Below are 112426 nucleotides of genomic sequence, written 5' to 3' on the forward strand. Positions count from 1 at the left end.
GCAAAACACCCGGTCCCTTCCCGAACCCGGAAGTTAAGTGCCGTCGCGCTGATGGTACTGCGGCTTAAGTCGTGGGAGAGTAAGTCGCCGCCAGACCTAGAAAAAATCCAAAACGATGTAACAATAAAACCCGCCGAGCCAGAAATGGTCGGCGGGTCTTTTGCTGTTCGGGGCTCACATATCGGAGTTCGGACGGCGTTACGTGTCGCCCTCGGTCAAGACGTGCGGCCAGCGATCAACCAGACGCCCCGGGCGTAGCGCGGCGACCCGGCTCACCCTTCGCTTGCTCCTGTCCCTACCTTGCCCGTCCAGAGACGCCTGCGCGCCGATCGGGCGATGCAAGCGGATGTGACGCCCGAAGGGGCGTTAAGGAGTTTGTAAGACTTTCGTAGCTCGGACTTAACAGGGCGTTTACACCGGCTTCATCAAGACATTCTGAGCCGGAGCCCCGCCATGGATCCCCACGCCCTGCTGACAGCGGGATTGATAAGTGTTGCCGATTACGACAAGAAACTGCACCTCTTCGCGGGGACAGCCATTGCCCTGGCCGCCCGTGAGGTCGAGATGACGCCGCTGGAAACCTGTCTGCTGACCCTGGGCGCCGGGCTGGCAAAAGAGGCCTGGGACGCGCGCGGCCATGGCACGGTGGATTTCGGCGACGTGGCCGCCACCGCCTTTGGCTGCCAGATCACCCTGCGGTTCTAGGCCCCTACAGACGTGCCCGCCCGAAGCTAAGCCGCTGTTTCACCTGGTGCCAGCCAAGCGCCGCCCAGACCCCCGTGGGCCAGAAGGGTTGGAAGGGGACCGGGCGGATCGGTGTCACCGGCAGGGGCACCGCCTCGGGGCGGTCGGTCACCAGCGCCTCGGCCAGGCGCGGCCCCAGGGCCGTGGTCAGGGCCACGCCGCGCCCGTTGAACCCCACACAGGCCAGGCCGCGTCCGGGCAGGGCGTGCAGATGCGGGTAATGGTCGTCGGTCAGCGCCAGCCGTCCGTTCCAGCCATGCGACCAGCCGTGGCCGCGCAGGGCGGGCCAGATCTCTTCGGCCAGCCGGGTCAGGTTGCGCGCCGCACCCGGGCCACTGGCCGGGCTTTGCGGCCCCCGGCCGCCAAAGACCAGCCGCCCTGCCGCATCGATGCGGTAGTAGACGGTGACGAAACTGGTTTCATAAAGCACCTCACGCCCCGCCAGCAGCCGGGCGCGCAGGCCCTCGGGCAGGGGATCGGTGGCCACCACGGTGCTGAAGATCGGCAGGACCGCGCGGCGCAGCCGGGGCAGCACCCCGCCGCTATAGCCATTGGTCGCCATCAGGATCCGCCGCGCCCGCACCCGGCCCCCGGGCGTGCTCAGCTGCCAGCCGTCGCCCTCGACCCGCGTCTCGGTCACCGGGGTTGCGTCGCAGATCGTGGCGCCCGCTGCCTCGGCGGCGCGGGCCAGGGCGCGGGCGTATTTCAGCGGGTTCAGCTGCCCCGCCTGGGGGTCGAACAGGGCGCCGGTGTAGCGGTTGGTGCCCGTGGCCTGGGCGATGCGGGGGGCGTCAAGAAACTCGGCCGGGATGCCATGGCGGGCGCATTCGGCCACCAGAGCCTCGGCCTCGCGGCTGCCTGTGGAGTCGCGCGCCGCACGGTAGCCGCCGCCGTTGACGTAGTCGCAGTCCAGGCTCAGCCGGGCGACCAGATCGCGCACCACCCCGGGCGCGCCATAGGAGAACCGCACCGCCTCGGTGCCCAGATCTTTCGCCACCTGGTCGGGGCTGTATTTCAGGCCCGAATTCACCTGCCCGCCATTGCGCCCCGAGGCGCCCCAGCCTGCGGTGCAGGCCTCCAGAACCAGGGGGGCATGGCCGCGCTCGGCCAGGGCCAGGGCGGTGGAAAGGCCCAGGATCCCCGCGCCGATGATGACGATATCGGCGTCGCGATCCCCCGACAGCGGCGGGCGCGGCGCCTCACTGCTTTCGCTGGCGTAAAGCGAGGGGGGCAGGGGCTCGGCGGCGCGGGTGTGGTGGGTGTCGATCAGGGTCATGGGCGGGTCTTCGATCTGGCGGGCGTCTGGCGCAGGCTGCCAAGGGCGCCGGGCAGAGGGAAGGGGCCCCGAAGACCCCGGACCAGTTTTCGCGCAGTCCGGGGCAGAAAGCGGGCAGCCTAGCCCGCGTGATCGGCCAGGATCAGGGCGGCGGCCTTTTCGCCCACCATGATCACCGGGGCATTGGTATTGCCCGAGGTCAGGGTGGGGAAGATCGAGGCATCGGCGATGCGCAACCCCTCCATCCCATGCAGGCGCAGGCGGGCGTCGACGACATTGCCCTGATCCAGCGGGCCCATGCGGCAGGTGCTGACCGGGTGAAAGACCGTGCCGGCGCGGGCGCGGCAATCGGCCAGCATCTCGGCGTCTGTCTGGGTGGCGGGGCCGGGGGTGATCTCGGCCTCGATCAGGCGCGACAGCGCGGGCGTGGCGGCGAAGCGGCGCAGAAGGCGGGCGCCCTCGACGATTTCCTGCCGGTCATGGTCAGTCGCCAGGTAGTTGGGGTGGATCTCGGGCGAGGCGTCCGGGTCGGCGGATCGGATCGCCAGATGCCCGCGACTGCTGGGGCGCGTGGGTTGCGCCGACAGCAGGAAGCCCGGGAAGGGGTCGGGGTTCATCAGCGGCCGCTTGCCCGGCGGCGCCTTGGTATAGCTGAGCGGCGAGAAGAAAAGCTGCATGTTGGGTCGCGCCAGCCCGGGGCGCGAGGCGACGAAGCCGCCCGCCTGGTTCACCCCCAGGGCCAGTGGCCCGCGCCGGGTCAGCACATAGCGCAGCCCCTGCCACAGCTTGCCGTACCAGGGCCGCAGCTGATCGTTCAGCGTGGGCCGCGTGGCGCGGTAGAGGTGGTCGATACACAGGTGATCTTGCAGGTTTTGCCCCACGCCCGGCAGGTCGTGGCGCACCTCGATCCCGTGGCGGCGCAGCAGGGCGCCCGGGCCGATCCCCGACAGTTGCAGAAGCTGGGGCGAGTTGATGGCCCCCGCCGAGAGGATCACTTCGCGCCGGGCGGTGGCGGTCTTCTCTACCCCCTTCTGGCGATAGATCACGCCGGTGACACGCCGTCCCTCGCAGATCAACTGGGTTGCCAGGGCGTGGCCCTCCACCCGCAGGTTGGGGCGTTTGCGCGCCGGGCGCAGATAGGCGCGGGCGGTGGACATGCGGAAGCCGTCGGCGGCGGTGATCTGATAGGCGCCGACGCCGGTCTGATCGGCGCCGTTGAAATCGGCGTTGCGGGGGTATTGCAGCTCGGCCCCGGCGGCTATGAAGTCCTCGCAGATCGGGTGCAGGTCGCGCGCGGTGGTCGAGACCCGCAAGGGGCCGCTGTCGCCGCGCCAGGCGTCGCCGCCGGTGTCGTTGGCCTCCATCGCGCGGAAATGGGGCAGGACGTCGTCCCAGCCCCAGCCGGGGTTGCCCGCGTCCTTCCAGTCTTCGAAATCCTGCGCATGACCGCGGATATAGACCATGGCGTTGATCGCGCTGGACCCACCCATCACCTTGCCGCGCGGCCAGTAAGAGCGGCGGCCCTCCAGCTCGGGCGAGGGTTCGGTCAGGTACATCCAGTTGACGGACGGCCGGTAGAAGGTCTTGCCATAGCCAATGGGCATCCAGATCCAGGGGTGCAGGTCGCTGCCCCCGGCCTCCAGCAGCAGGACGGAATAGCGGCCGTTCTCGCTCAGCCGGTTGGCCAGCACCGAGCCCGCCGAGCCGGCGCCGACGACGATGAAGTCATGCTCTGACATGGGCAGGATTCCGGGCCCTGGGTTACTTGGCTGCGTCGGGGGTGATGATGAACAGCTTGCGCATATGTTCATGGATCACCCATTCGCCGGTCCAGCCCTGGGGCAGCACCAGCAGGTCGTCGGGGCCGATCTCGCGGGTGCCGCTGCCATCGGCATTGGTGACCGAGGCGCGGCCCGACAGGATGTGGCAGTATTCGCCCGCCGCCGTGCGGTCGGCGGTGAAATGGCCCGGGGTGCATTCCCAGACCCCGATCTTGGTCTGGCCATCGGCCGAGCTCCACAGCATGGCGCTGGCCTCTTCCTGGCCGGGGGTCAGGGTGGTGGGCTTGGGGGCGAAATCGCCAAGCGGCTGGTTGGCCAGGGCGGCGAAGGTCTTCAGGTCGGTCATCGGTTGCTCCGAATAGAGTTGCGAGGCCGCGCGGGCGGCGGCCCCGGAAAGGGGATCAGTCGCCGCCGGGCTGGCGCGCCTGGCCGAAGATCTGCGCCAGCACCATCATCACCGTGGTCACCAGGATCATGATGGTCGAGATGGCGGCGATGGTCGGGTCGATCTGGTCGCGCAGGGCGTTGAACATATTGCGGGTCAGCGTCGGGTTGTCGCCGCCCGAGATGAACATCGCCACCACCACCTCGTCGAAGGAGGTCAGGAAGGACAGCAGCGAGGCCGTCACCACCGCGAATTTGATCTGCGGCAGGGTGACGGTCAGGAAGGCCTTCCACCGGGGCGCGCCCAGGGACCGCGCCGCGACCTCCTGGTTCATGTCATAGCCCTTCAGCGCCGACCCGATGACGATCGTCACCAGCGGCAGGGCCAGCACGGTATGCGCCAGGACAAGGCCGGTCAGCGTGTAGAGGATCTGCAACTTCACGTAGACATAGAAGGCGCCGATGGCCACCAGCACCAGCGGCACCATCATCGGCGTGATCATCAGCACGAAGGCCGCCTGGACGAACCGCACCCGCGAGGCGTGCAGCCCGTAGGCCGCCAGCGTGCCCACGGGCGTGGCCACCAGCATGGTCAGGAAGGCGGTCAGGAAGGACGTGCGCGTGGCCTGCATCCATTCGGACGAGCCGAAGTAGTTGCGATACCAGCGCAGCGACCAGGTTTCGGGCGGGAACTCCAGGTACTGGCTGTCCGAGAAGGACATCGGGATCACGATCAGCGTCGGCGTGACCAGCAGGACCATGATGATCACCGCGAAGACATAGAGCCACAGCCGCTGCCCATGGGTGATCTGGGTTTCCGTGGCGGGGGATTTCAACCAGCGCAGCATCAGTGCCCTCCTCCGGCGATCTGGTCGAGCTTCAGGAACCGCGAGGCGACCCACAGGATGATCATCGTCAGCACCAGCAGCACGACGCCAAGCGCGCTGGCCGCGCCCCAGTTCACGAAAAGCTCGATGTTCGAGACGATCTTCATCGAGACCATGATCACCTTGCCGCCGCCCAGCACCGCGGGCGTCACGAAGAAGCCCAGGCACAGGATGAAGACCATCAGCGCCCCGGCAAAAAGGCCCGGCGTCGACAGCGGGAAGAACACGGTCCAGAAGGCGGTGCGGGGCCGCGCGCCCAGGTTCGAGGCGGCCTTCATGTAGTCCTGGCTGATGGCGCGCATGGCGCCATAGGTCGGCAGGATCAGGAAGGGCAGCATGATATGCACCATGCCGATCAGCGTCCCGGTCATGTTGTGGACCATCTTGATGGGTTCGTCCCACAGGCCCAGGGACATGGCCCAGCTGTTTATCAGCCCCTGTTTCTGCAACAGCACCAGCCAGGCGTAGGTGCGCACCAGCAGCGAGGTCCAGAAGGGCAGCAGCACGGTGATCATGCACAGGCTGGCCAGGCGGGGGGGCAGCTGCGACAGGAAATAGGCCAGGGGATAGCCGATCAGGATGCACAGCCCCGTGGTCAGAAAGCTGACCTGGAAGGTGGTGATGAAGATCCGGGTATAGGATTTCCGGCTGACCATCCGTTCATAGTTTTCCAGGCTGAAACTGCCGTCGGCGCCCACGAAGGACACGTAGAACAGCCAGCCCACGGGGATCACCAGGATCACCAGGATCAACAGGGTGGCGGGCGAGGACAGGCCGAACAGCTTCAGCCGTTCCAACCGCTCGTCCCGGCGCAGCCCCTCTTCGTTTGCGCGTATCGCCCCCATGTCAGACCTCGCGCCCGTCGATCAGCACCGTATCCTCGGGGGCGACCGTCAGGGTGATCGCGTCGCCGGGGGCGGGCATCGAGCTGGCTGTGGCCCCGCGCATGGCGCGGCGCAGGGTGATCTCGGCCCCGTCGGCCAGACGGGCCTGCACCAGATAGCTGTCGCCCTGATAGACCACGTTCTCGGCGGTGGCGGCAAAGTTGTTGGCGCCCTCCACGGGGCCGCTGTCGGACAGGGCGATGCGTTCGGGGCGCAGCATCATCACCAGATCGGCCGTGTCGGGCGCGGGCGCGCTATGGGCCAGGGCCATGTCGCCCCAGGTGATCCGGTCGCCCTGGCGCGTGACCTTCAGGAAGGTGCTGTCACCGATGAAATCCGCCACAAAGCGGTTGGCGGGGCGTTCGTACAGGTCATGGGGCGTGGCCAGCTGCATGATGCGGCCATGGTTCACCACCGCGATCCGGTCCGACATGGTCAGCGCCTCGCGCTGGTCATGGGTCACGTAGACGGTGGTCATGCCCAGCTTCTCGTGCAGGCGGCGCAGCTCGATCTGCATCTGATCGCGCAGCTTCTTGTCCAGCGCCGACAGCGGTTCGTCCATCAACAGGATGCGCGGTTCAAAGACGATCGCGCGGGCCACGGCCACACGCTGGCGCTGGCCACCCGACAGCTGGTCGATGCGCCGGTCGCCGAAGCCGCCCAGTTGCACCGTCTCCAGCGCCTTTTCGACCCGTTCGGCGATCTCGGCCTTGGGGCGTTTGCGCAGGCGCAGCGGGTAGCCCACATTGCCCGCCACGGTCATATGCGGGAAGAGCGCATAGCTTTGAAAGGTCATGCCCACGTCGCGCAGGTGCGGCGCGGTGCGGATGACCTCGGTGTCGCCGAACTTCAGGCTGCCGTGATCGGGCCGGGTGAAACCCGCCAGCACCATCAGCAGGGTGGATTTGCCAGAGCCGGAGGGGCCGAGAAGCGTCAGGAACTCCCCGCTTTTCACCTCCAGCGAAACGTTGTCGAGTGCGTGCACCTTGCCGTAGGTCTTGGTGACATTGGCCACGGTGATCGGCAGTGCGTCCTTGCTTGCGGTTGCCAAAGCTACCCCCATTCAAATGAAAGCCCGGCGGGCGCGCAGGGACGCCCGCCGGGTCTGGTGGTGGGACCGGATTATTCGGTCAGCATTTCCTGGTACATCTCGGCCGCGACGGTTTCCCATTCGGCGTACCATTCCAGCGAGACGGGCAGTTGCAGCGCCGCGTTTTCCGGCGACGACGGCAGGGTCGCAGCCACCTCGGCGGTGATTTCGCCGGTGTCATAGGCCGCCTTGTTGGTGGGGCCGTAGGTGATGTATTTCGGCAGGTCGTCCTGATACTCGGGCTTCGAGATCTCGTTCAGGAACTCCATCGCCACGTCCTTGTTGGGCGCGCCCTTCGGCACGGCGAAACAGTCGTAGTCCAGCAGGGCCTGGTTGAAGGTATAGGCGACCTTGGCGCCATCGGCGGCGGCATTGTCGAAACGGCCGTTCCAGCCGGTGGTCATGTCGACCTCGCCGTCCTTCATCAGCTGCGCATGCTGCGCGCCCGAGGACCAGAAGACGTCGATGTTGGGGCGCAGCTCGCGGATCTTGTCCAGGGCGCGTTCGATCCCCTCTTCCGAGCTGAGCACCTCGTAGACATCTTCCGGTGCCACGCCATCGGCCATCAGCGCCGGTTCCAGCGCACCGGCGACCGAGCCGCGATAGGCGCGCGAGCCAGGGAATTTCTCGACGTCCCAGAAGTCGGCCCAGCTTTGCGGGCCCTCTTCGCCGTAGGTGTCGGTGTTCCAGGCAAAGACGGTCGAGAAGACGTCGCCGCCGATGCAATACTTGGAATAAAGCGTGGGGTAGAAGGTCGAGACGTCGATGACGTCATAGTCCAGCTCTTCCAGCAGGCCTTCGGCCCCGGCGCGGGCGGCAGAGCCAGAGCCCGAGGCGACGATGTCCAGGGTCACCTGGCCGGTCTGCACTTGCAGGCGCACGTCGGACATGCCGCCATAGGTTTCCTGTTTCACGTCATAGCCCGCCGCGGCGGCGGGTTCGAACAGCGCCTTGCTCTGCGCCTCCTGATAAGAGCCGCCCCAAGAGGCGACGGTCACCGACTTGTCCTGCGCCAGTGCGGTGGTCGCCAGCAGCGAGGCGGCTAGGGTGGTGAAGATCTTCAGTTTCATGGATGGTCTCCCTGTGTGGATGGGCCGCGCGCCGGGCGCGGTCGGGGCCGATTGTTTTCGTTGTTCTCGCCTCGGCTCGGCAGGGACCGGGCGAGAAAGGTCATGAGGCCTCCAGCGCGCGGCGGTATTCGCGCCGGTCCTGCCAGCGGTAGTAGGCAACGGCGGCGGGCAGGAACCAGGGCGTGCCGTTATAGAAGGGCTGGCTGCCGTGGGGCAGCCCGTCGAAGGCGGTTTGCCCCTCGGCCAGGCCCAGCACCTTCTGGCCGACGCGCATCCCCAGATAGCTGGCCATCGACACGCCAGAGCCGCAGTAGCCCAGGGCGTAATGCACGCCGTCGTGAGTGCCGGTATGGGCCAGGTCATCGAAGCTGTAGGCGACCTTGCCGGACCAGGAATGGGTGATGGCGCGCCCTTCCAGCTGCGGGAAGATGCGGATCATGTTGTGATAGAGCAGCGGTCCGCTTTGCGCGGTGTCGGTCTCCCGGGCCGAGACGCGGCCGCCAAACAGGATGCGCCGCCGGTCGGGCGAGGCGCGGTAGTAATACAGCACCTTGCAGGTGTCGCTGGCGATGCGGTCAGTGGGGAACAGCTCGTCCACCAGGGACACGGGCAGCTCCTCGGTGGCGATGACATAGCTGCCGATGGGGATCACCCGGCGGCGCAGCCAGGGCGAGACTGCGCCGGTATAGCCATTGGTGGCGACTACCACGTCGCGGGCCTCGACAACGCCCTTTTCGGTGCGTACGCGGAAGCCCTGGCCGGTCTTTTCGATGCCCAGGGCGGCGCAATGGGGCAGGACGTCGACGCCGAGGGCCAACACGCTGTTCAGGAAGGCGCGGTGCAGCCGCGCCGGGTTGACCGAGCAATGGTCGGAAAAGACCACCCCGCCGAAATAGGCATCGGTGCCCAGCTCGCGGCGCTGTTCGGCGCGCGGCACGGCGAAAGAGGGAATGCCCTCTTCGCGGCTCATCAGCGCGGCGTCGCGCACCAGGGTTTCGTATTGGGCGGGGGAATGGGCCGCATGGAACCGGCCCGAGCGGCGGAAATCGCAGTCGAAGCCTTCGCCCTCGACCACCGAGCCCAGCCAGTCCAGGGCGCGCTTGCCCTCTTCGCGGATCGCGCGGGCGGTCTGGGCGCCAAACTTCGCCGTCAGCTCGGCCAGGGTCGGTTTGACGCTGGTGCTGATCTGGCCGCCGTTGCGGGTCGAGCAGCCGAAACCGGCATCGCCCGCGTCCAGCACCAGGGTGCTGCGCCCGGCGGCGGCGGTGATGCGCGCGGCGTTCAGGCCCGTATAGCCCGATCCGATGATCACCACATCCGCAGCGCGCGGCAGGGCGGTGGCCAGCTGCGGCATCGGGCCCAGGGTGTCCTGCCAATAGGGGGTCTGCTTGATGTCAGGCCGGATCTTGTCAGCCATCGGGTCCTCCATGAACGGCGGGCACCACGGCGGATGGGTGGCGGCCCTGCGAAACGCTATGTCAGGATTGGCATAGGCTTCATATCCAATCTGACAAAACGATCAGACCAATTTATTCCGCAGGGCGGGCAGGTCGCGGATCTGCTCGATTCCCGCCACGATGTCTTCGGGCGTGGCGCTGCCGAAACCGAAGACCAGGCCGGATTGCGGGATCGGCTCCAGGCAATAGCGGCCCAGGGGCGCCAGGGTGACCCCGCGCTCGGCCGCCTGGGCCACCACAAGGTTCTCGTCGATGCCCGGCGCCAGGAAGGCCGGCGTGTGAAAGCCGCTGGTGGTTTCGGCCACGCGCAGCGTGTCGGGCAGGCTGCGCGCCGCCTCCATCAGTGCGGCGTAGCGCGCCTTGTAAAGGCGCCGCATCAGGCGGATATGGGCGGCGAAATGCCCCTCGTCCATGAAATCGGCGACGATGGCCTGGGTGGCGGTCGACGGCCCGCTGGCCCAGGCGGTAAAGGCCGCGTCGAAGGTGGCCACCATGCGTTCCGGCACCAGCACATAGCCCAGACGCAGCGAGGGAAAGAGCGTCTTGGAAAAGGTGCCGACGTAAAGGACCCGCCCGCTGCCGTCGATGCCGCGCAGGGCGGGCTGGGGCGTGTTGCCATAGTGGAACTCGCCGTCGTAATCGTCTTCGATGATCAGCGCCTGGGCCTCTTCCGCGGCCTTCAGCAGCTCCAGCCGCCGTTGCAGGGACATGACATGCCCCAGGGGTTGCTGATGCGAGGGCGTGACGAAAGCCAGCCGGAAATGCGGCGCGCGGGCCAGTCCGTCCTTCACGTCAAGCCCTTGATCATCCACGGAAACAGGCACCAGCTCTGCCCCTTCGGACAGAAGCGCGTTGCGCGCGCCAGAGGCGCCGGGGTTCTCCATCCACACCCGGTCGCCCGAATTCAGGAACAGCCGCCCGATCAGCGAGAAGGCGTGTTGCGCGCCCGAGGTGATGAAGATCTGATCGGCGTGGCACTGAATCCCCTTCAGCGTCGAGAGGTGCGAGGCGATGGCCCGGCGCAGCGCCTCCAGCCCCTTGGGCTGGCCATAGCCCATGATGTCGCCCCGCTCGCCGCGCAGGTGCCGGGCCGAGATCCGCGCCCAGTGCGACATCGGGAAGGCGTCGAAGGCGGGCAGGGCGGAAACGAAGGCCCCGGCGCGGTGGGGCAGCCAGCTGCGCTGCGCATAATCCCGTTCGGCATGGTTGATCGTGTAGGACAGGCGCGGCGGGGTCTGCGGCTGCGCGGCCTCGGGGCCTTGCGCGGGGGGCGGCGTCTGACTGGCCAGGGTGTCGCTGACATAGGTGCCCGCGCCGACGCGCGAGACCAGCATCCCTTCGGCCACCAGCCGGTCGATGGCATCAATCACCGTGGTCCGCGACACCCCCACCTCGCGCGCCAGGGTCCGCGTCGCGGGCAGCCTCTCGCCCGGGCGCAGCCCGCCGCCCAGCACCAGCGCGCGCAGCGCCATGTAAAGCTGCACGCCGACGCTTTTCTTCGAGCTGCGATCCAGCTGGATCGACGAGAGCAGGGCGCCAGCGGCCTGTTTCATGCGAAGGGTCCCGATAATTGGTCTACTAAGGTTGCGAAAATGGATATGTCGAGTCCACCAATTTTTCGCCAGTTTCGCCCTCAGTCCAGCAAGAAAGCACGGCCGAGAGATGCGACTAGAGAAAATCGAGACCTTTTCGAACGAATTTATCTGCTTCGTGCGGGTCACGGCCGAAGGGGGCGCGCAGGGCTGGGGCCAGGTGGCGCCCTATAATGCCGATATCACCGCCCAGGTGCTGCACCGCCAGGTCGCGCCCTTCGCCCTGGGGCTGGATTGCACGGATGTGGACGCGATGATGGATATCGTCCGCGACCGCGAGCACAAGTTCCCCGGCGCCTATCTGCGCCGCGCCATGGGCGGCGTCGATACCGCCATCTGGGACATGCGCGGCAAGCTGGAGGGCAAGCCGGTCTGCGCGCTGATCGGCGGCACCCCCGGCCCCTTCCGCGCCTATGCCTCCTCGATGAAACGCGACATCACGCCCCGGGACGAGGCCGACCGTTTCCTGCGTCTGCGCGATGCCCACGGCTTCGACGCCTTCAAGTTCCGCATCGGCGCCGAGGTGGGCCGCGATCAGGACGAATGGCCGGGTCGGACAGAGGAAATCGTGCCGACGATCCGCCGTGCCCTGGGCGATGACGCCACGCTGCTGGTGGATGCCAACTCCTGCTATTCGCCCGCGAAGGCCATCGAAGTGGGCCGGATGCTGATCGACCACGGCATCAGCCATTACGAGGAACCCTGTCCCTATTGGGAATTCGAGCAGACCAAGCAGGTCACCGACGCGTTGGCAATCGACGTGACCGGCGGCGAGCAGGACTGCATGATCGCCAACTGGAAGGGGATGATCGACGGCCGCATCGTCGACGTGCTGCAACCGGATGTCCTCTATCTGGGCGGCATTGCCCGCACCCTGCGGGTGGCCAAGCTGGCCGAGGCGGCGGGGATGCCCGTCACCCCCCATGCGGCCAACCTGTCGATGGTGACGATCTTCACCATGCACCTGCTGCGCGCCATTCCCAATGCCGGGAAGTACCTGGAATTCTCGATCGAGGGGCTGGACTACTACCCCTGGCAGGATGACCTGTTCCTGAACGATCCCTACCAGATCACCGATGGCCAGGCCCTGGTCACCGACGCGCCCGGCTGGGGGGTGGAAATCAACCCCGAATGGCTGGCGAAATCCACCTATCAGGCAAGCGAGCTGGGCTGACATCATGAACATCGACGCCATCCTGTCCGGCGCGGAAACGCCCGCGCTGCCCGAGGGACATTTCATTTCCGGCGCCTTTACCGGCCTGGGCCCCGACGTGCTGGAAAGCTTCGACGCCGGGCGCGGCCAGGCCTTCGGGCGCTTCGCCAATGGCAGCGCCGAGGATGTAGACCGCGCCGTCCTGGACGCCCGCCGCGCCTTCCGCGACACCTGGCGCCACACGGCCCCCGCCGACCGGGGCCGCATCCTGATGCGCGCCGCCATGCTGATCCGCTCGCGGGCCGAGGATCTGGCGCTGGTGGAATGCCTGGACAGCGGCAAGCCCATTTCCGAGGCGCGCGGCGACGTGGGGGGCGCGGCCCGGGCGTTCGAATATTACGCCGGGGCCTGCGACAAGTTGCAGGGGGATACCTTCCCGCTGCCGCGCGGCTACCTGGGCTATAGCCAATACGAACCCGTGGGCGTCACCGCCCATGTGATTCCCTGGAACTTCCCCATCTCGACCGCCGCGCGCGGGATCGCCCCCGCACTGGCCGCTGGCTGCGCGGTGGTGGCCAAGCCAGCCGAGCAGACTCCCTTCTCGGCCCTGATGCTGGCGGGGATTCTTTACGAGGCGGGCCTGCCCGCCGGGGTCTGTAACGTGGTCACCGGCCTGGGCCGCGACACCGGGGCGGCGCTGGTGGCGCACCCTCAGGTCGACCAGATCACCTTCACCGGCTCGGTCGGCACCGGCCAGACGGTGATGCGGGCCGCCGCTGACAATGTGACCCGGCTGGTGCTGGAACTGGGCGGCAAGTCGCCCGTGGTGGTGCTGGACGATTGCGATCAGGATCAGGCCATCGAGGGCGTGCTGGGCGCGATCTATGAACATGCGGGCCAGGTCTGCTCGGCCGGGTCGCGGCTGGTGATCGAACGGGGCATCCATGATCAATTCGTCGAACGGCTGAGCCAGCGGGCGGCGCAACTGTCCATCGGTCACGGGCTGCGCGATCCGAAGCTGGGGCCGGTGAACTCGCCCGAACAGCTGGAGAAGATCGGCGGCTTCGTCGACCGCGCCCGGGCGCGCGGCGCCGAGGTGCTGACCGGCGGCGCGGCGACCGCAGACCCCGAAACCGGCGCGGGCTGGTTCTATCAGCCCACGATCATTGCCGACCGCCCGCGCGATGACGAACTGGTGCAGGAAGAGATCTTCGGCCCCGTCCTGACGGTGCAGATCGCCGAGGATGCGGAACACGCCCTGGCCCTGGCCGATGACAGCCAGTTCGGCCTGGTCGCGGGTCTTTATACCGGCGACATCACCGCAGGGCTGCGCCTGGCGCGGGATCTGGACGTGGGCCAGGTCTTCATCAACGAGTATTTTGCCGGCGGGATCGAGGTGCCTTTCGGCGGCAACCGGATGTCCGGGTTCGGTCGCGAAAAGGGGCTGGAAGGGATGAAGAGCTATACCAAGCTGAAAAGCGTCGTGGCGAAGATCGACTGAGGGCCGTCCGGGCGGCGCGGCGAATCAATTTCGCCCGCTGATTCGCCCGGGCCTCCGCATGTTAGCGCCCTGACAGCCTTGCGCTTTTCCGTTTGGTATACGTCGGTGCACGAAATCTGCCCCGTCTGATGCGGCAATCTGTCGGCCTCCCGAGCCGCGCAGCCCCAGTGGGCCGCGCGGCTTTTGCTGTCGTCGCGGAAGGCTAAACGCCTGACCTGCTTGAACTTCAGTTGCAGGTGTCAACAAATTCACAGATTGACTGGATCTCTGGGAAATAAATTTACAGAGAAAAGTAGCATTTACAAAACACTAGAAAGAACTTTTCCGTTTCGTTATCCCTTTGTTGACGTCCCTATGCCTGCGCCAAGAGGAGGCCGCGGCATACGGATCACAAGCAGAGGGAGGAGACCCGATGAACGTCGCAATGCCCGCAAGCGGGGTTGTCCCGCCGTCCAAAGAGTTCGTGGCCCAGGCCAATGTCGATCTGGCCACCTACGACGCGATGTACGAGCGTTCCGTCACCGACCCCGAAGGGTTCTGGGCCGAACAGGCCGAGCGTCTGGACTGGGTCACCCGCCCGACGACCATCAAGAACACCTGCTTCGATTTCGGCCGCGTCAGCATCAAGTGGTTCGAAGACGGCTATCTGAACGTCGCCGTCAACTGCATCGACCGGCATCTGGCCACCCGCGGCGATCAGACCGCGATCCTGTTCGAACCCGATGACCCCGAGGCGCCTGCCCAGCACATTACCTACAACGAGCTGTCGGACAAGGTGAACCGCATGGCCAACGTCCTGCTGAGCCAGGGCGTGATGCGCGGCGACCGGGTGGTGATCTATCTGCCGATGATCCCCGAGGCCGCCTATGCCATGCTGGCCTGCGCGCGGATCGGCGCCATCCATTCCGTGGTCTTCGCGGGCTTCAGCCCCGATGCCCTGGCCAACCGGGTCAACGACTGCGGCGCCAAGATCGTCATCACCGCCGACACCGCCCCCCGGGGCGGCCGCCGGACGCCGCTGAAATCCAATGCCGACGCGGCGCTGCTGCACTGCTCGGACAAGGTGCGCTGCCTGGTGGTGAAACACACCGGCGACCAGACCAGCTGGATCGACGGGCGCGATGTGGACCTGAACTACCTCATGTCCCATGCCGCGCCGGATTGCCCGCCGCGCCCGATGAATGCCGAGGATCCGCTGTTCATCCTCTACACCTCCGGCTCGACCGGCAAACCCAAGGGCGTTGTGCATACCTCGGGCGGCTATCTGACCTATGCGGCGCTGACCCATGAGGTGGTCTTCGACTACCACGAGGGCGACGTTTACTGGTGCACCGCCGATGTGGGCTGGGTCACCGGCCATACCTATATCGTCTACGGCCCCCTGGCCAACGGCGCGACCACGGTGATGTTCGAAGGCGTGCCCACCTACCCCGACGCCAGCCGCTTCTGGCAGGTGGTGGAAAAGCACAAGGTGACGCAGTTCTACACCGCCCCGACCGCCCTGCGCGCGCTGATGGGCCAGGGCGACAGCTTCGTCGAGGGCTGCGACCTGTCCTCGCTCCGCCTGCTGGGCACTGTGGGCGAGCCGATCAACCCCGAGGCCTGGAACTGGTACAACGAGAAGGTCGGCCAGGGCCGCTGCCCCATCGTTGACACCTGGTGGCAGACCGAGACCGGCGGCCACCTGCTGACCCCGATCCCCGGGGCGCACGCGACCAAACCCGGCTCGGCCATGAAGCCCTTCTTCGGGGTGCAGACCGTGGTGCTGGACGCCACCACCGGCGAAGAGATCACCGAACGCCCCGCCGAGGGCGTGCTGGCCCTGAAGGACAGCTGGCCCGGCCAGATGCGCACCGTCTGGGGCGATCATGAACGGTTCGAGGCCACCTATTTCCAGCAGTACAAGGGCCATTACTTCTCGGGCGACGGCTGCCGCGCGGATGCCGATGGCGATCTGTGGATCACCGGCCGCGTCGATGACGTGATCAACGTCTCGGGCCACCGCATGGGCACCGCCGAGGTCGAGTCGGCCCTGGTCGCGCACCACAAGGTCGCCGAGGCCGCCGTGGTCGGCTACCCCCACGCGGTGAAGGGCCAGGGCATCTATTGCTACGTGACCCTGATGAACGGGGTCGAACCCTCGGACGAGCTGGTCAAGGAACTGCGCGGCTGGGTCCGCAACGAGATTGGCCCGATCGCCAGCCCCGACCTGGTGCAATGGGCGCCGGGCCTGCCCAAGACCCGTTCGGGCAAGATCATGCGCCGCATCCTGCGCAAGATCGCCGAGAACGACTATGGCGCGCTGGGCGATACCTCGACCCTGGCCGACCCGTCGGTCGTCGACGATCTGATCGAAAACCGCATGAACCGCGACTGAGCGGGCAAGGGAGGACTGGATATGGACGGACAAGGCCCCAATACCCCCGACGCGCCGCCCGTGGTGATCCTGCTGGGCCCGCCGGGCGCCGGCAAGGGTACCCAGGCGAGGCTGCTGGAACAGCGTTTCGGCCTGGTGCAGCTGTCGACCGGCGACCTGCTGCGCGACGCGGTGGCCCGCGGCACCGAGGCGGGCCAGGCGGCCAAGGCGGTGATGGATGCGGGCGGGCTGGTCTCGGACGAGATCGTGCTGGCGATCCTGACCGACCGGCTGGGCCAGCCGGACGTGGCGCAGGGCGTCATCCTGGATGGCTTCCCGCGCACCACTGGCCAGGCCCGGGCGCTGGATGATCTGCTGACGGCGCGCGCCGCCCGGGTCGATACCGCCATCTCGCTGGAGGTGGACGACGCGGCCATGGTCGACCGGATCTCGGGCCGGTTCACCTGCAAGGGCTGCGGCGAGGGCTATCACGACCGGTTCAAGCCGACCAAGGCCGAGGGCGTCTGCGACGCCTGCGGCGGCACCGAGATGGTGCGCCGCGCCGATGACCGCCCCGAGACGGTGGCCGCCCGGCTGGAGGCCTACCACGTCCAGACCGCGCCCCTGGTCGCCTATTACGAGGCACGCGGCGCGCTGGACCGGGTCGATGCCATGCAGGACATCGCCGAGGTGTCGCGCCAGATGGCCCGGATCGCGGAACGCGTGACGGCCTGAGCTATTCCCGGCCCCGGTCCGCGCCTGGCGCGGGCGGGGGTCATTTCAGAACGACTAACCCAATGGAGGAGGTGGGAAATGTCACCCGATACCGGACGCGGCAACGCGTCGGACGGCAAGGCCTACTGGGCCGCAAACGTCCGCATCATCAAGATCAGCCTGATCATCTGGGCCCTCGTGTCCTTCGGCTTCGGCATCCTGCTGCGGCCGCTGATCTCTGGCATCCAGGTCGGGGGTTCCGACCTCGGCTTCTGGTTCGCCCAGCAGGGCTCCATCCTGGTCTTCCTGGCGATCATCTTCTTCTACGCGTGGAAGATGAACCGGCTCGACCGCGAATTCGGCGTCGAGGAGGAGTAAGAGGCCATGGACCAGTTTACCATCAACCTGCTGTTCGTGGGCGCGTCCTTCGCGATCTACATCGGCATCGCGATCTGGGCCCGTGCCGGGTCCACGTCCGAATTCTATGCCGCCGGTCGCGGGGTGCACCCCGTCACCAACGGCATGGCCACTGCGGCCGACTGGATGTCGGCGGCCTCTTTCCTGTCCATGGCGGGCCTCATCGCCTTCGTGGGCTATGACAACTCGGCCTTCCTGATGGGCTGGACCGGCGGCTATGTGCTGCTGGCGCTGCTGCTGGCGCCCTACCTGCGCAAGTTCGGCAAGTTCACCGTGTCGGAGTTCATCGGCGACCGTTTCTATAGCCCGACCGCGCGTCTGGTGGCGGTGATCTGCCTGATCATCTGTTCCGTCACCTATGTGATCGGCCAGATGACCGGCGTGGGCGTGGCCTTTGGCCGCTTCCTGGAGGTGGACAACACCACCGGCCTGCTGATCGGCGCCGTGATCGTTTTCGCCTATGCGGTCTTCGGCGGCATGAAGGGCGTGACCTACACCCAGGTCGCCCAGTACATCGTGCTGATCCTGGCCTACACCATCCCGGCGATCTTCATCTCGCTGCAACTGACCGGCAACCCGATCCCGGGCCTGGGCCTCTTCGGCACCGACCTGGCCTCTGGCGAGCCGCTGTTGCAGAAGCTGGACGCCATCGTGACCGAGCTGGGCTTCAACCAGTACACGGCGCATAACGGCGATACCCTGAACCTGGTGCTCTTCACCCTGTCGCTGATGATCGGCACCGCCGGTCTGCCGCATGTGATCATGCGCTTCTTCACCGTGCCCCGCGTGGCCGATGCCCGCTGGTCCGCCGGTTGGGCGCTGGTCTTCATCGCGCTGCTGTACCTGACGGCCCCGGCCGTGGGCGCCATGGCGCGGCTGAACATCACGCAGCAGTTCTGGCCCAATGGCACCGACGGCGCCGCCGTCTCGCTGGAGCAGATCGAGACCGACCCCACTTACGACTGGATGGCCACCTGGCAGCAGACCGGGATGCTGGGTTGGGAAGACCTGAACGGCGACGGGCTGATCCAGTACTACAACGACGCCGATCCCGCGATGCAGGAACGTGCGGCGGCTGAAGGCTGGGAAGGCAACGAGCTGAACAACTTCAACCGCGACATCCTGGTGCTGGCCAACCCCGAGATCGCCAACCTGCCCAGCTGGGTGATCGGCCTGATCGCGGCGGGCGGCCTTGCGGCGGCGCTGTCGACGGCGGCGGGTCTTCTGCTGGCCATCTCCTCGGCGGTGTCCCACGACCTGATGAAGGGGCAGTTGACCCCCAACATCTCGGAGAAGGGCGAGCTGATGTCGGCCCGGATCGCCATGGCCGTGGCCATCGCGGTGGCGACCTGGCTGGGTCTGAACCCCCCGGGCTTCGCGGCGCAGACCGTGGCCCTGGCCTTCGGCCTGGCGGCAAGCTCGATCTTCCCGGTGCTGATGATGGGCATCTTTACCAAGGTGAACAACAAGGGCGCCGTGGCCGGGATGCTGGCAGGTCTGCTGCTGACCCTGCTCTACATCTTCCTGCACAAGGGCTGGTTCTTCATCCCGGGCACCAACAGCTTCACCGATGCGGAACCGCTGCTGTTCGGGATCAAGTCGACCTCCTTCGGGGCAATCGGCGCGCTGGTGAACTTTGCCGTGGCCTTCACGGTGTCGAAAGCCACCACGCCGATCCCGGCAGAGATCGAAGAGCTGGTGGAAAGCGTCCGCATCCCGCGCGGCGCAGGTGCGGCAGCCGCCGATCACTGATACCCTACCTTCCGCAGGGGGCCGCCACGCGCGGCCCTCTGCCCCCACCCAAAGACCCAAGGCCAGATCGAGAGGCGCCAGATGGACAGCATCGCCAGTTTCCTCTCCGGCTTGCATCCCTATTCCACCCTGACCCCCGCCGCCCTGTCGGATGTTGCCGTCCGTTTCCAGGCGCGCGACCTGGCCCCCGGCGAGGTGGTCTTTGCCCAGGGCGACCCGGCGCCGGGCCTCTTCATCATCCAGGGCGGCGAGGTGGCGATCCGCGATGCCGCAGGCGCTGAACTGTCGCGGCTGAAGACCGGCAACTCTTTCGGTGAACGCGGGCTGATGCGCGACGGCATCGCCGCCACCACCGCCGTGGCGCGCACCGGCTGCAAGCTGCTGCTGCTGCCCGCCGAGGATTTCCACGCCCTGCGCCAGTCCGAACCCGCCGTGGCGCGGTTCTTCGAACGCGGCGAGGCGCGGCGCGCGCCGGAACGCCCGGCGGCGCTGGCCACCGCCCGGTTGGCCGATCTGATGACGCGCGGGCCGCTGACCTGCGCCCCGGACACTCCCGCGACCGAGGCCGCCCGAATGATGCAGGAGGCGGGCATTTCCTGCCTGCTGGTCACCGAAGGCGAGCGTCTGACCGGCATCGTCACCATCCGCGACCTGTCGGGCCGGGTGCTGGGCCGGGGCCTGCCCCCCGCCACCCCCGTGGCCCAGGTGATGACGCCCGATCCGCTGACCCTGCCGCCTTCGGCCCTGGGCACGGATGTGTTGCACCTTATCATGGAACGCCGCATCGGCCATGTGCCGGTGGTCGAGGGGGGCCGCCTTCTGGGCATCGTCACCCGGACCGATCTGATGCGGCAACAGGCGGTGACCTCGGGATGGCTGATCTCGTCGATCGCCGAGGCCGAGGGCGTGGCGCAGATCGCCGCCGCCACCGCGCGCATTCCCGCGATGCTGCTGCAACTGACCGGAGCGGGCAACCGCCACGACGTGGTGACCCGGCTGATCACCGATGTGGCCGATGCCGCCACCCGCCGCCTGCTGGTCCTGGCCGAAGAGGCCCTTGGCCCGCCGCCCGTGCCCTACCTGTGGCTGGCCTGCGGCAGCCAGGGCCGGGCGGAACAGACGGGCGTCTCGGATCAGGACAATTGCCTGATCCTGGATGACGCCGCGCGCGAGGCCGACCTGCCCTATTTCGACGCCCTGGCGGCAAAGGTCACCGAGGGGCTGAACGCCGCCGGTTACGTCTTCTGCCCGGGCGAGATGATGGCCTCGACCCCGCGCTGGCGGCAGCCGCTGTCGGTCTGGCGCAGCTATTTCCAGGGCTGGATCGACCGCCCCGTGCCCGAGGCGCAGATGCTGGCCTCGGTCATGTTCGACCTGCGCCCGATCCGGGGCGAGACGGGGCTTTACGAGGCGTTGCACCGCGACACGCTGGAGGCGGCCTCGAAGAATTCCATCTTCGTGGCGCACATGATCGCCAACTCGCTGAAGCATCAGCCGCCCCTGGGCCTCTTCCGCTCGATCGCGCGGATCCGCTCGGGCGATCACAAGGACAGCGTGGATCTGAAGATGTCGGGCGTGGTGCCGGTGGTGGATCTGGCCCGGCTCTACGCCCTGATGGGGCGGCTGGAGCCGGTGAACACCCGCGCCCGGATCGAAAGCGCAGCCGGTGGGCCGGTCTCGGCCTCGGGTGCGCGGGATCTGCTGGACGCCTACGACCTGATCGCCGAAACCCGTCTGCGCCACCAGGCGCGGCAGATCCGCGACGGGCTGGCGCCCGACAACTATCTGGTGCCGTCAGAGCTGTCGGATTTCGAACGCGCGCATCTGCGCGACGCCTTCGTCGTGGTGCGCACAATGCAATCGGCCATCGGCCAGGGCCGTGCTACGGTCGGCTAGGGCCGAGGGGGGACACTGATGTTTTTCGAGATGATCGCCGTGATCGTGGCGGGCTTTGCCGGGGCGGGGCTGGCGCTGATCCTGGCCAAGGCCTCGGGCGGGCGGCTGCCGCGCTGGCTGATCCCCGTCGCGGCGGGGGCGGCGATGATCGCCATGGCGATCTTCAATGAATACGACTGGTATCCGCGCACCGTGGCGGGGCTGCCCGAGGGGGTCGAGGTGGTGGTGACGGCAGAGGAAAGCGCCCTCTGGCGGCCCTGGACCCTGGTGGCGCCCTTCACCTCGCGCTTTATCGCCGTCGACACCCAGTCGCTGCGCGCGCTGCCCGGCGCGGGCGAAGGCGCCGCGCCGCTGCGGGTGATCGACATTTTCGCCTTTGCCCGCTGGCAGCCCACCCGGGCCCTGCGGGTGGCGGTGGATTGCGCGGGCGGGCGCCGTGCCGACATCGGCCCCGAGGTGGCGATCACCGACCAGGGGCTGACCGGTGCCACCTTCCGCCCCATGGGGGCCGACGACCCGGTGGTCGCGGCCACCTGCGCGCTGTAGCGGCGGGGCAGGGGGGATGGACCGGCTGAGCCTGCGCCTGCGCATCGCACTGTTCTTCCTGGGGCTGGGTCTGGGGGCGCTGGCGCTTTTGGCCCTGGGCCTCTGGGCGGGCTATCGCCACGGCGCGGGCGGCGCGCAGGGCTATGTCACCGCCGGGTTGGCGGCGGGGTTTTCGATCTCGGGGCTGGTGGCGGGGGTCTGGTATCTCTTCGATGAAAACGTCGCGCGGCCCATCCAGGGGCTGGCCACCGACATGCGGCTGCGGGCCCATGCGGGCACCGGCGGCATCGACACCGCATCCGCCCGCTACCTCGGCGATCTGGGCCCCGCGGCCCATGCCCTGTCGGGTCAGCTGGGGCAGGGCGCCCTGTCGGCGGTCGAGGATCTGGCGGGCGAGGCCCAGCACCTGCGCGGCGAGCGCGAGCGGCTGACCGCGCTTTTGTCCGAGATCCCCCTGGCGGTGATCCTGCTGGACGATGCCGGGCGGCTGCTGCTTTACGATGGGCAGGCCGCGCGCCTGCTGGAGGCCACCCGCCCGCCGGGCCTGGGCCAACCCCTGTCGCATTGGTTCGACATGGCCGAGGTGATGCGCCTGCTGGCCGATCTGGGCCCGGGGCAAAGCGCGCCCATTCGCCTGGCCAGCGTGGACGGCCACCAGGTGCAAGAGGGCGAGATCCGCCGCATGGGCCCCGGCGCGGGCTGTCTGCTGACCCTGGAGGCGGGCAGCGCCCATGTGGCCGAACGCCCGCTGGCCTATGACTTCTCGCTGCCCGCCCGCGCCGCCGGGCCGCTGCGCGAGGCCGAGCTGGCCGACCTGACCTTTGTCATCTTCGACACCGAAACCACCGGGTTGCTGCCTGCCCGCGACGCGGTGGTGCAGATCGGCGCGGTGCGCGCCATCGGGGCGCGGCTGGTCCCGGGCGAGGTCTTCGACAGTTTCGTCGATCCCGAACGCCCGATCCCCGAGGCCTCGACCCGGATCCACGGGATCACCGACGCCATGGTGGCGGGCGCACCGCCCATGGCCGAGGCCGGGCGGCGGTTCCTGGACTTTGCCGAGGGCGCCGTGCTGGTGGCCCATAACGCGCCCTTCGACATGGCCTTCCTGGGCCAGCACGCCCGCGCCACCGGGGCGGCGCTGGATCATCCGGTGCTGGACACCGTCCTGCTGGGCGCGGAACTGCTGGGCAGCGACAAGCCCCTGACGCTAGAGGCGCTGGCGGCGCGGCTGGACGTGCCCTTCCCCGAACATATCCGCCACAGCGCCCTGGGCGATGCCGAGGCCACGGCCCAGGTCTTCGCCAAGATGTGCCGCCTGTTCGCGGCGCGCGGCCAGACCCGGCTGGGGGATCTGATCGCGGCGCAGAAACGCCATGCGCGGCTGCTGCCGGATCTGAACCCCGACTGAGCGGGGCGGGGGCGCTGGCGCGCGCCCGGCCTCAGCCGTGCTGCGCGTGGCGGTTGAACCGCAGGGACGAGATGAAGGACAGGGCGATGATCCCCGCCCCCAGCAGGCCGGTGATCACCTCGGGGATATGCACCACGCTTTGCGCGAACATCACCACCGCCAGGGCCAGGATCGAATAGAAGGCCCCGTGTTCGAGAAAGCGGAACTCGTTCAGGGTCTGCTTTTCCACCAGCATGATGGTCATCGAGCGCACGTACATCGCCCCGATCCCCAGACCGATGGCGATCAGGAACAGGTTGTTGGTCAGGGCAAAGGCCCCGATCACCCCGTCAAAGCTGAAGGAGGCATCCAGCACTTCGAGGTAGAGGAAGGCACCCAGCCCCCCGGCGCGGGCCGCGCTTTGCACCTCGTCCTCGGCATCCAGCACATGGGCCAGGGTTTCCACGCACATGAAGACCACCAGCCCCAGCACGGCGGATTTCAGGAAGGTGGCCTGATCGGCGGTGCCAAGCTGGGTGGAAAAGCCCAGGATCACCACCAGAACGATGCCGTAGGTCACCCCCTTGATCGTCCCCATCGAGCGCAGGCGGCGTTCGATCCGGTGGATCCAGTCGACCTCTTTCGCCTCGTCCATGAAGAAGGACAGGGCCACCATGGCCAGGAAGGCGCCGCCGAAGGCCGCGATGGACAGGTGGCTTTCCTCCATGATGCGGGCGTATTCCTGCGGCTCGCTGGCGGCCAGGCGCAGGGCCTCGATGGGGCCGACGCGGGCGGCGATGGCGACGATGGCCAGCGGGAAGATGATGCGCATCCCGAAGACGGCGATCAGGATCCCCCAAGTCAGGAAGCGCTGCCGCCAGACCGGGGTCATGGTCTTCAGCTTGTTGGCGTTGACGATGGCATTGTCGAAGGACAGCGAGATTTCCAGCACCGCCAGCACCGCCCCGATCAGCAGGAAGGACAGCGCCGCGCCCAGGGTGCCGTCATAGCGCCAGCCCAGCCAGAAACTGCCCGCCAGCCCCAGCAGGGTGACCAGGAAGGCCCATTTGAAATAGTGGAATGCGGTGGCCATGGGAGAGGTCCTTTCGTCGGGGCGCGCGGCGTCAGCCCGCCGCCAGGGCCAGACGCGCCGCGCGGCGCTCTGCCTGCACATCGGGGTCGCTGTCCAGCCCGGCGGCCAGCAGGCGCTGCGTATAGGGCGCGCGCGGGGCGTTGAAGATCTGGGTGACCGATCCCTGTTCGACAACCTCGCCCCGTTGCATGACCAGCACGCGATCGGCGAAATCCCGCACCACGGGCAGGTCGTGGGCAATAAACAGAAAGGCGATGCCCAGCTCATCGCGCAGCTTGCCCAGCAGGTCGATCACCTGGGCCTGGATCGACACGTCCAGTGCGCTGACGGCCTCGTCGCAAATGATCAGATCGGGTTCCAGCGCCAGGGCGCGGGCGATGGCGATCCGCTGGCGCTGCCCGCCCGAGAACTGGTGCGGATAGCGTTGCGCGTGGTCAGGCGACAGGCCCACCTGTTCCAGCAGTTCGGCCACCCGTTCGGGCCAGCGCGCCTTGGGCAGGATGTCGGGATGGATCACCCAGGCCTCGGAAATGATCTGAAAGACCGACATATGCGGGTTCAGCGATTGTGTCGGATCCTGAAAGACCATCTGCAACTGGCGGCGCAGCTTGCCCATCTGGCGGGGCGACTTGGTCAGCAGCTCTTCGCCCTTCCAGCGGGCCGACCCGCTGGTGGCCTCTTCCAGGCGCAGCACCAGCCGCGCGATGGTCGACTTGCCGGACCCGCTTTCGCCCACGACGGCCAGGGTTTCGCCCGCCCGCATGTCGAAGCTGACGCCCTTCAGGGCCTCGAAGCCGCCGTACTCTTTCTTCAGGTCGCGCACCTCGAGGATCGGGGCGGGGCTGTCGTCGGGCACCCGCATCTCGCCCTTGCCGGGCGCGGCGGCCAGAAGTTTGCGCGTATAGGGGTGCTGGGCGTTGTGATAGAGATCGCGCGGCGTGCCGGTTTCCACCACCAGCCCGCCTTCCATGACCACGGCCCGGTCGGCGGCCTCGGCCACCACGCCCAGGTCATGGGTGATCAGCAAAAGGCCCATGCCGGTCTCGGCCTGCAATTCCTCCAGCAGCGACAGCACCTCGGCCTGAACGGTCACGTCCAAGGCGGTGGTCGGCTCATCCGCGATCAGGATGTCGGGTTTCAGGGCCAGGGCCATGGCGATCATCAGCCGCTGCCGTTGCCCGCCCGAGAACTGGTGCGGATACTTGCCCATCGAGGCGCGGGCGTCGGGGATGCCGACCCGTTCCATCAGCGCCAGCGCCCGGTCATAGGCCTCGGCCTTGCCGCGCCCGTGGGCCATGGCGGTCTCGGCGATCTGCCAGCCCACCGGATAGACCGGGTTCAGGTGGCCCAGCGGATCCTGGAAGATCATCGAGATCCGCTTGCCGTTCAGGCGGCGGCGTTCCTCGTCGCTGGCCTTCAGCAGGTCGAGGCCCTCGAACAGGATCTCGCCGCTGGTGATCTCGCCCGGGGGCATGTCGATCAGGTTCATGATGGCCGAGGCCGAGACGGACTTGCCGCTGCCGCTTTCGCCCAGGATCGCCAGGGTCTCGCCCCGGTCGAGGTGCCAGGAGATGCCGTTCACCGCGCGCACGATGCCCTGGGCGGTGTGGAACTGCACCGAAAGGTTGCGGACCTCCAGAAGGTGATCAGTCATTCTTCTTCCCTCCGATCTCCAGCCGCCAGCGCTGCGTGGGGTTCAGGGCGACGCGCATCCAGCTGGACAGCAGGTTCAGCGACATGGTGGTCAGGATGATCGCCAGGCCGGGCCAGAAGGCCAGCCACCAGGCGTTGGTCAGGTAGGCGCGGCCCTGGCTGACCATCAGGCCCCAGGTGATCTCGGGCGCCTGGATGCCGATGCCGAGGAAGGACAGCGCGCTTTCGGCCAGCATGACAAAGGCGAAATCCAGCGTGGCGATGGTCAGCAGCGTGGGCAGGATCACCGGCAGGATGTGGCGGAAGATGATCCGCCGACGCGAGGCGCCCATGACGGTGGCGGCCTGCACGAACATCCGCTTGCGCACCTCCAGCACCTCGGCGCGGGTGGTGCGCAGGTAGATCGGGATGCGGGTGATCGCCAGGACCAGCACCAGGTTCCCGATGGAGGGCGCCAGCATGTACAGCACGATGACGGCCAGCAGCAGCGAGGGGAAGGACATGATCACATCGGCCAGCCGCATGATCACCTCGCCGGTCCAGCGCCCGGCATAGCCCGCGATCAGCCCCAGGGTGGACCCGATCAGCATCGACCCCGCCACGGCGCCCGCCGCGATCAGCATCGTGTTGCGCGCCGCCATCACGATGCGCGCCAGCAGCGGCCGCCCCAGGGCGTCACCGCCAAGGATATAGGCAAAGCCGCGCTCCAGCTCGAAGGGGGGGGCATTGCGGGCGCGCAGGTTGGTGCCAGAGGCCTGATCGGCCAGGAACAGCGGGCCCAGGATGGCGCAGGCCAGCACGATCAGCAGAAACAGCGCCGACAGAAGGGCCAGCTTGTCCGCCATCAGCATCCGCAGGATGCGCCGCCCCCCCGAGGGGCCGGTGCCGGGCATGGCCGGGACCTGTTCGGCGGGCACCGCCTGCTGGTCGGTCTGGTGGGCGGAAGGGGTGGTGGAATTGCTCATGTCCCGCGCCTCAGGTCCGGATCCGCGGATCGAGCAGCGCATAGGCGATGTCGATCAGGATGTTCATGATGAAGATGGCCAGGGCGGTGACCATGATCGCCGCCAGGATGACGTTGAAGTCGCGTTGCAGGATCGAATCGATCATCAGCTTGCCGACACCGGGAAAGCCGAAGATCGTCTCGACCACCACGGCACCGTTCAACAGCGCCGCGGCCTGGTCGCCGATCACGGTGATCACGGGCAGCATGGCATTGCGCAGGGTGTGGACGAAGATCACGGGGCGGTTCTTCACCCCCTTGGCGCGGGCCGTTTTCACGTAAGCAGAGCCAAGCGCGGTGATCATCGAGCCGCGCACCACCTGAAGGATCAGGCCGAAGGGGCGCACGAAGAGGACCGAGATCGGCAGGATCCAGTGCCAGATCGTGCCGGTGCCCGAGGTGGGCAGCCAGCCGAAGCTGACCGAGAAGACCACGATGCCGATGATCGCGATCCAAAAATCCGGGGCCGAGGCGCCGATGAGCGACAGGACCGAGGCGAAACGGTCGAAGGGGCGGCCCACATGGAAGGCGGCGACAGAGCCCACGACGATGGCGGCCGCGGTCACCAGGGTCATGGTGATCAGCGCCAGCCACAGGGTCCAGACGAAGGCCTCCAGCACCACGTCGATGGCGGGGCGGGCCTTGCGCAGGCTCTCGCCGAAATCAAGTTGCACCAGATCGCCCAGATAGCGGCCGAACTGCACGATGACGGGGTCGTTCAGCCCGTGGATCTCGCGGAAATTGTCGCGCATCGCCTCGGAGGCGTCGACCGGCAGGTACAGCGCTGCCGGGTCGCCCGTGAGGCGCGACAGGAAGAACACCAGCACGACCAGGGCCAGCAGCGAGACCAGGCTCGACAGGGCGCGTTTTCCCATCATCCCGTTCATGGGCATCTCCGTCTGAGGGCTTGGGACGCGGGGCGCGCGCCCGTCTTGAAACTTTGGGTCTTGAAACCTGGGCCCCGGGCGCGCCCGGCGGGCAGCAGGGGCGCGAACGCGCGAGCCCTGATGGCCCGCGCGCCGCCTGTCTGTCAGCTTACTTCAGGCCGATCTCGGCCAGCTGCAACTGGCTGTTGGTGGCGATGGTGGGGGTGAAGTCCACGCTGTCGCCGACGCGGGCATGGCCGACCATGTGGAACAGCAGCACATCGGCGATCACCTCGTCATGCAGGTAACCGAACAGCTCGGACCACAGCGCCTCGCGCTCTTCGCCGGTGGCCGCGGTGGCCGCCTCGATCAGCTCGTCGGCCTTGGCGTCCGCGATGCCGGACTGACGGCCATCGGAATGGTACTTGAAGTACATCGAGAAGACCGGGTCGCCGCGCGAGTTGTCATGCTGCGCGCCCACCAGGACCGGCTGGGTGTCGACATAGGGTTTCGAGTAGTACTGCTCATGCTCGGCCACTTCGACCATTTGCAGGCGGATGTTGAAGCCCGCGTCCGACAGCATCGACTGGATCGCCTCGTAGGTCTCGGTCGCGCCGGGGAAGTTGCCGGTGCGGCCCACCAGAAGGATTTCCGTATCGACCGGCACGCCGTCCGCCTTGGCTTCCTCCAGCAGCGCCTTGGCGCGGTCCAGGTCATAGGGGCGCGCCTCGGTCTCGGCGTTCCAGCCCAGGGTGGTGGGCACGTTCAGTGCCGTGGCCAGCTGGGTGCCCTCGGCCAAGATGGTGCCGACAAAGGCCTCGCGGTCGATGGCGATGTTCAGCGCCTCGCGCACCCGGACATCATCCAGCGGCGCCATGGACTGGTCGATCCGCAGATAGGTGGTTTCCGAGTTGGGATAGGACATGTCCATTTCGGTGGTGGCGTCGATGGCCGAGATCGAGGGCGCAATGTCGGCCTCGCCGGTGGCGATCATCGCCGCGCGCACCGACGGGTCGGCGCGGAAGACATAGTTGGCCGATGCCACCTCGGGGGCCTCGCCCCAATAGTCGTCGCGGCGTTCCAGGGTGATGCTTTGCCCCGGCGCCCAGTTGGACAGGGTGTAGGGGCCGGTGCCCACGGGTTCGCGGGTGAACTCGATCGGGGTCTCCGACGGCACGATGGTCAGCAGCGTCATCAGCAGCGGCAGGATCGGCTGCGCCGGGTCGGTGGTAAAGTCGATGGTGTGCTCATCGACCACCTCGGGGGTGATCTCGATGCCTTCGTAATAGCGCGAGATCTCGCAGGTGATCTGGTCGCTCTGGGCGCGCTCGAAGGAATGCTTCACGTCCTCGGCGTCAAAGGCGCTGCCGTCCGAGAAGGTCACGCCCTCGCGCAGGTGGAAGCGCCAGGTGGCATCGCCCACCATCTCCCAGCTTTCGGCCAGGCGGGGTTTCAGACCCTCATCGCCGCGCACGTCCAGCTCGGTCAGGGTTTCGCTGATGTTGCCCAGCACGATGCGCCCGATGTTCGAGCGGGTCGCCATGCAGGGTTCCACCAGGTCCGGTTCCTCGCCCAGCACGATGGTCACGCCCGCGCCCTCGGCAAAGGCAGGGCTAAGCGCGGTGGTCGCCAGCAAGGCCCCTGCCATGAAAATGGTTCTCTTCATTTCTTCCTCCCTAAGGCCCTTGGCCTTTCGTGCGGGGCGCGTCCCGGCCCCTTTGCGCGCCAGCGGACAGCCCGCGGCAAGGCCGCCTCCCGCGGCCCCTGCGCCTCTGGATATTGGTAAAGTTGGAAAGTCTTGTCAAACCTGAATGCTGGGGTGTGGGGATATTGGGTATATATCATTGAATATAGGTAATTAAATTTAGAAGGCGCTGAGCGTTTCGCGCCGGAATCGTGCCGTGTTCATTTCACAACTTGACAAGTTGTATGGCGATCTGGTCACTTGTCACCTGACGAATTCAGGGAGGAGGCCGGGCATGACGCCGGAGGAGATCGCCAGCAGGATGGATGGCGCGCTGGAGCCGCGCGAGGGCGGGCAATGGGCCGTGCTGCCAGCCGAAACGGTGCAGAACCACGCGGCTTTCCTGGCCCGTCTGCCCGATGGCGCCCTGCTCTGCGCCTGGTTTGGCGGCACCCTGGAAGGCAAGTCCGACATCTCGGTCTACGCCTGTTTGCTGGACGAGGGCGCCGGGCGCTGGGGCCCGCCCGCGCGGCTGACCGACGATCCCGACCGGTCCGAGCAGAACCCTGTGATCTTTACCGATGCCGCGGGGCAGGTCTGGCTGTGCAACACCGCCCAGCCTGCGGGCAACCAGGACGAATCGCGGGTCTTCATCCGCCCGCTGGAGCGTCAGGGCGACCGGCTGGTGGCGGGACCTGCGCGGGATACCGGCCTGCCGCCCGGCACCTTCATCCGCGCCCGCCCCTACCTGCGCGACGATGGCGCCTGGGTGCTGCCCCTGTTCCGCTGCAACCCGCGCCCCGGCATCCGCTGGACCGGCGCCTTCGACACCGCCGCCATCGGTATCAGCCAGGACGGCGGCCAGACCTGGCAGGTCGAAGAGGTGCCGCACTCGCCCGGCGCCGTCCACATGACCCCAGTGCCCCTGGGCGGTGACGATTTCGCCGCCTTCTACCGCCGCCGCCAGGCCGATTTCGTGCATCGCTCGGAAAGCCGGGACGGCGGGCGCAGCTGGTCGGCGCCGGTGCCGACCGATGTGCCCAACAACAACAGCTCGATCGGGGTTGCGGCCCTGCCGGGCGGCGTGCTGGCCATGGTCTGCAACCCGATCTCTGCGGCGCAATCCCAGGCGCGGCGCGCCTCGCTTTATGATGAGCTGGAAGAGGCCGACGACCGCCCCGAGGCCGCCGAGGGCTGTCAGCCGATCTGGGGTGTCGAGCGGGCGCCGCTGGCGCTGTGCCTGTCGGCCGATGGCGGCCAAAGCTTCCCCCTGCGCCATGTGATCGAGGACAGCCCGGGCACCTGCCTCAGCAACAATTCCGAGGATGGCCGCAACAAGGAGCTGTCCTATCCGGTGATCCTGCCCCGCTCCGATGGCGGGCTGGACATCGCCTATACCCTTTATCGCCGGGCGATCCGCCATGTGCGCCTGACGCCCGAGGCCGTCGCCGATCTTGTCCAACAGCTTGCCGGAAAGGAGTGACCCATGTCGTCCATGGATCGCCTGATCACCATTCATCAGCCCCGCCGGCTTGAAATCGGCACCGGCGCCGCCGCCCGGGTGGGCGAGGCCGCCGCCCAGGCCGCCCGCCCGCTGGTCATCGCCAGCGGCCCGACCGCGCAATATGTCGACAGGCTGGGCCTGTCGGGCCAGGTTCTGGTGATCGACGATGTGCCCCCCGAACCCGATCTGCCCGCCTTCGAGGCGGTGCTGGAGCGCGCCCGCGCCTTCGGTCCGGACCTGGTGGTGGGGCTGGGGGGCGGCTCTGTCCTCGACATCGCCAAGCTGGTGGCGGTGCTTTGGGATGGCGATCAGACCCTGCGCGAGGTGGTGGGGCCGAACAAGGTGACGGGTCGCCGGGTGCCGCTGATCCAGGTGGCCACCACGGCGGGCACCGGGTCCGAGGCGGGCATCCGCGCCCTGGTGACCGACCCCGAGACCAAGTCGAAACTGGCGGTCGAAAGCCCCCATATGATCGCCGATCTGGCGGTGCTGGACCCCGAGCTGACCTATTCCGTGCCCCCCGCCGTGACCGCGGCCACCGGGGTGGATGCCATGGCCCATTGCGTCGAGGCCTTCACCAATATCAAGGCCCATGACCTGATCGACGGCTACGCGCGCATGGGTGTGGCCCTGGTGGGGAAATACCTGAAGCGCGCCGTGGCCGATGGCCGCGACAGCGAGGCGCGGGCCGGGATGATGCTGGCCTCTTATTACGGGGGTATCTGCCTTGGCCCGGTGAACACCGCCGCCGGGCACGCCCTGGCCTATCCGCTGGGCACCCGTCTGTCGCTGCCCCACGGGCTGGCCAATGCGATCATCTTCCCCCATGTGCTGGCCTTCAACCAGCCGGTGGCGCCCACCAAGACCCAAGAGGTGCTGACCGCCCTGGGCCTGGGCGCGGCGGACTCCGTCGAGGCGGTGAAAGAGGCGGCCTTCGGCTTTTGCCGCGACCTGGGGATCGAGATGCGCCTGTCGCAGCATGGCGCGACAGAGGGCGATCTGGCGACCTTCGCCGAAGAGGCCCATGCGATCCGCCGCCTGATGGACAACAACCCCCGCGACATGAGCGTGGCGGAGGTTCAGGGCCTTTACCGTGACGCGTTCTGACAGGGTGACGGTGTAGCGTTCGCGGCAGGCGGCGTCCCGAAAGGGGCGCCGCATTTGCTTTCAGGCGATCACATCGACAGGTCGAGCATCCCGCCGCCGAACAGCCGCTCGCGCGAATGGGTGACATGGGCGCGCATCACCGCCCGGGCGGCCTGGCTGTCGCCGTCGCGGATCGCCTCGTAGATGGCGCGGTGCTCGTCCAGCACCTGTTCCAGCGCCGCCGCCCCGTCGGACATCAGCGCGTCGCCGTGCATCTTCATCCCCACATAGATGTGGTCGCGCAGCGCCTTCAGGGTTTCGGCGTAATACTGGTTGTTGCTGGCCCGGGCGATGGCCAGGTGAAAGGCGAAATCCGCGTCCTCGCGGTGCAGGCGCGAGCCGGTGGCGTCCGACAGCAGATCCAGCGCCTCCAGCATCTCGTCCAGCACCGCCTGATTGCGGCGCTGCGCGGCCAGATCCGCCGCGTCGACCTCGACCGTCAGGCGAAACTCGTAGCAGCGCTGGATATCGGCGATGGTCTCGACCGGGGTAAAGCCAAGCGCCGCTTCGCGTTTCACCCGCACGAAATTGCCCGCCCCCTGGCGCGATACGATCAACCCGTCGCCGCGCAGCTGTTCCAGGGCGGCGCGCAGCACCGGGCGCGAGACGCCATATTGCACCGACAGATCCTTTTCCGCCGGCAGTTTCTCGTTGGCGCCATAGTCGCCGCGCGAAATGCGTTGCTTCAGCGAGGTATAGACCTTTTCCGACAGCGAGGGGCGGCCGGTGCGGGCGGTGCCGTCGTCCTGCGGGGCATTGCTTTGCTGGTCCATGGCTCTGTCCTCTCTGCCTCTCAACTTGTCCGCGCCTCGGCCAGGATCTCGGCCAGCAGGTCGGGGGCGCCGAAACCGCCTGATTTCGTGACAAGATCGACGGGGCCCCAGCCTGTGTCGATGCGACACAGGGGCAGGCCGGGCCGCAGCTCGGCGATGATTTGTAAACTGGTTACCGACAGCCGGTCCAGTGCCGCTTGCGCGCTTTCGCCGCCGCAGATCACCAGGGCGCCGGGGCGGGCGGCCTGGGCCGTGCGGGCCAGGGTTTCGGCAAAGCGGCGGGCGGCCTCGGCGCCGGGCAGGGCGCCGCCGCCCTCGGTGATGGCCAGGGCCAGGGGCTGGCCGGGGGTGATCGGGGTGTCCGGCGCGGTGCCGTCCGGTGCCGCGACCCGGGGCAGGGCGGGGGGCAGGGCGTCGATCTGCGCCCGGGTCAGCGGGTCGCGCGATCCGCTGGCGATCATCACCGGCCCGGTCAGCCCGGTGGTGGCGGGGGCGGCCACGCCCATGCGGCGGGCCAGGGCAAAGGACAGGCCGCGCGCCCCGATCCAGAGGGTTCTGGTGGGATCGCCCGCCACCAGCGCGTCCAGGTCGACATCGCAGCCCACGTCCGGCACCTCGACGGGGCTGTCGAAACAGGGGGCAACGGCAATGGGGGTCGCCACGCCCGCACCCAGCAGGGCGCCGCCCTCGACGCGGCGGCCCATGTCCGGGATGGCCGGACAGGCGATCTGCCGGGCACGCCCGGCCCAACGGGCCAGTTCGGCGGTCTCGGCGCCGGTGTTGCCCTTCAGGCGGCTGTCGATCTTCTTCATCACCAGGGCGAAATCGCCCGCATCCAGCCCTTCCAGCGCCCGGGCCACCCGGGCGGCGGCCTCGGGCGCGGGGATCTCGCGGCTGGCGGTGTTCACCGCCAGGACATCGGGCCGCGCGTCGGGGGCATCGCCCCAGGCCTCGGCTGCCGCCTCGGGGCTGCGCGCCACCACCACCCGGCGCCCGGGCGCGGCAAAGCCCACGGCGGAATCCAGCGCCCCGGTCAGGTCGTCCGCGATGATCAATACCTTGCCTGGCATGGGGCCTCCGCTGCACTTGTTGTAAAGTTATATAATCAGCGCGGGCACAAGTATTCTACCCCTTTTCACAGGGGCTTGCCGGGAAACTGCCCTGGGAGCCTCTGGATGTGTTGATACCTCTTTACCCATAGGTTAAAGAAAGGCGGTATCGCTGCCGACGGAGGAGTAGGATGAGCGAAAAGATCGTGATCACCATGGGCGATCCCTCGGGCGTCGGCGCCGAGGTCACCCTGCGCGCCGTGGCCGAGCGGGATGCCGCCCTGCGCGCCGAAACCCATGTTATCGGCGACCGCGACACCATGGAACGGGCCGCGAAGGTGCTGGGCATCGACCTGCCGATCCTGTCGCCAGAGGCCGAAGGCGACGGGATTCGCGTCGATCACGTACCGGTCGAGGGGCTGCCGGGGCAGTTCGGCGTGCTGTCGCCCGCCTGTGGCGAAGCCTCTTTCCGCTACATCGAACGCGCCGTGCAGCGCGCCATGGCGGGCGAGGCGGCCTGTATCGTCACCGCGCCGATCAACAAGGAGGCGCTGAATGCCGCCGGTCACCACTACGACGGGCATACCGGGATGCTGGCGCATCTGACCGGCTCGGCCTCGTCCTGGATGCTGCTGGCCTCGGAACGTCTCAGCGTGGTGCATGTCTCCACCCATGTGGCGCTGCGCGATGCGATCACGCGCGCCACCACCGCGCGGGTACTGGAGACCATCCGCACCGGGCACAGGCACCTGATCCGCATGGGCAATCCCGCGCCGCGCATTGCCGTGGCCGGGCTGAACCCCCATTGCGGCGAGAACGGTCTGTTCGGCACCGAGGATGACGACCAGATCGCCCCCGCCGTGGCGGCCGCCCAGGCCGAGGGGATCGACGTGCAGGGCCCGATTTCCGCCGACACGGTCTATCACCGCGCCTATCAGGGGGCCTTCGATCTGGTGATCGCCCAGTACCACGACCAGGGCCATATCCCGATCAAGCTGGTGGCCTTCGACACGGCGGTCAATGTGTCCCTGGGTCTGCCCATCGACCGCTGCTCGGTCGATCACGGCACCGCCTTCGACATCGCGGGCACCGGCCGTGCGAACCATGCCAACATGCTCTGCGCGCTGGATTATGCCGCCCGCATGGCCACCGCGAAGAAGGAGGCCGTGGCATGAGCGACAAGGAAGCCTACGTTGCCCTCGTCACCTGTTTCAACGACGACGAGACGATCAACTATGCCGCCACCCGCGCCCAGGTGCGCCGCCAGGTGGCGGCGGGCAACAACATCATGTGCGCGGGCACCAATGGCGATTTCTCGGCGCTGACCTTCGACGAAAAGGTGCGCCTGACCGCCGAGGTGGTGGACGAGGTCGGCGGCCAGGCAAAGGTCATCGTCAATGCCGGGATGCCCGCGACCTATGAAACCACCCTGCTGGCGCGCGAGTTCGACCGGATCGGCGTCGATGGCATCGCCGTCATCACGCCCTTCTTCATCGCCTGCACCCAGGACGGGCTGATCCGGCATTTCACCTCTGTCGCGGACGCGGTGGAAACGCCCGTCTACCTCTACGACATCCCGGCGCGCACCCAGAACCATATCGAACCCGCCACGGCGCAAACCCTGGCCGCCCATGGCAATATCGCGGGCATCAAGGATTCCGGCGGCGCCCAGGACACGCTGGAGGCCTATCTGGCCGTGGGTCAGGCCGTGCCCGGCTTCGACGTCTATTCCGGCCCCGATCATCTGGTGCACTGGTCGCTGAGCAATGGCGCCAAGGGCTGCATTTCCGGGCTCGGCAACGTCATGCCCGAGGTGCTGGCGCGCATCGTCTCTTGTGTCAACGCAGGCGACGAGGCGGGCGCGGAGGCGGCGCAGAAGACCTTCGGCGACTTCCGCGTGGCGCTCTACAAGCTAGGCTATCCGCCCGCGCTGGTGAAGCGCGCGCTCTACCTGCGCGATCCGTCCGTCGGCGCCTCTCGCCAACCCGCGCTGCTGCCCGACCCCGCCACCGACCGCGCCATCGAAGAGGTGCTGGCGGCCTTCGACCTGTAAGGGTGCCCGGAACAGAAAAACGCCCCGGTGCCTGCGCGCCGGGGCGTTTGTCGTCTCTGGCCGGGGCTCAGCCCTCCAGCGTGTCGGCGCAGATGTATTTCAGCTCGGTAAAGGCCTCCATCCCGTGGCGCGAGCCTTCGCGGCCCAGGCCCGATTGCTTCACCCCGCCAAAGGGGATCGGCGCGCCGGTGATCGAGGTGCGGTTCACGGCCACCATCCCCGCCTGAAGGCCCCGGGTCAGCCGCGCGATGCGGCCCGCGTCGCGGGTGTGCAGATAGGCCACCAGCCCGTATTCGCTGTCATTGGCCCGCGCCAGCGCCTCGGCCTCGGTGTCGAAGGGCAGGATGGCGGCAACGGGGCCGAAGGTTTCCTCCCGCAGGATCTGTGCCCCTTCCGGCACGTCCACCAGCACCGTGGGCTGGTAGAACAGCGGCCCCTGCGGGTCGCGCGCGCCGCCGGTCAGCAGGCGGGCACCGCGCGCCAGGGCGTCGGCCACCTGTTCCTCTTGCTTGGCCACGGCGCCTTCGTTGATCAGCGGGCCGATGTCGGGGTCGGTGATCCCCGGCCCGGTGGTCAGTCGCTGGGTCGCCTCGGCGAAACGGGCGCAGAAGGCGTCGTAGATGGGGCGCTCGACGTAGATCCGGTTGGCCGCCAGGCAGTCCTGCCCCGAGGTGGCGAATTTCGCGTCCACCATCTTGGGGATCACCTGGTCCAGGTCGCTGTCGGCAAAGACCAGCGCGGGGGCATGGCCGCCCAGCTCCATCACCAGGCGTTTGACCGTCTCGGCGGAACGGCGATACAGCAGCTTGCCCACCCGGGTAGAGCCGGTGAAGGACAGGGCGCGTACGCGCGGATCTTCCAGCCAGGGCTCGGTCACCTCTTCGGGCTGGCCGGTGACGACGTTGAAAACCCCGGCGGGCAGGCCCGCGCGTTCAGCCAGCTCGGCCAGGGCCAGGGCGGAATAGGGGGTTTCGTGGCTGGGGTGCGCCACCACGGTACAGCCGGCGGCCAGGGCGGCGGCGGCCTTGCGGGTCAACATGGCCGAGGGGAAGTTCCAGGGCGTGATCAGCGCGGCAACTCCCAGAGGCTGGCGCGTCACCTTCATCTCGGCGCCCGGCAGATGCGGGGTGACCCCTTCCACGTCCGGGCGGCGGGCGGCCTCGGCGTAGTATTCGACGAACCCGGCGCCATAGCGGATCTCGCCGCGCGCCTCGGACAGGGGTTTGCCCTGTTCCATCACCATGATCAGGGCCAGGTCCTCGGCGTTCTCGGTGATCAACTCATACCAGCGGCGCAGGATCGCGGCGCGCTCCTGCGGCAGGAGGGCGGCCCAGGCGGGAAAGGCGGCGTCGGCTGCGCTGACGGCCCCTGCGCTTTCGGCGGCGGACAGCGCCGCGACCTCGCCCAGGGGCGCGCCGCTGGCCGGGTCCAGCACCGCGAAGCTGGCGCCAGAGGCCGCCGACTGCCAGCGCCCGTTCACGTAAGAGAAGCCGCGCATCAGGCGGGGGTCACGCAGGCGCGATTGCAACGGCGCGTGATAGGGGGCGTGGCGGGTGTCGGGCATGGGGAACCTCCGGCGGAAAGGGGCCCTGCGGGGGCCCGTGGCTTTCCCCCATCCTAAGGCCGAGGGCGCAGAGGAACCTTCCGAAGGCAGGCGCCGGGCCAGAGGAACCGCCTGTCTGCGCCGCCCGGCACAGAGGGTTTCTCTGCCAGGCCCCGGCGGCCCTAATCGCCCAGATCGTCCGGCAGGCGCGGCATCTGCCGCTTCACCTGCTTGGTCACCACATAGGTGTAATAGCGCGCCAGGCCGACCCCGGCCTCCAGCAGCCCATCCATGAAACGTTGGTAGGCGTCGATGTCGCTGACCGCCACCAGCATCAGGTAATCGAACCCGCCGCCCAGGGCCCAGCAGGCGGCGATCTCGTCGCGGGCCTCGGCCAGGGCCTCGAAGGCGGCGAAATCGGCGGCCTTGTGGCGTTCCAGCTCGGCGGTGACGAAGACCTGCACGCCGGGCACCAGCATCTTGACGTCGATATCGGCGTGATAGCCCCGGATCACCCCCGCCTCTTCCAGCCGCCGCAGCCGTTCCCAGGTGGGGGTGGGCGACAGGTTCACCCGCTGCGCCAGGTCAGATTTCGAGATCCGCCCCTCGCGCGCCAGAATGCGCAGGATGGCGATGTCCCGTTGGTCGAGCTTCAAGGCTGTCTCCGTCGTCTGGGGTGTCGGGCTGCGCGGACATCCTAGGGCAGGGGCGGGCCGGGGTCCACGGGGGCGGGCCGGGCTGCGCCGGACCCAAACAAAAAAGCCCCGGGCCGAAGCCACGGGGCGTTTTTGTTGGTTGCGGGGGTAGGATTTGAACCTACGACCTTCAGGTTATGAGCCTGACGAGCTACCGGGCTGCTCCACCCCGCGCCAATCTCCGTTGGGGCGTCGCCCCGTCGGTGGAGCACGATCTATCGTCTCGGCCAGGGAGGTGCAAGGGGCTGTGACAGGATTTTTGACAAAAACGTAAAACTTCGCCTGTTGCGGTCGGGCGGGGGCGGGGGTGCGGGCCGAAAGGCATGAAAAGAAAAGGAAAAACAAAGGGATATTTCTGACCTCCGCCAGCGTGGGCTGGCGCGGGCGCATCGGGGGCGGGGTGGAATTCGCCGAAACGGCGCCGCGCGGCGCGCATCTGGCCAGGGGCGGGGGCGACTCGGCGGCGCTGCGCGCCCCGGCGTAGCCCCGCCCGGGGCGGGCCCGGCGTTGACCCGCCGGAAAGGGCTGGATCGCGGCCCGGCCTCTCTCCTATGGTGGCGGACGGAGAGGAGACCGGGGATGCAGAAGCTGGAGGAGACAGGGCAGGCGCCGGGCCGGGGCATGTTGACCGACCCGCTGCGCGAGGCGCGGGTGCTGGTGGTCGATGACGAGCCGGGGATGCGCAACTTTCTGGTCAAGGCCCTAAGCCCCTGGTGCCGCGAGGTGGCCGAGGCCGCCGATGCCGCCCAGGCGGGGGCCTGCCTGGCGGAACGGCATTTCGACGTGATGATCCTCGACAACATGATGCCCGGTCAGACCGGCATCGACTGGCTGGCCGAGCAGCGCCAGCGTGGCGGCTTTACCGACACGATCATGGTTACCGCCTATGCGGATCTGGAAACCGCGATCGAGGCGATGCGCGCGGGGGCGTCGGATTTCGTGCTGAAGCCCTTCCGCTCGAATCAACTGCTGAACGCGGTGCGCCGGTCCATGCAGATGGCGGCGCTGCGGCGCGAGAATACCCTGCTGCGCCGCGAGCTGGAGAATGCCGATCCGGGGCGGCGGCGGCGCTATGAGCTGGTTGGTTCGTCCCGGGCGCTGGACGAGGTGCGCGAGACCTTGCAGCGGCTGAAGGGGATCGACACGCCGGTGCTGATCACCGGCGCCTCGGGTACCGGCAAGGAGGTGGCGGCGCGCCATCTGCATCAGATCTCGGCCCGGGTCGGGCGGCCCTTCGTGCCGATCTCCTGCGGGGCGATCCCGGCCGAGATGATCGAGATGGAGCTGTTCGGCCATGCCCCCGGCGCCTTTCCCGGCGCCCAGGGCGGGCGCGAGGGGCTGCTGGCCTCGGCCCAGGGTGGCACGGTCTTTCTGGACGAGGTGGCCGGGCTGGGCCCGGCGGCGCAAAGCGCGCTGTTGCGGGTGCTGGAGGATGGGGTGATCCGCCCCGTGGGCACCGAACGCACCGTGCAGCTGGACCTGCGCTTCGTCCTGGCGACCTCGCGCGATCTGGCCCGCGAAGTGGCCGAGGGGCGGTTCCGCGAGGATCTGCTGTTCCGCATCAACGTGCTGGAGCTGCGGATGCCGCCCCTGTCGCGGCGCGAAACCGATGTGATCGAACTGGCCGAGCTGTTCCTGGAGGAGCTGGGCGCGCGGCTGCGCCTGGCGCCGCTGAGCATCGACAGCGCCACCCGGGCGGCCATGCTGCGCCACGACTGGCCCGGCAATATCCGCGAGCTGCGGAATTTCATCGAACGCTCGCTGATCTTCGGGCGCTTCCCGCTGGAAACCCTGGACCCGCCGGTGGCGGATGAGATCGCCCCCCTGGACGAGGTCGAGCGGCGGCAGATCCTGACCGCGCTGGATGCCGTGGGCGGCAACCGCACCGAGGCGGCGCGGCGCCTGGGCGTGTCGCGCAAGACCATCGACCGCAAATGCGCAGCCTGGGGCCTCTGACCCGTGGCCGTGGGGATTCGCCGCGCGGTGCGGATGCGTCTGCTGGTCATCGCGCTGCTGCCCATGCTGGTGCTGCTGCCGATGATGCTGGGCTCGACCATGCTGCGCTGGTCGGGCAAGATCGACGATATCCTGATCACCAAGGTCAATGGCGACCTGACCATCGCCGACCAGTACCTGGGCCGGCTGCTGGAGAACTCGGGCGAGCGGCTGGAGGCACTGGCGGGATCGGTGGCCTTTCATGCGGTGCTGGAGGCGCCCGAGGCCCGCGCGGCCCTGCTGGCAAGGGCGCGGGCGGCGCAGGATCTGGATTTCCTCTATCTCAGTACCGGCGAGACCGATGACGCCTGGCCGGTGGTGCGCCAGGCCCTTCAGGGCCGCGCCCGCAGCGCCGTGGACATCATGCAGGCCGCCGACCTGGAGGCCCGCGCCCCGGGTCTGGCCGAACGGGCGGCGATCCGTCTGGTGCCGACCCGCGCCGCGCGCCCCTCGGAACAGGAGATGGAGACCCGCGGCATGGTCATCCATTCCGCCGCCCCCCTGACCCTGCCCGATGGCCGCGCCGCCGCCCTGGTGGGCGGGCGGCTGCTGAACCGCAACCTGGGCTTCATCGACACGATCAACGCCCTGGTCTACCGCGAACAAAGCCTGCCCGAGGGCAGCCAGGGCACCGCCACGCTGTTTCTGGACGATGTGCGCATCTCGACCAATGTCCGCCTGTTCGAGAACGTCCGCGCCCTGGGCACTCGGGTCTCGGCGGCGGTGCGCGCGCGGGTGCTGGACGAGGGGCAGACCTGGCTGGACCGGGCCTTCGTGGTGAACGACTGGTATATCTCGGCCTATGAACCCATCGTCGACAGCCACGGCGAAAGGGTGGGGATGCTTTACGTGGGCTTCCTCGAAACCCCGTTTCGGCAGGCCAAGCTGACCTCGGCCCTGACCGTGGTGGCGTTGTTCCTGCTGATCGCCGCGCTGTCGGTGCCGATCTTCCTCAGCTGGGCCGGGCGCATCTTCCGCCCGCTGGAACGGATGACCCGCACCATCGCCCGGGTCGAGGCGGGCGACCTGTCGGCGCGCAACGGTCCGGCGGGCGACAGCGGCGAGATCGCCCAGGTGGCGGGCCATCTGGATGACCTGCTGGACCAGGTGCAGGAACGCGACCGCCAGCTGCGCCACTGGGCCGAAAGCCTGGAACAGAAGGTCGAGGCCCGCACCGCCGATCTGCGCCGTGCCAAGGCCGAGCTGGAGAAGACCACCGAACGGCTGATCATGTCGGAAAAGCTGGCCGCCGTGGGCGAGATCACCGCCTCGGTCGCCCATGAGATCAACAACCCGATCGCCGTCATCCAGGGCAACCTGGAGGTCGCCCGCGCCCTGCTGGAAGACGAGGCCGCGCGGGTCGAGACCGAGTTCCGCCTGATCGACGATCAGGTCTATCGCATCGGGGCCATCGTCTCGAAGCTGCTGCAATTCGCCCGGCCCGAGGAATATTCCGGCGCCGCCAATGTGATCTCGCCCGCCGAGGTGGTGCGCGACTGCCTGGTGCTGACCCGGCATCAATGCGACGCGGCGCGGGTGAGGGTGGAAACCGACCTGGCCAGCGAGGCGCGGGTGCTGATGGCGCGGACCGAGCTGCAACAGGTGGTGGTGAACCTGGTGCTGAACGCGGTCCATGCCATGCCCGGCGGCGGCGTGCTGCGCCTGTCGGTGGCCGAGGTCGCGGAAGAGGGACAGGCGGGGCTGGAGCTGCTGGTGGAGGATACCGGCACGGGTATTGCCCCCGAGATCCTGGCGCGGATCTTCGATCCGTTCTTCACCACCAAGCGCGCCGAGGGGACCGGGCTGGGCCTGTCGATCTGCCAGACACTGGTGAGTCGGGCAGGCGGGCGCATCACCGCGCGCTCGACCCCGGGGCAGGGCAGTTCCTTCCGAATTTTCCTGCCGCGCGCCGAAAGCGCCTGATCTGGACAGAATGTCCGCTTCCTGACCCTGGGCCGATCCGGCCCCGGACAGATTGTCCCGCTTGCGGCGCCGGGCGGGGGGCGGGCGCGTCACTATGTCCCGTAATGATCTCGCAAGTCATTGATCTAGATATATATTCCATTTGACCTATCAAGGGATTTGCCGCCAAAACCACCCCGTGGTCCCAAACCCGCCGGAGGAGCGGGCCGGGCCGCCTACGCATTTGGCCCGCCGCCTACGGCGCGGGCCGGACACGGACAGAACGGGAGGAAAAGTCATGTCGAACGCGCGCTCAGGCGGCGCCCTGGGGTTCCTGTACAAGGAACACATCGTTGCCGAACCGGGATACAACCGCTGGCGGGTGCCCCCCGCCTCCATCGCCATCCATCTGTGCATCGGCTCGGTCTATGCCTGGTCGGTGTTCAACCCCGCGCTGACCCGCCAGCTGGGCGTCGTGGCCCCGGCCGCCGATGACTGGAGCCTGGGCTCGGTCGTCTGGATCTTCTCGGTGGCCATCGTCTTCCTTGGCCTGGCCGCGGCCTTTGCCGGCAAGTGGCTGGAAGATGTGGGTCCGCGCATGGTCGGCGTCGTGGCGGCCTTCCTCTGGGGTGGCGGCTTCCTCATCGGCTCGGTCGGCATCGCCTCGCATCAGCTGTGGCTGATCTACCTCGGCTACGGGGTGCTGGGGGGCTGTGGCCTGGGGCTGGGCTATGTCTCTCCGGTGTCGACCCTGATCCGATGGTTCCCGGACCGGCGCGGCATGGCCACCGGCATGGCCATCATGGGCTTCGGCGGCGGCGCGATGATCGCGGCCCCGGTGAAGGGCTGGCTGCTGGCGAAATACGCCACCCTGCCCACCTTCGTGGGCACCCAGGACGCCATCGCCACCGTTACCGAGAATGGCCGTGTCTTCGCCGAAACGGCGACGGGCAAGATCGAGGTCGTGCTGGCCAATGCGGCCCAGGTCGCCTCGATGGGCGGTGAGGCCGGGTACTATGCGGTCGGCACCGGCGACACCGGCGCCTCGCAGACCTTCGTCACCCTGGGCGTGGTCTATTTCATCGTGATGATCCTGGCCGCCTTCCAGTACCGCGTGCCTGCGGCCAACTGGAAACCGGCGGGCTTTACCCCGAAACCCGTTGCCTCGGGCATGGTCAGCCAGAACCACGTCCATATCGACCAGGCGCTGAAGACGCCGCAGTTCTGGCAGCTGTGGATCATGCTGTGCTTCAACGTGACCGCCGGGATCGGCGTGATCGGCGTCGCCAAGACCATGATGTCGGAAATCTTCGGCACCGTGATGCCGCTGGTGGTGACCGCCGGTTTCGCCTCGACCTATGTTCTGATGATCTCGGTCTTCAACATGGTGGGGCGGTTCTTCTGGGCTTCGACCTCTGACTATATCGGGCGCAAGGCGACCTACATGTGCTTCTTCGTGCTGGGCACGGTGCTGTACCTGTCGATCCCCTATTTCGCCTCGGCCGTGGCGACCAACCCGGCGCTGATCTACCTGATCGGCTTCTACGCCGCGACGATGATCATCTTCTCGATGTATGGCGGCGGCTTTGCCACCATTCCGGCCTATCTGGCGGATATGTTCGGCACCATGCATGTGGGCGGCATCCACGGGCGTCTGCTGACCGCCTGGTCCACCGCGGGCGTTCTGGGGCCGCTGGCCATCACCTCGCTGCGGCAGATGTCGGTCACCAAGGCGATCAACGACCTGGCGGGCAAGATCGACCCCGACGCCTTCGCCCAGGCCTTCGGCGCGCCGCTGGCGCAGCTGGATCAGCTGGTGGCGGCCAAGACCGTGACCATCGCCCGTCTGATGGAGATCGCCCCCGCGGGCACCGTCGACCCCACGCCCAGCCTCTACAACACGACCATGTACTGCATGGCCGCGCTGCTGGTGGTGGCCTTCTTCGCCAACCTCGCCATGCGTCCGGTGAAGGAACATCACCACCATGACGAGCCGGGCCTGGATCCGGTGCCGGGCGAGTAAGCGCGGGGCAGAGGCACCCGGGCCGGACGGTCCGGGGTGCGATGCAAGGTCAAGGGGCGCCCTGCGGGGCGCCTCTTTTGCGTGGCAGGGGGAGGCTGCGTTGGGTAAATGCTCGCACGATGGGCATTTACCCGGATGGCGCCCTGGGCTACGCAGACGTATGGCCCGCCTGTTGCGGGCGAATGGGGGATGGCGAGATGTCCTGGCTTGGCATCTTCATCGACAGGGCAGAGATCACCGGGCTGCTGACCGACGACAGCGGGCGCTGCCTGGCGCGCGACAGCCTGCCCCTGACCTGCGTGCCCGGTGCCCAGGGGCAGGACGAACAGGACCCCGCCGATTGGTGGGCCGCGACCGTGGCGCTGATCGACGCCCTGCAAGAGGCGGATGCCGGGGCCCTGACGGCGGTGCGCGGGATCGGCCTGGCCGGGCATGGCGAGGGGCCGGTGCTGCTGGACGGGCAGGGCCGGGTGCTGTGTCCCGTGCCGCTGGGCGGGGCGGCGATGGCCGCGGGCGAGGGCGCCCTGGCGGCGTCCCTGGCCCGGCTGCGGGCGCGGGATCCGGCGCGGCTGGCGCAGCTGGCCCTGATCCTGACACCGAAGGACTACCTGCGCCACCGGCTGGCCGATGACCTGGCCCGGGTGGCGGGGGCGGCGCGGGCCGAGGGGGCGCCCGGGGCGGTGACCGATCCGGCCAGCGCCAGTGAATGGCACCTGCTGGACCCCGCCGGGCGGAACTGGTGCCCCCAGGCCCTGGCCCGCGCCGAGCTGACGGCGGCACAGCTGCCCGCGCTGCGCGATGCCACCCGGCCGGTGGCCCGGCTGTCGGACCTCTTGCGCCGCCGCTGGGGGATGCGGCAGGCCGTGACCCTCGGCACCGGCTGCGGCGAGACGGCGGCCCTGGCCACCGGGCTGGGGCTGGTGGCGCCGGGGCAGGGGGTGCTGTCGCTGTCGGGCACCGGCTGGGTGCTGGTGGCCGATGGCGCCGAACCGGCGCAGCCGCTGCCCGGTCTGCGCTGCCTGCGCCATGCCCTTCCCCGGCGCTGGCTGCATATGGGGGCGGTGCCGATGGCGGGCGACAGCCTGGCCTGGCTGGGCCGTGCCGCCGGATCCTATCCGACCGATCTGACGCGGCTGGCGCAACAGGGCTTTCGCGGCCCGGGGGCCGAGCTGTTCCTGCCGCCGCCCGCGCCCCAGCCCTTCGCCTCGCCCCTGCCGGGACCGGGGGCCGCAGCGGCCCCCGCGCTTGCCCCGGCGGCGGCCTTTGTCGGACTGGCCGGGCACAGCGACTTGCCCCGCCTGGCCCAGGCGGTACTGGAAGGGGTGGCCTGCGCCCTGCGCGAACTGTGCGACCGGCTGCGCGCCAATGGGGTGCGGCTGGAACGGATGCAGGTCATCGGCGCAGGCGCCCAGTCGCGCCTCTGGGTCGAGATCCTGGCCACCCAGCTGAGGCTGGACCTGTGCCTGCCCGCCGCCGGGGTCTTCGGCGCCGCCCTGGGCGCGGCGCGGCTGGCGCAGCTGTCGGTCAGCGGCGTGGCGCCGCCGGTAATCTGCACCGCACCGCCGGTGCTGGACCGGGTCATGCCGATGTCCGATCACGGCGCCGCCTACGAGGCGCAATACCGCCGCTTCCGCGCTGTCACCGATCAACTGCGCGGCACCCTGCCGGGCGACGGCGCCGCGCCGGGCGGCGGGGCCTAGCCGGGCGGGCGCCAGAACCGGCCCGCACGCGCGCCCCGGGGCGGCGCGGTTTTCCGCGTTCCGGGGGGATCACAAAAATTTTTAAGTGATTTTGTCACGTTCTCTGCGACGGACAGGCCAAGTTGTAACGTACCACAGCTATGCGTCGCCCGGCCCGGCCCCCTCCGCCCGGCCCAGAACGAATATTCGGAGACTATATGCCCCGTCCCGCCTCTGGCCCCCGTGCCCCCCTGCCGTCCCCGTCCCGCCCCGCGCGCCGTCGCGGCCTTCTGCTGGCCCTGGGCCTTCTGGCCCTGCCCCTGCCCGCGCTGGCGCAGTTCGGCGGGGGTGGGCCGACCGAGGTCGGGGTGATCGAGCTGGAGGTTTCGGCCGCCCCCTATCAGGTGGTACTGCCGGGCCGCGCCGTGGCCCATGACCAGACCGAGATCCGCCCCCGGGTCGAGGGGCTGGTGGAAGAGATCTCTTACCGCGCGGGGACCCGGGTCGAGGCGGGGGATCTGCTGTTCCGTCTGGAAACCGATACCTATGACGTGGCCCTGGCCGCCGCAGAGGCGCAGCTGGCCAGTGCAGAGGCCACCCGCAGCGCCGCCCAGGCCCAGGTCGACCGTTACGAGCGGCTGGAAGGGGTCGGCTCGACCCGGTCCGACCTGGATCAGGCGCGCGCCAGCCTGGCCTCTGCCGAGGCCAGCGTCGCCGCCGCCGAGGCCAGCCTGAAATCGGCCCGTCTGAACATCGAACGCACCGAGATCCGCAGCCCGATCGCGGGGATCGTCGATCTGGCGCAGGTGTCCGAAGGGGCGCTGGTGACCGCCAACCAGTCCCAGGCGCTGACCACGGTGACGACGATGGACCCGATCTATGTCGACGTGCAGGAAAGCTCGGCCCGGATGCTGCGGGTGCGCAAGCGGCTGGACGAGGGCACGCTGACCCGCGCGGGCGATCTGGACATCGGCCTGGTGCTGGAAACCGGCGACACCTACGAAGGCATGGGCCGCATGGTCAGCCCGCGCAGCGAGGTTTCGACCACCACCGGCACCGTGGATTTCCGTATCGAGTTCGACAACCCCGAGCGGGTGATCCTGCCCGGCCAGTTCCTGCGCGTGACCATCACCCTGGGCGAGACCCAGGCCATCCTGGTGCCGCAGCGCGCCACCTCGCGCGGGTCCGACGGATCGTTGACCGCCTTCATCGCCGAGGGCGAGACCGCGCGCCAGGTCACCCTGACCGCGCAGGGCACCTGGCAGAACGCCTGGATCGTCACCGAGGGCGTTTCGGCGGGCGACCTGCTGATCGTCGACGGGTTGCAGAACCTGCGCGACCGCGGCGCCGTCACCACCGTGCCGGTCACCATCAACGCGGCGGGGCTGGTCGAGGATCAGGCCCCGGCGGGGGATGCAGGCTCTGAGACCGGCGCCGATGCGGCGGCGGGCGAGTAACCTCCCATGGTCAATTTCTTCATTCACCGCCCCATCTTCGCCTGGGTGCTGGCCATCATCACCATGCTGGCCGGCGCCTTCGCCTTCACCCGCCTTCCCGTCTCGCAATACCCCGAGATCGCGCCCACCACGGTGCGCATCTCGGCCAGCTACAACGGCGCCACCGCCGATGCGGTGCAGAACTCTGTCACCACGGTGATTGAGGATGCGATGACCGCCCTCGACGGGCTGCTTTACATGGTCTCCTCCTCGCGCGAGGGCTCGGCCTCGATCACCCTGACCTTCGACGAAAGCGTCGAGCCGGTGGATGCCCAGAACGAGGTGCAATCGCGGGTCAGCCAGATTGAAAGCCAGCTGCCCGACCGGGTGCAGGACAGCGGTGTGCGGGTCTCGCGCTCGTCCTCTTCCATCCTGATGGTGGGGGCGCTGGTCTCGCTCGACGGGCGCTATTCCACCGTCCAGCTGGGCGACATCCTGGACAACCAGGTGACCGGCCCGGTGCAGCGGACCGAAGGGGTGGGGGGCATCAACGCCTTCGGTTCTGGCTATGCCCTGCGCATCTGGCTGGATCCGCTGTCGCTGGCCCAGTACCAGCTGACGCCCGCCAATGTGACCTCTGCCGTGCAGGCGCAGAACACCACCGTCTCGGTAGGTTCGCTGGGCGAGCTGCCCACCACCGAGGGCCAGCAGTTCACCGCCACCATCACTGCCCAAAGCCAGCTGACCACGGTCGAAGAATTCGAACAGATCCTGCTGAAGACCGAAGAGGACGGCTCGGCCGTCTTTCTGGGCGACGTGGCGCGGGTCGAGATCGGGCAGGAAAGCTATGGCTCGAACTCGATCTTCAACGGCATCAATGCCGCGGGCTTCGGGGTGAACCTGGCCACCGGGGCCAATGCCATCGACACCGCCGAGGCGGTGCGCGCGACGCTGGACCGGCTGTCCACCGCGCTGCCCGAGGGGGTGGATATCCGCTATGCCTACGACACCTCGCCCTTTGTCGAGAAGTCGATCGAGAAGGTCTATCACACGCTGATCGAGGCGGTGTTGCTGGTGCTGGCGGTGATCCTGATCTTCCTGCAAAAGTGGCGCGCCACGCTGATCCCGATCATCGCGGTTCCGGTGGTCCTGCTGGGCACCTTCGTGGTGCTGGCGGCCTTCGGCTACACGATCAACACCCTGACCATGTTCGCTATGGTGCTGGCCATCGGCCTGCTGGTGGATGACGCCATCGTGGTGGTGGAAAACGTCGAACGGGTGATGGAAGAGGACGGGCTGTCGCCGCTGGAGGCGACGGAGAAAAGCATGGGCCAGATCACAGGCGCCCTGGTGGGCATCGCGCTGGTCCTCTCGGCGGTCTTCCTGCCGATGGCCTTCATGGGCGGCTCGACCGGGGTGATCTATCAGCAGTTCTCGGTCACCATCATCACCGCCATGGTGCTGTCGGCGCTGGTGGCGCTGATCCTGTCGCCCGCGCTTTGCGCCACGATGCTGCGCCAGACCCATGGCGAGGGGCCGGGTATCGCCCGCTGGTTCAACCGCAACTTCGACCGGCTGGTCGGTGGCTATTCCGCCACGGTGGCGCGCCTGCTGAAGGCGCCGCTGATCGTACTGGTGGCCATGGTCGCCATCCTGGGCGCGGCCTGGTCGCTTTACCAGAAGATCCCCTCGTCCTTCCTGCCGGCCGAGGATCAGGGGGTGATGATGATCATCGTCAACCTGACCGAGGGCTCGACCACCGCCCAGACCCGCGCCGTGGTGGCCGAGGTCGAGGACTGGCTTCTGAACGAACAGGCCGAGACGGTGGAGTCGACCTTTACCTCGCTGGGCTTCTCTTTCGGGGGCTCGGGCCAGAGCCGCGCGATGCTTTTCGTCAAGCTGAAGGATTTCGACGCCCGCGCCGAGGGCGGGCTGAGCGCCACCGACCTGGTTGCGGCGGGCAATGCGCGTTTCACCGGCAACCGCGCCGGGCGGATCTTCTTCATCCAGCCGCCCGCGATCCCGGGGCTGGGCAATACCTCGGGCTTCGAGATGTACCTGGTCGACCAGGCGGGCAATGGCACCGAGGGGCTGCGCCAGGCGGCCTCGACGCTGGAGGACATGGTCAACGCCGACCCCCGGGCGCAGAACCTGCGCATCCAGGGCAATGACGACGAGGCGGTGCTGCGGATCAACATCGACCAGCAGAAGGCGGAAAGCCTGGGCGTCTCGCTGACCTCGGTCAATGCGATGCTGTCGACGATCTTTTCCGGGGCTTCGGTCAACGATTTCAACATGAACGGCAACCTGCGCCCGGTCATCGTGCAGGCCGACGCGCAATACCGGATGCAGCCCGAGGACATCGAGAAGTGGTATGCAGTGAACGCGGGTGGCGAGGCGGTGCCCTTCTCGGCCTTCATGGAAACCGAATGGGTCGCCGCCTCGCCCTCGCTGGCGCGTTATGGTGGCACGCAGGCGATGTCGATCTCGGGCGCGCCGGGGGCGGATGTCAGCTCTGGCGCGGCGATGGACGCCATGGAGGAACTGGTGGCCCAGATCCCCGGCGGCTACGGCGTGGCCTGGACCGGCCTTAGCTTCCAGGAACAGCAGTCGGGCAACCAGGCGCCCTTCCTCTACGCCCTGTCGGTGCTGGTGGTCTTCCTGTCTCTGGCCGCGCTGTACGAAAGCTGGTCGGTGCCCTTCTCGGTGATGCTGGCGGTGCCCGTGGGCGTGCTGGGCGCGCTGCTGGCGGCCTGGGTCACGGGCGGGTCCAATGACGTCTACTTCAAGGTGGGCATCCTGACGACCATCGGCCTGGCGGCGAAGAACGCCATCCTGATTGTCGAGTTCGCCAAGGATCTGGAAGAGAAGGGCCGGGGCCTGATCGAGGCCACGGTCGAGGCCGCCAAGCTGCGCCTGCGGCCGATCCTGATGACCTCTTTCGCCTTCATGCTGGGTGTGGTGCCGCTGGCCATTGCCTCGGGCGCGGGGGCGGCAGCGCAGAACGCCATCGGTGTGGGTGTGCTGGGGGGTATGGCCGCGGCCACCTTCCTGGGCGTCTTCGTGGTGCCCAGCTTCTACGTCATCGTGCGCAAGGTGACCGACAAGCGGGTGCGCCGCGCCTCCTGAGCGGAGCGCAAGCAAGAGAAAGGCCGGGGTGGTTCGCATCATCCCGGCCTTTTCTGTCTGCGCGTGGCGCCAGCGGCCCTGGCCAGTGCTTCAGTCGAAGTCGAAGATCTCGCTCAGCAGCGATTTCCGTTTCTTCTTCTTGTAGTACTTCTTGTCATAGCGCGGCTCGCCGTAGTGGGCGGCGCGCGGGTCATAGCGGCGGTCGTGCGCCTCGGCCGGGTAGGGCTCTGGAGGGGCGGCACGGCGCTGCGGCTGCGGCGCGGGGGCCAGCTCTTCGGCGCTGCGTTCGATGATCTTGTCCAGCTCGCCCCGGTCCAGCCAGACGCCCCGGCAGGTCGGGCAATAGTCGATCTCGACCCCCTGGCGGTCGGTCATCAGCAATTCGGTTCCATCCACCGGGCAACGCATCCGGGCATCTCCTTTACATCTTGGTCGGGCCTTCCTTCCAGATGGGCGCGGGCCCCTCGGGGCGCAACCGTCGCGCGGCAGGCGTTAACCAAGTGTCTGGAAAATTTGACACTTATCCTTTCGTATAGATGACCGGGGCGGGGTAAACAGGATATGACTTACTCATCGGACCAAGGGCAGACGCCCCGGTCCGCGAGACGGGCCCAGGGGCCCGATGCGAAAGATCCTGATCGACGGTGTGGGCCGCAGATGCCCTCCGTCGGCGGCCATCTCTCTCTTCACATCGTCGATCCAGATCGTAGGGATGAAAAGGAGAACGGGATGCGCCTTCTGGTTGCCGATACCACCTGGAATATTGCGGGCCTGGCCCATGCCATGCGCAAGGAAGGGTTCTACATCACCGAAGGGGGCTCGGGCGCCGAGCTGCTGGAATATGCCTCTTCGGCCGAGCAGAACGCGATCCTGATCGACCCCGACCTGCCCGACATGGACGCGGGCGAGCTGATCGCCCGGCTGCGCGCCGCCCATCCCCGCATGGTAATCGTCGTGGTCAGCCGCCGCATCGAAGAGGCGATGCGCACCAAGTTCATGATCCGCGGCGCCGATGAGCTGATCGAATGGCCGTCGAAACCGGTCGAGATCGCGGCCCGCCTGCGCGCCTATATCCGCCGCGCCTGCGGTTTCGCTACCCCGCTGCTGGAGGCCGGCGCCCTGTCGGTCGATGTGGAGGGGCGCGCGGTTCGCTGGGGCGAGATGCCCCTGCATCTGACGCGGCTGGAGTATGAGCTGATCGAGATGCTGGTGCTGCGCGCCGGGGGCATGGTGACCCGAGAGCAGATCATGCTGCAACTCTACGCCTGGCAGGACGAGCCGGACCCCAAGATCATCGACGTCTACATCTGCCGCATCCGCGCGAAACTGGCCGCCATCGGCGCGCCCGAGGACGTGCTGGTGACGGCCTTTGGCCAGGGGGTGCGCATCCCGATGCTGACCCCGCCTCGCCGTACCGCCAAGGCGGCCTGAACAGGGTACCGGGGCGAGCGGCATGGCACCGCCGCCCCGGCCCTTGCCTCGGCGCGGTAAGGCGTTGTTAAGAAGTCGGTAAGGGAATCTTAGGAAAAGTGATGCCATGTGGCGTCGCTTTTCCTTTGTTATCAGTTCATTAACCAAGCCCCGCCACGCTTGCCCCGACCGCCGGGGGTGCGGGGCTGCCGCCCGCGCCCCCGGCGGTCGGGGAGGCGCCGATGTTTCTCCGACTTCTACTTGCCTGTCTGTTGCTGCTGCTGGCGGCAGCGCCCCCGGCGCAGGCCGGGGCCTGGCCGCGCGGCAAGGGGAACCACTTCGCCTTCGCCGCCCTGCGCGCCATCGGCAGCGAGACAGGCGAACTGACCCCCAGCTTTTCCTATTATCACGAATACGGGCTGACCGATCACCTGACGGTCTCGGCCGATCTGGGCGGCGCGATCTCGGGCTTCGACAAGACCGTCGTGGCCCTGTCCATGCCCCTGCCGCTGCCCGAGTTCCTGGGGCTGAAGGCCGGGGTCCAGCTGGGCTATGGCGAGATCGCGGGCCAGCAGGTGATGCGCCCGGGCCTGTCCCTGGGCCGCGGCTTTGCCCATCCGCAGGGCTGGGCCTCGGTCGATCTGGTGGCCGAGATCTTTCCCGAATTGCTGGCCATCGACTGGAAGGTCGATCTGACCCTGGGGGTGACATCGCAGCGCGGGCACAAGTATTACCTGCAATGGCAGACGGGTCAGCAGATGGGCGATCCGGTCTTTTCGCGGCTCGAAGGGTCGGTGGCCTGGCAATTGCGCGACGGGCTGTTCCTGGACGTGGGCGCCGCCGCCGGGCTGGCGGCGACCGATCCCTACCGGGTGAAACTGGGCCTGTGGCGCGAATTCTGACCAGCCCCTGCGACAGCGTCTGGTGCATCCGCGCGGCGCGCGCTAGACCGGGGCCATGTCCGAACAGACCCCCAAGACCGACCCGATCCGCCCCACCGATGACGAGGCCCGCGCCCTGGCGCGCGGCCTGATCGACGAGGCCCCCTTCGCCGCCCTGGCCACGGTGACCGAGGGCGCGCCCATGGTCACCCGCATCGCCCTGGCCTGCGACCCGGCGGGCGTGCCCCTGACCCTGGTCAGCCAGCTCGCCGCCCATACCGCGCCGCTTCTGGCCGGGCGCCCCGCCTCGCTTATGGTGGGCGAACCGGGGGGCAAGGGCGACCCCCTGACCCATCCGCGCCTGACGATCCAGTGCCGCCCCGAGGTCATCGCCCGCGACAGCGAGGCCTTCGCCGCGCTCTCGGACCACTATGTGGCCGAGCGGCCGAAATCGAAGCTCTACATCGGGTTCGCCGATTTTCTGCTGGTGCGGTTCCACCCCGAAGAGGCGCTGCTGAACGGTGGTTTCGGCAAGGCCTTCCGCCTGACCCCGGCCGATCTGGGCCTCTGAACCCGGGCACAGTCCCACGCGAAAAGGCCCCGTATTGCGGGGCCTTCTGTCATTTCGGATCTGTCTGTCAGTTCAGGCCGGATCGTCCATCCGTACCCGCAGGCTGACCGTGCCTTTCACGGCCTCTTGCCAATGCAGGGTCACCTGATCGCGGTCGGCACCCTTCTCGACCTCGACATAGGGCATCCCGAAATGGGCCACGTTCGCACCATTGGTGATCTTGCCCCGCGCCACCACCGCGTCCACGTTCTGCGCCCAGCCCCCAAAGGGCAGTTGCGGGGCGCAATCAACGGTCCAGGTGCTGGCGGCGCTGGCCTCGGTATGGGCGACGGGCAGGGGGTTCACCGTGCTGACCGAGATGGCGTTGTACATATTGCCCTCGAAGGTGACGTTCTTGTTGCGACCGTAGTCCAGATCCGCATGGGTCGTATCCACCTGCTCGACCCTGTCGATTGCGCCTTGGATGGTGCGGAAGATATTGCCGTTCACGTTCAGCCCGTTCAGGTAGTGCCCCGGCCCGTAGGGCTTGACCACGATGAAGCTGAACCAGGGAGCGACCGAACTGCACAGGCAGATGTTGTCGGTGATGTTCAGCCCCGAGAAACTGTACTCGCTGGAAAACTCCGGCGCCTGGTCGTGCTCGTTGCCCCATTCGATGAAGAAGTTGTCGATGTAATTGCCGTTGATCGTCGCCCGCGCATTGGTCCGGCTGAGGACGATCCCGGGCAGGCGCAGCCCGGCGCTGGCATTGTCACCGCCGAAGAAGTGGTTGCCGGTGACGATGGTGCCCGTGCCCGCCAGGATGGCGAAATGGCGCATCTGCTGCACCCGGTTGTTGCGCAGCTTCACGTCATTGGCGTTGACGTTCAGGGCGATCGACACCCGGTCCTGGCTCAGCGTGCCGCTTTCGTCGGTGATGAACTGGCAGCGGTCGATCAGCATCCCCTGACAGCCGGTGCCATGGCTGGTGATACCGCGATCCTTGGGGCGGGTGATGAAACAGTCGCGCAGATGGAAGATCAGCCCGGTCTGCGCCAGCAGGATGGCGCTGCAATCGCCGGAACACTGAAACTCGATATCCGACATCGAGAACTTGTCGAGATAGTCGAAGCCGCTGAAATCCAGCATGTATTTGAAGCGCTTGAAGGTGAAATTCTGGGTGCCCGCCGCGTCATAAAGGGGCAGCGACAGCTCGATCTTCTGCTGCGCCACGTCGACCGAGGTCACATAGACCTCGCGCCCCACGCCGTTGCCTTCGATCAGGGACCCGGGCTGGATATTGGCGACATTGGTCACCCCCGTCAGCTCGGTCGGTTTCGCCGGATCATAGGTGCCCTGGCTGGCGGTGATGTCGGTGTCCCAGGCGCTGCCGCCGTGGCAATCGAACTGGCCGTTGCAGATGTGGCGGCGCTGCGCATAGCTGGTCTTGTTGGCCACCGCCGCCTGCATGTCGATCGGTTCGGTCACCTTGATACGGCGCCCGCCCAGGTCCAGGCTTTCGTGATCGGCATTGTTCAGCAGCGACTGGAAAGCCTTCTTGAAGGCCAGTTCCTCGTCGCCGAAGGCGTCGATATAGGCGGGCAGGTGAAAGTTCTGCGTCAGCGACAGCATGGCGCTGGCGGGCATGGTGACATGGCCGTCGAACTGGACGCGGTTGTCGAAGGTCATGCTGCCCGACAGATAGTAGGTGCCCTCGGGCACCTTCACCAGCCGCCCGTCTGCGGCGGCATCGGCGGCCTCGAAGGCGGCCAGGTCGTCGGTGACCCCGTCGCCCGTGGCGCCGAAATCGCGCACGTCGACCCAGGCCAGCATGTCGCGCAGGAAGACATCCGTCACATCCTCGATGCGGATATCGTCGATGCGCACGATGCCGCCATTGGCGCCGGTCAGGTCCAGGCCGAAATGGCCATAGACCGGCTGAGTGCCCCAGGGCATATCCACCCCGTCGCGGTCTCCGGTGCCGACGATGGCGCTGACCTCGACCACCTCGCCATAGCTCGACAGGACCACCTCGGGGCCGGTCTCGACCAGGCCGGTCACATGGGCGTCGCCCACATCGCCCGCCCAGCCCGCGATGCGCACGATAGGAAAGTTGCCGCTGACCGCCTTCACCCGCGCCGAGATCCGCAGGTAGCAGCCCGGCAGGATCGGCGTCTCGCCCATATAGCGCAGCTTCTGGGTCGACGATCCTTTCAGAAGCTCCAGGCAGCCCGCGAAATCCTGATCCGCGGCGATGATTGCGGCGTTGGGATCGCCGACATAGGTGTCGGACCCCGGGGTGCCATCTCCGCTCGACCACTGGCTCAGACCGTTCTCGAATGCCGGGGGCATGAAGTTGATGCCCTCCGTGATCGCCTTGTTCATGCCGTATCCCTTTCCTCTCGCGGCGCGGGCAGGGGCCCTGTGCGTCGGAGGGAAGGGGTATCAACGGCTGGTTAACGGGGACCGAGAGCACCGCGCGCCCACAGGGGCCACGCGGGAGGGGGCAGGGATGTCAGAGGGGCGCGAGCTCAGACGCTGGGCGGGGCCACGTCCATCAGGCGCACCGCGTCGATCTTCCAACCGGCCTCGGTGCGCAGCATGAAATATTCCAGGGTGAAAAGCCGCCCGGCCTGGTCCTCGACCTGCACGGGTTGCACCTGGCGCAGCTCGGCCTCTGGCCGGTCGGCCAGGAAGAAATACTCGCGCGGGCCGATCACCATCGGATAGCCACCGCGCAGCATGGTCTCGAAATTCTTGGCGTTGCCGAAATAGCTGCGGATGCCGGGCGAGGCGTAATCGAAGGCGCCCGCGAAGTCGCCGGCACGCAGCGCGTCCATCTGGCCCGTGATCGTCTCGCGCAGCTCCGGGCTGGCCTGGACAGGCAGGGCAAAGGGGATCGTCAGGGATAGTGCCGTCAGAAGTGCCGGAATGGTCCGCATTGCGCCGTCTCCACGCGTCCGATCACAAAGAGGATAGGCGGCGATTACGATGCGTCAAGAAGCTTGGCGAAAACGCGGCGGATCCGTGCCGAGGCGTCGGCCTCATAGGGGGCGCCATGGGCCAGCACCGCGCGCGCGGGCGCCCAGGCCAGGATCGCCTCGACGCTTTGGCGCAGCAGGGCCTTGTCGAAGGTGGCGTACATATCCGGCGGCATCCGCCCGTCGGGGACCGAGATCCCCGCCAGCCGCACCAGGCGACCGAAAAGCCAGGGCAGGTGCCGGGGCTCGAAATTCTCGATGAAGTCGGTCAGCACCACGGTCCGCGAGGGCGCGTGAAAGAAGACCGCCTCTTGCAGGACCTTGCTGCCGCGCACCAGGTGGCTGTCGAGCACCCCTTCCCAAGTGGTGCCGGGGGCCAGATCCTCGGCCGGGCCCAGCTCGACCTTATGGGCCTTGGCGCGGGCGCGCACGCCCGGCGCGACCCAGGCGCGGGCCTCGGGAAAGCGGGCCTGCCAGTCGCCCAGATAGGCGTAGTGGATGGCATTGGGCGCCACCAGATGGGTGACCGGCCCCAGGGCCTCGACCCGGGCCAGCAGGGCCTCGTCCGGCTTGATCGGCGAATGCACCCAAAGACCGCCCGAGGGCAGGCGTACCAGGGTCATGCGGGTTGAAAAAGGCAGTCCGTAGAAGCGGATATGCGGCCCGTCGACGATCCAGATCTCGGGGCCGAAGGGTTTGGGCACCCCCAGGGGTTCGTATCCCGTGGCTCTGTTCATGACGTGGTCCCTCCGCTGCCGGGCGTTGGCGGCACCATGCCCAGAGGGGCGGCGCGGTGCAAGCGCCGCGCCGGTATCGCCCGTGCCGGGCAATGCCTCCGGCGGGGATATTTTCGGCAATGAGAAGAGGGGGCTGGCGCCTTGCGGGCGGCGGGCGAAAGGGCGCGGGGCCGAGAAAAAAGGAGGGCCGAAGCCCTCCTTTCAAGTCTCTTGCGGTTCTGGTGGGCCTTAGCCCTCGATCATGGCGCCGGACAGGGCGCGGTCGATCAGATCGGCGGTTTCGGTGACGCCGTAAAGGGCGATGAAGCCGCCGAAGCGCGGGCCCTGGGTGGCGCCCAGCAGAACCTCGTAGAGGCAGGAGAACCAGGCCTTCATCGGATCGAACCGCTCGCGGCCCACGGTATAGACCACCGATTGCAGCGCCTCGTCAGTCCGCTCGCCGTCGTAGGCCCGCAGCGCGTCGCGCAGCGCCTCCAGCGCCTCGCGTTCGGCCTCGGTGGGCAGGCGGAAGACCTTGGTGGGCTTCACGAAGTCGTTGTAATAGGCCACCGCGAAACCGGCCGCCTGGTCCATCTGCGGGTTACCCTCGGGGCTGGCCTCGGGCGCATAGCGGCGGATGAAGCCCCAGAGCGTTTCCTTGTCCTCGGCGCCCGACACAGAGGCCAGGTTCAGCAGCATCGAGAAGGGCACCACCAGGTCCGAGGCGGGCACATCGCCGTTGTGGATATGGAACACCGGGTTCGCCGCCTTGCCCTTGGCATCCTGGTCCGGATAGGCGCGCAGCTGTTGGTGGTATTCGTCCATCGCCCGCGGGATTACGTCGAAGTAAAGCCGCTTCGCTGTCTTCGGCTTCTGGTACATGAAGTAGGACAGGCTCTCGGTCGAGGCATAGGTCAGCCATTCGTCGATCGAGATCCCGTTGCCCGAGGATTTCGAGATCTTCTGGCCCTGGTCATCCAGGAACAGTTCGTAGGTGAAGTGTTCGGGCTTCTTGCCGCCCAGGATCTCGCAGATGCGGTCGTAGATCGGCGTATTGGTCGAGTGGTCCTTGCCGTACATCTCGAAATCGACGCCAAGCGCGGCCCAGCGGGCGCCGAAGTCGGGCTTCCATTGCAGCTTCACGTTGCCGCCGGTGACGGGCAGGGTCCATTCCTTCCCGTCTTCGTCGTCGAAGGTGATCGTGTAGTCCTCGGCGTTCACCTCTTTCATCGGCACGTAAAGGACGCGGCCGGTTTCGGGGTGGATCGGCAGAAAGATCGAATAGGTCGCCGCGCGCTCTTCGCGCAGGGACTTCAGCATCACCTTCATGACGTCATCGTATTTCTCGACGGCGCGTTTCAGCACCGCGTCGAACTGGCCCGACTTGTAGAACTCGGTGGCCGAATAGAATTCGTACTCGAACCCGAAGGTATCGAGGAAACGGCGCAGCATGGCGTTGTTGTGGTGGCCGAAGCTTTCGAACTCTTCGAAGGGGTCGAAAACGCTGGTCAGCGGCTTCTGGATGTCCTCCTTCAGGCGCTCCTGGTTCGGCACGTTGCCGGGGATCTTGCGCATCCCGTCCATATCGTCCGAGAAACAGATCAGGCGGGTCGGAATGTCGCTGATCACCTCGAAGGCGCGGCGGATCATCGTGGTGCGCAGCACCTCGCCGAAGGTGCCGATATGGGGCAGGCCCGAGGGGCCATAGCCCGTCTCGAACAGGACATAACCCTTCTCCGGCGCCTTCTTTTCGTACCGTTTGGCAAGGCGGCGGGCCTCTTCGAAAGGCCAGGCTTTCGATTCCAATGCGGCTTGGCGCAACTCGGACATGTCTCTCTCCTTCGGGATTCGGCCCCGGACGGGCCCCGCGCTTCCTATTGTGCGCAGGCAGCAGGGTCAATAATGTGGCCCCGTTGCCCCGCAAAACAACGTCTTCGCGAAGGATCGCCCGCCGATGGCCATTGATATCCCCCACTCCCTTTCGGTCCAGGATTGCCTCGTCCTGCTGATGATCTCGGTCTCGGTCTCGGACGAGACGGTGCGCACCTCGGAACTGATCAAGATCGAAAGCCAGGTGAACACCCTGCCGATCTTCGCCAATTACGACGACAGCCGGATCAAGCTGATGTCCTCGATCGTCTTCGACCTGTTCGCGGAAGAAGACGGGCTGGATGCGCTTTTCGGTCTGGTGCGCAACAACCTGCCCGAGCGGTTCTTCGAGACCGCCTATGCGCTGTGCTGCGACGTGGCCGCCGCCGATGGCACGTTGCGCGAGACCGAACTGCGGATGCTGGAAGAGATGCGCTACGAGCTGGATCTGGACCGGCTGCACGCCGCCGCCATCGAACGCGGCGCCCGGGCGCGACATCTGACCGAATAAGCGCCGGCAGAGGCCCCCGGGGCGGTCTGTGGCGGGGGCTGCGGGCCGTCAGCGCGGGGCGTGGATTTCAGCCCTGAAACACGCATCGGCAAGGGTGTGCGCAGGGCGCGCGGTTGGGCGCCTATGGGCGCAGGTCAGGAATACCCGCATTGATCGGGCGCCCGGTTGCCCCATATCAAACATATGACCTTGTTTGAGAATTTCACCGGAATGCGCCGTCTTGTCCTTATCCTGGGCCTTGCCCTTCTGTGCCTGGTCCCTGTTCTGGGGGCCTTCGTGCAGCCTTCGGGCCTGTCGGCCCATACCCTGCCCGCGGCAGAGGTGACCCGCCTGCCGGGGCCCTCGGAAAGCCACTAGGCCGCGGCCCCGCGCGCGGGCCTTACCCTTGGGCGTAAAGCGCGCCCCAGCGTTGCACCATCACCTGTTGCAAGCCGCGCGCCCGCGCGGTCCAGGCGCGCCCGCCCTGGGGCCTTTCGCGTTCCGACCGGCTAAGCGCGGCGCGGCGCGGCAGGTCGCCCGAGATCACCGCAAAGGCCAGATCCTGCCCGCCGGGGCCGGTGACATAGCCCGCCAACCCGCTGACGAAGTTCAGCGTGCCGGTCTTGGCCGCCACCTGGATGCGCGGCGCGGGCAGGGCGCGGCCCTGGGAATCCAGCAGCTTGATATCCTTCAGCAGCGGCGCCAGCCGTTCGTGCACGTCCGGGTCCGACAGCATCCGCACCAGATCCGAGGCCGCAAAGCGCGAGGCATCGCCCAGCCCCGAATGATCCACCATCGCCACATCGCGCAGCCCGTGTGTGGCGCGGGCCCAATCGCTCATCGCCTTGGCCGAGGCGCGGATCGAAGCCGGGCGGCTGCCCTGCTTGGCGCTGGCCGCCAGCCCCAGAAGCTCGGCCGTCAGGTTGTTGGAATAGTGCAGCATCAGCTTGGCGATCTCGACCAGCGGGCGGCTTTCGTGGCGCGCCAGTTCCGAGGCGGCGGGCAGGCCGCGGGCCTCTTCGGCCACCGGCAGGACAATGCCATTGGCGCGCGCCATGGTCGCGAAGACCTCGGCGGCATAGGCGGCCGGGCGCCGCACCGGCAACCAGCGCGAACCGCCATTGCCCAGGGCGCCCTGCGCCACGGTCCATTCGTCGCGGCCCTGACGGTCGGCATAGGTATAGACTGGGGTGGTGCGATCGACGACCTGCATCCGGGCAATGGTCACATCGGGGCGGTAGTCGCGGGTACGCGCATCCATCGTCACCGCCCATTTGCCCGCCTGCCGGGCCCATTCGAAATGCACCCGGTTGTAATTCAGGCTTAGCGCCGAAACCCCGGGGTTATAGCCCACATGGTCGGGCTGGTCGGCGTCGATCAGCCGCGCCTCGGGCAGGGCGCCGCCGTAGAACAGGAACTTGCCGCGGATCTCGCGCAGGCCCGCCGCCTTCAGCTTGCCCGCCAGACCCGCCAGATCGGTGGTGTCCAGCCCCGGATCGCCGCCGCCGACCAGGATCAGGTCGCCCTCCAGCCGGCCGTTGCGCAGGGCGCCGGTGCCCAGCACCCGGGTGGCAAAGCGGTGTTGCGGGCCCAGCACCTCCAGCGCGTAAAGGGCGGTCAGGGTCTTGCCCACGCTGGCCGGGGGCAGGGCGGCATCCGGCGCCACCCCTTCCAGCAGATCGCCCGCGCCCACCCGGGCCACCGCGACGCTGGAGATGCCGCTGATGCCCGCCTCGGCCACCAGGGTTTCGGGGCCGGGCACTTCGGCCACATCCTCGGGCCGCAGCCGGGGGCGCAGCGAGATCGCGGGGGGGGTTGCGTGCAAGGGCAGGGCAAGGCTGGACAGCAGCGCGCCCAGCACGGCGCGGCGGGACAGGGGGGTCATCTCAAATGGGCTTTTTCGGTTAAATCCATGCCCCCTGTCTAGCCGTGCCCATGCCGTTGGGGCAAGGGAAAGGGGGCGGATCAGTCGCTTTCGCCCAGGGGTTGCGAGGCGGGCGCGCCCGCCTGCCACAGGCCCCGGGCGCGGATCTCGGTCGAGGAGATGTCCAGCATCGGCATGTCGACAAAGCACCAGGCGGGCGGCGTGCTGGCGGCCAGCCGGTGGCATTCGGCGTCACGCAACCGGGCCGTGCGGGCGATCCGGGCCGCGCGGGAATTGCGCGCCGCCATCCGCTCGCCCGGGCGCGACAGCACGCCGACGGTGACATTGTCGAGGATCCAGCGCCATTCCTGCCAGCGGTCGAACTGCGCCAGGTTGTCGGCCCCCATCAACCAGGTGAAGGCGACGCCGGGATAGCGCGCCTGAAGCCCGCGCAGGGTGCGCGCGGTATAGCGGGTGCCCATCTGGGCCTCGATGTCCGTCACCGCGACCCGGGGGTGGCGCATCAGGGCGCGGGCCGCCGCCATCCGCTGTGCCAGCGGCGCCGGGCCGTCGGATTTCAGCGGGTTGCCGGGGCTGACCAGCCACCACACCCGATCCAGGTCAAAGCGTTTCAGCGCCTCGCGGGTGATATGGGCATGGCCCTCATGCGGCGGATCGAAGGACCCGCCCAGCAGGCCGATCCGCTGGCCGGGGCGCGCAAGGGGGCGTCGGGGGCTGGGCATCGGGGCTTCGGGTCCTTGGGGCGGGGCCGGGGTCGGGCCGGTGGTGTCGCGGAACGCCCCGAGGGCGCCTGGCCGCGATTTGCGCCGGAAGCGGCGGCAAAGTCAAATGGCCGCGCCGGTTTCGCCGTGCAGGTCGCGGCCCCCGGCCCGCGGCCCGGGCCTGCGCCTGGGCCGCCCTTCCAGGAAGGCCCCCAGCAGAGACAGGCCGGGCAGGTGGTCGGCCAGCACCTTGACCAGCACCAGGATGGGTACCGCCAGAACCGCCCCTGCCGCGCCCCAAAGCCAGGCCCAGAAGACCACCGCGATAAAGACTGCCGCCGCGTTCAGCCGCAGGTGTCGCCCGACCAGCCAGGGGGTGATCATCTGCCCCTCGATCGAGGTCAGGATCAGATAGACCAGCGGCACCAGCAGCGCCGTGCCGACGCTGTCATAGCTGACCAGCGCCACCGCGCCGGCCACCGCCACCCCCACCATGGCGCCCAGATAGGGCAGGTAGTTCAGCAAAAAGGCCGCCACCCCCCAAAGCATCGCATAGGGCATACCCATCAGATGCAGCACGCCGCCGATGGCCAGGCCGAGAACCGCGTTGATCACCGTGATCGCCCCTAGATAGCGCGAGATCTGCTGCTCGACGTCGCGGCTGATCCGGGCCACCCGGCGTTTGCGGCGCAGGTCGGGGAAGGCGGCGACCAGCCTTGCGCGGAAGGCATCCCCCATCGACAGCAGGAACATGGCGAAGAGCAGCGACACCACAAGCACCGTGCCCGAGGTGGCCAGCGAGCCAAGGGCGCCTTGCAGGAAGCCGGTGGCGGGGGCGATGACCACCCGGTCCTCCTCTTCGCCCGCATCGGTGCCCGCCGCCATCTGCTGCATCTGTTCCGAAGCATCCTTCAGCCGCTCGACATTGCGCATCACCCCCCAGAGCTTGTAGCGCAGCTCTTCCTGGATCTGCGGGGCCTCAGCGATCAGGGTCTGGGCAGGCAGGCGCAGCATGTAGAGGCCCGAGACCGAGGTGATGCCGATGGTCAGGATGATCGCCACCGCCGAGGCGCCTTCGGGCACCCCCTTGCGCGCCAGCCAGCGCACCAGCGGCGACAGGGTCAGGGCGATCAGCAGGCCCAGCACCACGGGCAGGGCCACGGTCTTGGCCTGATAGACCGACCACAGCAGGAACAGCAGGAAGATGCCGGTCAGAAGGTACTGGATATGGCGCAGGTGACGGCGGATGCCGCGCATCTGGTCGGCGCGGCGCTCTGCCGGGGGTGGTGCAACCGGCGCGGCGGGGGCTGTGCCTGCGACGGCGCTCTGCGCGGTCGGGCCTTCGGCCTCGGCGCCCTCTGGCGGCGTCGACGGGGCCGGGGCCTCCGTCTCGGGCTGCCGATCTCTTCGCTTGTCTGTCATGCCGCTCCTGCCCTGTCTTGCGAGTCAACGCCGGGGCGGGCGCCGGGGTTCCCGAGGGCGCAGCGGGGAGGGCGGCAGACCCGGCGCCCAATGGTTCCAAGATGCCTCTGCGGGTTTGACGGAAGGGGCTGTCGTCCCAGAGAGCAACCGGACCTGCGGGCAGCCGAGGCGCTCAGCCGGGTGGGGGGATGGGGGTGTCGAGCGGATCAAGAGGGCAGAGGCGGCCAGATCATGACGCTTGTCCGTCGCGGCAGGCTGCCGCCCCGCTCCCGGGGGGGGCGAGGCCCCCGACCCAACCGTTGACGCGGCCGGGCGGGCGGCAGCTGGCAGGTGCGGAGGCTCAGCCGTGGCGACGGGCGCGGTCGGCGGGGCGCGCCTCTGCGGGGCCCAGCTGGAACTGATCCACCAGACCGGCCAGGGCCTGGCTCTGGTCGCGCAGGCGTACCGCCTCGGCGGTGGTTTCCTCGGCCATCGAGGCGTTTTGCTGGGTCAGGTCGCCGCTATGCGAGACTTCCTGGCTGACCGCGCCGATGCTTTTAGCCTGGGCCTCGGCGGATTGGGTGATCTCGGCCAGAAGCGTGTCGATCTGCATCACCTTTTCCCGCGCCGTATGCAGCGCCGCGCTGGTCTCATCCACCAGCTTTTCGCCCCGCTGCACCTGGGTCACCGACTGGTCGATCAGGTCGCGGATCGTCTTCGCCGCCTCGGCGCTGCGCTGCGCCAGCGACCGCACCTCGGTTGCCACCACGGCAAAGCCGCGCCCGGCCTCGCCCGCCCGCGCCGCCTCGACCCCGGCGTTCAGGGCCAGCAGGTTGGTCTGCATGGCGATCGTGTCGATGACCGAAACGATCTGGCTGATCTCGCGCGACGAGCCCGAGATTTCCTGCATCGCCGCCTGGGTCTGTTCCATCACCTCGGTCGAGCGGGTGACCATGCCGCGCGCCTGCGAGGCCGCGCCCGCCGCCTCGCCCGCGCCGGTATTGGTGGCCTGCACCGTCTCGCGGATCCCGCTCAGCGCGCTGGTCGAGCGGTCCAGCGCCGCCGCCTGCTGCTCGGTGCGCCGCGCCAGGGCCTCGATCGCGCCGGCGATATGTTCGCTGCCGCCGCGCACATCGCCCGAGGCGCTGCGGATCTCGCGCATGGCGGCGTGCAGGGTTTCGGTCGCCTCGTTGAAATCGTCGCGGGCGCGGGCGATCTTGGCGGGGGCGCTGTCGTCGATGCGATAGGTCAGGTCGCCCTTGGCCAGGCTGGTCAGCGCCCGGGTCAGCACCTCCATCCCCTTGCGGTCATTCTCGGCCTCGACCTCGAAGAAGTGGTGCATCGCCACCGCCACATCGGCGAAAATCGCCATCATCAGCTGTTTGGTCAGCGCCGCGCGCTTGCCCTCGCCCTTGCTGGCGGCGGCGGCCTGAAGGGCGACGACCAGTTCCCCGGCATAGATCGCGTAGCCCTGAAGATATTTCGGGAAAGAGATGTCGCGGGCGATGTTCTCGGCCAGCTCCGACTGTTCCGCGAAGTAGGCGGGGCTGAAATCCCCGGTGGAGATGCGGTTGAACTTGCGCAGCTCCTTCTCGTACAGCTCGGCAGGCACCGTGCGCATGGTCGGATCGACCACCGAATAGGCCTTCAGCAGCACCTCGCGCAGCTGGCCGGTGACCAGCGCGTTGACCTCCTGACCCAGCCGTTTCTCTTCCGCGCTCCACGGGCGGGTTTCCTGTGCGATATCCACGCAGATGCTCCTTTCCGGACCGCGATTCCTGGCCCTGACCTGATCCCTTGTCCTGACCTGTGGCGCCCGACGCCATGGCGCCGCCCCCGCGCCGCGCGGCAGGGCGGGGCAGGGACCATGGGCAGAGCCTGCCGCGATTGTCTGAGGATGAGGTAAACGCCTGCGGGAAAATCTCTGTGGGGCCCACGAGGGGCAAGAGGCTGCGATCTCGGCAAGGGCGCCGGCGCGTTAATCGTTGTTGACCTAGGGGAAAGTGCGGTTACCGTGGATTTACCCCTCCCGTCCCTGCCCCCTCAGGGCCGGGCTCCCAGGGCCGCCGCTCTCGTCATGCGGCCCCCCTCCGCCGGGCGGCGTCATGATCCGCGCTGCCCGGCATCACGGCCCAAGGGAGGATCCGCCGCGCGCGCCTCTCGGCGATTGCCCCCGCGCGCCGCTTTCTGTATCCAAGCCGCCAAACCGCATCCCCAGAGTCACGGAGTTTCCCATGGCCGCCTACCAATACGTCTACCATATGTCCGGCGTCTCCAAGACCTACCCGGGTGGCAAGAAGTGTTTCGAGAACATCCACCTGAACTTCCTGCCCGGCGTGAAGATCGGCGTGGTCGGCGTCAACGGCGCCGGTAAATCCACCCTGCTCAAGATCATGGCCGGCTGGGACAAGGATTTCCAGGGCGAGGCCTGGCACGCCGAGGGCGCCCGCGTCGGCTACCTGCCCCAGGAACCGGAACTGGACCCGGCCCTGACCGTGCGGGAAAACGTCATGCTGGGCGTGAAGGAAAAGCAGGACATCCTCAATCGTTACAACGATCTGGCGATGAACTATTCCGACGAGACCGCCGAGGAGATGGCCAAGCTTCAGGATGAGATCGACGCGCAGAACCTGTGGGATCTCGACGCCCAGATCGACATTTCCATGGAGGCCCTGCGCTGCCCGCCGGACGATGCCGATGTCACCACCCTGTCGGGCGGTGAAAAGCGCCGCGTGGCACTGTGCAAGCTGCTGCTCGAAGCGCCTGACATGCTGCTGCTGGACGAACCGACCAACCACCTGGACGCGGAAACCATCGCCTGGCTGCAAAACCACCTGATCGAGTACAAGGGCACGATCCTGATCGTCACCCACGACCGCTACTTCCTGGATGACATCACCGGCTGGATCCTGGAACTCGACCGCGGCCATGGCATCCCCTACGAGGGCAACTATTCCTCCTGGCTGGAACAGAAGGCCAAGCGGCTGGAGCAGGAAGCGCGCGAGGACAAGTCCAAGCAGAAGACCCTGGAACGCGAGCTGGAATGGATGCGCGCCTCGCCCAAGGCCCGTCAGGCCAAGTCGAAGGCCCGGATCAACGCCTATAACGAGCTGGCCAACCAGTCCGAACGCGAGAAGCTGTCGCGCGCCCAGATCATCATTCCGAACGGCCCGCGCCTGGGCTCGAAGGTGATCGAGGTCGAGGGGCTGAAGAAGGCCATGGGCGACAAGCTGCTGATCGAAGGCCTGGATTTCGCCCTTCCGCCGGGTGGCATCGTCGGCGTCATCGGCCCGAACGGGGCCGGTAAGACGACGCTTTTCCGGATGCTGACGGGCCAGGAACAGCCCGACGAGGGCACGGTGGAATACGGCGACACGGTGAAACTGTCCTATGTCGACCAGTCCCGCGACGACCTGGACGACAACGCCACGGTGTGGGAGGCGATTGCCGACGGCCTTGACGTGATCAAGCTGGGCGATGCCGAGGTGAACGCCCGCGCCTATTGCTCGGCCTTCAACTTCAAGGGCGGCGACCAGCAGAAGAAGGTGTCCCTGCTGTCGGGCGGTGAGCGGAACCGGGTCCACATGGCCCGCCTGCTGCGCTCGGGCGGCAACGTCCTGCTGCTCGACGAACCGACCAACGACCTCGACGTCGAGACCCTGCGGGCCCTCGAAGACGCCCTGGTCGACTTCGCCGGCTGCGCCGTTGTGATCTCGCACGACCGTTTCTTCCTCGACCGGATCTGTACCCACATCCTGGCGTTCGAGGGCGACGCCCATGTGGAATGGTTCGAGGGCAACTTCGAGGATTACGAAGAGGACAAGAAGCGGCGGTTGGGGCCTGATGCGCTGGAGCCGAAGCGGATCAAGTACAAGAAGTTTGCGCGGTAAGCGGGGGCGCAAATTGGAGATGTGAGGAGGGCGGCCTGGGGCCGCCCTTCTTGTGTGTGCTAACCGGGTCTATTGCCTTTTGTGTAGGGTCTGTAGAGTATGATTAATGCGCGGGGTAACGGAGGGGATAATGTCGCAAAATGATGAAGCAGTCGCCTTGGCTGCGGTTGGATCGGAAATTGATCTGGAAGGTGTTCGGCTGCCATCTTTTATCGGTGGGGACGCTGACAAAGCTGAAATCTACAGGAAAGCTCTTGTAGTCCTTGAAGGGAGGACCGAAGAGAATCCATTGGCCGTAGCTGATTTGCTGAGCTCGGTTTCCAGCGGTATGGCGGGCTATCCGAAAGATTCCTACATCTATCACCTCATGCTTGCTGCATCAAAAGCTGACGACTCTCCGATTTCTAGTCGGAAGGGTCGCGCTGGTGGTTATTTTCTTGTGGCAGAAGGGCTTATAGAAGCAGGTCCTGCTGATGCAGAGGCCGTTTCAGAAGAGGAGGTTGAGCGGCGGGAGAAAACTCTTGAAAAACATTTGTGGCCACTTTTCGCTGAGTGGTTAAAGTCTAATAAGGAAATTAAGAACGCTACGCACGAGATTGCGCATGTTAAGTCTGGAGGAGTTTGGGGGAACCCTGACGTAATTGGCTTGCGCCCCTTGGATCGCTTGGGATTTTTTGATGTGGAGGTTTTCTCCGTTGAGGTTAAGCCTGAACTTAAGCAGTGGCGATACTACTTTTTTGAGGCAGTTGCCCACAAGAGGTTCGCTGAGCGCGTGTACTTCGCGTATCGGAGCGATGGCGCAAAGACAGGGGATGAGGCCGAAATTCTTAAGTTCGCTGAGAAATATGACATCGGCGTACTTCGCCTCGAGATCAACCAGTCAGAGTATGACACACTCCCCAATTGGAAGCAGCTTGATGAGCGCAAGAAAATTGAGCTAACGGAACAGATCGTTGAGGTGGTGCCTGCGCCTTCGGATCCTGTTGCTCTTCAAGAAAAATTGGGCCTCTTCGATCGTATAGGGATCAAATCGCGCGAGGATATTTATCAATTCGGGCTCTAGTGAGCGTTTCACTCGCCCGGCACCGCCGGGCGGCGCCCGACCCTCCCCCCGGGAGGGCGCACTGACGATGCTCCACGCAACCCGCCCCACACCGCTGCTTGAGATCCCCCACACCGGCCACAAGTCGCAAATGCGCCCACCCAGGGTCGGGCGCCGCCCTCCGCTCTGCGGCTCCGATGCCAGTCTCCGGCGGCCAGGGGCGGCGCCCGCCGGGGCTTCGCCCGTTCGACGCTCAAACCGTCCCCCGGACGGTTTGCCACGCTGCGCGTGGACCGCGTCTCACCCCTCCCCCCGGGAGGGCGCATTGGCGATGCCACCAGCAGAACGCCCCACATCGCTGCTTGAAGGCGTTCGCGCCAAACTCAGGGAGCACTTGCGCCCACCCAGGCTCGGGCGCCGTCCTCCGCTCTGGGGTTCCGATGCTGGTCTCCGGCGGCCAAAGGGCGGCGCCCGCCGGGCCTCCGCCCGTTCGACGCTCAAACCGTCCCCCGGACGGTTTGCCACGCTGCGCGTGGACTGCGTCTCACCCCTCCCCCCGGGAGGGCGCATTGGCGATGCCCCCAGCAACACACCCAACATCGCTGCTTGAGATCCCCCACACCTGCCATAAGTCCCAAATGCGCCCACCCAGGGCCGGGCGCCGCCCTCCGCTCTGGGGTTCCGATGCTGGTCTCCGGCGGCCAAAGGGCGGCGCCCGCCGGGGCTCCGCCCGTTCGACGCTCAAACCGTCCCCCGGACGGTTTGCCACGCTGCGCGTGGACCGCGTCTCACCCCTCCCCCCGGGAGGGCGCATTGGCGATGCCACAAGCAGAACGCCCCACATCGCTGCTTGAGATCCCCCACACCGGCCACAAGTCCCACATGCGCCCCCCCCAGGCTCGGGCTCCGCCCTCCGCTCTGAGGCTCCGGCGCCGGTCTCCGGCGGCCAGGGAGCAGCCCCCGCCGGGCCTCCGCCTGTTCGACGCTCCAACCCGTCCACTGGACGGTTTGCCCCGCTGCGCGGGGACCGCGTCTCACCCCCCCGGCCCCTTGCGGAGGGCCGGGGGCCGCGTCGGCGCTTAGCCTTCGCCCTGTGCGCTGACCCGATCCTGGATCATCGTGTTCAGCCGCGCTTGCAGGGCCGCGTCGCTCTGGGCGCTTTCGCCGATGAGGGTGTAGGTCTCGACGTCCATGTTGTCAGTCGCCTCGATCGCGGCGACCATCTCGTCGCGGGCCTGGGTCTGAAGCGCCTCGGCATCGGCCTCGGTCTCGGCCGCCTGCAACTGCGGCACATAGGCGTCGCGGATCTCGGCCACCTCCAGGGCGGCGTCGACGAAGTCGCTGAGCTGCGCGTCGGTATAGCTGGCCGCCGGGGCGTCCTGGGGCGCCTCGGGGCTGGCGGCCTCCTGGGCGATCAGCGCGGCCGGGGCCAGGGTCAGGCCAAGGGCGGTTGCGGCGGCGGTCAGTTTGCTGGTCAGGGTCATCAGGGATCCTCCTGCTCGTGGTCTCGGGGTTCGGGGCAGTGCAGCCCGCTCCTCAAGACCTGTGCCCCCGCCGGGCGGGGCGCAACCGGCGGGCCCCCGGTCGGCAAGGGGCCGCCGGATTGGCAGGCACGGCTGCGCGTTCGGCCGCTGGTCCGGGGCGGCACGCCCTGCCGGGACATTCCGCCCCGCCAATCGCCGCTTTCGCGATTTTTCTTCCCCCGACTCGCGAAACCTGCGATAGAGGGACCCGCTACGCGACCTCTATCGACCCCCTGTTATGCTACCGGCGACAGTCTCGATCAGACGACCTACGCCGGGCCGCAGCACTTCCGCGTGCGGCACATAACAGGAGTTCACGACATGGCCACTGGCACCGTGAAATGGTTCAACACCACCAAAGGCTACGGCTTCATCGCACCCGAAGGCGGCAGCAAAGACGTTTTCGTCCACATCTCCGCTGTTGAGCGTTCGGGCCTGACCGGCCTGCAAGATGGCGCCAAGATCAGCTTCGAGATCGAAACCGGCCGCAACGGCCGCGAAGCCGCGACCAACCTCGAGCTGCTCTGATCCCGCAGGGGCAGGCGCCACGGCGCCGCCCTGCCGCGATCACCGCAAAGATCTGATCGGGCCGTCCTTCGGGGCGGCCCTTTTGCTGTGCACCCCGCCGGGCCCGCGCCCCGCGTCCGGCGATAGCGCTTTCCCCATCGGGGTATCCGCGCTAGATGATTGACATGGGCAATCACTTTGCGGAGCCCCCGATGACCCGGGATCACTGGACCTTTCGTGCGCTGCAACTGTTCCTGGCGGCCTCTGTGGCGCTTGGGCTGGCCTGGGCCCTTGGTCTGCCCAACCCCTTCTGGGCGGCGATGCCGGTTTGGGTGGTCAGCCAGTCCTGGCGCGAGGATCTGCTGATCCGGGGCGTGCTGCGGATTCTGGGGACCCTGCTGGGCGCCGCCCTGGGCCTGCTGCTGCTGGCCCATGTCACCGCGCCGCTGGCACTGGTGCTGGTCTATATTCTGGGGGTGGGTCTTTGCACCTTCGCGGCCTTCTGGATCGGCACGGTCTATTCCTACGGGGCGCTGATGGCCTCGATCACCCTTGGGGTGGTGGTCCTGCCCGGGGCGCTGCTTCCGGCCGAAGCCTGGGATATGGCCCTGGGCCGGGTCTGGTGCACGCTGATCGGGGTGGCCTCGGTCACGCTTTTCACCTTTCCCTTCACCCCGCGCCGGGAGGCGGCACAGCCGCTGCGCCAGGATCACGGGCTGCGCCGGGGGCTGCACCATGGGGCGGTGGCCGGGCTGATCGCGGGGGCGGGGCTGATCCTGCTGCTGCTGGTCGGCCAGTTCTGGATGGTGGCGGGGGCGCTGACGCTGACGGTCTTCGCCTCTATCCTGGGGTCCATGCCCGATCCGCGCCCGCTGATCCGTTATCTGCCCCCCGCCGCTGCCCTTGGGGTGGCGGCGGCGGTGGCCTATCGCGGGCTGGGCGACCTGCTGGGCCTGGGCGATCCGGGGCTGTACCTGCTGGGGGTGGTCTTCATCGGCGCGGGCGCCCTGCTGCGGGCGCACCCGCGCAGCGCGCCTTTCGGGCTGGACAGCAACATGTGCTTCCTGCTGACCGCCGAGGTCGGCGCCATCGGCCACGGGCTGAGCCAGGAGGCGGCGGGCGGGATCGCCCTGGTCTGCGGCACGCTGCTGGTGACGGCGGTGCATCGCCGGATGCTGCCCGTGCATCTGGCCTGAGCTGTCCGTTCGCCCGCTTGCCTGTTTGCCCGCCTGCCTGAGCGGGGCGCCTGCCCGCCGGGGCCGACCGTTTGCTCGCCTGCCCGCCGCCACGGTCAGTCGCGCGGCGCGCCGCCCTGAAAGTCGTTGGCGCTGTCGTAGCGGCAGGGCTCTTCCTGCATCGACAGGTGCAGATCCGCGCCGTCATAGGGATAGGCCCGGGCCAGATCCTCGTCCACCTCGATCCCCAGCCCCGGCGCGTCTGACAGGGTGACATGGCCCTCCTCGACCCGGATTGCACCGCCGATCAAGGCGTCGTGGAACGGGGTCTCGATGGTCTCGGCCATCATCAGGTTGGGCAGCGTCGCGGCCAGGTGCAGGTTGGCGGCCCATTCCACCGGCCCGGCGTAAAGATGCGGCGCCACCTGGGCGCCAAAGGCCTGGGCCAGGGCGGCGATCTTGCGGGTCTCCCAGATGCCGCCCGCCCGGCCCGTGGCGGGTTGCAGGATCGCCGCGCCCGCCTCCAGCGCGGCGCGGAACTCGGACAGGGTGGTCAGCCGCTCGCCCGTGGCCACGGGCAGGCCCGAGGTGCGGCAGACCTCGGCCAGGCCGGTCAGGTCGTCGGGGGGCACGGGTTCCTCGAACCAGGCGGGGTCGTGGGGGGTGATGGCCCGCGCCATGCGCAGGGCGCCCGTCGCGGTGAACTGCCCATGGGTGCCGAACAGAAGATCGGCCCGGTCGCCCACGGCGGCGCGCACGGCGGCACAGACCCGGGCCGACAGGGCCAGGTCCGACCGCGCGGGGCTGTGCCCGCCGCGGATCGTATAGGGCCCGGCGGGGTCGAACTTCACCGCCGTATAGCCCCGCGCCACCAGTTCGGCGGCGCTGTCGGCGGCCATCTCGGGGCTGGTCCAGAAGGTGGCGATGTCGTGATGGGGCAGGGGGTACAGGTAGGAATAGCAGCGGATCCGCTGGTTGAGCGCGCCGCCCAGCATCGCGTGCACGGGCCGGTCGCGGGCCTTGCCCAGGATGTCCCAACAGGCGATCTCAAGCCCCGAGAAGGCGCCCATCACCGTCAGGTCGGGTCGCTGGGTGAAGCCCGCCGAATAGGCGCGGCGGAACATCAACTCGATCTGTTCGGGACTTTCGCCTGCCATGTGCCGCTCGAAGACGTCGCGTATCACCGCGCGCATGGCCTCGGGGCCGACCGAGGCGGCATAGACCTCGCCCCAGCCGGTGATCCCGCAGGCGGTGGTCAACTTGACCAGGATCCAGTAACGCCCGCCCCAGCCCGGAGCGGGCGGGGCGGTGACGAGGATGTCGAGATCGGACAATCGCATGGGCGCGCCTCCTGCAAGTGGCCGCGCGCGGAGGCGACCTATTTCATCATGATCACGTTGCGCCGGGCCTTGCCTGCCAGCGTGTCGGCGAAGGCTTCGTTGATCTGGTCCAGCGTCCAGCGGCCCGAGATCAGCTCATCCAGTTTCAGCCGCCCCTGCTGGTACATGTCGACCATCCAGGGAATGTCGCGTTTCACCACCACATTGCCCATCTTGGACCCGACGATGCCCTGGCCCGCGTCCGCCATGATCAGCGGCGAGTAGGACGCGGTCTTGTCGCCATGGGGCATCCCCACCATGACGATCCTGCCGCCCCGTGCAAGATAGCGCGGGGCCATGTCGTAGACCGGCGCCACGCCCACGGTGACCAGCACCGCATCGGCGCCCCGGCCCAGGATCTTCTTGACCGCCCCCCAGGGTTTGCCCTCGGCGCTGACCACGTCGGTGGCGCCGAACTCTGTCGCCGCCTCCAGCTTCTCGGGCACCAGGTCGACCGCCACGATGCGGCGGGCACCGGCGATCCGGGCCCCCTGGATGGCGTTCAGGCCGACGCCGCCCGCGCCGATCACCACCACATCGTCGCCCGCGCGGATCTCGCTGGCATAGACGGCGGCGCCGACGCCGGTGATCACCCCGCAGGAAATCAGGCTGGCCGCGTCCATCGGGATATCCTCGGGGATAGCCACCACCTGGCTTTGATCCACCACCACCTTCTCGGCGAAGGCGCCCGAGGCCATGGCCTGCATGACCGGGGTGCCGTCCGGCAGGCTCAGCGGGCTTTGCGCCACGGCGTCAAAGGGGGTTTCGCAGATCGTGGGCTGGCCCGACCCGCAGCAGTCGCAATGGCCGCAGGCGCGGATCAGGGTCACGCAGACCGGATCGCCCACCTTCAGGCCGTGCACGCCCGCGCCCAGGGCGGTGATCCGCCCCGCCGCCTCGTGGCCGAAGACCCCGGGCATCTTGCCGCCAAAGCCGCCCTGCCAGTAGGAAATGTCGGAATGGCAGATCGCCACCGCCTCGACCTCGACCTCGACCTCGCCCATCTCGGGCGCGCGCAGGTGCAGCTCTTCGATGGTCATCGGTGCGTTGAAGTCCCGGCACAGGGCCGCCTTGATGGTCTGCATGTGATCCTCCCGTCTGTCGCTGCCGCCTTGGTATCGAACCTGGGCGATTTGCGAAATATAATTCCTCAGGTCGAAATTAGCCGCTGTCGCGACGAACCGATAGGGAAAAGATTGCCGCAGCGCAGGAGGAGGCCGCGCGCGCCCCCGAAAGGGCGCGCCGTTGGGTCAAAGCTGTGCCACCGCGGCCGCGAAGGCGCGGGCATTGGCGGGGGCGTCGCCCATCTGTTCCTCGGGGGTGAAGAGGCCCGACAGGTCCAGCTCGGGGAAGGCGGCGCGGGCCAGTTCGCCCAGGGGGCGGCCGGTGGCCAGCACCTCCTGCGCCAGATCCTTGACCCGGGCCTGGGCCTCGGGGCGGGGCAGGGTGGCGGCCAGGCGGAAGGACAGAGCCTCGGCGTGCAGCAGGCCCAGGGCGTCGCTGAAGACGGCGCGCATCTCGGGGGCCTTGGGGGTCAGGCCGGGGGCCATGTCGCGCGCGGTTTGCAGCGCCGCCGCCGCCGACAGGCAGAGCTGCGGCAGGGTCAGCCATTCGGTGAACCAGGCCGCGCCGTCGCGTTCCTGGCGCGGCATCCCGGCGCCATCCAGAATGGCCTTCAGCCCCAGCACTTGCCGCGCCGAGGCCAGCAGCACCGAGGGCTGCACCGGGTTCTGTTTCTGCGGCATGGTCGAGCTGCCGCCCGAGGCCGACAGTTTCACCTCCGAGACCGAGCTTTGCGCCATCAGGATCAGGTCGTCGCCCATCTTGCCCAGCACCTGCGCCATCCGCGCCAGCCAGGCGGCGATGCGCAGCACCGGCCCGCGGTCGGCGTGCCAGCTGCGGCCCGGATCGGCGAGGCCCAGCCCCTCCGCCAGCTTCGCGCGCAGGGCCGCCCCCTGGCCGCCGAACTCGGCCCCCGTTCCGGCGGCGCCCGACAGCGACACCCAAAGGGAGGCGTCGCGCAGGGCGGGCAGCTCGGCCAGCAGGTCCAGCAGCGGCCAGCCCCAGGCGGCGACATGGCTGCCAAAGCTGACCGGCGTGGCGAACTGGCCATAGGTGCGCCCCGCCATGGGCAGATCGGCATGATCGGCGGCCTGGCGCGCCAGCGTGCCCAGCAGATCCTTCAGCCCGTCCTCGCAAAGCGTCAGCAACTGGCGCAGGCGCAGCATCTGGCCGGTATCGGCGATGTCCTGCGAGGTGGCGCCCCAGTGCACATATTGCGCATGTTCCGGCGCCTGCATTTCCTTGCGGAACTCGGCCACCAGCGAGGGTACGGCAACGCCGTTCTTGCCCGCGCCTGCCTGCAAGGCGCCGGGGTCAATGGCCAGTTCCATCGAGGCGCGATGGATGAAGGCGGCCGAGACCTCGGGGATCATGCCAAGCGCGCCCTGGGCCTTGGCCAGCGCGCCCTCGACGATCAGCATCGAGCGGACCTCGGCGCTGTCGGAAAACAGCCGCGCGGCCTCGCCCGCGTTGAACAGTTTCGAATAGATCTGCCCGTCATGCACCGAACCGGCCATCACACGCCCCCCGCGATGCGATGCAGCAGGGCGGCCAGCCCGGCAGGGTCGGCAAGGAAGGGGGAATGGCTGGTGGGCATGTCGTATCGGTCCTTTTCGGGGATCGCGGCGGCCATGAGGGTCTGATGGGCCGGAGGGATCGCGCGATCCTGGGTACAACGGATATAGCTTTTGGGGACGGAACCATAGCGCTCTGTCACCCGTATGGGGTCGGACTGCGGGCGCACCGGCTCTGGCACCAGGGCGGCCACGGCGCGGGCCGCCACGTCGGGGGCCACGTCGTGGCAGAAGAGGGCGGGCGATTGCGCGGGGTCGAAGGCATAGGTGCCCGGCGGGCCGCGCCGCAGGGCGGGCATCAGGGGCTGCTCGACGCTTTCCTTGCGGCGATCGACGACCGAGGCGCCGTCGCGGGGCACATAGGCACAAAGGAAGACCAGCCGCGCGACCTTTTCGGGCGCCAGTTCGGCGGCCAGGCCCGCAGGGTAGCCACCGGCGGAATGGGCCACGAGGATGGCGGGGGCCTCCTCGATCCCTTGCAGGATCTCCTCGGCGCCATCGCGCAGGGTCAGCGCATCGGGCGGGCGGCGGTCGGCACCGCGCCCGGGCAGGTCGAGCGCCCGGGCCCCATGGCCCAGGCGCGTCAGTTCCTGGATCAGCTCTTGCCAGCACCGCGCGGTGTGGCAAGAGCCGTGGACCAGCACAAAGCGGGCCATCAGAGGTCGAGGAAGACCGTCTCGCCCTGGCCTTGCAGCCGGATGTCGAAGCGATACTTGCCGTCCGCCTCTTTCTTCGCGATCAGCGTATCGACGCGCGGGCGCTGTTCGATCCGGGCCAGCAGCGGGTCGGCGCTGTTGTCCTCATCCTCGAAGTAGATCCGGGTTTGCAGGCCGATGTTGATGCCGCGCGCGACGATCCACAGCGAGATATGCGGCGCGCTTTCCACGCCGCCCCGGCCCTTCACCTTGCCCGGCTTCACGGTGCGCAGGGTGAACTCGCCGCTCTCCGCGTCGGCGGCGAAACGGCAGTGGCCCGAGACCTTCGGATCGGCCCCTTCGGCGCCGGGGAAGATCCCCTTGGCGTCGGGTTGCCAGCTTTCGATCAGCGCGTCGCGCATCGCCCAGCCGGTGCCGTCGTAGACGGACCCGGTGATCTCGATGATTTCGCCCTCGGCGCCGTCCTCGATCGGGCTTTCGCCGATTTCGAAGTCATAGTAGCCGCCATTGCCCGCATAGGTGGGCATCAGGCCGATATGGACGTAGGGCCCTGCGGTTTGCGACGGGGTTTCCTGAAGCATTTCCAGTTTCTGGACCATGATCTTACATCCCTTCCAGCTGGTTTTCGAACATCGTCTGACGGCGACCGCGCAGCACGATGTCGAACTTGTAGGCGAGGAAGTCGTGCGGGCGCGACTTCGAGAAATCCAGCGGCGCGACCAGGCGGTCGAGCTGCGAGCGCTGCTTGATCGTATGGGCGATCGGGCAGTAGTCGATCAGCGGGTCGCCTTCGAAATACAGCTGGGTGATCAGGCGCTGGCCGAAGCTGTGGCCGTAGATCGACACGTGGATGTGCATCGGGCGCCAGTCATTGCCACGGTTGGGCCAGGGATAGGCGCCGGGGCGAATGGTCAGGAACTCGTAATAGCCGTTCTCGTCGGTCAGGGTTCGACCGCAGCCGCCGAAGTTCGGGTCCAGCGGGGCGAAATAGACGTCCTTCTTGTGGCGGTAACGCCCGCCCGCGTTGGCCTGCCAGATCTCGACCAGGGTGTTGGGCACGGGGCGATTGTTCTCGTCCACCACGCGGCCATGCACCAGGATGCGTTCGCCCACGGCAGGGGCGGCACCCTTGGTCCAGTTCAGGATCAGGTTATTGTCCAGCGCGCCGAACTTGTTGTGGCCGAACATCGGGCCGGTCTCTTCGGACGGGCCGCTTTCCAGCGACAGAAGCGGCAGATAGGGCGAGCGGGTGACGCTCGTCTTGTAGCCCGGGTCGTAGGGCTCGGGGTGGATCTCGCGATTTCGCGGGATCAGCGGGCCGAGATCGGTCATTGGTCTTGCTCCTCCATTTCGGCGTAGGTCTGTTTCGCCAGCTTCAGCGCGTGATTGGCGCGCGGAACGCCGGCGTAGATGGCGACATGCTGGAACGCCTCCAGCACATCTTGTTTCGATGCGCCGGTGCGGGCGGTGGCCCGGATGTGCATCGGAATCTCCTCGAAATTGCCGGTGGCGGCCAGCAGCGCCAGGGTCAGCATCGACCGCTCGCGCTTGCTGATGCCGTCGCTGGCCCAGACGTTGCCCCAGGCCCCTTCGGTGATCAGGGTCTGGAAAGGCAGGTCAAAGTCGGTCTTGGCGGCCTCGGCACGGTCGACATGGGCATCACCCAGGACCGAGCGGCGGACCTCCATTCCCTTGGCGAAACGGTCATTGGACATGGCCGGTCTCCTTGATGAAGTCATTGAGGATACGGGCGTATTCCTCGGGGTTCTCGACGCAGGGCAGGTGGCCCGCGCCGCGGATCAGTTCCAGCCGCGAGCCCGGCACCAGGTCCACGGTCTCGCGCACCAGGTCGGGCGGGCTGGCGCCGTCCTCGGTGCCCGCGATGCCCAGGCAGGGCAGGCGCAGACCCGAGGTGGGCGTGTAGAAATCGGTGCCCGCGATGGCCGCGCAGCAGCCGGTGTAGCCCTCCAGATCCTGGCGGGCCAGCATGGTCTGCCAGGCGGAAAGCTCGGGCGTGGCGCGGAATTTCTTGCCGAACCAGCGCTCCATCGTCGGCGCGGCGATGGACCCGACGCCCTCGGCCCGGCACTTGGCGATGCGGTCGTGCCACATCTCGGCGGTGCCCATCTTGGCGGCCGAGTTCGAGATCACCAGCGCGCGTACCAGGTCCAGGCGTTTGACCGCCAGGCCCTGGCCGATCATCCCGCCGATGGACAGGCCGACAAACAGCGCGTCCTTCACCTCCAGGTGATCCAGCAGCGCCTCGACGTCGGAAATCAGCGTGCCCATGGAATAGGGCGCGGGCGTGCCTTCGCTCAACCCGTGGCCGCGCTTGTCGTAGCGGATGATGCGCAGGCCCGCGGGCAAGAGCGGCACCAGCTTGTCCCAAAGGCGCAGATCCGTGCCAAGCGAGTTGGCAAAGACGATGGGGGCGCCGTTCGGGTCCCCCTCGTCGGTGTAATGGATCTTCAGTCGGTCGAGGTCGGCAATTTTCATCAGTAGGGCAGTCCAACATAGTTCTGCGCCAACACCTTCTGGGCGTCGGTATTGTCACGCAGGAAGTTCAGTTCGGCCTGCTGCATCTTGATGTCGAAGTCCGGCTGATCGGGGAACTGGTGCAGAAGGTTGGTCATCCACCACGAGAACCGCTCGGCCTTCCAGATGCGCAGGAGGGCTTTCTCCGAATAGGTGTCGAGCCCTTCGCTGTCGCCGTCAAGGTAGTGGGCCTTCAAACCCTCGTAGAGATAGTGGATGTCCGAGGCGGCGGTGTTCAGCCCCTTGGCCCCCGTGGGCGGCACGATATGGGCGGCGTCGCCGCACAGGAACAGGTTGCCCCATCTCATCGGCTCGGTGACGAAGCTGCGCAGCGGCGCGATGCTCTTCTCGATGGTCGGGCCGGTGACCAGCTTTGCGGCCATCTCGGCGGGGATGCGGGATTTGAATTCGTCCCAGAAGCGGTCGTCGGACCAGTCCTCGACCTTGTCGGTCAGCGGCACCTGCACGTAATAGCGCGACAGGTTGGCATTGCGCATGGAACACAGGGCGAAGCCGCGCGGCGAGTTGCAGTAGATCAGCTCGTCATGGACGGGGGGCGTTTCCGACAGGATGCCCAGCCAGCCGAAGGGATAGACCTTCTCGTATTCGCGGCGCACGTCCTCGGGGATGGTCTTGCGGCTGACGCCGTGGAAGCCGTCGCAGCCGGCGACGAAATCGCAGTCGATGCGGCGCGCCTCGCCATGGACGGTATAGGTCAGGTAGGGGGCATCGGTCTTGGCGTCGTTGATCACCACGTCCTCGACCTCGAACTCGATCTTGCCACCGGCCTTCTCGCGGGCCTCGTACAGATCGCGGGTCACCTCGGTCTGGCCATAGACCACGACGGGGGTGCCGGTCAGCTCGGCGAAGTTGATCGGGATGATCTCGTCGCCGTTGGAAATCACCGTGCCGTCATGGATGTAGCTTTCCGCATCCATCCGTTCCGACACACCGGCCTTGCGCATCAGCTCGACGAAACCCTGTTCCAGCACACCGGCGCGGATGCGGCCCAGGACATAGTCCTTGGTCTTGCGCTCCAGCACGATGGACGAGATCCCGGCCTTGTCCAGCAACTGAGACAGAAGCAGCCCGGAGGGGCCGCCGCCAATGATGGCAACTTGAGTTTTCATGCAAATTCCTCCCGTTCGCAGGAAGAGAATTGGCAAACATAATTAACCACGTCAACTAAAATTCCTCTAGATCGCTCCGCCAGCCATGCCGCGCTGCGGCAAGTCGGAGGCAGGGCGAAAGGGCGCCCCTGGCCCCCGAAACCCGCACGGGCGCGTATTTTGCATATGAGACGCAGGTTTGACGGCAAAACGCCCGCCGCGGCGGGGCCGGGCGGGCGTTGGGGTAAGATGTCAGGGGGCTGGGGTCAGAGCGTGGCGAGCGCCCGGGCGAACATCCCCGGATCCACATTGCCGCCCGAGATCATCGCGACCACCGTATCCCCTTGCAGCGAATCTGCGCGGGCCAGCGCGGCGGCCAGGGCCACGGCGCCGCCCGGTTCGGCCACCACCTTCAGCCGCAGGAAGGCCTGGGCCATGGCCATCAACACCTCGTCTTCGCTGACCGTCAGGCCGGGGCCGCAAAGCTCGGACATGATCGGGAAGGTCAGGTTGCCGGGCTGGGGCGTGACGATGGCGTCGCAGATGCTGCCGGTCATCGCCGGGTTGCGCAGAATCTCTCCGGCGGCGAGCGAGCGGGCGGTGTCGTCGAAGCCTTCGGGTTCGACGGGGCGCACACGCAGGCCCGGCGCGCGGTCGGCACAGGCCAGCGCCACGCCAGAGGTCAGCCCGCCACCGCCGCAGCAGACCAGCACCTCGGCCTTGGTGATGCCCATCTCCAGCAGGTCCTCGGCGATCTCCAGGCCTGCCGTGCCCTGGCCCGCGATCACCTGCGGCTCGTCGAAGGGTTTGATCAGGGTCAGCCCGCGTTCGGCGGACAAGCGCGCGCCAATCTCGTCGCGGTCCTCTGTCGCGCGGTCATAGGTCACCACCTCGGCGCCGAAGGCCCGGGTGTTGGCCAGTTTCAGCTGCGGTGCGTCGGCGGGCATGATGATCACCGCAGGCACCCCGTGCATCTTCGCCGCCAGCGCCACGCCCTGGGCATGGTTGCCCGAGGAGAACGCGATGACGCCGCGCGCCCGCACCGCAGGGTCCAGCGCCGAGATGGCAGACCAGGCGCCGCGGAACTTGAAACTGCCGGTCAGTTGCAGGCATTCGGGTTTCACCAGCACCCGGCGGCCCGCGATCTCGTCCAGGAAGGGCGAGGACAGCAGGGGGGTACGGCGGGCGTGGCCCGCCAGCCGCGCGGCGGCGGCCTCGATCATCTCGATATTCATCTCGGAACCTTCCTTCCGGCCCCTCTCATAGGGCCTTGTCGCAGCGCCTTATCTCAGGGCCTCAAGCCAGGTCGTCAGGGCGGCCAGCGCCTCTGGCTCGTCCAGGAAAGGGGTATGCCCCCGGTTCGGCACCTTCGCAAGGATCATGCCCGGCGCGCGGGCCTGCATCCGGGCCACTGTCGCTTCGCTGAGCAGATCCGAGTTCATCCCCCAGATCAGCGCCAGGGGTTTCGACGCCAGCGCGTCGAAGAGCGGCCAGAGGTCGGGGGCGGGATCGGGCGGCGGGCTGCCGAAGACGGCCTCGCGCAGGGCCGGGTCATAGTCGATGACCAGGCCCTCGGGGGTCTCGCGGGTGGTGTTGCCGATCATCTGGCGCCAGCGGTCGAGGGGCACATCGGGGAAGGCCGGGTCACCGAGGCGCGCGGCGGCAGCCGCGTCCAGGGTGGCGAAGGGCGGGTTCTTTCCCAGATAGCCCGCGATGGCGCCCAGCCCTTCGGTCTTCAGCTCGGGGCCGACGTCGTTCAGCGCCGCGCCCAGCACCCGGTCGGGGGCGTGCAGGGCCAGGCCCATGGCGATCAGCCCGCCGCGCGAGGTGCCCAGGATCGCCGCGCTGTCCAGACCTAGGTGATCCAGCAGCGCCAGTGCGTCCTGTGATTCGGTTGGCAGGGTATAGGTGGCCGCCCCGGTCCAGTCCGACCGCGCCCGGCCCCGATAATCCATGCGGATCAGCCGCACGCCCGGCAGATGCGGCGCCACGATGTCGAAATCGCGCCCGTTGCGGGTCAGCCCCGACAGGCACAGGACCGGCAGGCCCTCGCCCGCATCCTCGTAGTAGATCGTGGCGCCATCGGCGGCGGTGAACGTCGGCATCAGAAGATCTCCAGCTCGGGCAGGCCGGTGAGGTCGGCCAGCACATGTTCGGGCGTGCCCGGCAGCCGGTCCACCGGCAACCCGCCGCGATTGGCCCAGGCGGTGGCAAAGCCATAGGCCGCCGCTGCCGAGACGTCCCAGCCGTTGGACGATACGAAGAGCACCTCTTCGGGCGCGCAGTTAAAGCGCGCGGTGACCAGGTCGTAGACCGGGGCGGCGGGTTTGAAGACCCCCACCTTTTCCACCGACAGCACCGCATCCAGCAGGGTTTCGATCCCGGCCGAGGCCACGGCCCCTTCCAGCATGTCCGGGGAACCATTGGACAAAATCCCCGTGGCCAGCCCGCGCGCCTTCAGCGTGGTCAGCACCTTGGGCACCTCGGGGTAGGCGCCCAGCTCCCAGTAGAGGGCCAGAAGGTCTTCGCGCAGGACCGGGTCGGTCAGGCCCTCGGCCTCTAGCGTCCAGTCCAGGGCATCCTGGGTGACCTGCCAGAAATCGGTGTGCAGGCCGCGGATGGCGCGGTGCCAGGAATATTCCAGCTGCTTGGCGCGCCACTGGGCGGCGACCTGGGGCCAGCTGCCGGCCAGGGCGCCCGCGCCCGGGGCCTCGGCGGCGGCACGGGCGGCGGCGGTCACGTCAAACAGCGTGCCGTAGGCATCGAAGATGCAGGTGGTAACGGTCATCGGCTCTCCTCCTCGGGCGACAGGCGCCCTTCTCGGGGGCAACCTGCCATGCCGGGCGAGGCCAGGGAAGGCCGGTTTGCGATCCGCGCCTGCCTGCGTTAGGGTCGGGGCAGCGAAGGCACCCGGGCGCGGCCCGGCCCTTCAAACCCACCCTCCCGACAAGATTGGACATTCCATGAGCACTGCAAAAGCGGGCGATACCGTTCGTATCCACTACACCGGCACCCTGACCGACGGCACCACCTTCGACAGCTCGGCCGGGCGCGACCCGCTGGAGTTCACCGTGGGCTCTGGCCAGATCATCCCGGGCCTGGACAAGGCGATCCCCGGCATGGCCGTTGGCGACACCCAGAAGGTCGAGATCCCCTGCACCGAGGCCTACGGCGAGCGGAACCCCGACGCCATGCAGCAGGTGCCGCGCGACGCTATCCCCGCCGAGATCCCGCTGGAAATGGGTCTGCAACTGCAAATGCAGACGCCCCAGGGCCAGGCGATCCCGGTCACCGTGGTCGAGATCACCGACGAGGCCGTGACCCTGGACGCCAACCACATGCTGGCCGGCAAGGACCTGGTCTTCGACATCGAGATGGTCGAGATCGTCGCCGCCTGATTTGGGCTGGATCGGGGCCGGATCGGCCCCTTCGGACCCGCCCCACCCGGGGCCCCGCGCCCGCCCCTGCCCGCCGCAGGGGCGGGCGTTGTCGTCTCTGCCGCCCTTTCCACCGCCCTGCGGCACCGTTAGATCTTCTGGTGCCGGAACAGCGGACAGGAGTGGGCAGAATGGCCGACAGGATCGAGGAACTGCGCAGGCGCATCGCCGCGCTACAGGATCAGCTGGAAGAGGAGCTGGCCGCCGGGCGCAGCCGCTTCTGGGACCGGATCGAAAACGGCCGGGTCGTCTGGGAAGAGGGGATGCGCCGCCGCCACCGCGAGCTGCGCCAGCATATCCCCGCCTTCCTGGCCGCCAGCCCGATCCGCCACACCCTGACCGCGCCGGTGATCTATTCGCTGATCGTGCCCTTCGCGATCCTGCATTTCTGGGTCTGGATCTATCAGGCGATCTGTTTCCCCGCCTACCGCATCCCCAAGGTGCCGATGCGCGACTACATCCGCATCGACCGCCACCAGCTGGCCTATCTGAACGGCATCCAGAAGCTGAACTGCGTCTATTGCGGCTATTGCAACGGCGTGGTGGCCTGGGTGCGCGAGGTGGCGGGCCGCACCGAGGCCTTCTGGTGCCCGATCAAGCACGCCATGAAGACCCGTGGGCCTCATCCCCACTATGCCGATTTCGCGGACTACGGCGATGCCGAGAATTTCCGCACCGAATGGGCGGAGTCCCGTGAACGCATGAAGGCGTTGAACTGCGCGGCACTGGATTGTGATCGCTGCCGGGGCGACAAGGGGGAGGACAGGCAGGACAGCTAGGGCAAGGCCGAGAGGGAGGCAGAGGGATGACAGGTGCAGAAGGGCAGGCGGCATTCGCGGGGCTGACAGGCCGGTTCCAGGGCCAGGGCACCTGGCGGGACGAGGCGGGCGACAGCCACCGCTACCAGGTCGAAATGACGTTGGAGGCCCGCGACGAAGGGCTGCACCTCAGCTTTACCCATGTCTTCACCGAAGAGCCCGAGACCGAGGATGTGAGCTTCGCCCTGGTGCTGCGCCCCGAGGCGCCCTCGATCCTGGGCTTTTCCATCCCCGGCCTGCCGCCGGGACGGGGCTACTATGCCGAGGACCTGCTGCATTACACCCTGCCGTTGCCGGGCAATGCGGTCGAGGTCAGCTGTTTCTTCACCGCCAGCGGCTGCCGGGTCGCCGGATCGTCCGAACGCAATAAGGCCGGGCGGTTCATCATGTGGGACGAGCGCCTTTCGCGCCTGGACTAGGCCCGCCACCCGCGCCAGGTGATGAAAAAAGCCGCGTCCCGGGGACGCGGCTTGTCGTTTTTCTCTGTTCGGTCCCGTGTCAGGGCCGTTCTCCGGCCCTGGGGCCTCAGCTCTTGCGGCGCAGGCGGATCACCACGTCGACCTTGGCGATCTCGGCCCCTTCGGGCGCGCGCGGCACGCGGGCCAGCTCCAGCTCTTCGGCGGGCGCATCGCTGAGCGATCCGTCATCTTCCCAGAAGAAATGCGGGTGGTCGTGCATGTTGGTGTCGAAATAGCTGCGCGAGCCGTCGACGGTGATCTCACGCATCAGGCCCGCGTCGCAGAAGGCGCGCAGGGTGTTGTAGACCGTGGCCAGCGACACCGGCTGCCCGCTGTCCTTGGCGGCCGCGAATAGGCTTTCGGCGGTCACGTGCCGGTCCTGCCCGTCCCCCACGAGAAGGGAGGCGAGGCCAAGCCGCTGCCGGGTCGGTCGCAGGTCGGCCTTTGCCAGCCAGTCCGCGCCGCGTTCGGTTGCCGTTGTGCTCATGCCGTTCTTGTATCCTTCAGTTCGCCAGACAATATAGGAAAAAAGGGCCCCCAAAGGCAACCGCTCCGGCAAAAGCCACGGGGAATGTGGCTTTGCCAGCACCTTGCATGGTTCGCGGGCGCGGTGATAGAGGGGTCGGGATGAAAAAGATGACACGGAAAGGGGCGCGCCTGAATGGCTGATTATCCCAGCAGTTTCGACCGGGAAGACCTTCTGAAATGTGCGCGCGGAGAGCTGTTCGGCCCCGGCAACGCCCAGTTGCCGGAACCGCCCATGCTGATGATGGACCGGATCACCGACATCTCCGCCGACGGCGGGGCGCATGGCAAGGGCCATGTCCTGGCAGAGTTCGACATCACGCCTGACCTGTGGTTCTTCGACTGCCACTTCCCCGGCAACCCGATCATGCCCGGCTGCCTGGGCCTGGACGGTCTGTGGCAGCTGACCGGCTTCAACCTGGGCTGGCGCGGCTGGCAGGGGCGCGGCTATGCGCTTGGCGTCGGCGAGGTGAAGCTGACCGGCATGGTGCGGCCCGACCGCAAGATGCTGACCTACAAGATCGACTTCACCAAGGCGATCCAGACCCGCCGCCTGACCATGGGCGTGGCGGACGGCATCGTCGAAGCCGACGGCGAGGTCATCTATCAGGTCAAGGACATGAAGGTCGCTCTCTCCGAGAGCTGATCCAGATACACGTTTTCTCCAGGGAAGGAGGGCACCATGCGCCGAGTCGTGGTCACCGGATTGGGGATCGTCTCCTCTATCGGAAACAACGCCGAAGAGGTCGAGGCCTCTTTGAAAGCGGGCAAGTCCGGGATCGTCGCATCCCCGGAAATGGCCGAGCATGGCTTCCGCAGCCAGATTGCGGGCACGCTGAAGATCGACCCGGCCGAGCATGTGGACAAGCGCACCCTGCGCTTCATGGGCCCGGGCGCCGCCTATGCCCATATCGCCATGCAGCAGGCCATCGCCGATGCGGGGCTTGAGGACAGCGACGTGGTGAACGAACGCACCGGCCTGGTGGCGGGCTCTGGCGGGCCCTCGACCTCGGCCATGTTCCAGGCCCATCAGACGGTGCTGAAATCCGGCGCGACCAAGCGCATCGGGCCCTTCGCGGTACCCAAGTGCATGTCGTCCACGATCTCGGCCAACCTGGCGACGGCCTTCAAGATCAAGGGCATCAACTATTCCATCACCTCGGCCTGCTCGACCTCGCTGCACTGCATCGGCAATGCGGCCGAACAGATCATGATGGGCAAGCAGGACGTGATGTTCGCCGGCGGTGGCGAAGAGCTGGACTGGACCCTCAGCTGCCTCTTCGACGCCATGGGTGCCATGTCCTCGAAATACAACGACACCCCCGAACTGGCCTCGCGCGCCTTCGATGCGGACCGCGACGGTTTCGTCATTTCCGGCGGCGGCGGGATGCTGGTGCTGGAAGAGCTGGAACATGCCAAGGCACGCGGCGCCAAGATCTATGCCGAAGTGACCGGTTTTGCCGCCACCTCGGACGGGCACGACATGGTCGCCCCCTCGGGCGAGGGCGGCGAACGGGCCATGCGCCTGGCGCTGCAAACCCTGCCGGAAGGGCGCAAGGTGGGCTATATCAACGCCCATGGCACCTCGACCCCGGTCGGCGACGTGGGCGAAGTGCAGGCCGTGCGCCGAGTCTTCGGCGAAGGCTCGACCCCGCTGATCTCCTCGACGAAATCCATGACCGGCCATGCCCAGGGCGCCGCGGGCGCGCTGGAGGCGATCTTCTGCCTGATCATGCTGGCCAAGGATTTCATCACGCCGTCGATCAACATCCAGACCCTCGACGAGGCGATCAACCCCGGCGAGATCGCCCGGTCGCTGGTCGAGAAGGCGGGCCTGGACACGGTGATGACGAATTCTTTTGGTTTCGGCGGCACGAACGGTTCGATGCTGCTCTCGCGCTACACCGGGTGACAGGGTTATGACAGGACAGATGCAGGGGAAACGCGGCCTGGTGATGGGTGTCGCCAATGACCGCTCGATCGCGTGGGGCATTGCCCGCGCGATGCACGAGGCCGGGGCCGAAATGGCCTTCTCCTACCAGGGCGAGAACTTCGGCAAGCGCGTAGCGCCCCTGGCGGCCTCGATCGGGGTCGAGTATCTGCTCGACGTGGATGTGACCGATGATGCCTCAATGGATGCGGCCTTTGCCGACCTGAAGGCGAAATGGGGCAAGCTGGATTTCATCGTCCATGCCATCGCCTATTCCGACAAGGCGGAACTGTCGGGCCGCTTCGTCAATACCAGCCGCGACAACTTCAAGCATTCGCTGGATATCTCCTGCTACTCGCTGATCGACGTGGCGCGCCGCGCCGCGCCGCTGATGTCTAACGGCGGCGCCATCCTGACGCTGACCTACCAGGGCTCGAACAAGGTGACCCCCTATTACAACGTCATGGGCGTGGCCAAGGCGGCGCTGGAGTCGGCGGTGCGCTATCTGGCCAACGACCTGGGCCCCGACGGTATTCGCGTCAACGCGATCTCGCCCGGCCCGATGAAGACCCTGGCGGGTGCGGCCATTTCGGGGGCGCGCAAGACCTTCCGCCAGACCGAGGCCAATGCGCCGCTGCGCGCCAATGCCACGCTGGAGGCGGTCGGCGGCACGGCGGTCTACCTGGCCTCCAACGCGGGCGCCTGCACCAGCGGCGAGATCATCCATGTGGATGGCGGCTATCACGTGCTGGGAATGCCGCAGCCGGAAAACCTCTGAAGCCCCGAAGGCCGCGCCCCTTGCGGGCGGGCCAACGCCTCCGGCGGGAGTATTTTCAGCCATCGAATAAGAGAAAATTAACTCTGATCGAAAAGTATCGAGGGGCGGTACAGGGTGGAGACCCGATGACCGCGCCAAAGAATGGGCCTCTCGTCACGTTGGTTCGGGCGAGAGGTTCTTCTTTTTCTATTCGATGGCTGAAAATACTCCCGCCGGAGGCTTCAAGCCGCAGCGCGGCTTGAACTCCCCCTCACCGTTTGCGGAAGGTCAGGTAATGGGGCGTGCGGCCCTCGCGTAGGGCTTTCTGCTCGTAGCGGGTCGAGATCCAGTCGCCCCAGGGCTGGCGCCAGTCCTCGGGGCCCTCGGCCAGCCATTCGAAACCATGGCGCGGCACCTGTTGCAGGGTCTGGCGCACGTAGTCGGGAATATCGGTGGCCACGCGGAAGATCGCGCCGGGCTTCAGCACCCGGTTCAGCGGCGCCAGGTGTTCCGGCGTGACGAAACGGCGCCGGTGGTGGCGTTTCTTCGGCCAGGGGTCGGGGTAGAGCAGGAAGGCGCGGCTGATCGAGGCCTCGGGCAGCACGTCGAAGAGGTCGCGCACATCGCCTGGGTGGACCGCCAGGTTTTCCACCCCCGCCTCGCGGATCTTGCCCAGAAGCATGGCCACACCGTTGATATAGGGCTCGGCGCCGATGATGCCGATCCCGGGGTTCGAGGCGGCCTGATGCACCAGATGCTCGCCGCCGCCAAAGCCGATTTCGAGCCAGACATCGCGCCCGCCGAAAAGCCTATCTAGGTCGATGTTTGCGCGCTCGGGGTTTTCTTCCCAGCTGACGGCCCCGGGCGAGAGCTTGCCCAGGTCCTCGTCCAGGTAGGTTTCCTGGTTCGGACGCAGGCTCTTGCCCTTGAACCGGCCGTAGAAGTTGCGCCAGGGGGCGCCGGAGGGGTGTTTGTCGGGTGTCTCGCTCATGGCCGCCCTGTTAGCCGCCCCGGCGCGCCAGATCAATGGGCGGGGCGGTGGCCCGCCCCGAAACGCAAACGCCCGGCGCTGCGGGGCAGAGCCGGGCGCGGGGGCGCGGGCGTGGCGCCTCAGAGGTTGGCCTTGATGGCCTCGACCAGATCGGTCTTCTCCCAGGAGAAGCCGCCGTCTTCGTCGGGGGCGCGGCCGAAGTGGCCATAGGCCGCGGTGCGCTGGTAGATCGGCTTGTTCAGCTCCAGATGGGTGCGGATGCCGCGCGGGGTCAGGTCCATCGACTTGGCCACCGCTGCCTCGATCGCCGCCTCGTCCTCTTTCGCGGTGCCGTAGGTGTCGACGTAGATCGACAGCGGCTTGGCAATGCCGATGGCATAGGAGAGTTGCAGGCAGCATTTCTCGGCCAGGCCCGCGGCCACCACGTTCTTGGCCAGGTAGCGTGCCGCATAGGCCGCGGACCGGTCGACCTTGGTCGGATCCTTGCCCGAGAAGGCGCCGCCGCCATGGGGGGCCGCGCCGCCGTAGGTGTCGACGATGATCTTGCGGCCCGTCAGGCCCGCGTCGCCATCGGGGCCGCCGATGACGAACTTGCCGGTCGGGTTCACCCACCATTCGGTGGCATCGGTCAGCCAGCCCTCGGGCAGCACCTCGCGGATATAGGGTTCGACGATCTCGCGGATATGGGCCGAGGTCTGGGCGTCGTCGGCGTGCTGGGTCGACAGGACCAGCTGGGTCACCTCGACCGGCTTGCCGTCCACATAGCGCAGCGACAGCTGCGACTTGGCGTCGGGGCGCAGGGTCGGCTCGGTGCCATCCTTGCGCACCTCGGCCAGGCGCTTGAGGATCTTGTGAGCGTAGAGGATCGGCGCCGGCATCAGCTCGGGCGTCTCGTTGGTGGCGAATCCGAACATGATGCCCTGGTCGCCCGCGCCCTCGTCCTTCTCGTTCGAGGCGTTCACCCCTTGCGCGATATGGGCCGATTGTTCGTGCAGAAGGTTCGTTACCTCCACCGTCTGGTGGTGGAACTTGTCCTGCTCATAGCCGATGTCGCGGATGCAGTCGCGCACGATGCCGTCCACATGGGCCATGTAATCGTGCAGCTTGTCCTGGTCGGCCAGGCCGACCTCGCCGCCGATGACCACGCGGTTGGTGGTGGCGAAGGTTTCACAGGCGACGCGCGCCTCGGGTTCCTCGGCAATCAGCGCGTCCAGAACAGCATCTGAAATGCGGTCGCAGACCTTGTCGGGGTGACCCTCTGAAACGGATTCAGAGGTAAAGATGTAGTTCTGACGTGTCATGAGAAAGTGCTCCGATATTTCAGACCTGCCCCGTCAGGAAGCCGTTGGGGCGGCGTATACTCTTGGTTAGGACGGCGGCGCGCCGGGGTCAACTTGGTTTATGACCGGGATCTGAAGAACCCATGAACGCCGCCAAGGGCCGACAGGCCCAGCAACAGAAGGGCAAACAGCAGCGCGGGCGCGTCGCCCAGGCGGCTGTAGGGGGTGGGGGCCGAGGGCGGCGGCAGGGCCGTGTCCAGATGCCCGGCGGTATTCAGCGGCAGCTGCGCCAGCACCGCGCCATCGGCCGAGATCAGCGCCGAGATGCCGGTATTGGCCGCCCGGATCAGTGGCAGCCCCTGTTCCACCGCCCGCAGCCGGGCCTGGGCCAGGTGCTGATAGGGCCCCGAGAAACTGCCGAACCAGGCGTCATTGGTGATCTGCAACAGCAGGGCGGGTCGGTTGGGCGCGGCGCGCAGCTCGCGCGGGAAGATCGCCTCGTAGCAGATCAGCGGCAGGGCCGCGCCGACCCGGGGCAGATCCAGCAGACGGGCGCCGGGCCCGGGGCTGTAGCCGGTGCCATAGCGCGCCGCCAGGGCGCCGATGCCCACGCGGCCCATCATCCCGCTCAGCGGCAGGTATTCCCCGAAGGGCACCAGGTGATGCTTGTCATAGGTCGCGGCCAGGGTGCCGTTGCCGTCCAGCAGGGCCAGGGTGTTGTAATAGCGCGCGCCCTCGCGGCGTTGCACGCCGAAGGCCAGGGCGCTGCCCTGGGCGGCCTCGGCCAGCACATCGGTCAGGGCGGGGCCTTCGTTCAGCAGATAGGGGACAGAGGTTTCGGGCCAGACCACCAGGTCGGGGCGGCGGTCGCCCTCGGCCGGAGCGGCGGTCAGATCCAGCAGGCGCCCGAAGAAGACGGGGATATGGGCCGGATCCCATTTCTCGCGCTGCGCCGCGTTCGGCTGCACCAGGCGCACCAGGGGGGCGTCTTCGGCGGGGGGCAGGGCGCGGGAGGGCAGGGCCAGCGCCAGGGCCAGGGGCGCGGCGAAGGCCAGGGCCGCCAGGGCCAGGGGCAGGGGGCGCGGGCGGGCGGCGGCGGGTGGCGTCAGCGCCAGGCCCAGCAGGGTGGCGGGCAAGAGCAGCAGCAGGCTAAGCCCATGGGGCCCGGTCAGCGCGGCCAGCGGCAGCAGGGGCGAGGGGATCAGCGCGTGACCGATCAGCGCCCAGGGAAAGCCGGTGAAGATCCAGCCGCGCAGCGCCTCGGCCAGGGTCAGCGCGGCGCTGAGCGCCAGGGCGGCGGCCAGGCCCTGCGGTGCCAGCCGCTTGGCCAACCCGGCGGCGGCGCCCCAGAAGAGCGCCAGCCCTGCGGCCATCAGCAGCAGGGCAAAGGGCGCCATCCAGCCGTGGCGGGCGATGTCCACCAGGAAGGGTTCCACGATCCAGCACAGCGCCAGGGCGAAATAGCCCGCGCCGAACAGCCAGCCTGCGCGGGCCGCGCGGCCTGCCGTGGGCGCGCGCAGCACCTCGTGCATCAGGGCCGCGAAGCCCAACAGGGCCAGGGGCCACAGCGACAGCGGCGCCTGGCCGCAGGCGGTCAGCGCCCCGGCGGCGGCAGGCCAGAGCGGCGCCAGGCGGCGCGGCGACAGACGCGAAGGGCGGGAGGTCATGATAGGCGGGACCCGGCGCAGGAGAGGGGGAGGAGGCGCCGGGCGGAAGAGATCCCCGCCCGGGCGAAACGTGGGCCCGCATGGCCGGGCCGGGCCTGCGCCGCGCCTTGAGGATCGGCGCGGCGCCGCATCACTCGGCGTCTTGCGGTTTCAGCCGGACGCGCAGGCGCTTGATCCGGCGGGGGTCGGCCTCGACCACCTCGAACTCATGGCCTGCCGGGTGCACCACCACCTCGCCGCGCGCGGGCACGCGGCCCGCCAGCATGAAGACCAGGCCGCCCAGGGTGTCGATCTCTTCCTCGTCGACGCTGTCGTCATCGGTCAGCGACAGGCCGATGGCGGCCTCGAAATCCTCCAGCGGGGCCTTGGCCAGCACCAGATAGCTGCCCGAGGCCTCGCGGGTCCACAGGGCGTCTTCGTCGACGTCGTGTTCATCCTCGATCTCGCCGATGACCTGTTCGATCAGATCCTCGATCGTCACCAGCCCGTCAACCCCGCCGTATTCGTCGATCACCAGGGCCATGTGGCGGCGTTCGGTCTGCATCTTTTGCAGCAGCACCCCGATGGGCATCGAGGGCGGCACGAAAAGCAGCGGGCGCAGCAATTCGTCCATCTGGAAATCCGAGGTCGCGTCCCAGCCGTGTTTCAGGGCGAAATCCTTCAGGTGGACCAGGCCCTTGGGGCTGTCGAGGGTCTCGTCATAGACCGGCAGGCGGGTCATGCCGCTGTCGCGGAAGACATCGACCAGCTCGTCCTGGCCGATGCTGGCGGGCACGGCGACGATCTCGACCTTGGGAATGGCCACGTCCTCGACCCGCATGTTGCGCAGGTTCAGCAGGGAATGGCGGCGGCGCTGCTGGTTGGCGGGCTGGGGGCTGGCGCCGCCATCGGCGGTGCGGGCCGCAGCGGGGGCGCGGCTGCCCAGAAGGCGGCCCAGGAAGCCGGGGCGCGGGCGGGGATGGGAACTGGCCGGGGCGGCGGGGACGGGCGCCGAGTGCATGGGCGCCGTGTGCACGGGGGCCGGGGCAGAGACAGGGCTTGTCCCCGGTCCGGTCCCGTTGGGCCGTGCGGGGCCGTTGCCGCCGTTGCCCTCGCCCGTGGCAGAGGCCAGGGGCATGCCATCGGTGCCGGTCATGACGGGGCTGGCCGCCAGGCTGTCCTTCGCGAGGGTGCCACTGGCCACGGCATCACACGCCACAGCGCCGGACACACCGGTCATGGCGGGGGCCGCGGCAGAGCCGGCGACACGGGACGCAGGTCCCTCGGTTTCGACCAGGCGCATCGCGGGATGCGGTGCTGCGGGGTCTGGGGTCATGGAACGCGCGCGCTGCGCCGCGTTAGAAGACCCGTCTATGCTGTCGCCCATCTGTCCTTTCCGGTTGCAGGCCGTCCGTCGGCCGAAAATCTATATGGGGGCTAATATGGGTCAGCGATACCCATCTTGCCAAGTATTTCTGTTTCAAGGCCTTCCATCAGCTCGGCGTCGCCGTCGCGGATGTGGTCATAGCCCAGAAGATGCAGGATTCCGTGAACGACCAAATGGGTCACATGATCGGGAACTGTCTTGTCCGCCTCGGCGGCTTCGCGGGCGCAGGTGTCCCAGGAAATGGCGATGTCGCCCAGCTCCACGGCGCCAAAGGGGCCCTCTTCGGCCTCCTCGGGGGGCTCGGGCGCGGCCCCTTCCTCTTCGGCGGCCAGATCCTCGGCGGGCCAGGACAGCACGTTGGTGGGCGTGGGCTTGCCGCGGAACTCGGTGTTCAGGGTGGCGATGCGCGCGTCATCGCAGCCCATCACGCAGATCTCGTAACCCGCAGGGCCGATCCGCAGATGGCTCAGGACCGCCCGGGCGGCGGCCTCTGACAGCGCGTCCAGCCCGGCCTCGTCCCAGCGGGGATCCTCGATCACGCAATCGACGAGGGCGGGGCCCGAGGGGGCAGGGTCAGAGGGGGCAAGATCGGTCATGGGGCGCCCATACAGCAAGGCCGGGGCGCCGCCAATCCTTCTTGGCGGCGCGGCAGGCGGGATCGGCGGAGGGCGCAGGCCCGCCGCCTCAGCTTTCCTCGTCGGCCTCGTAGGCGCGGATGATCTTCGCCACCAGGGGATGGCGCACCACATCCTGGGCGGAGAAGTAGTTGAAGCTGATGTCGGGGATGGCCCCCAGCAGGCGTTCGGCATCGCGCAGGCCCGATTGCACCCCGCGCGGCAGGTCCACCTGGCTGCGGTCGCCGGTGATCACCATGCGCGACCCTTCGCCCAGGCGGGTCAGGAACATCTTCATCTGCATGGTCGTGGCGTTCTGCGCCTCGTCCAGCACCACGAAGGCATTGGCCAGGGTCCGGCCGCGCATGAAGGCCAGGGGCGCGATCTCGATCTTCTTGGCCTCGCGCAGCTTGCCCACGTCCTTGGCGCCCAGAAAGTCGTTCAGCGCGTCGTAAAGGGGCTGCATGTAGGGATCGACCTTTTCCTCCTGTGTGCCGGGCAGGAAGCCCAGCCGTTCGCCCGCCTCGACGGCGGGGCGGGTCAGGATGATCTTGTCGACGTGACCTTCGATGAAGTGGTTCACCGCCACGGCGACGGCCAGATAGGTTTTGCCCGTGCCCGCCGGGCCGATGCCGAAGGCCAGCTCGTGCTTGTAGAGGTTCTGCACATATTGCTTCTGCGCCTCGGTGCGCGGCTCGACCATCTTGCGGCGGGTCTTGATCTCGACCTCGCCGCCCCGGAACATCTCAAGCTGGTCACCGCCCTCGGCGGGCGACGCGGCATTGTCGGCGCCGGGTTCCCCCATGCGCAGCTCGCGGTCGATATCGGCCTGGGTGACCTCGCGGTTGGCCTCGAGCCGGGCATAGAGGGCGCGCAGCACGGTGACGGTCTGTTGCGGCGCGGGGGCCTCGCCATGGGCGACCAGGTGGTTGCCCCGGCGCAGGATCTGTGTGCCAAGCTGCTGTTCCAGATAGGCCAGGTTCCGGTCGTACTCGCCGCAAAGCTCGATCAGCAGCAGGTTGTCGGGAAATTCGACCGAGGCTTCGGACATTCCGGTGCCCTCCGAGGAGGAAGAGGTATTCGGGGTCAGCAGGCTTGTGGCCAAGTGGCGCTCCTTCAGATCGGGCCGGTGCGCGGCACCGGCGTGCCATGGGATCAGCGTGGCAGGGGCGGGGGCGAGGGGCAAGGGGGGAATGCACGCAGGCCCGGGCGGGAAACGAAAAATGCCGCAAGCGAAGGCTTGCGGCATTGCGATGTGGGGATGCGGGCCGAGGCGCGCAAGGCCTTAGGTGCCCGGTGCCTGGGTCGGATCGGGAATGCCGGAGCCGCGCTTGAATCCGCCGGTGGCGGTGTTGGGCGGTGCGGTGCCCGAGCAGACCGGCTTGCCGTATTTGTCCAGGCGCTGCGACAGATAGCCTTCGAGGCCGTCGTCGATGATCCAGTGGTCGCAGCCGTTGGGATCGACCCAGATGCCGGCCTTCAGGGTCGACAGGTGGTGCGAGTTGATGCCGTAGTCGACGCTTTTGTCGCCGGGCACGTTGCCCGGGTGACCACAGGCGGCCAGAGAGGCCAGCAGAAGAACGCCAGAGGCGGCTTTCACGATATGCATGTGGCTGGTCCCCTTCAGCGGATGCAGATGATTTCGACACGCCGGTTGGCGGCCATGCCGGTGGCGGTGGTGTTGGGCTGGGCGGGATAGCGTTCGCCGTAGCCGCGCACATCCGCGATCCGCGCGCCGACCGAAGCCGCAACCTGGGCCACGGCATTGGCGCGGTTCATCGACAGCTTCAGGTTATAGGCGTCGGACGCCCGGCTGTCGGTGTGACCGATGATGATGTAGGAAGTCGCGCCCGTCGAGGTGAAGAACTGCTGAAGGCGCTGCCGGTTGGCGGCGCTGATCGCATATTTGTCGGTGGCGAAGAACTGGTCGGTGGGCAGCACGCCGCAGACGTTCTGGCGGCGGCAGACCGGAATGCCCTGGCGGGTTACGTGGGGGGTCATATAGCCCTCGGCGCCGTCATCCATCACCCAGTGTTCGCAGCCGTCCGGGTCGACCCAGATCGTCGGCACATAGGGTTCATTCCAGCCCTTGCCCTGGGCCTGCGCCGTGCCGGTCATCCCGGTCATCAGCACCGCCAGCCCTAACGCTGTCGCCGACACCGCGGCCAGGCCGCGCCGGGCGAAATCCGCAAATTTCTTAACCACAACCAAAATCCTTTCCGTCCCCCAGGTCGATCCGCCTCGATCCGCCCCTGTCTCCTGTCCCGGAGGCCTGCGGTTCGGCAAACGAATGCGCTTGCACCTTGCCGCAGAAGGCAAGTCTTGTGAAGTCTCTTCGCCAGAGGGCCGGGCGATTATGGTTTTGAAGCCGCAGCTTGGCCCGAATTGGGACCAGTTGGCGCGCTGAAAGGGGTGCGGCCCGGGCCGCGCCTCAGGTCGGGCGGGATCAGACCAGGGTGCCCGCCAGCGAATTGGGCCCGGCCGAGGTGATGCGCACCCGGCGCAGGTCACCCGGTTGCAGCCCCGGGGCCTCGACGTGGACGGCGTGCAGATGGTCGGACTTGCCCACCATCTGGCCCGGATGGCGGCCGGGCTTTTCGAATAGCACGCCCACCTCTCGGCCCACCATGGCCTGCTGGAAGGCCTGTTGCTGCTCGTTCAGCAGCGCCTGAAGGGTGATCAGCCGCTCCGAGGCGACGGCGGGATCGACCTGGCCCTTGCGGTCCGCCGCCGGCGTGCCGGGGCGCGAGGAATACTTGAACGAGAAACAGGTGGCGTAGTTCACCCGCTCGACCAGATCCATGGTGTCGCGGAAATCGGCGTCACTCTCTTCGGGGAAGCCGACGATGAAATCCCCCGACAGGGCCAGATCAGGCCGGGCCTCGCGGATGCGGTCGATCAGCCGCATGTAGCTGTCGCGGGTGTGGCTGCGGTTCATCCGTTTCAGGATGCGGTCGCTGCCCGATTGCACCGGCAGGTGCAGGTAGGGCATCAGCTTGTCGCAATCGCCATGGGCGGCGATCAGGTCGTCTTCCATGTCGTTGGGGTGGCTGGTGGTAAAGCGGATCCGCTCCAGCCCGTCGATCTCGGCGAGCGTCCGGATCAGTCGGGCCAGGCCCCAGTCGCGGCCCCCGGGGCCCTCACCGTGGTAGGCGTTGACGTTCTGACCCAGCAGGGTGATCTCGCGCACCCCACGGTCCACGAGGTCGCGCGCCTCGGTCAGGACGCGATCGACCGGGCGGCTGACCTCGGCGCCTCGGGTGTAGGGCACGACGCAGAAGGCGCAGAACTTGTCGCAGCCCTCCTGCACGGTCAGAAAGGCGGTCGGGCCGCGCTTGGCCTTCGGGCGGCTCTTCAGCTTTTCGAACTTGTCTTCCTCGGGCATGTCGGTGTCGACCACCCGGGTGCCCTGACCGGCCTTCGCCTCCATCTCGGGCAGGCGGTGATAGCTTTGCGGGCCGACCACCATGTCGACCATCGGCTGGCGCTCCATGATCTCGCGGCCCTCGGCCTGGGCGACGCAGCCCGCCACGCCGATCTTCAGATCCGGCTTGGCGGCCTTCAGCCCCTTGAACCGGCCCAGCTCGGAGTAGACCTTCTCGGCGGCCTTTTCGCGGATGTGGCAGGTGTTCAGCAGGATCATGTCCGCCTCGTCGGGCGAGCTGACCTCGGTATAACCCGAGGGCCCCAGGGCTTCGGCCATGCGCTCGCTGTCGTAGACGTTCATCTGACAGCCGTAGGTCTTGATATAAAGCTTCTTGGGGCTGGACATGGGGCGCGGACCTTTGCAGGGACGGGGTCAGGGCGTGTCCCTACACCAGATGCGCGTGGTCTTGCAATCCGGGGGGTGTTGGGGCTTGCTGGCGGCAAGATGGACGGCCCCGCGGATTTCGGGGCGGAAAGGGTACGGCGGATGTATTTCAGCACCTTCGGAGAGTTCCTGCGCAGCGGCACCGACCTGCTGGCCAAGGGGCCGGTGGCGATGATCTTTGCCGAGGACGAGGTCGAGCTGGACACCACCCTGCGCCACCACCGCGACGCGGGCTTTGCCCAGGTGCTGCTGTTCGCCCCCGATGCCTTCGCCCTGCCGGACGACCTGAAGGACCTGCCGCGCATCGCCTATTCCATGGGGCACGACAACGCCCTGAGCCGGGTGGTCAACGCGGTCAGCGCCGCCGCGCCTCCGGGCACCTGGCTGTATTACTGCTACAATTCGGAATTCCTGTTCTACCCGTTCTGCGAAAACCGCACCGTGGGCGAGCTGCTGGCCTTCCACACCGAGGAACGGCGCGATGCCATGGTCAGCTATGTCATCGACCTGTATGCCGACGACTTGCAGGCCCATCCCCTGGCGGTGTCGATCGAACGGGCCCACCTGGACCGGGCGGGCTATTACGCCCTGGCGCGCAAGGATGCCTGGAACAACGACCTGGACCGGCAGCTGAACTTCTACGGCGGCCTGCGCTGGCGCTACGAGGAGCATATCCCCGAAGGGCGGCGCAAGATCGACCGGGTGTCGCTGTTCCGCGCCCGGCCCGACCTGGTGATGGGCGAGGACTATTTGTTCAACGTCCCCGAATACAACACCTATGCCTGCCCCTGGCACCACAACCTGACCGCCTGCATCTGTTCCTTCCGTACCGCCAAGGCGCTGAAGTCGAACCCCGGGTCGCGCTATGACATCGACGGGTTCACCTGGCACAATTCGGCGGCCTTCGAATGGCATTCGCGGCAATTGCTGGATCTGGGCCTGATGGAGCCGGGCCAGTGGTTCTAGGCCGGGCCTGGGCGCGCGGCCTAGGGTCCGTCCCCGCTCAGGCGGCGATCAGCTCGGCCCGGGCGACCTGGCGGATTGCCTGGGTCAGCGGCGCCAGCGCCGGGGCCATGATCCGCGACACCTGCCAGTAAAGCGGCGTATCCAGCACCGCGCCCGGGCGCAGCTGGCGCAAGCGGCCCTCGGCCAGGTCCTGGGCCAGCATGGGCTCGGGGTTCAGCCCCCAGCCCAGACCGGCCCGCATCGCCAGGGTGAAGGCCTCGGCCGAGGGCAGGCGATGGGCGGGCGGCACCGGCACCGGACCGGCGTGCTGTCGCAGCCAGCTGGCGGGCAGGGTGTCCTTTTCGTTGAACTGAAGGGTCGGCGCGCGTGACAGGGCGGGGCCGGTCACCCCGTCGGGGAAATGCCGCGCGATGAAGGCCGGGCTGGCGGCGGCGACATAGCGCAGCGCGCCCAGCGGATAGGCCTCGCAGCCGCGCAGCGCCTTGCCGTCCGAGGTGATCGCCGCCGAGACCTGCCCGTCGCGCAGCCAGCGGGCCGAATGCTCCTGGTCGTCGACCTCCAGCGCGAAGGTCGTGTCGGGCATCCGCGCCTGGGCCAGCGCCAGGGCCTGGGGCACCCAGGTGGCCAGGCTGTCGGCATTGACCGCGATGCGCACCCGCGCCGCCGAGGGTTCCAGCCCCAGGCGACGCAACGTCAGGGATTCCAGCTGGCCCACCTCTTCGGCGTGACGCGCCAGCTGGGCGCCCGCCGGGGTGGGGGTGGCGGGGGTGCCGCGATGTACCAGAACCGTGCCGATCCGCTCTTCCAGGGCGCGAAGTCGTTGCGAAACAGCCGGTTGCGTGATCCGCAGCTCTGCCGCCGCCAGGTCGAAGGACCCGTGGCGCAGAATGGCCGCCAGGGTGGCCAGTTGGGCGCGGTCGAGCTGCATAAGTTTTCCTAATGCGATCCTAACTTCATTTATTAGACTTACCCTTCGGTGGCGTCTAGGCCTTAAGGGTGTGTGTGTCAGTTGTGGGGGAACTGATGGGCGCGTCATTCTGGGCGGGACTTGGCCTCGGCCTGTCACTGATCGTGGCAATCGGGGCCCAGAACGCCTTCGTGTTGCGCCAGGGTTTACTTAGGCAGCATGTGCTGCCGGTCGTCGCGTTCTGTGCCGTATCCGATGCTGTTTTGATTGTTGCGGGTGTGTACGGGTTCGGAACTTTGGGCGCGACGGCTCCCTGGGCAACTGACCTCCTTCGCTATGGCGGTGCCGCCTTCCTGCTGGCCTACGGCGCCCTGGCGCTGCGCAAGGCCTGGCGCGGCGGCGGCGCGTTGCACTCCGAGGATCAACCCGCCCCACCCCTGTACCGCAGCCTGGCGATCTGTGCCGCGCTGACCTGGGGCAATCCGCATGTCTATCTCGATACGCTGGTCCTGATGGGCGCGGTCTCGGCCGGCTTTGCCAGTCGGGCCAGCTTTGCCGGGGGCGCGGTCACCGCGTCCTTCCTGTTCTTCTTCTCGCTTGGCTTTGGCGCCCGCTTCCTGGCGCCGCTGTTTCGCCGCCCTGTCGCCTGGCGGGTGCTGGATCTGGGCGTGGCGCTGATCATGTGGACGGTGGCGGCGGGGCTGTTGCGGGGCTGATCCCCGCGCCTCTGATCTGGGGGCAAGGCCTCCACACGGCCCGGCACGGCCCTTGCCACGGGGGCGCAGCTTGCCTATGCCGGAAAGCATGACAGAAGCACGCAATTCCCGCCCCCTCGTCGCCATCGGCTGGATGCTGATCACCGGGATCTTCTTCGTGGCGGTCAATGCCCTGGTCAAGTCGCTGGGCCCCACGATCCCGGCCGCCGAGGGTGCCTTTCTGCGCTTCGTCATGGGGCTGGGGCTGATGGCGCCGGTGCTGCCGCGCCTGCTCCGCCTGCGGCTGGACCGGGCCACCTGGGGGCTGGTGGCGTTGCGCGGTCTGTTGCACAGCGGCGGCGTGGCGTTGTGGTTCTTCGCCATGGCGCGGATCCCGATCGCCGATGTGACCGCGCTGAACTATCTGAACCCGATCCTGATCACCGTCGGCGCGGCGCTTTTCTTAGGGGAAACCCTGGCCTTTCGCCGCATCGCCGCCGTGCTGGTGGCCCTGGCGGGCGCGCTGATCATCCTGCGCCCCGGCCTGCGCGAGATCTCGACCGGGCATCTGGCGATGCTGGGCACCGCCGTCCTCTTTGCCGGGTCCTACCTGATCAGCAAGCGCCTGACCGACCGGATCGAACCGGTGCTGGTGGTGGCGCTGATGTCGCTGACCGTCTCGATCGGCCTGACCCCCCTGGCTCTGCCGGTCTGGGTGATGCCCAGCCTGGGCCAGTTGGCGATTCTGTTGGGCGTGGCCTTGGCGGCGACGGCGGGACATTACTGCATGACCCGCGCCTTCCAGGTGGCACCGATGACGGTGACCCAGCCGGTGACCTTCCTGCAACTGGTCTGGGCCGTCTTGCTGGGCGCCCTGGCCTTCGGCGAACCGCCCGATCCTTACGTCATCCTGGGCGGCGCGCTGATCCTCGGCGCGGTCAGCTTCATCACCTGGCGCGAGGCCCAGCTGAAGCGCCGCACCATCACCCCGCCGGTGGAAGCAACCAAGTTGTAAGGTGCCCGACGCTAAGGTATGGAGCGCCGCGCACCCGGGGCGATTTGATCCCTGTCAAAGTCGAGACGGGGAATCATCATTAGACCTGTGCTCCAGGAAACGAAGCGAAAGGATCGCCACTATGTCGCACACCCCGCACACGCTCGATCAGGAATTCCCGGAATTCGTGGAAACCATCGACGCGCTGAAAGCGTCGGACGCGCATTTTGCCAAACTGGCAGACGATTACCACGAGGTGAACCGCCAGGTGCACCGTATGGAAACCAACGTGGAACCCGCCGAAGATCTGGCCATCGTCGAGGCCCGCAAGAAGCGCGGCCTGCTGAAGGACGAGATCTTTGCCGCCCTGAAGGCCGCACAGACCGCCGAGTAAGCCTGGACCCCAGGTTTGAGACAAAGACAGACGGGCGCCCGGGCGCCCGTTTTGCTTTTCCGGCCCCTTTCCGCGCGGGGCAGGGGCGGCCTAGCCCACCTCGTAGGGCAGGGTGCCGCGATGGTTGCTGTCGATGGTCAGCCGCCGTTCCAGCGGCGGGACCGAGCGTTGGTGACAGTTTTCGCGCTCGCAGATGCGGCAGGAAATGCCGATCGGCTCGAACGCCTGGGGGCTGGCCAGGTCCAGCCCGTCCGCATAGACCAGCTTGTCCGCATGGGCGACCTCGCAGCCCAGCGAGATGGCATAGCGCCGCCGCGGCGCCCCCCAGCGACCGCCCGATTTCGACACGTCCCGCGACAGCGAGACATAGCGCACCCCGTCGGGGGTTTCCGCCAGCTGGCGCAGGAACTGGCCCGGCGTTTCAAACGCGCGGTGCACGTTCCACAGCGGGCAGGCGCCGCCGTAACGCGCGAATTGCAGCCGCGTCGCCGAATGGCGCTTGGTGATCGTGCCCGCCTGGTCGACCCGGACAAAGAAGAAGGGGATGCCCTTGGCGCCGGGGCGTTGCAGGGTCGACAGCCGGTGCGCCACCTGCTCGATCGAGGCGCCAAAGCGCATGGCCAGCACCTCCAGGTCATGGCGGGTGTCCTGGGCCGCGGCCAGGAAGCGGCCATAGGGCATCTGCGCGGCCCCGGCAAAATAGTTGGCCAGCCCGATCTTGGCGATGGATCGCGCCGTGGGGGTCTGGAAGCGGGCCAGGTCCAGGGTCGCCTCCAGCAGCTTGTCCTGCTCCAGCAGGGCAACCTGTAGCAACAGCTGGAAGGTCTGGGTTTCCGGGTCGGCGCGCAGCGACAGGGTCAGCTCCTTGCGCTCTGGGTCGTAGCGGCGCAGCTCGGCCACATCGTCGAATTTCACCCGCACCCCCAGATTGCCCAGGGCCGAAACGGCGCGGACGCGAATGTTGTTCTCGTTGCGGACGGGGGTGGCGAAACGTTCGGCGGCGCGGTCGACCGCGTCGATGTAGTTGTCGCAATAGTGGAAGAAATCGCGCACCTCGTCCCAAGGCGAGGGGGCGGCGCGGCTGTCGTCACGGCCAAGCGCCTCATCCAGCGAGGCCAGGCGTTCGTGGGTCTGCCGGTAGGCGCGGTGCAGATGCAGGAAGGCGCGGGCGAGCGCGGGGGCATTGGCCGCGGTCAGCCGCAGATCGGCCAGGGGTGGGGCCATGTCGGCCAGCACCGGATCCGCCATCGCCTCTCGCATGTCCGACACCAGCCGCTCGCTGTCGCCGGTCGAAAGCTCGGTCACGTCAAAGCCGAATTCCTGCGCCAGGGACAAGACAACCGAGGTCGAGACGGGGCGGTTGTTGTTCTCCATCTGGTTCAGATAGGGCAGGGAAATCCCCAGCTTGGCCGCGAAATCCTTCTGCGTCAGCCCCAGTTTCTGCCGTGTTTCCCGGAGCTTGGCCCCGGCATAGAGCTTTTGTGCGGACATCCCTACCCCCTGGCGCGCGCCGCGCAGGACGCGGCTTTGCAGTTTAGCCTCTGGCGAAGGCTAACTTTGCAAAGGGTGGTTAACAAGCCGTAACGGCGGGCCGGGGGTCAGACCATCCCGAGGCGCTTTTCGCGGCGCATCACCAGGGTGATGAAGCCGATCGAGGTCACGCCGCAGGCCAGCATCAGCCAGATCAGCGGGAAAGAGCCGGTGCCCGGCCCCAGCAAAGAGCCCGCCAGCGCCGAGAGCGCCGCGCCACCGCCGATCATCATCGCCCCGCCCAGGCCCGAGGCCGTGCCCGCCAGATGCGGGCGCACCGACAGCATCCCGGCATTGGCGCAGGGGATGGTCATGCCGCTGCCGAAGCCGACAAAGGCCATGGCGCCGAAGAAGACGTATTCGCCGCCGATCCCCGCATAGGCGCACAGCAGCGAGAACAGCATGCCGCCCGACACGATCAGGCAGCCCGCCATGATCATCCGGTTGGTGCCGATTCGCGCCGCCTGCTGGCCGGTGAACCAGTTGCCCAGGAAATAGCCCACGCCCGAGAAGGCGTTGAAGATGCCGAACTGGGTCGGCGTTAGTCCGAAGACAGAGGTGGCGACGAAGGGCGCCCCGCCGATATAGGCGAAGAAGGCGCCGGAACAGGTCGCGGCGGCCATGGAATAGCCCCAGAAGCGCGGCGATTTCAGCAGCTCGGGATACTCGGCGAACTGCCGCAGCACCGACAGGTCCGAAGGTTTCGCGGTTTCGCCCAGATCGTAGAACGTCAGCACGAAGATGGCGAAGCCGCAGGAGAAGAGCAGCCAGAAGGAGGATTTCCAGCCGAAAAGCTCGTCCAGCACGCCGCCCAGCACAGGGGCGAACATCGGCACCATGGACATCCCCATGGTGACATAGCCCATGGCGGCGGCGGCCCGGTCCGGGGTGTTGACGTCGCGCACGATGGCCCGCGACAGCACCATGCCCCCGGCCACCGTCGCCTGAAGTAGGCGGAAGATCATGAAGACCGTGAAGTTCGGCGCCAGCAGACAGCCCAGGGTCGCCACCAGGAAGATCCCCAGCCCCCACAGCAACAGCGGCCGCCGCCCGTAGCGGTCGGCCAGCGGGCCGATGAAAATCTGCAAGAAGCCGCTGACCGCCAGGTAGCCCGCCACGGAAAGCTGTACCAGCTTGTAATCAATGGCAAAATGATCTGCTATGCGGGGCAGGGACGGCAGGAAGACGTTCATCGTCATCGCCCCGATCCCGGCCAGCAGGATCAGCGTCGTCATATTGGGCGGCGTGGTCCGGTCCAGGAACCGGCGAGGCTGTTGCGGTGTCATGCAGATCTGCTAGTCGCGTGTCGGCGTCATGTCCATGTGCCTTGCATGTTATTTGCTGATTTGCAATTTGCAGCGACCCTTTTGGCAAGACTTTGCAAATTTGCCCCTTTTTCCTTTTTGCGCGCCCGCCGCCGCCTTATGGTCGGGCCGAGGCTGCCCGTGGCAGAGCCGCGCACCCGGTCCGGGGCGTGGCCGGATCCGGGTGCAATGGCGCTGTCGGGCGGGTCGCAACCCCCGGGGCCCCGTGAGGGAAGGAGATCGCGATGAAGGACATCCTGCAAGAGCTGAACGAGCGCCGGGAGACCGCGCGACTGGGCGGTGGCGAACGGCGCATCGAGGCGCAGCACGCCAAGGGCAAGCTGACGGCGCGCGAGCGGATCGAGCTGCTGCTGGACGCGGACAGTTTCGAGGAATTCGACATGTTCGTCGCGCATCGCTGCACCGATTTCGGCATGGAGAAACAGCGCCCCTATGGCGACGGCGTGGTCACCGGCTGGGGCACGATTAACGGCCGCATGGTCTATGTCTTCTCTCAGGACTTCACGGTCTTCGGTGGGTCGCTGTCGGAAACCCACGCCCAGAAGATCTGCAAGATCATGGATATGGCGGTGCAGAACGGCGCCCCGGTGATCGGGCTGAACGATTCGGGCGGCGCACGGATCCAGGAGGGGGTGGCCAGCCTCGCGGGCTATGCCGACGTGTTCCAGCGCAACATCATGGCCTCGGGCGTGGTGCCGCAGATCAGCGTGATCATGGGCCCCTGTGCCGGTGGCGCGGTCTACAGCCCCGCGATGACCGACTTCATCTTCATGGTGAAGGACAGCAGCTATATGTTCGTCACCGGCCCTGATGTGGTGAAGACGGTGACCAACGAGGTGGTGACCGCCGAGGAACTGGGCGGCGCCAGTACCCACACCAAGAAATCCAGCGTCGCCGATGGCGCGTTTGAGAATGACGTCGAGGCCCTGGCCGAGGTGCGCCGCCTGGTCGACTTCCTGCCGCTGAACAACCGCGAGAAGCCGCCCGTGCGGCCCTTCTTCGACGATGTCGACCGGATCGAGAATAGCCTGGATACGCTGATCCCCGACAATGCCAACAGCCCCTACGACATGAAGGAACTGATCCTGAAGGTCGCGGACGAGGGCGATTTCTACGAGATCCAGGAAGACTACGCCAAGAACATCATCACCGGCTTCATCCGCCTTGAGGGGCAGACGGTGGGCGTGGTGGCGAACCAGCCGATGGTGCTGGCGGGCTGCCTGGACATCGACAGCTCGCGCAAGGCGGCACGTTTCGTGCGCTTCTGCGATGCCTTCGAGATCCCGATCCTGACCTTCGTCGATGTGCCGGGCTTCCTGCCGGGCACCGGCCAGGAATATGGCGGCGTGATCAAGCATGGGGCCAAGCTGCTGTTTGCCTATGGCGAGGCGACGGTGCCCAAGGTCACGGTGATCACCCGCAAGGCCTATGGCGGCGCCTATGACGTGATGGCGTCCAAGCACCTGCGCGGCGACTTCAACTATGCCTGGCCCACGGCCGAGATCGCTGTGATGGGCGCCAAGGGCGCGACCGAGATCATCCATCGCGCCGACCTGGGCGACGCCGAGAAGATCGCGCAGCACACCAAGGATTACGAAGACCGCTTCGCCAATCCCTTTGTTGCCGCCGAACGGGGCTTCATCGACGAGGTGATCCAGCCGAAGTCGACGCGCAAGCGTGTGGCCCGCGCCTTCGCGAGCCTGCGCGGCAAGAAGCTGCAAAATCCCTGGAAGAAGCACGACAACATCCCGCTCTAAGCGGGGTCTTGCGGCGCCCGGAGGAGGGGAGATGGCGAAGGCTGGCTGGCACAGGCTGAGGGAGGAGGACGCGGTCACCATCGCGCGCCGCCTGCCCGTGCGCTTCGACCTGGCGGTCGAGGCCCGGTTGCCCTGTGCCCGCCCGGTCAGCCTGACCCGGGTGGCCCATCAGGTGCGCCAGGACATGTGGCGCCGCCTGCAAGGGCTGCGCGGCTTCAGCCCGGCGGTCGAGGTGCGCCAGGAGGCGGGGCATCTGACCATCCGCGCCGGGGGCACCGTGGCCGGGGCCCTGCCCGCAACGGCCCGCGACACGCTGGCTGAGCTGCTGGACAGCCCCACCCACCGGGCCCGCTGGCTGGCCCATGCGGGGAGGCGCGCCGATGGCTGATTTCCGCCGAACCCCGCGCCGGACCGCCCCGGGAAAGCCCTATCACCTGCGCCGCCAACCCCTTGGGAACACGCCGGATCTTGGGCCCCGGACCGGGCCCGCACAAGATGTTGCGGCGCCGCCCCGCCGGGCGTATCAGCCTGAGCTTTTCAGAGCACAGGGAAGGCCCGTGACCGCATCCAGATATGAAATCCGCCCTGACTGGGCTATGATTCCGCAAGGCCGCAATTCCGCGGCCGCAGCACCCGGGGTCGCCCGCGGAGGGTCCGAAGGCCCCCGTGACCCCATGAGGCAAGACAGGAGTCACCCATGTCCAAGAGCATCCAGTTCATCCTGGCCGCCAGCTTCGTCGCTGGCCTGGCCGCCTGTTCCAAGCCGGCCAACGACGACTACGTCGTGGTCGCGCCCGAGCCGATTTCGGCTGAACCGGTCTACACCGGCAAGTACAAGTAACGCCTACGACCCTTCCGGGGGGCGGGATCTTTCCGCCCTCCGGTCCGGGACCCGCCGCCTGTCGGTGCCGTCCCACCCCCCGGTCTGGCCCGTGCACCAGTTTTCTTCGGAAAACTTTGAACCTCTCCCCCGCGGCGTCCGTCACACGTTTGCAAATTGGAGGTTCATCACATGCAAACACGCCGAATTCCTGTTCTCACCGCCGGGCTTCTCTGCCTCGGTCTTGTCGCGGCCTGCGCGCCGCAACCTGCGCCGCAGCCCATGCTGTCGCCGCAGCCCAGCTTCAACAAGCTTGGCCAGCTTCAGGATTGCGGCGCGGGCTACATGGTGCGCGGTCAGCAATGCCTGCCCTACGAGCCCGAGCGCCCGGGCGACGAGTGCACCGACCCGACCAACGGGCGCGAAGTGCCCTGTCCGCCGACCTGGCGCGACCCCGATCCCGACCGTGACCCCGATCCGGGCCGCGATCCCAGCGGGGATCCGGGCCGTGGCCCCGATCCGACCGGCGGCCTGCCTGATCCGCAGTAACGGCGGAACCGCGGGCGCCTGCCCGTCTCATATCCCTGTTCTTCCGGCGGCGCCCCTGGCCCCCGCCACAACCGCCGGGAGGGCTTTCACATGCTGAAGCACCGCGGCTTCCCGGGCCGTCTGCCGGGTTCCGATTTCCAGTTCACCATCCGCCGCGCCAACCCCAAGGGGGTCACGCCGATCACCCGGCGCGAGCGTTATCGCGACCGTCGCGCCCCGGACAGGCGCGCCGACGAGGCCTTCATGCGCGCCCTGTGGGAGCATTTCGGCGATCAGCCCTTCGAGCGCGGCAACCTGGATGCCGGGCGGCTGAGCTGGCTGTTCGGGCGCGAGGTGCTGCCCGCCGAAGAACCCTTCGACCCCGAAAGCTATGACGCGCTGCTGGTGATCGACGAGGCCGCCGCGCGCACCGCCTTCCCTGGCGCCTTCGACGAGGAGGATTGGGCGTGATCTTGCCGCTGCCCTCCGGATTTCAGCGGGTTTCGGCCCAGGCTGCGCGGGGCCGCGCAGGGGTCTTTGCCATGCGGGCAAAGACGGGCAGCATCCGTCTTGCTGCCGCTTCGGTTCCCCAATCCGGCGTGGTGGCGTGTCAATACCGTTACCCTTCCCCTGACGGGCGGCCGTTTGTCCCCAATCCTCGGCCGCCCGTTTTTTCCGGTTCCGAACTTACCTCGGTCGCATGGCGGACCCTGTCCGACGGGCTTTGCCAGCCGTCTCAGGACGATGTCGCCGGGCAGGGTCTGATGGATCGGTGCGGTATTGACACCGACGTAGGGGAACCTTTCTTCTTTCCTCGCGTTATGTTCCGCAGGAACACTCTTATCGAAGGTAAAATCTCATGCTCAAGAAATCCTGGATCCTTGCCGGTGTCCTTTGTGCCGGTCTTGCCGCCTGTGGCGACACCATGGGTGAACAGGCCCTCATCGGCGGCGCGGCCGGCGTGGGCGCGGCCGCTGTCACCGGCGGCAACGCAGGCACCGGCGCCCTGGTCGGCGCAGCCGGCAACGTCGCCTATTGCCAGGCAAACCCGCGCGCCTGCCGCTAAGGCACGGGCCGCACGTCTTGCGCGGGCCCAGTCCCGCGCAGACCTGATTTCGACACTTTCTCGCCCTCCGGCTGCGGTGCTCCGCGGCCGGGGGGCTTTTTCATGCGCCGCCTCCGCTTCAGGGGCGGCCCGCACAGACCAATGACCTCGGGGAAGGACCAGATATGTTCCAGAAGATCCTGATTGCCAACCGGGGCGAGATCGCCTGCCGCGTCATCAAGACCGCGCGCAAGATGGGTATCGCCACCGTCGCCATCTATTCGGATGCCGACCGGCACGCGCTGCATGTGGCCATGGCGGACGAGGCGGTGCATATCGGCCCGCCCCCGGCGAACCAGTCCTATATCGTCATCGACAAGGTGATGCAGGCGATCCGCGACACCGGCGCCCAGGCGGTGCACCCGGGCTACGGCTTCCTTTCCGAGAACCCCAAGTTCGCCCAGGCGCTTGAGGCCGAGGGCGTGGCCTTCGTCGGCCCGCCCGTGGGCGCGATCGAGGCCATGGGCGACAAGATCACCTCGAAGAAGATCGCCCAGGAGGCCGGGGTTTCCACCGTGCCCGGCTACATGGGTCTGATCGAGGATGCGGACGAGGCGGTGAAGATCTCGGGCGAGATCGGCTACCCGGTGATGATCAAGGCCTCTGCCGGTGGCGGCGGCAAGGGGATGCGCATCGCCTGGAACGACGAAGAGGCGCGCGAGGGCTTCCAGTCGTCCAAGAACGAGGCCGCCAACAGCTTTGGCGACGACCGGATCTTCATCGAGAAGTTCGTGACGCAGCCGCGCCATATCGAGATCCAGGTGCTCTGCGACAGCCACGGCAACGGCATCTACCTGGGCGAGCGCGAATGCTCGATCCAGCGCCGCAACCAGAAGGTCGTCGAAGAGGCGCCCTCGCCCTTCCTGGACGAAGAGACCCGCCGCGCCATGGGCGAACAGGCCGTGGCCCTGGCCAAGGCCGTGGGCTATGCCAGCGCGGGCACGGTGGAATTCATCGTCGACGGGGCGAAGAACTTCTACTTCCTGGAAATGAACACCCGCCTTCAGGTGGAACACCCGGTGACCGAGCTGATCACCGGCGTCGACCTGGTGGAACAGATGATCCGCGTCGCCAATGGCGAGCCGCTGACGATCACCCAGGACGATGTGAAGCTGACCGGCTGGGCCATCGAGAACCGTCTCTATGCCGAGGATCCCTATCGCAACTTCCTGCCCTCCATCGGCCGTCTGACCCGCTACAACCCGCCCGCCGAGGTGGCCGCAGGGCCCCTGCTGGAGAACGGCAAATGGCAGGGCGAGGCGCCCTCGGGCTCCATGGCCGTGCGCAACGACACCGGCGTCTTCGACGGTGGCGAAATCTCGATGTACTATGACCCGATGATCGCCAAGCTGTGCACCTGGGCGCCGACCCGGGCCGAGGCGATCGAGGCCATGCGCGTGGCCCTGGACAGCTTCGAGGTGGAGGGCATCGGGCATAACCTGCCGTTCCTCTCGGCGGTCATGGATCACGAGATCTTCGTCAAGGGCGAGATGACCACCGCTTTTATCGCCGAGCAATACCCCGAGGGCTTTGACGGCGTCGAACTGGCCGAGGGCGAGCTGCGCCGCATCGCCGCCGCCTGTGCCGCCATGCACCGGGTGGCCGAGATCCGCCGCGCCCGCATCTCGGGCCGGATGAGCAACCACGAACGCGTGGTGGGCCGCGACTGGGTTGCCTCGCTTCAGGGCCAGGACTACCCGGTGACCATCGAGGCCGACCGTGACGGCGCCGATGTGACCTTCGCCGATGGCGCCGCGCTGCGGGTCGAGGGCGCCTGGACCCCGGGCGACACCCTGGCGCGGATGACCGTGGACGGCCGTCCGCTGGTGCTGAAGGTCGACAAGATCTCGGGCGGGTTCCGCATCCGCAACCGCGGCGCCGACCTGAAGGTCCATGTGCGCAACCCGCGCCAGGCGGAACTGGCGCGGCTGATGCCCGAGAAACTGCCGCCCGACACCTCGAAACTGCTGCTTTGCCCGATGCCGGGCCTGGTGGTGAAGGTCGATGTGGAAGAGGGCCAGGAAGTGCAGGAGGGCCAGGCCCTGTGCACCATCGAGGCCATGAAGATGGAGAACATCCTGCGCGCCGAGAAAAAGGCCGTGGTGACCAAGATCAACGCGGGCGCAGGCGACAGCCTGGCCGTGGACGATGTGATCATGGAGTTCGAATGAGGGGATGAGCGGGCACCGGCATATCGACTTGCCGGTGCTCGTCCTCTTGGGTCTGTCGATGGGAGCGGGCGCGGTGCTGGACTACTGGCAGGGAGATCTTCAGGCGGTCAGCTTGGCGTCTTTTGGCGTGGCTCTGGCCCTGATCTTCTACGGTCTTTTTCTGCCGCCCTTGCTGCGCGAAAGCGCCCTGCGGGCCCTTGCCTTCATCCCACCTTTCCTGATCGTCGGCGCCCTGGCCGTCTTCGTGATCCTGACCTTCGCCCCGCCCAAGGCACATGAACGGATCTACCCCGCCCTGCTGGCCGGGATCGTTGTGGTTTTGGGGTGGTTCGTGACCTTCCTGATCGGAGAGTTTCGCGATGAACGCCTGCTCGACCGGACGCGGCGCGACACGCTGACGGCCCTGCGTCACGAGATCTTCGCGCTGGTCGACAAGCTCGACAATCAGGACATCTGGGCCAATGCCGAGAAGGTTCAGGCCAGGATCCTAAGTGGTGACGATGAGGATGGAGAGCCGATCCCCTATCATCCTTTCGCGACGATGGAGAGCCAGCCTGTCGTGTTCGAGGCGGTCTCGGGCTCTATCCCCACGATCAAGGCCGATACGGTCGGGGCGATCGTGCGCTTTTACGCCGAGTATACCGACCTGCGGTGCATGGTTGAGGATAGCCGGGAGGAGAGCGCCAGATGCATGTCGCCCGAGCGGCGCGTGTCCTTGCACAAACAGTTGACCAAGCGTCGGGCCAGCACCCTGAGCTGGGGATTGAAAGCGCTGGAAGAGATTGGCCGGGATCTGGGCGAGTCAGACTACAAGAGCATCAACCGTTCTGGAAAGAACGAGCGAATCACATCCGAAAGCACGGGTGAGCCCGATGAAAATGTGTGATTTCGCAATCCCTTACGGGCGTTCAGATGTCGCCGCTGATCGGCTGACCCGGGGATTTCTTCGGCTGGTTGCTTTGGGCGCGCATGACACGTTCTCCGCTTTGCATGGCATAGAGATAGTCCTGACGAGTAAAAAAATCAACAATCCTGACGCAGAGGCGCAGCGCGCCCAAGCCGTCTGGCCGGGGCCACGGCGGCGCCTCGAGCCGGTAGAGTTCAGCGTAAATCCTCTGCTTAAGCTCTTTGAGACGGCTTTGGTCCATGCAGGCCCCGTGGCGGGGCAGGCCCGCCGGGTGGCATGGGGCCAAGACGCATATGGACATCATCTTGCATATCGGGGCGCATCGCTGCGCGACGGGCTCTTTGATGGCCTATCTGGAGGGGAATGCACCGGCGCTGGCGGCGCAGGGGATTGCCGTCTGGGGGCCGCAGAGGGCGCGGGGCGGGGTGCTGGCGGGGGTGATCCCCGGGCCGGGGCCGCTGAGTGCCGCGCGCCAGTGCGCCCGGGCGGCGGGGCGTATCGCGCTGCATCTCGACAGGGTCGAGCGGCAGGGGGCGCGGCATCTGCTGATCTCGGCGCCGCATCTGCTGGGCGCGCCTGCGGCGGCGCTGCGGGCCGGGCGCCTCTACCCCTGGGCGGGGGCGCGGCTGGCGCAGGTCGTGGCGGGGTTTGGCGGACGGCTGGACCGGATCGTGCTGACGATCCGCGCGCCCGAGGCCTACTGGCGCTCGGTCATCGCGATGACGGTGATGCAGGGCCATGCCCTGCCGGACCCGGCGGCGCTGGCCCGGCTGGCGGCGCAGCCGCGCAGCTGGCAGGATTTGATTGCCGAGCAGGCCGAGGCGGCGCCTGGGGTCGACCTGCTGATCCTGCCGCACGAACGCTTCGCCGCGCTGCCCGACCGGCGCCTGGCGCAGATGCTGGCGCCCTCGGGCGACCCGGCCACCCCGGACCTGGCCCTGCCGCCCGACCGGCAGCGCCCCTGGCGCAACCGGGGGCCGGAGGCCGCCGCGCTGCACCGGGCGCTGGCCCTGGACGGGGCACCGCCGCCCGCGCCCGCCGTCCCGTGGTGTCCCTTCACGCCGCCGCAGCGCGCGGCGCTGGAGGAACGCTATCACGACGATCTTTTCTGGCTTCATGCCGGCGCCCACGGGCGGGCCCGGCTGGCCACCGACCCCTGGCCGGACGCGACCCCGGGGCCGGACATCTTCCGCAGCAACCGACAGGCGCCCGCCGGGGCGCCGC

102 protein-coding genes, 1 tRNA gene, 1 rRNA gene and 1 riboswitch (1 of these 105 cut by a window edge) are annotated in these 112426 nt (G+C 67.7%); of the genes, 49 read left to right on the forward strand and 55 right to left on the reverse strand.

All coding sequences use genetic code 11. The features are described from left to right. Together rrf and ACRARE_RS09790 are read left to right on the forward strand one after the other, a co-directional pair. Positions 1 to 96: ribosomal RNA gene (gene rrf / locus ACRARE_RS09785) — 5S ribosomal RNA — on the forward strand; the annotation flags it as partial. 357 nt (positions 97 to 453) lie between these two features. After that, positions 454 to 705, forward strand: coding sequence for a hypothetical protein (locus ACRARE_RS09790; RefSeq protein ID WP_432656253.1), 252 nt, complete (start codon positions 454 to 456; stop codon positions 703 to 705). 4 nt (positions 706 to 709) lie between these two features. On the opposite strand, the gene ACRARE_RS09795 is transcribed toward ACRARE_RS09790, so the two are convergent. The 9 genes from ACRARE_RS09795 to pdxR all read right to left on the reverse strand — a co-directional run bounded on the left by ACRARE_RS09795 (position 710) and on the right by pdxR (position 11126). After that, the gene (locus ACRARE_RS09795) at positions 710 to 2020 is read right to left on the reverse strand and encodes an NAD(P)/FAD-dependent oxidoreductase (RefSeq protein ID WP_432656254.1); all 1311 of its coding nucleotides are present in this window, start codon (positions 2018 to 2020) and stop codon (positions 710 to 712) included. Positions 2021 to 2139: 119 nt separating this feature from the next. Beyond that, positions 2140 to 3759 carry a GMC family oxidoreductase gene (locus ACRARE_RS09800; RefSeq protein WP_432656255.1) on the reverse strand — a complete coding sequence of 540 codons (1620 nt, stop codon included), beginning with the start codon at positions 3757 to 3759 and terminating at the stop codon, positions 2140 to 2142. Between the two features lie 22 nt (positions 3760 to 3781). Beyond that, positions 3782 to 4147: a cupin domain-containing protein gene (locus ACRARE_RS09805; RefSeq protein ID WP_432656256.1), complete on the reverse strand. Its 366-nt coding sequence runs from the start codon at positions 4145 to 4147 to the stop codon at positions 3782 to 3784. 55 nt (positions 4148 to 4202) lie between these two features. Continuing rightward, positions 4203 to 5033, reverse strand: a complete 831-nt coding sequence (locus tag ACRARE_RS09810; RefSeq protein ID WP_432656257.1) for an ABC transporter permease — start codon at positions 5031 to 5033, stop codon at positions 4203 to 4205. Beyond that, positions 5033 to 5917 carry an ABC transporter permease gene (locus tag ACRARE_RS09815; RefSeq protein WP_432656258.1) on the reverse strand — a complete coding sequence of 295 codons (885 nt, stop codon included), beginning with the start codon at positions 5915 to 5917 and terminating at the stop codon, positions 5033 to 5035. The genes ACRARE_RS09810 and ACRARE_RS09815 overlap by 1 nt, the downstream gene beginning before the upstream one ends. 1 nt (position 5918) lies before the next feature. After that, entirely contained in the window at positions 5919 to 7007 is a 1089-nt protein-coding gene (locus tag ACRARE_RS09820) for an ABC transporter ATP-binding protein (RefSeq protein WP_432656259.1), read from the reverse strand. Positions 7008 to 7078: 71 nt separating this feature from the next. Beyond that, the gene (locus ACRARE_RS09825) at positions 7079 to 8116 is read right to left on the reverse strand and encodes an ABC transporter substrate-binding protein (protein WP_432656260.1); all 1038 of its coding nucleotides are present in this window, start codon (positions 8114 to 8116) and stop codon (positions 7079 to 7081) included. A 100-nt stretch (positions 8117 to 8216) separates the two neighbouring features. Beyond that, positions 8217 to 9533, reverse strand: coding sequence for an NAD(P)/FAD-dependent oxidoreductase (locus ACRARE_RS09830; RefSeq protein WP_432656261.1), 1317 nt, complete (start codon positions 9531 to 9533; stop codon positions 8217 to 8219). Positions 9534 to 9635: 102 nt separating this feature from the next. Beyond that, complete coding sequence (gene pdxR, locus ACRARE_RS09835) at positions 9636 to 11126, reverse strand: MocR-like pyridoxine biosynthesis transcription factor PdxR (protein WP_432656262.1); 1491 nt, start codon at positions 11124 to 11126, stop codon at positions 9636 to 9638. A gap of 109 nt (positions 11127 to 11235) precedes the next feature. On the opposite strand from pdxR, the gene ACRARE_RS09840 reads away from it, so the two are divergent. The 9 genes from ACRARE_RS09840 to ACRARE_RS09880 all read left to right on the forward strand — a co-directional run bounded on the left by ACRARE_RS09840 (position 11236) and on the right by ACRARE_RS09880 (position 22908). Continuing rightward, complete coding sequence (locus tag ACRARE_RS09840; protein WP_432656263.1) at positions 11236 to 12339, forward strand: mandelate racemase/muconate lactonizing enzyme family protein; 1104 nt, start codon at positions 11236 to 11238, stop codon at positions 12337 to 12339. A gap of 4 nt (positions 12340 to 12343) precedes the next feature. Continuing rightward, positions 12344 to 13819, forward strand: a complete 1476-nt coding sequence (locus ACRARE_RS09845) for an aldehyde dehydrogenase family protein (RefSeq protein ID WP_432656264.1) — start codon at positions 12344 to 12346, stop codon at positions 13817 to 13819. A 412-nt stretch (positions 13820 to 14231) separates the two neighbouring features. Continuing rightward, positions 14232 to 16196 carry an acetate--CoA ligase gene (gene acs / locus ACRARE_RS09850; protein ID WP_432656265.1) on the forward strand — a complete coding sequence of 655 codons (1965 nt, stop codon included), beginning with the start codon at positions 14232 to 14234 and terminating at the stop codon, positions 16194 to 16196. A gap of 21 nt (positions 16197 to 16217) precedes the next feature. Beyond that, a complete protein-coding gene (locus ACRARE_RS09855; RefSeq protein WP_432656266.1) occupies positions 16218 to 16910 on the forward strand; it encodes an adenylate kinase in 693 nt (230 codons plus the stop codon). Between the two features lie 78 nt (positions 16911 to 16988). After that, entirely contained in the window at positions 16989 to 17267 is a 279-nt protein-coding gene (locus ACRARE_RS09860) for a DUF4212 domain-containing protein (protein ID WP_432656267.1), read from the forward strand. 6 nt (positions 17268 to 17273) lie between these two features. Further along, a complete protein-coding gene (locus ACRARE_RS09865; protein WP_432656268.1) occupies positions 17274 to 19058 on the forward strand; it encodes a sodium:solute symporter family protein in 1785 nt (594 codons plus the stop codon). Between the two features lie 81 nt (positions 19059 to 19139). Beyond that, complete coding sequence (locus tag ACRARE_RS09870) at positions 19140 to 20954, forward strand: DUF294 nucleotidyltransferase-like domain-containing protein (RefSeq protein WP_432656269.1); 1815 nt, start codon at positions 19140 to 19142, stop codon at positions 20952 to 20954. 18 nt (positions 20955 to 20972) lie between these two features. Beyond that, positions 20973 to 21500 carry a hypothetical protein gene (locus tag ACRARE_RS09875; protein ID WP_432656270.1) on the forward strand — a complete coding sequence of 176 codons (528 nt, stop codon included), beginning with the start codon at positions 20973 to 20975 and terminating at the stop codon, positions 21498 to 21500. 16 nt (positions 21501 to 21516) lie between these two features. Then, on the forward strand, positions 21517 to 22908 hold the full coding sequence (locus ACRARE_RS09880; protein WP_432656271.1) for a 3'-5' exonuclease: 1392 nt from the start codon (positions 21517 to 21519) through the stop codon (positions 22906 to 22908). Positions 22909 to 22939: 31 nt separating this feature from the next. Here the strand turns inward: ACRARE_RS09880 and ACRARE_RS09885 are convergent, their stop codons facing one another. From ACRARE_RS09885 to ACRARE_RS09905, 5 genes are all read right to left on the reverse strand, one after another. Then, positions 22940 to 23980, reverse strand: coding sequence for a DUF475 domain-containing protein (locus tag ACRARE_RS09885; RefSeq protein WP_432656272.1), 1041 nt, complete (start codon positions 23978 to 23980; stop codon positions 22940 to 22942). Between the two features lie 31 nt (positions 23981 to 24011). After that, a complete protein-coding gene (locus ACRARE_RS09890; protein WP_432656273.1) occupies positions 24012 to 25634 on the reverse strand; it encodes an ABC transporter ATP-binding protein in 1623 nt (540 codons plus the stop codon). Next, on the reverse strand, positions 25627 to 26598 hold the full coding sequence (locus ACRARE_RS09895) for an ABC transporter permease (protein ID WP_432656274.1): 972 nt from the start codon (positions 26596 to 26598) through the stop codon (positions 25627 to 25629). Before ACRARE_RS09895 ends, ACRARE_RS09890 begins: the two co-directional genes overlap by 8 nt. A gap of 10 nt (positions 26599 to 26608) precedes the next feature. Next, positions 26609 to 27523 carry an ABC transporter permease gene (locus tag ACRARE_RS09900; RefSeq protein WP_432656275.1) on the reverse strand — a complete coding sequence of 305 codons (915 nt, stop codon included), beginning with the start codon at positions 27521 to 27523 and terminating at the stop codon, positions 26609 to 26611. A gap of 148 nt (positions 27524 to 27671) precedes the next feature. Continuing rightward, positions 27672 to 29168, reverse strand: coding sequence for an ABC transporter substrate-binding protein (locus ACRARE_RS09905; RefSeq protein ID WP_432656276.1), 1497 nt, complete (start codon positions 29166 to 29168; stop codon positions 27672 to 27674). 313 nt (positions 29169 to 29481) lie between these two features. On the opposite strand from ACRARE_RS09905, the gene ACRARE_RS09910 reads away from it, so the two are divergent. Next, positions 29482 to 30669, forward strand: coding sequence for a sialidase family protein (locus ACRARE_RS09910; RefSeq protein WP_432656277.1), 1188 nt, complete (start codon positions 29482 to 29484; stop codon positions 30667 to 30669). Positions 30670 to 30672: 3 nt separating this feature from the next. Further along, positions 30673 to 31797: an iron-containing alcohol dehydrogenase gene (locus ACRARE_RS09915; protein ID WP_432656278.1), complete on the forward strand. Its 1125-nt coding sequence runs from the start codon at positions 30673 to 30675 to the stop codon at positions 31795 to 31797. A 68-nt stretch (positions 31798 to 31865) separates the two neighbouring features. Here the strand turns inward: ACRARE_RS09915 and ACRARE_RS09920 are convergent, their stop codons facing one another. Further along, entirely contained in the window at positions 31866 to 32609 is a 744-nt protein-coding gene (locus ACRARE_RS09920; protein WP_432656279.1) for a FadR/GntR family transcriptional regulator, read from the reverse strand. Positions 32610 to 32629: 20 nt separating this feature from the next. Beyond that, on the reverse strand, positions 32630 to 33679 hold the full coding sequence (locus ACRARE_RS09925; protein ID WP_432656280.1) for a four-carbon acid sugar kinase family protein: 1050 nt from the start codon (positions 33677 to 33679) through the stop codon (positions 32630 to 32632). Between the two features lie 170 nt (positions 33680 to 33849). Here ACRARE_RS09925 and pdxA point away from each other — a divergent pair, with 170 nt between their 5' ends. Continuing rightward, positions 33850 to 34833, forward strand: a complete 984-nt coding sequence (pdxA, locus tag ACRARE_RS09930; protein ID WP_432656281.1) for a 4-hydroxythreonine-4-phosphate dehydrogenase PdxA — start codon at positions 33850 to 33852, stop codon at positions 34831 to 34833. Beyond that, the gene (locus ACRARE_RS09935; RefSeq protein WP_432656282.1) at positions 34830 to 35711 is read left to right on the forward strand and encodes a dihydrodipicolinate synthase family protein; all 882 of its coding nucleotides are present in this window, start codon (positions 34830 to 34832) and stop codon (positions 35709 to 35711) included. The genes pdxA and ACRARE_RS09935 overlap by 4 nt, the downstream gene beginning before the upstream one ends. A 67-nt stretch (positions 35712 to 35778) precedes the next feature. Here the strand turns inward: ACRARE_RS09935 and ACRARE_RS09940 are convergent, their stop codons facing one another. From ACRARE_RS09940 to ACRARE_RS09950, 3 genes are all read right to left on the reverse strand, one after another. Then, positions 35779 to 37275: an NAD-dependent succinate-semialdehyde dehydrogenase gene (locus ACRARE_RS09940; protein ID WP_432656283.1), complete on the reverse strand. Its 1497-nt coding sequence runs from the start codon at positions 37273 to 37275 to the stop codon at positions 35779 to 35781. Between the two features lie 161 nt (positions 37276 to 37436). Then, on the reverse strand, positions 37437 to 37910 hold the full coding sequence (locus ACRARE_RS09945; protein WP_432656284.1) for an Lrp/AsnC family transcriptional regulator: 474 nt from the start codon (positions 37908 to 37910) through the stop codon (positions 37437 to 37439). A gap of 136 nt (positions 37911 to 38046) precedes the next feature. Then, positions 38047 to 38123, reverse strand: a tRNA-Met gene (locus tag ACRARE_RS09950). A 405-nt stretch (positions 38124 to 38528) separates the two neighbouring features. Between ACRARE_RS09950 and ACRARE_RS09955 the strand changes: the two genes are divergently transcribed. From ACRARE_RS09955 to ACRARE_RS09980, 6 genes are all read left to right on the forward strand, one after another. After that, positions 38529 to 39905 (forward strand): sigma-54-dependent transcriptional regulator, encoded by a 1377-nt coding sequence (locus tag ACRARE_RS09955; protein WP_432656285.1) that lies wholly within the window; start codon positions 38529 to 38531, stop codon positions 39903 to 39905. A gap of 33 nt (positions 39906 to 39938) precedes the next feature. Beyond that, a complete protein-coding gene (locus ACRARE_RS09960) occupies positions 39939 to 41867 on the forward strand; it encodes a sensor histidine kinase (RefSeq protein WP_432656764.1) in 1929 nt (642 codons plus the stop codon). A gap of 277 nt (positions 41868 to 42144) precedes the next feature. After that, complete coding sequence (locus tag ACRARE_RS09965; protein WP_432656286.1) at positions 42145 to 43869, forward strand: OFA family MFS transporter; 1725 nt, start codon at positions 42145 to 42147, stop codon at positions 43867 to 43869. Positions 43870 to 44066: 197 nt separating this feature from the next. Continuing rightward, positions 44067 to 45569 carry a xylulokinase gene (locus ACRARE_RS09970; protein ID WP_432656287.1) on the forward strand — a complete coding sequence of 501 codons (1503 nt, stop codon included), beginning with the start codon at positions 44067 to 44069 and terminating at the stop codon, positions 45567 to 45569. Between the two features lie 197 nt (positions 45570 to 45766). Next, complete coding sequence (locus ACRARE_RS09975; RefSeq protein WP_432656288.1) at positions 45767 to 47005, forward strand: efflux RND transporter periplasmic adaptor subunit; 1239 nt, start codon at positions 45767 to 45769, stop codon at positions 47003 to 47005. A gap of 6 nt (positions 47006 to 47011) precedes the next feature. Beyond that, positions 47012 to 50113, forward strand: coding sequence for an efflux RND transporter permease subunit (locus ACRARE_RS09980; protein WP_432656289.1), 3102 nt, complete (start codon positions 47012 to 47014; stop codon positions 50111 to 50113). A 90-nt stretch (positions 50114 to 50203) separates the two neighbouring features. Here ACRARE_RS09980 and ACRARE_RS09985 read toward each other — a convergent pair whose 3' ends face one another. Beyond that, positions 50204 to 50521, reverse strand: coding sequence for a TFIIB-type zinc ribbon-containing protein (locus tag ACRARE_RS09985; protein WP_432656290.1), 318 nt, complete (start codon positions 50519 to 50521; stop codon positions 50204 to 50206). Between the two features lie 321 nt (positions 50522 to 50842). Here ACRARE_RS09985 and ACRARE_RS09990 point away from each other — a divergent pair, with 321 nt between their 5' ends. The 3 genes from ACRARE_RS09990 to ACRARE_RS10000 all read left to right on the forward strand — a co-directional run bounded on the left by ACRARE_RS09990 (position 50843) and on the right by ACRARE_RS10000 (position 52975). Further along, positions 50843 to 51544, forward strand: a complete 702-nt coding sequence (locus ACRARE_RS09990; protein ID WP_432656291.1) for a response regulator transcription factor — start codon at positions 50843 to 50845, stop codon at positions 51542 to 51544. A 221-nt stretch (positions 51545 to 51765) separates the two neighbouring features. Continuing rightward, positions 51766 to 52425 (forward strand): hypothetical protein, encoded by a 660-nt coding sequence (locus tag ACRARE_RS09995; RefSeq protein ID WP_432656292.1) that lies wholly within the window; start codon positions 51766 to 51768, stop codon positions 52423 to 52425. Positions 52426 to 52480: 55 nt separating this feature from the next. Beyond that, positions 52481 to 52975, forward strand: coding sequence for a HugZ family pyridoxamine 5'-phosphate oxidase (locus ACRARE_RS10000; protein ID WP_432656293.1), 495 nt, complete (start codon positions 52481 to 52483; stop codon positions 52973 to 52975). Positions 52976 to 53047: 72 nt separating this feature from the next. Here ACRARE_RS10000 and ACRARE_RS10005 read toward each other — a convergent pair whose 3' ends face one another. The 4 genes from ACRARE_RS10005 to ACRARE_RS10020 form a co-directional block, all read right to left on the reverse strand. Continuing rightward, positions 53048 to 55339, reverse strand: a complete 2292-nt coding sequence (locus ACRARE_RS10005; protein ID WP_432656294.1) for a glycosyl hydrolase family 28-related protein — start codon at positions 55337 to 55339, stop codon at positions 53048 to 53050. 146 nt (positions 55340 to 55485) lie between these two features. Continuing rightward, on the reverse strand, positions 55486 to 55896 hold the full coding sequence (locus tag ACRARE_RS10010; RefSeq protein ID WP_432656295.1) for a DUF4864 domain-containing protein: 411 nt from the start codon (positions 55894 to 55896) through the stop codon (positions 55486 to 55488). 44 nt (positions 55897 to 55940) lie between these two features. Beyond that, complete coding sequence (locus tag ACRARE_RS10015; RefSeq protein ID WP_432656296.1) at positions 55941 to 56672, reverse strand: DUF4336 domain-containing protein; 732 nt, start codon at positions 56670 to 56672, stop codon at positions 55941 to 55943. A 228-nt stretch (positions 56673 to 56900) separates the two neighbouring features. Then, complete coding sequence (locus tag ACRARE_RS10020) at positions 56901 to 58481, reverse strand: lysine--tRNA ligase (RefSeq protein WP_432656297.1); 1581 nt, start codon at positions 58479 to 58481, stop codon at positions 56901 to 56903. Positions 58482 to 58605: 124 nt separating this feature from the next. Here ACRARE_RS10020 and ACRARE_RS10025 point away from each other — a divergent pair, with 124 nt between their 5' ends. Together ACRARE_RS10025 and ACRARE_RS10030 are read left to right on the forward strand one after the other, a co-directional pair. Beyond that, positions 58606 to 59031, forward strand: coding sequence for a tellurite resistance TerB family protein (locus ACRARE_RS10025; RefSeq protein ID WP_432656298.1), 426 nt, complete (start codon positions 58606 to 58608; stop codon positions 59029 to 59031). A 210-nt stretch (positions 59032 to 59241) separates the two neighbouring features. After that, positions 59242 to 59388, forward strand: a complete 147-nt coding sequence (locus tag ACRARE_RS10030) for a hypothetical protein (RefSeq protein ID WP_432656299.1) — start codon at positions 59242 to 59244, stop codon at positions 59386 to 59388. A gap of 22 nt (positions 59389 to 59410) precedes the next feature. Here the strand turns inward: ACRARE_RS10030 and dacB are convergent, their stop codons facing one another. The 4 genes from dacB to ACRARE_RS10050 all read right to left on the reverse strand — a co-directional run bounded on the left by dacB (position 59411) and on the right by ACRARE_RS10050 (position 64747). Next, the gene (dacB, locus tag ACRARE_RS10035) at positions 59411 to 60895 is read right to left on the reverse strand and encodes a D-alanyl-D-alanine carboxypeptidase/D-alanyl-D-alanine endopeptidase (RefSeq protein ID WP_432656300.1); all 1485 of its coding nucleotides are present in this window, start codon (positions 60893 to 60895) and stop codon (positions 59411 to 59413) included. Positions 60896 to 60975: 80 nt separating this feature from the next. Continuing rightward, positions 60976 to 61617, reverse strand: coding sequence for a nicotinate-nucleotide adenylyltransferase (locus ACRARE_RS10040; protein ID WP_432656301.1), 642 nt, complete (start codon positions 61615 to 61617; stop codon positions 60976 to 60978). A 102-nt stretch (positions 61618 to 61719) separates the two neighbouring features. Beyond that, a complete protein-coding gene (locus ACRARE_RS10045; protein WP_432656302.1) occupies positions 61720 to 63018 on the reverse strand; it encodes an AI-2E family transporter in 1299 nt (432 codons plus the stop codon). A gap of 340 nt (positions 63019 to 63358) precedes the next feature. Further along, entirely contained in the window at positions 63359 to 64747 is a 1389-nt protein-coding gene (locus ACRARE_RS10050) for a methyl-accepting chemotaxis protein (protein WP_432656303.1), read from the reverse strand. Between the two features lie 484 nt (positions 64748 to 65231). Between ACRARE_RS10050 and ettA the strand changes: the two genes are divergently transcribed. Together ettA and ACRARE_RS10060 are read left to right on the forward strand one after the other, a co-directional pair. Then, positions 65232 to 66887, forward strand: coding sequence for an energy-dependent translational throttle protein EttA (gene ettA, locus ACRARE_RS10055; protein WP_432656304.1), 1656 nt, complete (start codon positions 65232 to 65234; stop codon positions 66885 to 66887). 130 nt (positions 66888 to 67017) lie between these two features. Continuing rightward, on the forward strand, positions 67018 to 67950 hold the full coding sequence (locus ACRARE_RS10060) for a hypothetical protein (protein ID WP_432656305.1): 933 nt from the start codon (positions 67018 to 67020) through the stop codon (positions 67948 to 67950). Between the two features lie 1058 nt (positions 67951 to 69008). On the opposite strand, the gene ACRARE_RS10065 is transcribed toward ACRARE_RS10060, so the two are convergent. Continuing rightward, the gene (locus tag ACRARE_RS10065) at positions 69009 to 69413 is read right to left on the reverse strand and encodes a DUF4168 domain-containing protein (RefSeq protein ID WP_432656306.1); all 405 of its coding nucleotides are present in this window, start codon (positions 69411 to 69413) and stop codon (positions 69009 to 69011) included. Between the two features lie 360 nt (positions 69414 to 69773). Between ACRARE_RS10065 and ACRARE_RS10070 the strand changes: the two genes are divergently transcribed. Further along, on the forward strand, positions 69774 to 69980 hold the full coding sequence (locus ACRARE_RS10070) for a cold-shock protein (RefSeq protein WP_085889350.1): 207 nt from the start codon (positions 69774 to 69776) through the stop codon (positions 69978 to 69980). Positions 69981 to 70171: 191 nt separating this feature from the next. Then, positions 70172 to 71155: an FUSC family protein gene (locus ACRARE_RS10075; protein ID WP_432656307.1), complete on the forward strand. Its 984-nt coding sequence runs from the start codon at positions 70172 to 70174 to the stop codon at positions 71153 to 71155. Positions 71156 to 71250: 95 nt separating this feature from the next. Here ACRARE_RS10075 and ACRARE_RS10080 read toward each other — a convergent pair whose 3' ends face one another. The 12 genes from ACRARE_RS10080 to ACRARE_RS10135 all read right to left on the reverse strand — a co-directional run bounded on the left by ACRARE_RS10080 (position 71251) and on the right by ACRARE_RS10135 (position 82237). Further along, the gene (locus tag ACRARE_RS10080) at positions 71251 to 72474 is read right to left on the reverse strand and encodes a mandelate racemase/muconate lactonizing enzyme family protein (protein WP_432656308.1); all 1224 of its coding nucleotides are present in this window, start codon (positions 72472 to 72474) and stop codon (positions 71251 to 71253) included. A 38-nt stretch (positions 72475 to 72512) separates the two neighbouring features. Beyond that, positions 72513 to 73598 carry a zinc-binding dehydrogenase gene (locus ACRARE_RS10085; RefSeq protein WP_432656309.1) on the reverse strand — a complete coding sequence of 362 codons (1086 nt, stop codon included), beginning with the start codon at positions 73596 to 73598 and terminating at the stop codon, positions 72513 to 72515. Between the two features lie 165 nt (positions 73599 to 73763). After that, positions 73764 to 75092: a lyase family protein gene (locus tag ACRARE_RS10090; protein WP_432656310.1), complete on the reverse strand. Its 1329-nt coding sequence runs from the start codon at positions 75090 to 75092 to the stop codon at positions 73764 to 73766. Next, positions 75092 to 75805 carry an alpha/beta fold hydrolase gene (locus tag ACRARE_RS10095; protein WP_432656311.1) on the reverse strand — a complete coding sequence of 238 codons (714 nt, stop codon included), beginning with the start codon at positions 75803 to 75805 and terminating at the stop codon, positions 75092 to 75094. The genes ACRARE_RS10090 and ACRARE_RS10095 overlap by 1 nt, the downstream gene beginning before the upstream one ends. Beyond that, positions 75805 to 76404, reverse strand: coding sequence for a protocatechuate 3,4-dioxygenase subunit alpha (gene pcaG / locus ACRARE_RS10100; protein WP_432656312.1), 600 nt, complete (start codon positions 76402 to 76404; stop codon positions 75805 to 75807). Before pcaG ends, ACRARE_RS10095 begins: the two co-directional genes overlap by 1 nt. Before the next feature lie 4 nt (positions 76405 to 76408). Next, complete coding sequence (pcaH, locus tag ACRARE_RS10105) at positions 76409 to 77137, reverse strand: protocatechuate 3,4-dioxygenase subunit beta (protein ID WP_432656313.1); 729 nt, start codon at positions 77135 to 77137, stop codon at positions 76409 to 76411. Next, positions 77134 to 77520: a 4-carboxymuconolactone decarboxylase gene (gene pcaC, locus ACRARE_RS10110; RefSeq protein WP_432656314.1), complete on the reverse strand. Its 387-nt coding sequence runs from the start codon at positions 77518 to 77520 to the stop codon at positions 77134 to 77136. Before pcaC ends, pcaH begins: the two co-directional genes overlap by 4 nt. Then, entirely contained in the window at positions 77510 to 78301 is a 792-nt protein-coding gene (gene pcaD, locus ACRARE_RS10115; RefSeq protein WP_432656315.1) for a 3-oxoadipate enol-lactonase, read from the reverse strand. Before pcaD ends, pcaC begins: the two co-directional genes overlap by 11 nt. Next, positions 78301 to 79470, reverse strand: a complete 1170-nt coding sequence (gene pobA / locus ACRARE_RS10120) for a 4-hydroxybenzoate 3-monooxygenase (protein WP_432656316.1) — start codon at positions 79468 to 79470, stop codon at positions 78301 to 78303. The genes pcaD and pobA overlap by 1 nt, the downstream gene beginning before the upstream one ends. 245 nt (positions 79471 to 79715) lie before the next feature. Beyond that, positions 79716 to 80684, reverse strand: a complete 969-nt coding sequence (locus ACRARE_RS10125) for a threonine ammonia-lyase (protein WP_432656317.1) — start codon at positions 80682 to 80684, stop codon at positions 79716 to 79718. A gap of 48 nt (positions 80685 to 80732) precedes the next feature. After that, positions 80733 to 81554: an alpha/beta fold hydrolase gene (locus tag ACRARE_RS10130; RefSeq protein ID WP_432656318.1), complete on the reverse strand. Its 822-nt coding sequence runs from the start codon at positions 81552 to 81554 to the stop codon at positions 80733 to 80735. Next, entirely contained in the window at positions 81554 to 82237 is a 684-nt protein-coding gene (locus ACRARE_RS10135) for a haloacid dehalogenase type II (protein ID WP_432656319.1), read from the reverse strand. The genes ACRARE_RS10130 and ACRARE_RS10135 overlap by 1 nt, the downstream gene beginning before the upstream one ends. 175 nt (positions 82238 to 82412) lie before the next feature. Here ACRARE_RS10135 and ACRARE_RS10140 point away from each other — a divergent pair, with 175 nt between their 5' ends. The 3 genes from ACRARE_RS10140 (at position 82413) to ACRARE_RS10150 (ending at position 84123) form a co-directional block, all read left to right on the forward strand. After that, the gene (locus ACRARE_RS10140) at positions 82413 to 82847 is read left to right on the forward strand and encodes an FKBP-type peptidyl-prolyl cis-trans isomerase (RefSeq protein ID WP_432656320.1); all 435 of its coding nucleotides are present in this window, start codon (positions 82413 to 82415) and stop codon (positions 82845 to 82847) included. A 170-nt stretch (positions 82848 to 83017) separates the two neighbouring features. After that, positions 83018 to 83665, forward strand: coding sequence for a hypothetical protein (locus ACRARE_RS10145; protein ID WP_432656321.1), 648 nt, complete (start codon positions 83018 to 83020; stop codon positions 83663 to 83665). Between the two features lie 26 nt (positions 83666 to 83691). Further along, the gene (locus ACRARE_RS10150) at positions 83692 to 84123 is read left to right on the forward strand and encodes a hypothetical protein (RefSeq protein ID WP_432656322.1); all 432 of its coding nucleotides are present in this window, start codon (positions 83692 to 83694) and stop codon (positions 84121 to 84123) included. A 106-nt stretch (positions 84124 to 84229) separates the two neighbouring features. On the opposite strand, the gene irrA is transcribed toward ACRARE_RS10150, so the two are convergent. Continuing rightward, positions 84230 to 84649, reverse strand: a complete 420-nt coding sequence (irrA, locus tag ACRARE_RS10155; RefSeq protein ID WP_432656323.1) for an iron response transcriptional regulator IrrA — start codon at positions 84647 to 84649, stop codon at positions 84230 to 84232. 174 nt (positions 84650 to 84823) lie between these two features. Here irrA and fabA point away from each other — a divergent pair, with 174 nt between their 5' ends. Genes fabA through ACRARE_RS10170 form a run of 3 tightly spaced genes read left to right on the forward strand, consistent with a single transcriptional unit; the run spans position 84824 to position 87395 of the window. Then, the gene (gene fabA, locus ACRARE_RS10160) at positions 84824 to 85333 is read left to right on the forward strand and encodes a bifunctional 3-hydroxydecanoyl-ACP dehydratase/trans-2-decenoyl-ACP isomerase (RefSeq protein ID WP_432656324.1); all 510 of its coding nucleotides are present in this window, start codon (positions 84824 to 84826) and stop codon (positions 85331 to 85333) included. Between the two features lie 36 nt (positions 85334 to 85369). Further along, on the forward strand, positions 85370 to 86599 hold the full coding sequence (gene fabB / locus ACRARE_RS10165; RefSeq protein ID WP_432656325.1) for a beta-ketoacyl-ACP synthase I: 1230 nt from the start codon (positions 85370 to 85372) through the stop codon (positions 86597 to 86599). A 7-nt stretch (positions 86600 to 86606) separates the two neighbouring features. After that, positions 86607 to 87395 carry an enoyl-ACP reductase FabI gene (locus ACRARE_RS10170; protein WP_432656326.1) on the forward strand — a complete coding sequence of 263 codons (789 nt, stop codon included), beginning with the start codon at positions 86607 to 86609 and terminating at the stop codon, positions 87393 to 87395. Positions 87396 to 87645: 250 nt separating this feature from the next. Here the strand turns inward: ACRARE_RS10170 and trmB are convergent, their stop codons facing one another. From trmB to miaB, 9 genes are all read right to left on the reverse strand, one after another. Further along, positions 87646 to 88365 (reverse strand): tRNA (guanine(46)-N(7))-methyltransferase TrmB, encoded by a 720-nt coding sequence (gene trmB / locus ACRARE_RS10175; protein ID WP_432656327.1) that lies wholly within the window; start codon positions 88363 to 88365, stop codon positions 87646 to 87648. A gap of 119 nt (positions 88366 to 88484) precedes the next feature. Next, a complete protein-coding gene (metK, locus tag ACRARE_RS10180; RefSeq protein ID WP_432656328.1) occupies positions 88485 to 89666 on the reverse strand; it encodes a methionine adenosyltransferase in 1182 nt (393 codons plus the stop codon). Between the two features lie 7 nt (positions 89667 to 89673). Then, positions 89674 to 89722: riboswitch (SAM-SAH riboswitch) on the reverse strand. Between the two features lie 42 nt (positions 89723 to 89764). Beyond that, positions 89765 to 91312 carry an apolipoprotein N-acyltransferase gene (lnt, locus tag ACRARE_RS10185; protein WP_432656329.1) on the reverse strand — a complete coding sequence of 516 codons (1548 nt, stop codon included), beginning with the start codon at positions 91310 to 91312 and terminating at the stop codon, positions 89765 to 89767. A gap of 130 nt (positions 91313 to 91442) precedes the next feature. Beyond that, positions 91443 to 92312, reverse strand: coding sequence for a hemolysin family protein (locus ACRARE_RS10190; protein ID WP_432656765.1), 870 nt, complete (start codon positions 92310 to 92312; stop codon positions 91443 to 91445). Positions 92313 to 92728: 416 nt separating this feature from the next. Then, positions 92729 to 93274, reverse strand: coding sequence for an rRNA maturation RNase YbeY (gene ybeY / locus ACRARE_RS10195; protein WP_432656330.1), 546 nt, complete (start codon positions 93272 to 93274; stop codon positions 92729 to 92731). 88 nt (positions 93275 to 93362) lie between these two features. Beyond that, a complete protein-coding gene (locus tag ACRARE_RS10200) occupies positions 93363 to 94397 on the reverse strand; it encodes a PhoH family protein (protein ID WP_432656331.1) in 1035 nt (344 codons plus the stop codon). A gap of 180 nt (positions 94398 to 94577) precedes the next feature. Continuing rightward, positions 94578 to 94901: a hypothetical protein gene (locus ACRARE_RS10205; protein ID WP_222479909.1), complete on the reverse strand. Its 324-nt coding sequence runs from the start codon at positions 94899 to 94901 to the stop codon at positions 94578 to 94580. A 14-nt stretch (positions 94902 to 94915) separates the two neighbouring features. Beyond that, positions 94916 to 95419: an OmpA family protein gene (locus ACRARE_RS10210; protein ID WP_432656766.1), complete on the reverse strand. Its 504-nt coding sequence runs from the start codon at positions 95417 to 95419 to the stop codon at positions 94916 to 94918. A 319-nt stretch (positions 95420 to 95738) separates the two neighbouring features. Continuing rightward, a complete protein-coding gene (gene miaB, locus ACRARE_RS10215; protein WP_432656332.1) occupies positions 95739 to 97064 on the reverse strand; it encodes a tRNA (N6-isopentenyl adenosine(37)-C2)-methylthiotransferase MiaB in 1326 nt (441 codons plus the stop codon). A 141-nt stretch (positions 97065 to 97205) separates the two neighbouring features. On the opposite strand from miaB, the gene ACRARE_RS10220 reads away from it, so the two are divergent. Then, positions 97206 to 98069, forward strand: a complete 864-nt coding sequence (locus ACRARE_RS10220; RefSeq protein WP_432656333.1) for a glycosyltransferase family protein — start codon at positions 97206 to 97208, stop codon at positions 98067 to 98069. Between the two features lie 37 nt (positions 98070 to 98106). Here the strand turns inward: ACRARE_RS10220 and ACRARE_RS10225 are convergent, their stop codons facing one another. Continuing rightward, positions 98107 to 98997 carry a LysR family transcriptional regulator ArgP gene (locus ACRARE_RS10225; protein WP_432656334.1) on the reverse strand — a complete coding sequence of 297 codons (891 nt, stop codon included), beginning with the start codon at positions 98995 to 98997 and terminating at the stop codon, positions 98107 to 98109. Between the two features lie 95 nt (positions 98998 to 99092). On the opposite strand from ACRARE_RS10225, the gene ACRARE_RS10230 reads away from it, so the two are divergent. The 3 genes from ACRARE_RS10230 to ACRARE_RS10240 all read left to right on the forward strand — a co-directional run bounded on the left by ACRARE_RS10230 (position 99093) and on the right by ACRARE_RS10240 (position 101059). Then, positions 99093 to 99692: a LysE/ArgO family amino acid transporter gene (locus ACRARE_RS10230; protein WP_432656335.1), complete on the forward strand. Its 600-nt coding sequence runs from the start codon at positions 99093 to 99095 to the stop codon at positions 99690 to 99692. Between the two features lie 88 nt (positions 99693 to 99780). Then, positions 99781 to 100686 carry a DMT family transporter gene (locus tag ACRARE_RS10235; RefSeq protein ID WP_432656336.1) on the forward strand — a complete coding sequence of 302 codons (906 nt, stop codon included), beginning with the start codon at positions 99781 to 99783 and terminating at the stop codon, positions 100684 to 100686. Between the two features lie 121 nt (positions 100687 to 100807). Then, positions 100808 to 101059 (forward strand): HP1242/YdcH family protein, encoded by a 252-nt coding sequence (locus ACRARE_RS10240; RefSeq protein ID WP_432656337.1) that lies wholly within the window; start codon positions 100808 to 100810, stop codon positions 101057 to 101059. Positions 101060 to 101149: 90 nt separating this feature from the next. On the opposite strand, the gene ACRARE_RS10245 is transcribed toward ACRARE_RS10240, so the two are convergent. After that, on the reverse strand, positions 101150 to 102550 hold the full coding sequence (locus ACRARE_RS10245) for a helix-turn-helix domain-containing protein (protein WP_432656338.1): 1401 nt from the start codon (positions 102548 to 102550) through the stop codon (positions 101150 to 101152). Positions 102551 to 102657: 107 nt separating this feature from the next. Further along, on the reverse strand, positions 102658 to 103875 hold the full coding sequence (locus tag ACRARE_RS10250) for a multidrug effflux MFS transporter (protein ID WP_432656339.1): 1218 nt from the start codon (positions 103873 to 103875) through the stop codon (positions 102658 to 102660). A 263-nt stretch (positions 103876 to 104138) separates the two neighbouring features. On the opposite strand from ACRARE_RS10250, the gene ACRARE_RS10255 reads away from it, so the two are divergent. The 8 genes from ACRARE_RS10255 (at position 104139) to ACRARE_RS10290 (ending at position 111181) form a co-directional block, all read left to right on the forward strand. Continuing rightward, positions 104139 to 105671, forward strand: a complete 1533-nt coding sequence (locus tag ACRARE_RS10255; protein WP_432656340.1) for an acyl-CoA carboxylase subunit beta — start codon at positions 104139 to 104141, stop codon at positions 105669 to 105671. Between the two features lie 31 nt (positions 105672 to 105702). Then, a complete protein-coding gene (locus tag ACRARE_RS10260; protein ID WP_432656341.1) occupies positions 105703 to 106059 on the forward strand; it encodes a hypothetical protein in 357 nt (118 codons plus the stop codon). A gap of 309 nt (positions 106060 to 106368) precedes the next feature. Further along, positions 106369 to 106512: a hypothetical protein gene (locus tag ACRARE_RS10265; RefSeq protein WP_432656342.1), complete on the forward strand. Its 144-nt coding sequence runs from the start codon at positions 106369 to 106371 to the stop codon at positions 106510 to 106512. A gap of 171 nt (positions 106513 to 106683) precedes the next feature. Continuing rightward, positions 106684 to 107040, forward strand: a complete 357-nt coding sequence (locus ACRARE_RS10270; protein ID WP_432656343.1) for a hypothetical protein — start codon at positions 106684 to 106686, stop codon at positions 107038 to 107040. A 90-nt stretch (positions 107041 to 107130) separates the two neighbouring features. Further along, complete coding sequence (locus ACRARE_RS10275) at positions 107131 to 107490, forward strand: hypothetical protein (protein ID WP_432656344.1); 360 nt, start codon at positions 107131 to 107133, stop codon at positions 107488 to 107490. A gap of 388 nt (positions 107491 to 107878) precedes the next feature. Continuing rightward, positions 107879 to 108085 (forward strand): hypothetical protein, encoded by a 207-nt coding sequence (locus tag ACRARE_RS10280; RefSeq protein ID WP_432656345.1) that lies wholly within the window; start codon positions 107879 to 107881, stop codon positions 108083 to 108085. Between the two features lie 164 nt (positions 108086 to 108249). Next, positions 108250 to 110295 carry an ATP-binding protein gene (locus tag ACRARE_RS10285; RefSeq protein ID WP_432656346.1) on the forward strand — a complete coding sequence of 682 codons (2046 nt, stop codon included), beginning with the start codon at positions 108250 to 108252 and terminating at the stop codon, positions 110293 to 110295. A gap of 4 nt (positions 110296 to 110299) precedes the next feature. After that, positions 110300 to 111181 carry a hypothetical protein gene (locus tag ACRARE_RS10290; protein ID WP_432656347.1) on the forward strand — a complete coding sequence of 294 codons (882 nt, stop codon included), beginning with the start codon at positions 110300 to 110302 and terminating at the stop codon, positions 111179 to 111181. Positions 111182 to 111203: 22 nt separating this feature from the next. On the opposite strand, the gene ACRARE_RS10295 is transcribed toward ACRARE_RS10290, so the two are convergent. After that, positions 111204 to 111443, reverse strand: coding sequence for a hypothetical protein (locus tag ACRARE_RS10295; RefSeq protein WP_432656348.1), 240 nt, complete (start codon positions 111441 to 111443; stop codon positions 111204 to 111206). A gap of 52 nt (positions 111444 to 111495) precedes the next feature. Between ACRARE_RS10295 and ACRARE_RS10300 the strand changes: the two genes are divergently transcribed. After that, positions 111496 to 112426, forward strand: the 5' portion of a protein-coding gene (locus ACRARE_RS10300; RefSeq protein WP_432656349.1) for a hypothetical protein. It continues 113 nt past the right edge of the window; the window shows 931 of its 1044 coding nt (coding positions 1-931); the start codon lies at positions 111496 to 111498; the stop codon falls past the right edge of the window.

Origin of the sequence: Pseudooceanicola aquaeponti (assembly GCF_050897975.1) — a bacterium.
Taxonomy (GTDB): domain Bacteria; phylum Pseudomonadota; class Alphaproteobacteria; order Rhodobacterales; family Rhodobacteraceae; genus Pseudooceanicola.

Bases quoted from the DNA above. Each gene is read 5' to 3' on its own strand.
- ACRARE_RS10070 (WP_085889350.1), top strand. From the start codon at position 69,774: ATGGCCACTGGCACCGTGAAATGGTTCAACACCACCAAAGGCTACGGC.
- ACRARE_RS10150 (WP_432656322.1), top strand. From the start codon at position 83,692: ATGACAGGTGCAGAAGGGCAGGCGGCATTCGCGGGGCTGACAGGCCGG.
- ACRARE_RS10145 (WP_432656321.1), top strand. From the start codon at position 83,018: ATGGCCGACAGGATCGAGGAACTGCGCAGGCGCATCGCCGCGCTACAG.
- ybeY (WP_432656330.1), bottom strand. From the start codon at position 93,274: ATGACCGATCTTGCCCCCTCTGACCCTGCCCCCTCGGGCCCCGCCCTC.
- ACRARE_RS10020 (WP_432656297.1), bottom strand. From the start codon at position 58,481: ATGTCCGAGTTGCGCCAAGCCGCATTGGAATCGAAAGCCTGGCCTTTC.
- ACRARE_RS09980 (WP_432656289.1), top strand. From the start codon at position 47,012: ATGGTCAATTTCTTCATTCACCGCCCCATCTTCGCCTGGGTGCTGGCC.
- ACRARE_RS10080 (WP_432656308.1), bottom strand. From the start codon at position 72,474: ATGCGATTGTCCGATCTCGACATCCTCGTCACCGCCCCGCCCGCTCCG.
- ACRARE_RS10085 (WP_432656309.1), bottom strand. From the start codon at position 73,598: ATGCAGACCATCAAGGCGGCCCTGTGCCGGGACTTCAACGCACCGATG.
- ACRARE_RS10205 (WP_222479909.1), bottom strand. From the start codon at position 94,901: ATGCATATCGTGAAAGCCGCCTCTGGCGTTCTTCTGCTGGCCTCTCTG.
- ACRARE_RS10210 (WP_432656766.1), bottom strand. From the start codon at position 95,419: ATGACCGGGATGACCGGCACGGCGCAGGCCCAGGGCAAGGGCTGGAAT.
- pdxR (WP_432656262.1), bottom strand. From the start codon at position 11,126: ATGAAACAGGCCGCTGGCGCCCTGCTCTCGTCGATCCAGCTGGATCGC.
- ACRARE_RS10270 (WP_432656343.1), top strand. From the start codon at position 106,684: ATGCAAACACGCCGAATTCCTGTTCTCACCGCCGGGCTTCTCTGCCTC.
- ACRARE_RS10295 (WP_432656348.1), bottom strand. From the start codon at position 111,443: ATGGACCAAAGCCGTCTCAAAGAGCTTAAGCAGAGGATTTACGCTGAA.
- ACRARE_RS09885 (WP_432656272.1), bottom strand. From the start codon at position 23,980: ATGGCCACCGCATTCCACTATTTCAAATGGGCCTTCCTGGTCACCCTG.
- ACRARE_RS10170 (WP_432656326.1), top strand. From the start codon at position 86,607: ATGACAGGACAGATGCAGGGGAAACGCGGCCTGGTGATGGGTGTCGCC.
- irrA (WP_432656323.1), bottom strand. From the start codon at position 84,649: ATGAGCACAACGGCAACCGAACGCGGCGCGGACTGGCTGGCAAAGGCC.
- ACRARE_RS10140 (WP_432656320.1), top strand. From the start codon at position 82,413: ATGAGCACTGCAAAAGCGGGCGATACCGTTCGTATCCACTACACCGGC.
- ACRARE_RS09990 (WP_432656291.1), top strand. From the start codon at position 50,843: ATGCGCCTTCTGGTTGCCGATACCACCTGGAATATTGCGGGCCTGGCC.
- ACRARE_RS10090 (WP_432656310.1), bottom strand. From the start codon at position 75,092: ATGGCCGGTTCGGTGCATGACGGGCAGATCTATTCGAAACTGTTCAAC.
- metK (WP_432656328.1), bottom strand. From the start codon at position 89,666: ATGACACGTCAGAACTACATCTTTACCTCTGAATCCGTTTCAGAGGGT.
- pcaG (WP_432656312.1), bottom strand. From the start codon at position 76,404: ATGGTCCAGAAACTGGAAATGCTTCAGGAAACCCCGTCGCAAACCGCA.
- ACRARE_RS10000 (WP_432656293.1), top strand. From the start codon at position 52,481: ATGTCCGAACAGACCCCCAAGACCGACCCGATCCGCCCCACCGATGAC.
- ACRARE_RS09845 (WP_432656264.1), top strand. From the start codon at position 12,344: ATGAACATCGACGCCATCCTGTCCGGCGCGGAAACGCCCGCGCTGCCC.
- pcaC (WP_432656314.1), bottom strand. From the start codon at position 77,520: ATGTCCAATGACCGTTTCGCCAAGGGAATGGAGGTCCGCCGCTCGGTC.
- pcaH (WP_432656313.1), bottom strand. From the start codon at position 77,137: ATGACCGATCTCGGCCCGCTGATCCCGCGAAATCGCGAGATCCACCCC.
- ACRARE_RS09890 (WP_432656273.1), bottom strand. From the start codon at position 25,634: ATGACTGATCACCTTCTGGAGGTCCGCAACCTTTCGGTGCAGTTCCAC.
- ACRARE_RS10255 (WP_432656340.1), top strand. From the start codon at position 104,139: ATGAAGGACATCCTGCAAGAGCTGAACGAGCGCCGGGAGACCGCGCGA.
- ACRARE_RS09960 (WP_432656764.1), top strand. From the start codon at position 39,939: ATGCGTCTGCTGGTCATCGCGCTGCTGCCCATGCTGGTGCTGCTGCCG.
- ACRARE_RS09800 (WP_432656255.1), bottom strand. From the start codon at position 3,759: ATGTCAGAGCATGACTTCATCGTCGTCGGCGCCGGCTCGGCGGGCTCG.
- ACRARE_RS09795 (WP_432656254.1), bottom strand. From the start codon at position 2,020: ATGACCCTGATCGACACCCACCACACCCGCGCCGCCGAGCCCCTGCCC.
- ACRARE_RS09810 (WP_432656257.1), bottom strand. From the start codon at position 5,033: ATGCTGCGCTGGTTGAAATCCCCCGCCACGGAAACCCAGATCACCCAT.
- ACRARE_RS09915 (WP_432656278.1), top strand. From the start codon at position 30,673: ATGTCGTCCATGGATCGCCTGATCACCATTCATCAGCCCCGCCGGCTT.
- ACRARE_RS09905 (WP_432656276.1), bottom strand. From the start codon at position 29,168: ATGAAGAGAACCATTTTCATGGCAGGGGCCTTGCTGGCGACCACCGCG.
- ACRARE_RS10060 (WP_432656305.1), top strand. From the start codon at position 67,018: ATGTCGCAAAATGATGAAGCAGTCGCCTTGGCTGCGGTTGGATCGGAA.
- ACRARE_RS10190 (WP_432656765.1), bottom strand. From the start codon at position 92,312: ATGCACTCGGCGCCCGTCCCCGCCGCCCCGGCCAGTTCCCATCCCCGC.
- ACRARE_RS09815 (WP_432656258.1), bottom strand. From the start codon at position 5,917: ATGGGGGCGATACGCGCAAACGAAGAGGGGCTGCGCCGGGACGAGCGG.
- ACRARE_RS09900 (WP_432656275.1), bottom strand. From the start codon at position 27,523: ATGAACGGGATGATGGGAAAACGCGCCCTGTCGAGCCTGGTCTCGCTG.
- ACRARE_RS09910 (WP_432656277.1), top strand. From the start codon at position 29,482: ATGACGCCGGAGGAGATCGCCAGCAGGATGGATGGCGCGCTGGAGCCG.
- lnt (WP_432656329.1), bottom strand. From the start codon at position 91,312: ATGACCTCCCGCCCTTCGCGTCTGTCGCCGCGCCGCCTGGCGCCGCTC.
- ACRARE_RS10280 (WP_432656345.1), top strand. From the start codon at position 107,879: ATGCTCAAGAAATCCTGGATCCTTGCCGGTGTCCTTTGTGCCGGTCTT.
- ACRARE_RS10130 (WP_432656318.1), bottom strand. From the start codon at position 81,554: ATGCCGACGTTCACCGCCGCCGATGGCGCCACGATCTACTACGAGGAT.
- ACRARE_RS10125 (WP_432656317.1), bottom strand. From the start codon at position 80,684: ATGAATATCGAGATGATCGAGGCCGCCGCCGCGCGGCTGGCGGGCCAC.
- ACRARE_RS09985 (WP_432656290.1), bottom strand. From the start codon at position 50,521: ATGCGTTGCCCGGTGGATGGAACCGAATTGCTGATGACCGACCGCCAG.
- ACRARE_RS09840 (WP_432656263.1), top strand. From the start codon at position 11,236: ATGCGACTAGAGAAAATCGAGACCTTTTCGAACGAATTTATCTGCTTC.
- pdxA (WP_432656281.1), top strand. From the start codon at position 33,850: ATGAGCGAAAAGATCGTGATCACCATGGGCGATCCCTCGGGCGTCGGC.
- ACRARE_RS10250 (WP_432656339.1), bottom strand. From the start codon at position 103,875: ATGACACCGCAACAGCCTCGCCGGTTCCTGGACCGGACCACGCCGCCC.
- fabA (WP_432656324.1), top strand. From the start codon at position 84,824: ATGGCTGATTATCCCAGCAGTTTCGACCGGGAAGACCTTCTGAAATGT.
- ACRARE_RS10135 (WP_432656319.1), bottom strand. From the start codon at position 82,237: ATGACCGTTACCACCTGCATCTTCGATGCCTACGGCACGCTGTTTGAC.
- dacB (WP_432656300.1), bottom strand. From the start codon at position 60,895: ATGACCCCCCTGTCCCGCCGCGCCGTGCTGGGCGCGCTGCTGTCCAGC.
- ACRARE_RS10040 (WP_432656301.1), bottom strand. From the start codon at position 61,617: ATGCCCAGCCCCCGACGCCCCCTTGCGCGCCCCGGCCAGCGGATCGGC.
- ACRARE_RS10220 (WP_432656333.1), top strand. From the start codon at position 97,206: ATGTATTTCAGCACCTTCGGAGAGTTCCTGCGCAGCGGCACCGACCTG.
- pcaD (WP_432656315.1), bottom strand. From the start codon at position 78,301: ATGAAAATTGCCGACCTCGACCGACTGAAGATCCATTACACCGACGAG.
- miaB (WP_432656332.1), bottom strand. From the start codon at position 97,064: ATGTCCAGCCCCAAGAAGCTTTATATCAAGACCTACGGCTGTCAGATG.
- ACRARE_RS10290 (WP_432656347.1), top strand. From the start codon at position 110,300: ATGAGCGGGCACCGGCATATCGACTTGCCGGTGCTCGTCCTCTTGGGT.
- ACRARE_RS10240 (WP_432656337.1), top strand. From the start codon at position 100,808: ATGTCGCACACCCCGCACACGCTCGATCAGGAATTCCCGGAATTCGTG.
- ACRARE_RS09935 (WP_432656282.1), top strand. From the start codon at position 34,830: ATGAGCGACAAGGAAGCCTACGTTGCCCTCGTCACCTGTTTCAACGAC.
- ACRARE_RS09830 (WP_432656261.1), bottom strand. From the start codon at position 9,533: ATGGCTGACAAGATCCGGCCTGACATCAAGCAGACCCCCTATTGGCAG.
- ACRARE_RS09895 (WP_432656274.1), bottom strand. From the start codon at position 26,598: ATGAGCAATTCCACCACCCCTTCCGCCCACCAGACCGACCAGCAGGCG.
- ACRARE_RS10045 (WP_432656302.1), bottom strand. From the start codon at position 63,018: ATGACAGACAAGCGAAGAGATCGGCAGCCCGAGACGGAGGCCCCGGCC.
- ACRARE_RS10065 (WP_432656306.1), bottom strand. From the start codon at position 69,413: ATGACCCTGACCAGCAAACTGACCGCCGCCGCAACCGCCCTTGGCCTG.
- ACRARE_RS09965 (WP_432656286.1), top strand. From the start codon at position 42,145: ATGTCGAACGCGCGCTCAGGCGGCGCCCTGGGGTTCCTGTACAAGGAA.
- ettA (WP_432656304.1), top strand. From the start codon at position 65,232: ATGGCCGCCTACCAATACGTCTACCATATGTCCGGCGTCTCCAAGACC.
- ACRARE_RS09925 (WP_432656280.1), bottom strand. From the start codon at position 33,679: ATGCCAGGCAAGGTATTGATCATCGCGGACGACCTGACCGGGGCGCTG.
- ACRARE_RS09940 (WP_432656283.1), bottom strand. From the start codon at position 37,275: ATGCCCGACACCCGCCACGCCCCCTATCACGCGCCGTTGCAATCGCGC.
- ACRARE_RS10275 (WP_432656344.1), top strand. From the start codon at position 107,131: ATGCTGAAGCACCGCGGCTTCCCGGGCCGTCTGCCGGGTTCCGATTTC.
- ACRARE_RS09860 (WP_432656267.1), top strand. From the start codon at position 16,989: ATGTCACCCGATACCGGACGCGGCAACGCGTCGGACGGCAAGGCCTAC.
- ACRARE_RS09790 (WP_432656253.1), top strand. From the start codon at position 454: ATGGATCCCCACGCCCTGCTGACAGCGGGATTGATAAGTGTTGCCGAT.
- ACRARE_RS10285 (WP_432656346.1), top strand. From the start codon at position 108,250: ATGTTCCAGAAGATCCTGATTGCCAACCGGGGCGAGATCGCCTGCCGC.
- ACRARE_RS09875 (WP_432656270.1), top strand. From the start codon at position 20,973: ATGTTTTTCGAGATGATCGCCGTGATCGTGGCGGGCTTTGCCGGGGCG.
- ACRARE_RS10005 (WP_432656294.1), bottom strand. From the start codon at position 55,339: ATGAACAAGGCGATCACGGAGGGCATCAACTTCATGCCCCCGGCATTC.
- trmB (WP_432656327.1), bottom strand. From the start codon at position 88,365: ATGAGCGAGACACCCGACAAACACCCCTCCGGCGCCCCCTGGCGCAAC.
- ACRARE_RS10030 (WP_432656299.1), top strand. From the start codon at position 59,242: ATGCGCCGTCTTGTCCTTATCCTGGGCCTTGCCCTTCTGTGCCTGGTC.
- ACRARE_RS09865 (WP_432656268.1), top strand. From the start codon at position 17,274: ATGGACCAGTTTACCATCAACCTGCTGTTCGTGGGCGCGTCCTTCGCG.
- fabB (WP_432656325.1), top strand. From the start codon at position 85,370: ATGCGCCGAGTCGTGGTCACCGGATTGGGGATCGTCTCCTCTATCGGA.
- ACRARE_RS10010 (WP_432656295.1), bottom strand. From the start codon at position 55,896: ATGCGGACCATTCCGGCACTTCTGACGGCACTATCCCTGACGATCCCC.
- ACRARE_RS10230 (WP_432656335.1), top strand. From the start codon at position 99,093: ATGGGCGCGTCATTCTGGGCGGGACTTGGCCTCGGCCTGTCACTGATC.
- ACRARE_RS10245 (WP_432656338.1), bottom strand. From the start codon at position 102,550: ATGTCCGCACAAAAGCTCTATGCCGGGGCCAAGCTCCGGGAAACACGG.
- ACRARE_RS09855 (WP_432656266.1), top strand. From the start codon at position 16,218: ATGGACGGACAAGGCCCCAATACCCCCGACGCGCCGCCCGTGGTGATC.
- ACRARE_RS10075 (WP_432656307.1), top strand. From the start codon at position 70,172: ATGACCCGGGATCACTGGACCTTTCGTGCGCTGCAACTGTTCCTGGCG.
- ACRARE_RS09970 (WP_432656287.1), top strand. From the start codon at position 44,067: ATGTCCTGGCTTGGCATCTTCATCGACAGGGCAGAGATCACCGGGCTG.
- ACRARE_RS10260 (WP_432656341.1), top strand. From the start codon at position 105,703: ATGGCGAAGGCTGGCTGGCACAGGCTGAGGGAGGAGGACGCGGTCACC.
- acs (WP_432656265.1), top strand. From the start codon at position 14,232: ATGAACGTCGCAATGCCCGCAAGCGGGGTTGTCCCGCCGTCCAAAGAG.
- ACRARE_RS10015 (WP_432656296.1), bottom strand. From the start codon at position 56,672: ATGAACAGAGCCACGGGATACGAACCCCTGGGGGTGCCCAAACCCTTC.
- ACRARE_RS09955 (WP_432656285.1), top strand. From the start codon at position 38,529: ATGCAGAAGCTGGAGGAGACAGGGCAGGCGCCGGGCCGGGGCATGTTG.
- ACRARE_RS10225 (WP_432656334.1), bottom strand. From the start codon at position 98,997: ATGCAGCTCGACCGCGCCCAACTGGCCACCCTGGCGGCCATTCTGCGC.
- ACRARE_RS10235 (WP_432656336.1), top strand. From the start codon at position 99,781: ATGACAGAAGCACGCAATTCCCGCCCCCTCGTCGCCATCGGCTGGATG.
- ACRARE_RS09920 (WP_432656279.1), bottom strand. From the start codon at position 32,609: ATGGACCAGCAAAGCAATGCCCCGCAGGACGACGGCACCGCCCGCACC.
- ACRARE_RS09870 (WP_432656269.1), top strand. From the start codon at position 19,140: ATGGACAGCATCGCCAGTTTCCTCTCCGGCTTGCATCCCTATTCCACC.
- pobA (WP_432656316.1), bottom strand. From the start codon at position 79,470: ATGAAAACTCAAGTTGCCATCATTGGCGGCGGCCCCTCCGGGCTGCTT.
- ACRARE_RS09975 (WP_432656288.1), top strand. From the start codon at position 45,767: ATGCCCCGTCCCGCCTCTGGCCCCCGTGCCCCCCTGCCGTCCCCGTCC.
- ACRARE_RS10095 (WP_432656311.1), bottom strand. From the start codon at position 75,805: ATGGCCCGCTTTGTGCTGGTCCACGGCTCTTGCCACACCGCGCGGTGC.
- ACRARE_RS10265 (WP_432656342.1), top strand. From the start codon at position 106,369: ATGTCCAAGAGCATCCAGTTCATCCTGGCCGCCAGCTTCGTCGCTGGC.
- ACRARE_RS10025 (WP_432656298.1), top strand. From the start codon at position 58,606: ATGGCCATTGATATCCCCCACTCCCTTTCGGTCCAGGATTGCCTCGTC.
- ACRARE_RS09880 (WP_432656271.1), top strand. From the start codon at position 21,517: ATGGACCGGCTGAGCCTGCGCCTGCGCATCGCACTGTTCTTCCTGGGG.
- ACRARE_RS09805 (WP_432656256.1), bottom strand. From the start codon at position 4,147: ATGACCGACCTGAAGACCTTCGCCGCCCTGGCCAACCAGCCGCTTGGC.
- ACRARE_RS09825 (WP_432656260.1), bottom strand. From the start codon at position 8,116: ATGAAACTGAAGATCTTCACCACCCTAGCCGCCTCGCTGCTGGCGACC.
- ACRARE_RS09995 (WP_432656292.1), top strand. From the start codon at position 51,766: ATGTTTCTCCGACTTCTACTTGCCTGTCTGTTGCTGCTGCTGGCGGCA.